Annotated in this window: 35 protein-coding genes and 1 pseudogene (1 of these 36 cut by a window edge); 24 read left to right on the forward strand and 12 right to left on the reverse strand. The window is 67.7% G+C overall.

Annotated elements, in window-relative coordinates; genetic code table 11:
• Positions 1–155 (reverse strand): annotated as a pseudogene (locus B4M43_RS14095) (alpha/beta fold hydrolase) (its annotated part extends 367 nt beyond the left edge of the window); the annotation flags it as partial.
• Positions 156–428: 273 nt separating this feature from the next.
• On the opposite strand from B4M43_RS14095, the gene B4M43_RS14100 reads away from it, so the two are divergent.
• Positions 429–578 carry a DUF2256 domain-containing protein gene (locus B4M43_RS14100; protein WP_296268051.1) on the forward strand — a complete coding sequence of 50 codons (150 nt, stop codon included), beginning with the start codon at positions 429–431 and terminating at the stop codon, positions 576–578.
• A gap of 166 nt (positions 579–744) precedes the next feature.
• On the opposite strand, the gene B4M43_RS14105 is transcribed toward B4M43_RS14100, so the two are convergent.
• From B4M43_RS14105 to B4M43_RS14120, 4 genes are all read right to left on the reverse strand, one after another.
• Positions 745–1,050, reverse strand: coding sequence for an ArsR/SmtB family transcription factor (locus B4M43_RS14105; RefSeq protein WP_296268052.1), 306 nt, complete (start codon positions 1,048–1,050; stop codon positions 745–747).
• Between the two features lie 93 nt (positions 1,051–1,143).
• Complete coding sequence (locus B4M43_RS14110) at positions 1,144–2,268, reverse strand: alkene reductase (protein ID WP_296268053.1); 1,125 nt, start codon at positions 2,266–2,268, stop codon at positions 1,144–1,146.
• Between the two features lie 280 nt (positions 2,269–2,548).
• Complete coding sequence (locus B4M43_RS14115; protein WP_296268403.1) at positions 2,549–4,033, reverse strand: efflux transporter outer membrane subunit; 1,485 nt, start codon at positions 4,031–4,033, stop codon at positions 2,549–2,551.
• A 17-nt stretch (positions 4,034–4,050) separates the two neighbouring features.
• Positions 4,051–4,815: a helix-turn-helix transcriptional regulator gene (locus B4M43_RS14120; RefSeq protein WP_296268054.1), complete on the reverse strand. Its 765-nt coding sequence runs from the start codon at positions 4,813–4,815 to the stop codon at positions 4,051–4,053.
• Positions 4,816–5,198: 383 nt separating this feature from the next.
• On the opposite strand from B4M43_RS14120, the gene B4M43_RS14125 reads away from it, so the two are divergent.
• The 5 genes from B4M43_RS14125 (at position 5,199) to B4M43_RS14145 (ending at position 48,721) form a co-directional block, all read left to right on the forward strand.
• Positions 5,199–11,549: a non-ribosomal peptide synthetase gene (locus B4M43_RS14125; protein ID WP_296268055.1), complete on the forward strand. Its 6,351-nt coding sequence runs from the start codon at positions 5,199–5,201 to the stop codon at positions 11,547–11,549.
• Between the two features lie 192 nt (positions 11,550–11,741).
• Positions 11,742–34,091, forward strand: a complete 22,350-nt coding sequence (locus B4M43_RS14130) for a non-ribosomal peptide synthase/polyketide synthase (RefSeq protein WP_296268056.1) — start codon at positions 11,742–11,744, stop codon at positions 34,089–34,091.
• Positions 34,088–45,454, forward strand: a complete 11,367-nt coding sequence (locus B4M43_RS14135; protein ID WP_296268057.1) for a non-ribosomal peptide synthetase — start codon at positions 34,088–34,090, stop codon at positions 45,452–45,454. Before B4M43_RS14130 ends, B4M43_RS14135 begins: the two co-directional genes overlap by 4 nt.
• Before the next feature lie 103 nt (positions 45,455–45,557).
• Positions 45,558–46,715, forward strand: a complete 1,158-nt coding sequence (gene macA / locus B4M43_RS14140) for a macrolide transporter subunit MacA (RefSeq protein ID WP_296268058.1) — start codon at positions 45,558–45,560, stop codon at positions 46,713–46,715.
• 8 nt (positions 46,716–46,723) lie between these two features.
• Entirely contained in the window at positions 46,724–48,721 is a 1,998-nt protein-coding gene (locus B4M43_RS14145; RefSeq protein WP_414707854.1) for a MacB family efflux pump subunit, read from the forward strand.
• Between the two features lie 63 nt (positions 48,722–48,784).
• Here B4M43_RS14145 and B4M43_RS14150 read toward each other — a convergent pair whose 3' ends face one another.
• Positions 48,785–49,429 carry a helix-turn-helix transcriptional regulator gene (locus tag B4M43_RS14150; RefSeq protein ID WP_296268060.1) on the reverse strand — a complete coding sequence of 215 codons (645 nt, stop codon included), beginning with the start codon at positions 49,427–49,429 and terminating at the stop codon, positions 48,785–48,787.
• Between the two features lie 335 nt (positions 49,430–49,764).
• The gene (locus B4M43_RS14155; protein ID WP_349681651.1) at positions 49,765–51,927 is read right to left on the reverse strand and encodes a TonB-dependent receptor; all 2,163 of its coding nucleotides are present in this window, start codon (positions 51,925–51,927) and stop codon (positions 49,765–49,767) included.
• Positions 51,928–52,554: 627 nt separating this feature from the next.
• Between B4M43_RS14155 and B4M43_RS14160 the strand changes: the two genes are divergently transcribed.
• The 14 genes from B4M43_RS14160 (at position 52,555) to B4M43_RS14225 (ending at position 71,124) form a co-directional block, all read left to right on the forward strand.
• Positions 52,555–54,138: an ABC transporter substrate-binding protein gene (locus B4M43_RS14160; RefSeq protein WP_414707843.1), complete on the forward strand. Its 1,584-nt coding sequence runs from the start codon at positions 52,555–52,557 to the stop codon at positions 54,136–54,138.
• Positions 54,135–55,067, forward strand: a complete 933-nt coding sequence (locus B4M43_RS14165; protein ID WP_296268063.1) for an ABC transporter permease — start codon at positions 54,135–54,137, stop codon at positions 55,065–55,067. The genes B4M43_RS14160 and B4M43_RS14165 overlap by 4 nt, the downstream gene beginning before the upstream one ends.
• Positions 55,068–55,109: 42 nt before the next feature.
• A complete protein-coding gene (locus B4M43_RS14170; RefSeq protein ID WP_296268064.1) occupies positions 55,110–56,384 on the forward strand; it encodes an acyl-CoA dehydrogenase in 1,275 nt (424 codons plus the stop codon).
• Entirely contained in the window at positions 56,381–57,730 is a 1,350-nt protein-coding gene (locus B4M43_RS14175; protein ID WP_296268065.1) for an LLM class flavin-dependent oxidoreductase, read from the forward strand. Before B4M43_RS14170 ends, B4M43_RS14175 begins: the two co-directional genes overlap by 4 nt.
• A 36-nt stretch (positions 57,731–57,766) precedes the next feature.
• Positions 57,767–58,819, forward strand: coding sequence for an NADP(H)-dependent aldo-keto reductase (locus tag B4M43_RS14180; RefSeq protein WP_296268066.1), 1,053 nt, complete (start codon positions 57,767–57,769; stop codon positions 58,817–58,819).
• Between the two features lie 121 nt (positions 58,820–58,940).
• A complete protein-coding gene (locus B4M43_RS14185) occupies positions 58,941–59,828 on the forward strand; it encodes an ABC transporter permease (RefSeq protein ID WP_296268067.1) in 888 nt (295 codons plus the stop codon).
• Positions 59,825–61,519, forward strand: a complete 1,695-nt coding sequence (locus B4M43_RS14190) for a dipeptide ABC transporter ATP-binding protein (protein ID WP_296268068.1) — start codon at positions 59,825–59,827, stop codon at positions 61,517–61,519. Before B4M43_RS14185 ends, B4M43_RS14190 begins: the two co-directional genes overlap by 4 nt.
• Positions 61,520–61,528: 9 nt before the next feature.
• Positions 61,529–62,950, forward strand: a complete 1,422-nt coding sequence (locus B4M43_RS14195) for an NtaA/DmoA family FMN-dependent monooxygenase (protein ID WP_296268069.1) — start codon at positions 61,529–61,531, stop codon at positions 62,948–62,950.
• A gap of 311 nt (positions 62,951–63,261) precedes the next feature.
• On the forward strand, positions 63,262–64,851 hold the full coding sequence (locus tag B4M43_RS14200) for an ABC transporter substrate-binding protein (protein ID WP_414707855.1): 1,590 nt from the start codon (positions 63,262–63,264) through the stop codon (positions 64,849–64,851).
• The gene (locus B4M43_RS14205) at positions 64,848–65,840 is read left to right on the forward strand and encodes an ABC transporter permease (RefSeq protein WP_296268071.1); all 993 of its coding nucleotides are present in this window, start codon (positions 64,848–64,850) and stop codon (positions 65,838–65,840) included. The genes B4M43_RS14200 and B4M43_RS14205 overlap by 4 nt, the downstream gene beginning before the upstream one ends.
• Positions 65,837–66,700, forward strand: coding sequence for an ABC transporter permease (locus B4M43_RS14210; protein ID WP_296268072.1), 864 nt, complete (start codon positions 65,837–65,839; stop codon positions 66,698–66,700). The genes B4M43_RS14205 and B4M43_RS14210 overlap by 4 nt, the downstream gene beginning before the upstream one ends.
• A complete protein-coding gene (locus tag B4M43_RS14215) occupies positions 66,697–68,412 on the forward strand; it encodes a dipeptide ABC transporter ATP-binding protein (RefSeq protein WP_296268073.1) in 1,716 nt (571 codons plus the stop codon). Before B4M43_RS14210 ends, B4M43_RS14215 begins: the two co-directional genes overlap by 4 nt.
• Positions 68,413–68,446: 34 nt before the next feature.
• Positions 68,447–69,655 (forward strand): acyl-CoA dehydrogenase family protein, encoded by a 1,209-nt coding sequence (locus B4M43_RS14220; RefSeq protein WP_296268074.1) that lies wholly within the window; start codon positions 68,447–68,449, stop codon positions 69,653–69,655.
• A 104-nt stretch (positions 69,656–69,759) separates the two neighbouring features.
• Positions 69,760–71,124 carry an MFS transporter gene (locus B4M43_RS14225; RefSeq protein ID WP_296268404.1) on the forward strand — a complete coding sequence of 455 codons (1,365 nt, stop codon included), beginning with the start codon at positions 69,760–69,762 and terminating at the stop codon, positions 71,122–71,124.
• A gap of 264 nt (positions 71,125–71,388) precedes the next feature.
• Here the strand turns inward: B4M43_RS14225 and B4M43_RS14230 are convergent, their stop codons facing one another.
• The 4 genes from B4M43_RS14230 to B4M43_RS14245 form a co-directional block, all read right to left on the reverse strand.
• The gene (locus tag B4M43_RS14230; RefSeq protein ID WP_296268075.1) at positions 71,389–72,489 is read right to left on the reverse strand and encodes a sigma-54 interaction domain-containing protein; all 1,101 of its coding nucleotides are present in this window, start codon (positions 72,487–72,489) and stop codon (positions 71,389–71,391) included.
• Positions 72,490–72,588: 99 nt separating this feature from the next.
• Positions 72,589–72,990, reverse strand: a complete 402-nt coding sequence (locus B4M43_RS14235) for an ExbD/TolR family protein (protein ID WP_296268076.1) — start codon at positions 72,988–72,990, stop codon at positions 72,589–72,591.
• 1 nt (position 72,991) lies between these two features.
• On the reverse strand, positions 72,992–73,720 hold the full coding sequence (locus tag B4M43_RS14240; RefSeq protein ID WP_296268077.1) for a MotA/TolQ/ExbB proton channel family protein: 729 nt from the start codon (positions 73,718–73,720) through the stop codon (positions 72,992–72,994).
• 87 nt (positions 73,721–73,807) lie between these two features.
• On the reverse strand, positions 73,808–74,623 hold the full coding sequence (locus B4M43_RS14245) for an energy transducer TonB (protein ID WP_296268078.1): 816 nt from the start codon (positions 74,621–74,623) through the stop codon (positions 73,808–73,810).
• Between the two features lie 572 nt (positions 74,624–75,195).
• On the opposite strand from B4M43_RS14245, the gene B4M43_RS14250 reads away from it, so the two are divergent.
• Positions 75,196–77,316 carry a TonB-dependent receptor family protein gene (locus tag B4M43_RS14250; RefSeq protein ID WP_296268079.1) on the forward strand — a complete coding sequence of 707 codons (2,121 nt, stop codon included), beginning with the start codon at positions 75,196–75,198 and terminating at the stop codon, positions 77,314–77,316.
• 55 nt (positions 77,317–77,371) lie between these two features.
• Here the strand turns inward: B4M43_RS14250 and B4M43_RS14255 are convergent, their stop codons facing one another.
• Positions 77,372–78,373 (reverse strand): metallophosphoesterase, encoded by a 1,002-nt coding sequence (locus B4M43_RS14255; protein WP_296268080.1) that lies wholly within the window; start codon positions 78,371–78,373, stop codon positions 77,372–77,374.
• Positions 78,374–79,265: 892 nt separating this feature from the next.
• On the opposite strand from B4M43_RS14255, the gene B4M43_RS14260 reads away from it, so the two are divergent.
• The 3 genes from B4M43_RS14260 to B4M43_RS14270 form a co-directional block, all read left to right on the forward strand.
• Positions 79,266–79,973 (forward strand): phage tail protein, encoded by a 708-nt coding sequence (locus B4M43_RS14260; RefSeq protein WP_349681652.1) that lies wholly within the window; start codon positions 79,266–79,268, stop codon positions 79,971–79,973.
• 63 nt (positions 79,974–80,036) lie between these two features.
• A complete protein-coding gene (locus B4M43_RS14265; RefSeq protein WP_296268082.1) occupies positions 80,037–81,017 on the forward strand; it encodes a tetratricopeptide repeat protein in 981 nt (326 codons plus the stop codon).
• Positions 81,018–81,065: 48 nt separating this feature from the next.
• Positions 81,066–86,371, forward strand: a 5,306-nt coding sequence (locus B4M43_RS14270; protein ID WP_296268083.1) for a YDG domain-containing protein, incomplete at its 3' end; no start/stop codon positions are given.

An 86,371-nucleotide genomic window follows, 5' to 3' on the forward strand; every position in this document is an offset into this window, starting at 1 on the left:
ATGCAGCGGCAGCCGGCGGCGGCGAGCAGGTCGGCGACCTCGTCGTAGGCATGGGTGTCGTAGGGAAAGCCGTGCAGCAGGATGACGACAGGGGCGTCGGCGGCGCCGGTTTCCCGGTAAGCGACGTCGAGGACGCCGGCGTGGATGGTTTTCATGGAGGCCTCGCGTGCGGGTGTGGGTGGTGTCGCGGCATGGCGCGTGATGGTATGACCTGCGCGAGGGGGTGGATCGTTCACTGCCAGAGAAGCCCTCGAATCGACCAGTGTGGCCGATCTCGGCTTGGGCACGCCCAGCTTCTGCGGTACTGCTGCAGCCAGCGCCTCTGTGCGACACACCCGAACTGCCAGCTAGCGCGATGGGTCCCATACAGGGCTCAAAGCTCCAATGTCGAGCGCCCCCTCATTACCGCTTACCGGAGACAGGCACACGTGAAAAAAAGCGAGCTTCCCGAGAAAATCTGCGTGGTCTGCCAGCGGCCCTTCGTCTGGCGCAAGAAATGGGAGCGCTGCTGGGACGAGGTACGCTACTGCTCCGAACGCTGCCGCCGGCAGCGCAATGCGGCGCAGATGCCGCTCTAGCGCGGCTGCGAGCCATCACGTCCAGAGAGGCGACAAGGCCGCTCAGGCGGTGAAGGCGCGCGCGACCTTGGCGCGAAACCGTCGATGGTCTCTGCGGGTATCGATCAGGCGCGCAGAAAAAAGGCGGCAATGTTGAAAATGCCGTAGTGGGTGGAGCTGCCGTCGCTCAGATCGTCTTGCCCAGCACCTCGAGCAACTGCGCGACCTTTTCTTCGTTACGTTTGTAGTAGGTCCATGGCCCGATGCGCTGCGAAGTCACCAACTGTGCGCGTTGCAGCGCCGCCAGGTAGTTCGAGACCGTCGACTGGGACAGTTTGACCCGCTCCTGGATGATGCCCACGCACACGCCGATCTGCTCCGGGTCTGCCTGTTGCTCGGGGAAGTTCTCCCGCGGGTTCTTCAGCAGGTTGAGGATGGTCAGCCGAGTGGGATTGTCCAGGGCCTTGAGCGCTTCAATGAGATCGATGGGCATGACGAGACATAGGTAGCAGGGGAATGGGCGCGATGTTACCGGTTTTCGGCACGGTGTGCTGCACGCATCCCCAGGATGCGTGCAGCACGTGCTTCAACCCTGGTAACGCGGGTAGTCGATGTAGCCGATTTCAGTACCGCCGTACATGCTGGTGGGATCGACCGGGTTCAGCGGCCAGCCATTGGCGATGCGCGCGGGCAGGTCGGGGTTGGCGATGAACGGCCGGCCGAAACCGGCGAGGTCCGCCCAGCCGCCCTCGATGGCCGCCGCCGCACGCTCGGCCGTGTACTTGCCGGCATACAGGATGCGCCCGCTGAAGGCTGCGCGCACCGCTTGGCGGAACGCTGCCGGCAGTTCGGGCGCGCCGTCCCAATCGGCCTCGGCGAGCGAAAGGTAGGCGATGCCCACCTGTTCGAGGATCTTCACCGCTTCGACGTAGGTCTGCTGCGGATCGTCTTCCACCAGGCCCAGGTAGGCGCGCGCCTCGTCGGTGGTGGCGAACAGCGGCGAGAAGCGTACGCCCAGACGTTCGGCACCGACCACCTCGGCCACCGCTTCGGTGATCTCACGCAGGAAACGCAGGCGGTTGGGCAGGGAACCACCGTATTCGTCGGTGCGCTGGTTGGTGTGCGCCGAGATGAACTGGTTGACCAGATAACCGTTGGCACAGTGCAGCTCGACGCCGTCGAAGCCGGCCGCCAGCGCATTGCGTGCGGCTTGGGCGTACAGTTGCACCAGGTCTTTCACTTCGGCGGTAGACAAGGCCCTAGGCGTGGACGGATCGGCCAGCGCACCGGCACCCGGACCGGTTTCGACAAACACCTGGACCCGCGTGGTGCCCAGCGCCGACGGCGCGACCGGCGCGTCGCCGTTGGGTTGCAGCGAGGTGTGCGAGACCCGGCCCACGTGCCATAGCTGGGCGAAGATCACGCCGCCTTCGGCATGCACGGCCTGGGTGACCTTCTTCCAGCCCTCGATCTGCGCGGCGGTGTGGATGCCGGGGGTCCAGGCGTAGCCCTGGCCGCGGGGTTCGATCTGGGTGCCTTCGGTGACGATGAAGCCGGCGCTGGCGCGCTGGCGGTAGTAGTCGGCCATCAGGTCGTTGGGCACATCGCCCGGTTGGCTGCTGCGCGAGCGGGTCAGCGGCGGCATGACGATGCGGTTGCGCAGGGTGTAAGGGCCGAGGGTGGTGGGGGTGAAGAGGCAAGCGTGGTTCATTTCAAAAATCTACATATCGAAAATTACAGATATGACAAGACGTAAGCCCTGTCCAGGTCATGCGGCGGCAGCGAGCGGTAGTGTGCGAGCAACACCGCTCATGGGCGACCGAAGGGGCACAGCCTACACGTCATATCTATAAATGCAAATATCCAAATATTTAATTAATGCCTGCGAGCCCGCCGTTGCCTATGAGGCGTCGGCTGCGCCACCGGATCGACTGACCTCGAACCGTGGGTAGGCGGCTCGACCCGATAGCACCCACGGCAATGCCGGCAACTCAGTCTCCAGGAGCAGGCGGGCTCCCGGCGCCTGCAGGGGCAACGGCAAGACTGGCCATGCGTACGCCGGACGCGCTACGGGTAGCCGCAGTGGGCGCCAGCCAGCCGCCGCCCAGCGCGGCATAGAGGTTCACTTCGGTGAGCAATTGCGCCAGCCGGTCGTCGATCAGCCCTTGCTGGGCGGCGAACAGCGCGCGCTGAGCGTCGAGCAAGGTCAGGCGACCGTCCAGGCCGCTACGGTAGCGGCGCTCGGCCAGCGCGTAATAGCGTAGGTTCGAGGCCACCAGGTCGTGCCGGGCGCGCAGTTGCCGCCGGTAGGTCGAGCGTGCCGCCAAGCCGTTGGCGACTTCCTGGAACGCGGTCTGGATGGCTTTTTCGTATCCGGCCACCTGAATGTCCTTCTGCAACCGCGCGTAGTCCAGGCTGGCGCGCAGGCTGCCGGCGTTGAAAATGGGCAGCTTGACCTGGGGTTGGAACAGCCAGGTGCCGCTGTCCGCCGCGAACAGGCCGTTCAGTTGCGGGCTGGTGCTGCCCGCATCAGCGGTCAGGCTGATGCTGGGAAAGAACGCCGCCCGCGCCGCACCGATGTCGGCATGGGCGGCGCGCAGCTGGTATTCGGCCTGGAGGATGTCCGGACGACGTTCCAGCAGTTCGGAGGGCACGCCCGCCGACAGGCTGACGATCTGCTCCTGTGCCAGCGGCACGGCGTCCAGGTCGTCGGCTACCGGCACACCCACCAGAACGCTCAGTTGGTTGAGGTCCTGTGCTACCTGGCGCTTGTAGCGCGCCGCAGCGGCGCGCGTGGTGTCGACGCGGGTGCGGGCCTGGATGAGGTCCAGTGCCGATACGGTCCCGGTGCGGCGCTGATGGGCGGTCAGGCTCATGTCGCGTTCGTCCACGGCCAGGGTGTCCAGCGCCAGCGCGAGCGATTCCTGGTCGGCGCGCCAGGTCAGGTAAAGGCTGGCGACGCTGGTCACCAGGCTCAATTGCACGCTGCGCCGGGCCTGGTCGCTGGCCAGATAGGCGAGCGCCGCCCGGTCGCTGAGGCTGCGCACGCGGCCGAACAGGTCCAACTCGTAAGCGCTGACGCCCAGGGTCGCGGACGACGTCGAGGCGATCGCGCCCTGGTCGGTGCCGGTCATGCGCCGCGGCAGGTAGCGACGTTGTTCCTGGGCGTCGGCCGACACCTTGGGCCGCAGGTCGGCACGTTGGATGCGGTACTGGGCACGGTAGGCTTCCACATTCAGCACGGCGGTGCGCAGGTCGCGGTTGTGGACCAGGGCCGCGTCGATCAATTGGCCCAATGTGGGGTCGAGGAACACTTGGCGCCAGTCCTGCGCGGCCTGACCCGTACCCTCATCGCGCAGGTAGGCCGGGCCGCTCGGAAACCGCTCGGCCACCGGCGCGGCCGGGCGTCGATAGTCGGGCGCCAGGGAGCAGCCGCACAGCAGCGCCGCGCACAAGGCCAGGGCCAGCCGAGCCATCGGCTGTCGTGCCACGCTCAAGCGCCCGCCATCCATTTGGCCAGGCCGTGGCGCCCGCTGACGCCCAGCTTGGCGGTGGCGCGTTTGAGGTAGGTTTCGGCCGAGCTGTTCTTCACGCTCAAACGCTGTGCCATCTCCGGCACGGTGGCCCCGGTGAGCAGCCCCAGGCAGATCTCCTGTTCGCGCAGGGACAGTTTCACCGCGTGCTGTGCCAGGCGCTCGGCAAAGGCGCGGCGCAGGGAGCCGGCGTCCAGGTCGGCGACCTGCGATCCCTGGTCGGCGACGCTATGCGCCAACCATTGCCCATGGTGCTCGACCAACGGCAGTAACGTGTCGGAAAGGGTCTTGAGCTGTGACAACTCGGCCAGGCTGAACGCCTGCTGTCCTGGCAGGCGCTGGACGCAGATCACCCAGCGGCGGTCGCCGCTGCGCGACACCAGGTGGCACTGGTGGGCAGTGTGCCGGGTGTGCAATGGCGTCTTGAGCTTGATCAGCAGCGGGTCGTCCATGCGCATGATGCTGGGCAGCAGGGGCGAGCGCGGGCTGTCGCGACCTGCGACGGGTGAGCCGGCGCTGCCTAGGGCCTTGACCTGGCTGACGCTGGCCTGACCAGGGTCGAGTGTCCACTCGCTGAACTCGAGCCGGTTGATCGGCACTTGGGCGTCGACCAGGCGCAACATCCGCTCGGCGAAGTCGTGGGCGCCACTGCTGGCGATCAACTCGCCCAGGCGCAGGTACAGCTCGGGGTCGGGGCGGTATTGCGGGGCGGCGGTGGAGTGCATGTCCTTATCGTCCTTGATGAGGAGGGTTACGGAGGGGGCAGGTAGTCGGCCCGATGGGCAGTGGCGGACCTGCCTCTACAGCGCGGGGCCGTTCGAGCGGAGCGAAACATGCAGTAATCAGCGCCCCCTGAACAGGTGGGTCGAGCGGCCGAATCCAGGGTGATGGCCAGTAGATTGACGCCATAATCCCGGCGACGCTCGACGTGTCCTCAGGCTGGGTCGGATTTGTAGGCCATTGGCCCATGCGACCTATGGCCATTGGCTTACAAGCATTTCAGCCACCCAGGACAGGACGGCGCATGTCCGGGTTTCGGGGGCCATACACCCAGGCATGGCAGTGCTTGAATCGGGCGATCTCCCCCTCAGATGGATCTGACCCGCTCATGCCTGCCGCCCAAACCTTTGCCCTGACCGTTGCCCAGCGCGACATCTGGCTGGACCAGATCAGCCATGGCCCTTCGCCGCTGTACAACATTGGCGCCTATGTGCAGCTTGATGGCGCGCTGGACGTGGTCCGCCTGCGTGCCGCGCTGGCGCACCTGGTGGCCTTGCATGACGGATTGCGCACGGTGCTGGTGGCGACCGACGGCATGCCGCGCCAGTACTTCGCCGAGGGGCTGGACGTGGCGCTGACCGAGCACGACGTCAGCGGCGAGCGCGATCCCGTCGCCGCCGCCCAGGCCCTGTTGCGCGCACGCATGCAGGCGCCTTTCGTACTGGAAGGCGGCGCCTTGTGGGGCACGCAGTTGATCAAGCTGGGCGAGCAGCGCTACTTCTTCGCCTTGCAGGCCCATCACCTGATCCTCGATGGCTGGGGCGTCGACCTGTGGTTCAAGCAGATCGCCGACCACTACGGCCTGCTCGGGCAGGGCCTGCCGTTGCCGGCCACGGCGCCGTCGTACCGTGAGTTCATCGAAGACGACGCGCAGTATCAGGCGTCGGCCCGCCACGGCCGCGACCGCGACTACTGGTTGAGCCAATACCAGCGCTTGCCCGATGCGCTGCTGGTCAAACGCGAGCGCGGCGCGGCGCCGGACGGCACTCTCAGCGCAGTGCTCGAACAACCCTTCGATGCGTGCCTGCTGGCACGGATGCGCCGGTTGGGCAACGACCTGCAAGCCTCGGCGTTCCATGTGCTGCTCGCCGCCATGCACGTGTGCTGCGCGCGCACCTGGCAACGTGACGAATGGGTGCTCGGCGTGCCGGTGCGCAACCGCGGCAATGCCCGCTGCAAGTCGACGCTGGGGCTGTTCACCCAGGTCAGCGCCTTGCGCATGGCCTCGGGCCGCGAGCGCTCGTTCGCCGAGGTGGTGCAAGGCATCCGCGATGCGCTCAAGCAGGATTTCCGCCACCAGCGCTTCGCCCTCAGCGAACTGAACCGCACCCTCGGCACGCTGCGTGAGGAGCGGCCGCAGTTGTTCGAGCTGATGGTGTCGTTCGAAGAGGACGACAACGACCTGCGCTTCGGCGCCGCCAGCGGCCACACCGTGATGGTCTGCAACGGCCACGAGCCGACGCCGCTGAGCGTGCACCTGCGCAGCAACAGCCATTGCGACAAAGCCCACCTGCACCTGGTGTACAGCCGTGCCTGGTTCGGCGCCGAGGAGGTCGAGGCGCTCGCCGCGCGGCTGCTGCATGTGCTCGAACAAGGATTGCGCCAGCCCGACCTGAGCGTCGCTGCCTTCGACCTGCCGACGGCCAGCGAGCATGCGCAGTTGCAACGGTGGAACGACGCCGCCGTGGCGCCGCAGTCGGCGCCTGCGCTGATCCATCGGCGCATCGAGGCCCAGGCCCAGGCCAGGCCCGACGCGCCCGCCGCGCAGCACGAAGGCCAGACCCTGAGCTATGGCGAGTTGAACCGGCGCGCCAACCATCTGGCGCGGCGTCTGCTCGACCTGGGTGCTGGGCCCGACGAGCGCGTGGCGGTGGTCGCCCAGCGCGGCCTGGACACCCTGGTCGGTCTGTTGGCCGTGCTCAAAGCCGGGGCCGCCTATGTGCCGATCGACCCCAGCCACCCGCAGGAGCGGCTGGCCTACCTGCTGCAGGACAGCGCCCCGCGGGTACTGCTGACCCTCGCCCGATTGAGCGATCGACTGCCCGCGCACGACCTGCCGCACATCGAACTCGACCGCTGCACCTGGCAGGGCGCGAGCGACGAGGCGCCCGTCGTGGCAGGGCTCACCCCGCAGCACCTGGTCTATGTCATCTACACCTCGGGCTCCACCGGCCTGCCCAAAGGCGTGATGGTCGAACACCGCATGTTGGCCAACCTGGTCGATTGGCACTGCGCCAGTTTCGAGGTGGGGCCTGGCCGGCACCAATCGAGCCTGGCGGGCTTCGGCTTCGATGCCATGGCCTGGGAAGTCTGGCCGGCCTTGTGCAGCGGCGCGACCCTGCACCTGGCGCCGGCCCGCGAGGGTGCCGAAGACATCGACGCCCTGCTGCGCTGGTGGCGGGCGCAGCCGTTGGACGTGAGCTTCCTGCCGACCCCGGTGGCCGAACGGGCCTTCGCCCAGGGCGAGCCGCACCCGACCCTGCGCACCCTGCTGATCGGCGGCGACCGCCTGCGCCGTCTGGCTCGCGAGCGCAGCTATCGGATCGTCAACAACTACGGGCCGACCGAGGCCAGCGTGGTGGCGACCTCGGGTGAAGTACACGCCGGTGGGGCGCTGCATATCGGCAAGGCGGTGGCCAACACGCGTCTATATGTGCTGGACGAGCAGCGCCAACTGTTGCCGATCGGTGCGGTCGGCGAGCTGTACATCGGCGGCCAGGGCGTGGCCCGTGGCTACTTGAACCGGCCGGAACTGACCGCCGAACGCTTTCTCGACGACCCTTACAGCGCCGAGTCCGGCGCCAGGCTGTACCGCACCGGCGACTTGGTGCGCTGGTCGGCCGACGGCACCCTGGAATACCTGGGGCGCAACGACGACCAGGTGAAGGTGCGCGGCGTGCGCGTCGAACTGGCCGAAATCGAAGCGGCCTTGGTCGCCCATCCGGCACTGCGCGAAGCCGTGGTGCTGCTGCGCGATGGCCAACTGCAAGCGTGGTTCGTCGCCCAGGCACCGGTGGCGCCGCGGGCGCTGCACGACCACCTGCGCGAGCGGTTGCCCGCCGCCTTGCTGCCGGTGGCCTACGTCGGCCTGGAGCACTGGCCGCTGACCGCCAATGGCAAACTCGACCGCCGTGCCTTGCCGGCCGCCGACGAAGCGGCCAAGGTGCGCCGCGAGCACGCGCCTCCCGAGGGTGAAATCGAGCAACGCCTGGCGCTGCTGTGGGCCGAGCTGCTCCAGGTCGAGCGGGTAGGGCGGCACGACCACTTCTTCGAACTGGGCGGCCATTCGCTGATGGCGGTGCAGTTGATCGAGCGCATGCGCCAGCAAGGCCTGCAGGCCAACGTGCAGGTGTTGTTCGGCCAGCCGACCCTGGCCAGCCTCGCGGCCGCCGTAGTGCAGGGCGAGGTCGCGGCGATACCCGGCAACGGCGTACCACCGGGCAGCCAGCGGATCACCCCGGCGATGCTCAGGCTCACGACCCTCGACCCGGCCGCCATCGAAGGCATCGTCGCGGGCGTGCCGGGCGGCGCCGGCAACGTGCAGGAGATCTACCCGCTGGCGCCGTTGCAGCAAGGCCTGCTGTACCACCATGTCACCGACGCCCAAGACCCCTACCAACAGCATGCGCTGTTCGCCTTCGACAGCCGCGAGCGTCAGGAGGCCTTCGCCGAGGCGTTGCAGCAGGTGATCGACCGGCACGACATCCTGCGCACCAGCCTGGCCTGGGAAGGCCTGGCGCAGCCGCAGCAAGTGGTGTGGCGCCAGGCGCGGCTGGCCATCGAAGCATGGGAGCCCGAAAGCCCCGGCACGGACGTCGCGGCACAATTGCGCGCGGCCTACGACCCGCAACGCCGCCCCCTGGACCTGCGCCAGGCGCCCTTGCTGGCCTGGGTGAGCGCCGAGGACCCGGCGCAGGGCCGCTGGCTGAGCGTGCTGCGCTTCCACCACCTGGTCAACGATGCCGTCTCCCTGCAAGTGCTACTGGGCGAGCTCGACGCGCTCATGCACGGGCGCGGCGGGCACTTGCCAAGGCCGGTGGCCTACCGTGATTACGTGGCGCGCAGTGGCGCCAGCGAACGCCTGGCCCGGCACGAGGCCTTCTTCAGTGAAGGATTGGCCAGCATCGAACCGCCCGCGCCTCTGCCAGGGCTGGGCGGTGCGGCGGTGGACGAGCACGCGCTGCACAGCCATGCGACGGCCTTGGACGGCAGGGTGACCGGCCTGCTGCGCACGCGGGCGCGGGAGCAGGGCGTCAGCCTGGCCAGCGTGCTGCACCTGGCCTGGGCCCAGATGCTCGGCAGCCTGTCGGGGCGTGACGAAGTGGTGATCGGTACGGTGCTGTTGGGCCGGGCCGTGGCCGGTGCCGGCGCCGACCGCGCATTGGGCATGTTCATCAACAGCCTGCCGCTGCGCGTCGGCCTGGCCGGGCGCTCGCTGGGGCAGGCGCTGGTGCAGACCCAGGCCGGCCTGGCCGCCTTGCTCGGCCACGAGGATGCCCCCTTGCTGCTGGCCCAGCGTTGCAGCGGCTTACCCGCCGCCACGCCGCTGTTCAACGGTTTGATCAACTACCGTCAGGGCGCCTTGCCCCAGGGCGAGGTGCTGCCCGGTGTGCAGCTGCTGGGTGCCAGCGAAGTACTGAGCCACAGCCTGGTGCTGACCGTCGATGACGTGGGCGATGCCTTGCAACTGGTCTTGCGCGCCCCGCAAGCGATCGGCGCGCCCCGTCTGCTGGACGCGCTGCTGACCACGTTGCGCCAGTTCGCCGAGCCGCAAGCAGTCGATCGCCCGCTGGAAGCCTTGTGCAGCGTGCCAGCCGCCGAATTGCAGCGCCTGCTGCACACCTTCAACCAGACCGGAGACGCCCAGAGCCCGCTGGGCAGTACGCTGCCCGCGCTGTTCGAAGCCCAGGTGCGGCGCACGCCTCTGGCCATCGCCTTACAGAGCGAAGACGTGAGCCTCGACTACCGCACGCTCAACGCCCAGGCCAACCGTCTGGCCCATCGCCTGATCGCCTTGGGTGTGAAGCCCGATGCGCGGGTGGCCATTTGCGTGGAGCGCGGCGTGCCGATGCTGGTAGCGCTGCTCGGCGTGCTCAAGGCCGGCGGCGCCTACGTGCCACTCGACCCGAGCTACCCGGCGGCGCGCCTGCGCTTCATGCTCGACGACAGCGCGCCGACCGTGGTGCTGGTGCAGGGCGCGACCCTTGGCCTGTTCGACCCGCAGTCGACACCGCTCCTGGACCTGGACCACGACGCCTGGCCGGCCTGTAGCGCCGAAAACCCGCAGGTGCCTGGCCTCGGGCCGGCGCAGCTGGCCTACGTGATGTACACCTCCGGCTCGACCGGCGCGCCCAAGGGCGTGATGGTCGAGCATCGCGGGCTGTGCAACCTCATGCACTGGGGCTCGTTGATCTGCCCGCCGAAACCGGGCGATGCCCTGTTGCAGCGCGCGCCCTTCGGCTTCGACGGCTCGGTGTGGGAGCTGTTCTGGCCGCTGTGCGCCGGCTTGCGCCTGGTGCTGGCGAGCCCCGACGGCCACCGCGACCCGGCGTATTTGGTCGAATTGATCCAGGCGCAGCGCATCACCACGGTGAAGTTCGTGCCGGCCCTGCTGCATCAGTTCCTCGAACAGCCGGGGGTGGAGCGCTGCACCAGCCTGACCGATGTCTTCTGCGGCGGCGGCGAGCTGACCCTGGCGCTGCTGCGCCAGGTGCGCGAGCGTTTGCCGACGGTGCGTGTGCACAACGTCTACGGTCCCACCGAAGCGACGGTCGATAGCACCGCGTGGACGTTGCACGCGCATGAGCCGCTCCCTGCGCAGGCCCCGCCCATCGGTTGGCCCATCGCCAACACCCGCCTGTACGTGCTCGACGCGCATGACCGTCCGCTGCCGTTGGGCGCGGTGGGGCAGTTGCACATCGGTGGCGTAGGCGTCGCCCGCGGCTACCTTGGCTTGCCGACGCTACAGGCCGAGCGCTTCATCGCCAGCCCGTTCGTCGCGGGCGATCGGCTGTACCGCACAGGCGATCTGGTGCGCTACCGCGAGGACGGTGCCCTGGACTTCGTCGGTCGCAACGACTTTCAGGTCAAGCTGCGCGGTCTGCGCGTCGAACTGGGCGAGATCGAAGCGGCCTTGATGGCGCACCCGGACATCGGGCAAAGCGTGGTGCTCATGCGTGAAGAGCGCCTGGTGGCCTATTTCACCTGTGCCCAGGCCGGGCCGTTGCCGGCATTGGAAGCGCTGCGCAGCCACCTGCTGGCGCGCATGCCCGAGTACCTAGTGCCGCAGGCCTTTGTCGCCTTGGCACAACTGCCCCTGAGCGCCAACGGCAAGGTCGATCGCCAGGCGCTGCCGGCGCCTGGCGCGGACGCTGTGATCAGCCGCGAATACCAGGCGCCGCAAGGCGAGCTGGAGACGGCGCTGGCGGCCATCTGGACCGAGGTGCTGAAGATCGAACAGGTCGGCCGCGAAGACAATTTCTTCGAGCTGGGCGGCCACTCGCTGCTGGCGGTGGGGTTGGTGGCGCGCATGCGCCAGGCCGGCCTGCACGTCGACGCGCGCACGCTGTTCAGCCAGCCGACCCTGGCGGGGCTGGCGGCCAGCACGCGCCGCGAGCAGGTCGCGGTGGCGATACCGCAGACCACCATTCCCAGCCTGGGCAAGCGCCGGCGCCTCTAACCCCCGCAGGGGCCGGTCGGCGCGGCGCGCCACCGACAGCCGTACGTGTGCGGGCCCTTGGGCCCGCTCGTTCAGCCGGCTGCCGGCATGCCGCTGTGCGCGGTTGTCCCTGCTTCCCCTGTCAGACCGTGCGGTCACGCTCCTTTAGCCTGTCCGCGACTCCTATTTCCAGGCAAAGCAGGATGCTTACCGATGCTCTTCAGTGAATTGATGGCCGCTCTTTCCCTCCGTGCGATTCGACTCCAGCGCGAAGACCAGGATCTGATCGTTCTGGGCGACGACGACACCTTGGACGATGCCCTGTGGGACGCCCTGTCACGGCACAAGCCGGCCTTGCTGGAGATGCTCGCCGAGCGCGACGACGACTGGCTCAGCCCGGCGTTCCAGATCACTCCCGAAATGCTGCCGCTGGTACGGCTCGACCAACAGGCCATCGACCGCATCGTTGCCAGCGTGCCGGGCGGCGCGGCCAACGTGCAGGACGTCTACCCGCTGGCGCCTTTGCAGCAAGGCATGCTCTACCAGCACCTGGCGGCCGGCGACGGCGATCCGTACCTGGCCCAGGTGCAGCTGCGCTTCGCCAGCAAGGCGCATCTGGACGCCTTCGCCGATGCGCTGCAATGGGTGATCCAGCGCCACGACATCCTGCGCACCGCGCTGCACTGGCACTACCTCGACGAGCCGGTGCAGGTGGTGTGGCGGCAGGCGACGCTGGTGCGCGAGGCCATCGCGGTCGACGGCAGCCAGGCGCTGGCGCGTCTGTGCGAGCGCTTCGACCCCCGGCAGTACCGTCTCGACCTGCGCCAAGCGCCGCTGATGCAACTGATGCACGCCCGCGGCGAAGGCCAGACCTGGGTCGCCCTGCTGATGTTCCACCACGTGGTGATGGACCATACCGCGCTGGACATCGTGCGCCGCGAGATCCAGGCGCACCTGGCCGGCGAGTCGGCGCAGCTGCCGGCGCCCATGCCGTTCCGCAACGTGCTGGCCGCCGCGCGCCTGGCCCTGGACGAGCAGGCCCACGAACGCTTCTTCCGCGACATGCTCGCCGATATCGACGAACCGACCCTGGCCTTCGCCCAGCCGGACGCCGGCGACCAGCCGTTGCAGCAGGCGCGCCTGACCCTGCCCGCCGCCCTCAGCCAGCGCCTGCGCAGCCAGGCCCGTGCCTTGGGGGTGAGCCCGGCGAGCGTGCTGCACTTGGGCTTCGCCCGCCTGGTGGGGCAGCTGTCGGCGCGCCAGAGCGTGGTGTTCGGCAGCGTCCTGTTGGGGCGCATGACCACCGGCGACGGCAGCGAGCACGCCTTGGGCATGTTCATCAACACCTTGCCGCTGCGCATCGACCTCGGCGGGCAGGGCGTGCGCGAGGCGCTGCTGACCACGCACCGGCGCCTGACCGCCTTGCTCGGGCATGAGCAGGCCTCCCTGGCCTTGGCCCAGCGTTGCAGCGGGGTCGCGGCGCCGGCCGCGCTGTTCAACAGCATGCTCAATTACCGCCACAGCGCGGCGGGCGATGCGGCCGAAGTGATCCCGGTGGCCCCAGGCATCGACATCGTCGGCGCCGAAGAGCGTACCGACTATCCATTGACCGTCAGCGTCGACGACCTCGGCGACGACCTGCGCCTGACCGTGCAGAGCTTGCCGCAGTGGGGCGCGACGCGCCTGTGCGAGCAGTTCGAGCAGGTACTGGCCAGCCTGGTCGAGGCACTGGAGCACGATCCCGCCGCGCCCTTGCAAGGCCTGGCGGTGCTGCCGGCGGCCGAACGCGAGCAGGTCTTGCAACGCTTCAACGACACGGCGCAGCGCTATGCGCAGGGCCAGACCGTGCATGGGTTGATCGAAGCCCAGGCCGCACGTGCGCCTGCGGCGCTCGCGCTGGTGCAGGGCGAGCAAACCCTGAGCTATGGCGAACTGAACCGGCGCGCCAACCAATTGGCCCATCGTCTGATCGAGCAGGGCGTGCAGGTCGGCGACCGGGTCGCCTTGTGTCTGCCGCGCGCCGCCGAGCGCATCGTCGGCCTGCTGGCGACCCTCAAGGCCGGCGCGGCCTATGTACCGGTGGACCCGGCGTACCCCGCCGAGCGCATCGCCTATCTGCTGAGCGACAGCGCGCCAGCCCTGGTCCTGGCGACCACGGCCATCGACGGTCTGCCGGACCTGCTACGGCTTGACCTGGATCAGCCCTGCGCATTTGCGTCGGATGACAGCAATCCGCTGTTGCCCGACCTCGACGCGCAGCACTTGGCCTACCTGGTCTACACCTCCGGCTCCACTGGCCAGCCCAAAGGCGTGATGATCGAACACCACGCCCTGGCCAATCTGGTGCACTGGCATGGCCAGGCCTTCGCGCTAACGGCCGAGTCGCATTGCTCCAGCGTGGCCGGCTTCGGCTTCGACGCCATGGCCTGGGAGGTCTGGCCGACCCTGTGCGCGGGTGCGACCCTGCACCTGCCGCCTGCGCACATCGGCAACGAGCACGTCGACGAACTGCTCGACTGGTGGTTGCGCCAGCCATTGCAGGTCAGCTTCCTGCCCACGCCGGTGGCCGAACAGGCGCTGCGCCGGGACCGGCAGCACCCGACCCTGCGCACCCTGCTGATCGGCGGCGACCGCCTGCGCCAGTTCGACCGCGACCCAGGCTTTGCCGTGGTTAACAACTACGGGCCGACCGAGACCACCGTAGTCGCCACGTCCGGGCAGCTCAGCCCGGGCGGCGCTCTGCACATCGGCCGACCCATCGCCAACACCCAGGTCTATGTGCTCGACGAAGGCTTGCAACCAGTGCCGGTCGGCGTGGCGGGCGAGCTGTACATCGGCGGCGCGCAGGTGGCGCGCGGCTATTTCAACCGGCCCGAGCTGACCGAGCGCAGCTTCCTGGCCGACCCTTTCAGCCACGCGGCCGGCGCGCGCCTGTACCGCAGCGGCGACCGGGTGCGCTGGAACGCCGACGGCACGCTGGACTTCCTGGGCCGTAACGACGACCAAGTGAAGGTGCGCGGCGTGCGCGTGGAGCTTGGCGAAATCCAGGCCGCGCTCAACGCCCAGCCAGGCATCGCCGATGCCGTGGTGCTGGTGCGCGAAGGACGCCTGCTGGCCTGGTTCACCGAGGCCGCGCCGGTCGATCCCGAACGCCTGCGCCAAGCCTTGCAGGCCAGCCTGCCTGCGCAACTGGTGCCGCTGGCTTTCGTGCGCCTGGAACAACTGCCGCTGACCGCCCATGGCAAGCTCGACCGCCGCGCCTTGCCCGACCCCGACGCCGGTTCGCTGGCCAGCCGGCACTACGCCGCGCCGCAAAGCCCGACCGAGGCGGCCATGGCCGCGATCTGGGCCGAAGTGCTGGGGGTCGAGCGCGTCGGGCGACACGACGACTTCTTCGAGCTGGGCGGCCATTCGCTGCTCGCCGTCACCCTGGTCGAGCGCCTGCGCAAGGCGGGCCTGGTGATCGATGTGCGGGTGCTGTTCGCCCAGCCGACCGTGGCGGCGCTCGCCAGCGCGGCGGCCATCGGCGTCGATGCCGCCGTGCCGGCCAATCGCGTGGTGCCTGGTGCGTCGCGCATCACCCCCGAGATGCTCAGCCTGGTCGACCTGGACCAGGCGACGATCGATGCCCTGGTCGCCGGCGTGCCCGGCGGCGCTGGCAACGTGCAGGAGATCTACCCGCTCGCACCCTTGCAAGAAGGCATCCTCTACCACCACCTGAGCGCCGAGCAGGGCGATCCCTACCTGTTGCAGACGCGCCTGGCGTTCGACAGCGTCGAGCGTCTGCTGGCCTGGGCCGGCGCCTTGCAGCAGGTCGTCGACCGCCACGACATCCTGCGCACTTCGGTGCATTGGCAAGGCCTGGATCGACCGCTGCAAGTGGTGTGGCGCAAGGCCGAGCTGGTGGTAGGGGAAATCGACGACCTGGCCGATGAGCCGGGCATGGCCCGCATCGAGCAACTGCATGCGCGTTTCGATGCCCGCCACCACCGCCTGGACCTTGCCCAAGCGCCGCTCACCCGCCTGTACTACAGCCTCGACCCCGCCAATCACCAAGTGGTGGCGATCCTGCTGTTCCACCACCTGACCCTCGACCACACCGCCGTGGACGTGGTCACCCGGGAAATGCGCGCCCTGCTGTTCGGCCAGGCCGACAGCCTGCCGGCCGCCGTGCCGTACCGCAACTACGTGGCCCAGGCGCGCCTGGCGGACCCGGCAGGCCAGGAAGCGTTCTTCCGCGGGATGCTGGCCGACGTCGACGAACCCACCTTGCCGCTGGGCCTGGCCGACGTGCAAGGCGATGGCCGCGACATCGAGACCGCTTTCCAGACGCTGGACACCGCGCTCGGCCAACGCCTGCGCAGCCAGGCCCGTCAGTTGGGCGTCAGCGCCGCGAGCCTGATGCACCTGGCTTGGGCACGGGTGCTCGGGGCGCTCGCCGACCGCCATGACGTGGTGTTCGGCACCGTGCTGATGGGCCGCCTGCAAGGCGGCGAGGGCGCCGAGCGGGCATTGGGCATGTTCATCAACACCTTGCCGCTGCGGATCGATACCCGCGCCACGGCACAGGCCGCCGTGCGCGCCACGCACCGCAGCCTGTCGGCGCTGCTGGCCCACGAGCACGCGCCTCTGGCGCTGGCCCAGCGTTGCAGCGGCGTGGCGGCTGGGGCGCCGTTGTTCAGCGCCTTGCTCAACTACCGCCACAGCGGCGCCGACGCGCCGCACGAGGGCGAAGGCCTGTGGGAAGGCGTGCGCCTGCTCGGCGGCGAAGAGCGCAGCAACTACCCGCTGACCCTGAGCGTCAACGACCTGGGCGAAGGTTTCAGCTTCAACGTGCTGGCGGTCGAGGGCATCGGTGCGCAACGGGTGATTGGATGGATGAGCGTCGCGCTCGGCCAACTGCTGGAGGCGCTGGAGCAAGGTGCGGCCCATACGCTGGACAGCCTGCCGATCCTCGACGAGACGGCGCGCCGACAGTTGCTCGGCGACTTCAACGCCACCGCTCGCAGCTTCCCGCGCGGGCAGACCGTGCATGCCCTGGTCGAAGCCCAAGCGGCGCAGACGCCGGATGCCTCGGCGCTGAGCCAGGACGGCCAGGCGCTGAGCTACGGCGAACTCAACCGACGCGCCAACCGCCTGGCGCATTGTCTGATCGAGCGCGGCGTGCAGTGTGGCGATCGGATCGCGCTGTGCCTGCCGCGCAGTATCGAACGGGTCGTCGCCCTGCTGGCCGTGCTCAAGGCCGGTGCCGCCTACGTGCCGGTCGACCCCGACTACCCGGCCGAACGCATCGCCTATCTGCTCGACGACAGCGCGCCGGCCTTGCTCCTGGCCGACGCCAGCCTCGGCGACCTGCCCAGCGCGGTGCCGCGTCTGGACCTCGACCAGGCCAGCGCCTGGCACCCACTCGACAGCGACCCGCAGGTGCCGGGCCTGGACGCCCAGCAACTGGCCTATGTGGTGTACACCTCCGGCTCCACCGGCCAGCCCAAGGGCGTGATGATCGAACACCACACCCTGGCCAACCTGGTGCACTGGCACTGCGAGGCCTTCGCCCTGCAAGCCGGGGAGCGCACCTCGAGCGTCGCCGGCTTCGGTTTCGACGCCCTGGCCTGGGAGGTTTGGCCGGCCCTGTGCGCCGGCGCCACCCTGCACCTGCCACCGGCGCACATCGGCAACGAACACGTCGACGAGTTGCTCGACTGGTGGCTGCAACAGCCCCTGGCGGTCAGCTTCCTGCCGACGCCGGTGGCCGAGCAGGCGCTGCGCCGCGAACGCCAGCATCCGACCTTGCGTACACTGCTGATCGGCGGCGACCGCCTGCGTCAGTTCGACCGCGATCCCGGCTTCGAGCTGGTCAACAACTACGGGCCGACCGAAACCACCGTGGTGGCCACTTCCGGCAGGGTGCTGCCGGGTGCGGCGCTGCACATCGGTCGGCCCATCGCCAACACCCGCGTCTACGTGCTGGACGCGCAACGCCAGCCCGTGCCGATCGGCGTGGCCGGCGAGCTGTACATCGGCGGCGCGCAGGTGGCCCGCGGCTACTTCAACCGGCCCGACCTGACCGCCGAACGCTTCCTCGACGACCCCTTCAGCCGCCAGCCGGGCGCACGCCTGTACCGCAGTGGCGACCGGGTGCGCTGGAACGCCGACGGCACCCTGGATTACCTGGGCCGCAACGACGACCAGGTGAAAGTGCGCGGTGTGCGTGTGGAACTGGGTGAGATCGAAGCGGCCCTGCGCGCGCAGCCCGGCATCGACGATGCCGTGGTGCTGGTGCGCGGCGAGCGGCTGTTGGCCTGGTTCAGCGAAACCGTGCCGGTGCCGCTCGAACGACTGCGCCAGGGCCTGCTCGCCAGCCTGCCGGCGCACCTGCAACCGCAAGCCTTGGTGCGGGTGGCGCAATGGCCGTTGACCGCCCATGGCAAGCTCGACCGCCGGGCACTGCCCGAACCCGATGCCCTCGACCTGCTCGGCGAAGGCTACGTGGCGCCGCAAGGCGAGACCGAAACCCGCATGGCGGCCGTCTGGGCCGAGGTGCTGGGCGTCGAGCGGGTAGGGCGCCACGACGACTTCTTCGCGCTGGGCGGCCATTCCCTCTTGGCCGTGACCCTGATCGAGCGCCTGCGCCAGCAGGGCCTGGCGACCGACGTGCGGGTGCTGTTCAGCCAGCCCAGCGTGGCCGCGCTCGCCGCCGCCCTGGGCAGCGGCCGCCAGGTCAGGGTGCCGGACAACCGCATTGCGCCCGACTGCACGCAGATTACCCCGGCGATGCTGCCGCTGATCGACCTCGACGAGGCCAGCCTGGCCCGTATCGTCGCCACGGTGCCCGGTGGCGCAGCCAACGTGCAGGACATCTACCCGCTGGCACCGCTGCAAGAAGGCATTCTCTACCACCACCTGAGCGCCGTCGGCGCAGACCCGTACCTGTTGCAATGGCGCATCGCCTTTGATGGCCCGGCCCGCCTGCGAGCCTTCGCCGAGGCCCTGGACAAGGTCGTCGCCCGCCATGACGTGCTGCGTACCGCCGTGCTCTGGGACGGTCTGGCGCAGCCGGTGCAGGTGGTCTGGCGCCAAGCACCGCTCGCGGTGATCGAACAAGGCCCGCTGCCGGCAACGTCCGTCCCGGCTCTGGAGCTGGGCCAGGCGCCGCTGATCCGCCTGCTGCACGGTCAAGACGGCGCTGACCAGCGCATCGAAGCCACCTTGCAGTTCCACCACATCGTGCTCGACCACACCGCCATGAAGGTGGTGCTCGAAGAAATCCGCGACCACCTACGTGGCCAGGCCCCGACCCAGCCCCCGGTGCCGTACCGCAACTACGTGGCCCAGGCACGCCTGGCCATCAGCGAAGCCGAGCACGAAACCTTCTTCCGCGCCGAACTGGGCGACATCGACGCGCCGACCCTGCCGTACGGCCTGACCGACACCCAGGCCCAGGCCGGCGCGTTCGAGCTGGCCACCGTGCAGCTGGACACCGACCATTACCAACGCCTACGCCGACAGGCCCAGCAATTGGGCGTCAGCGCCGCCAGCCTGGTGCACCTGGCCTGGGCACGGCTGGTGTCGGCCACCAGCGGCCAGGACAGCGTGGTCTTCGGCACCGTGCTGCTCGGCCGCCTGCAAGGCGGTGAGGGCGCCGACCGCGGCCTGGGCATGTTCATCAACACCTTGCCACTGCGCCTGGACCTCGACGGCCTCGGCGTGCGCGACGGGGTGCGCCTGGCGCACCGACGCCTTGGCGCGCTGCTGGTCCACGAACACGCCTCCCTCGCCCTGGCCCAGCGCTGCAGCGGCGTGGCGGCGCCGTTGCCGCTGTTCAGCGCGATGCTCAACTACCGGCACGGCGCCAGCGCCGCCGAGCAGCAGGTGCAGCGCGAAGCCCTGGAAGGCATCGAAGCGTTGCCCAGCGGCGGGCATGGCAACTACCCGCTGAGCGTCAACGTCGATGACCTGGGCGACGGCCTGCGCCTGACCGCGCAAGTCACTTCGCACGTGGGCGCGCAGCGCGTCTGCGCGCAACTGCAACAGGTGTTGCTCGGCCTGTTGGATGCCCTGGAACGGCAGCCCGATCTGCCCGTTCAACACTTGGCGGTGCTGCCCGCCGAAGCACGCCAGCGGTTGCTCGACGCCGCTGCCGGCAGCCTGCGTGCGCAGTCTGAACAGCAGCCTCTGCACCAGCTGTTCGAAGCGCAGGTGCGGCACGCTCCCGACGCGCTGGCCCTGGTGGGCGAAGAAGGCGAGCTAAGCTATCGCCAGCTCGACGAACAGGCCAACCGACTGGCCCACCACCTGATCGCGCTGGGGGTCGAACCCGACCAACGTGTGGCGATCTGTGTCGAGCGTGGCCTGTCGCTGGTGGTCGGCCTGCTCGCCATCCTCAAGGCGGGCGGTGCCTACGTGCCGGTCGATCCCGGCTACCCGGCGGCGCGCATCGCGCACATGCTGGAAGATAGCGCCCCCCTGGCGGTGCTGGCCCACGCAGCGACCCGCGCGCACGTGCAGTCGTCGTCGATCCCCGTGGTCGACCTGGATGCGCCGACCTGGGGCGAGCAGCCGATCAACAACCCGCGCGTGCCGGACCTGAACGCCCACCACCTGGCCTATGTGATCTACACCTCCGGCTCCACCGGTCTGCCCAAAGGGGTAATGGTCGAGCATCGCAACCTGGTCAACCTGGTGCAATGGAGCCAGGGCTTGTGCACCGGCAGCGTGCTGCACAAGACCCCGGTCAGCTTCGATGCTTCGGTGTGGGAACTGTTCTGGCCGCTGTGCAGCGGCCAGCGTCTGGTCCTGGCACGCCCGGACGGCCAGCGCGACCCGCACTATCTGACGCAACTGATCCAAGCGCAGCAGGTCAACGTGGTGCAGTTCGTGCCCGTGTTGCTGCGCCAGTTCCTCGACCAGGCGCAGAGTGCCGCGTGCACCAGCCTCACCGACATCGTATGCGGCGGCGGCGAGCTGACGTCGGCCCTGGCGGCCCTGGTGCGCCAGCGTCTGCCGGGCGTGCGCCTGCACAACGTCTACGGCCCCACCGAAGCCACCGTCGATTGCAGCGTGTGGACCCTGGAGCCCGACGCACCGTTGCCGCACGACGTGCTGCCGATCGGCCGCGCCATCGACAACACCCAGCTGTACGTGCTCGACCGCTACGACCAGCCGGTGCCGTGGGGCGTGGTCGGCCATCTGCACATCGGCGGCGCCGGGGTCGCCCGCGGCTACCTGGGCCTGCCCGAGCAACAGGCCGAACGCTTCATCGCCAGCCCGTTCGCGGTCGGGGAGCGGCTGTACCGCAGCGGCGACCTGGTGCGCCAGCGGGCCGACGGCAACCTCGAATTCCTCGGCCGTAACGACCACCAGGTGAAAATCCGTGGCTTGCGCATCGAGCTGGGCGAAATCGAGGCGTGCCTGATGCGCGAGGCCGCAGCGCGCGACGCCGTAGTGCTGGCCTTCGACGAGCGCCTGGTGGCGTATTACACCGGCGCGCCACAGGCGGCCGACAGCCTGCGTCAGACACTGCTCGCGCACCTGCCCGACTACATGGTCCCGGGGCTGTACGTCCACCTCGACGCGCTGCCGCTGACCCCCAACGGCAAGCTCGACCGCCAGGCGCTGCCGGCGCCGGACGCCAGCCTCCAGCAAGCGACGTACGAGGCGCCGCAAGACGGCACCGAACGCCTGCTGGCCCATCTGTGGGCCGAGCTGCTCGGCGTCGAGCGGGTAGGGCGGCACGACAACTTCTTTGCCCTCGGCGGCCATTCGCTGTTGGCCGTGAGCCTCACCGCACGCCTGCGCCTGGAAGGGTTGCAGGTCGATGTGCGGACCCTGTTCGGCCAGCCGACCATCGCCGCATTGGCGGCCACCCTGGGCCGTAACCGGCAGGTCGCCGTACCCGAGAACCGTATTCCGGCCGATTGCGAGCAGATCACGCCCGCGCTGCTCAGCCTGATCGACCTCGACCAGGCCGCCATCGACCGTATCGTCGCCAGCGTGCCGGGGGGCGTCGCCAACGTACAGGACATCTACCCGTTGGCGCCGTTGCAGGAGGGCATTCTCTACCACCACCTGAGCGCGCCCGAGCACGACCCCTACGTGCTCCACTCGCGCATGCGCTTCGACAACGCCAAGCGCTTGCAGGCCTTCGCCGCTGCGCTGGAGCAGGTGATCGCGCGGCATGACGTGCTGCGCACCAGCGTGCTGTGGGACGGCCTGCCGCAGCCGGTGCAGGTGGTCTGGCGCCGGGCACCGCTCGCGGTCATCGCAACGCCCGTCGGCCCTGAGGGCGCAGGCGTCGCTTGCGACAGCCGCCTGGACCTGGCCCGCGCGCCCCTCATGCGCTTGCTGCACACCTGCGACGATGGCCGCATCGAAGCCACGCTGCAGTTCCACCACATCGTGCTCGACCACACCGCGCTCGAGGTCATCGGCCAGGAGCTGCTGGCCTTCATGCAGGGCCAGCCTGCCCCGGCGCCGGCTCCCGCGCCTTACCGCAACTACGTGGCCCAGGCGCGCCTGGGCATCAGCGCGGCCGAGCACGAAGCCTTCTTCCGTGCGCAGTTGGGCGACATCGACGCGCCGACGCTGCCGTACGGCTTGAGCGATGTGCAGGGCGACGGGCGCGACATGCAGGAAGCCAAGCAGGCGTTGTCGCCCGCACTGGCCGCTGGCCTGCGCCAGCAGGCGCGCGTGCTCGGCATCAGCGTCGCCAGCCTGTTCCACCTGGCCTGGGCGCGCCTGCTGGCGGCGGCCAGCGGCAGCGACCGCGTGGTCTTCGGCACCGTGCTGCTCGGCCGCCTGCAAGGCGGCGAGGGCGCCGAACGGGCCTTGGGCATGTTCATCAACACCCTGCCGCTGCGCGTCGATCTGGGCCAGGTCGGCGTGCGCGACGCGGCGCTGGCCACGCACCAGCGCTTGAGCGCGCTGCTCGCCCACGAGCATGCTTCGCTGGCCTTGGCCCAGCGCTGCAGTGGCGTGGCGGCGCCGTTGCCGTTGTTCAGCGCGATGCTCAACTACCGCCATGGCGCCGAACGCAGCGCCGAGCAGCAGCGGGCCTGGCAAGGCATCGAGGTGCTAGACGCCCAAGAGCGCACCAACTACCCGCTGAGCCTGAACGTGGACGACCTGGGCGAAGATTTGCGCCTGGTGGCCATGGCCCCGGCGCAGGTGGGCGCGGCGCGGATCTGCGCACAGATGGGCCAGGTGCTCGACGCCATGCTCGCGGCGCTGGAGCACGACCCGCAACTGCCGGCACAGCGCTTGCCGGTGCTCGACGCCCAGGAACGCCGGCGCGTGCTGGTCGAGTTCAACGACACACAGGTCGCCTATGACCTGGAGCGCACGCTGCATGGCCTGATCGAAGCGCAGGTCGAACGCACGCCCGAGGCGCTGGCGGTCAAGGCGCAAGAAGGCGCATTGAGCTATCGCCAGCTCAACGAGCAGGCCAACCGCCTGGCCCACTACCTGATCGACCTCGGGGTCAAGCCGGACGACCGCGTGGCGATCTGCGTCGAACGCGGCCTGTCCATGGTGGTGGGCCTGCTGGCCGTGCTCAAGGCGGGCGGTGCCTATGTGCCGGTCGATCCGGAGTATCCGGCCGAACGCGTGCGGCACATGCTCGAAGACAGCGCGCCGGTGGCGGTGCTGGTGCATGCCGCCACCCGCCATGTGCCGGGCGACGCCCAGGTGATCGACCTGGACCTGCCGACCTGGCACGCGTGCCCCGCCAGCAACCCCGTGGTCGCTGGCCTGACGCCACGCCACCTGGCCTACGTGATCTACACCTCCGGCTCGACCGGGCTGCCCAAGGGCGTGATGAACGAACACCGCGCGGTGGTCAATCGCCTGCTGTGGATGCAGGACGCCTACGGTCTGGAGGCGGACGATGTGGTCCTGCAGAAAACGCCGTTCAGTTTCGACGTGTCGGTATGGGAATTCCTCTGGCCGCTGCAAACCGGTGCGCGCCTGGTCATGGCCCGCCCGGGCGGCCACCGCGACCCCGAATACCTGCGCGAGACCCTGCACCGCGAGGGTGTGACCACGCTGCACTTCGTGCCGTCGATGCTCGACGTGTTCCTCGCCCATGGCGAGGGCTCGGCAAACGGCCTGCACACCGGGCGCCTGGCGCGCGTGCTGTGCAGTGGCGAAGCCCTGCCGGGCAACCTGGTGCGCAGGTTCCACGCGCACCTGCCGGACGTGGCCCTGCACAACCTCTACGGCCCGACCGAAGCGGCGGTGGACGTCAGCGCCTGGCCCTGCGCCACGGCACCGGACAACACGCCGATCGGCAAGCCGATCGCCAACACCACCCTGTACGTGCTCGATGCCGAGGGCCAGCCGGTGCCGCAGGGTGTGGTCGGCGAGCTGTTCATCGGCGGCGTGCAGGTAGCCCGCGGTTACCTGAACCGCGCCGAGCTCACCGCCGAGCGTTTCGTCGACGATCCGTTCGCCCCGCACGCCGACGCACGCCTGTACCGCACGGGCGATCTGGCCCGGCACCTGCCTGACGGCCACCTCGAGTACCTGGGCCGCAACGACGACCAGGTGAAGCTGCGCGGCTTGCGCATCGAACTGGGCGAGATCCAGGCAGGCCTGACCGCCATCGATGGCGTGCAGGAGGCGGTGGTGGTCGCCCGCGACCAGCGCCTGATCGCCTACTACACCGGCACGCCGCACGGCAGCGAAACGCTGCGCGAGGCCCTGCTGGCGCACCTGCCCGAATTCATGGTGCCGGCGCAGTTCATGCACCTCGACGTGCTGCCGCTCAGCCCCAACGGCAAACTCGACCGCAAGGCGCTGCCCGCACCGGGCGCGGTCGAGGAGCGCCCGTTCGAGGCGCCGATTGGCGCCACGGAAACCTTGTTGGCCGCACTCTGGAGCGAACTGCTGGGGGTGGCGCGCGTCGGCCGTCACGACAACTTCTTCGAGCTGGGCGGCCACTCGCTGCTGGCGGTCAGCCTCACCTCGCGCCTGCGCCAGCAGGGCTTGCAGGCCGACATCCGCGTGCTGTTCGGCCAGCCGACCCTGGCCGCCTTGGCGGCGGCCATCGGCGACGACTGCGCGTTGCAGGTGCCGGCCAACGGCATTGCGGCCGGCTGCACGCACATCACCCCGGCCATGCTGCCGCTCGCCGAGCTGTCGCAGGCCTCGCTCGACGGGCTGGTCGCACAGATTCCGGGCGGTGCGCGCAACGTGCAGGACATCTACGGCCTGGCGCCGTTGCAGCAGGGCATCCTCTACCACCACCTGGCCAGCGAAGGGGCCGACCCCTACGTCCTGCAAGCTCGCTTCGCTTTCCCCGACCAGGCCACCCTGGAGGCGTTCGCCGCGGCCCTGGACCAGGTCATCGCGCACCACGATGTGCTGCGCACCAGCCTGCACTGGCAGCACCTCGAAGAGCCCGTACAGGTCGTCTGGCGCGGGGTGCCGTCGGTGCGAGCCGGTTGGGCGCTCGAAGACGCTACGCCCCTGAGTCTGGGCAGTGCGCCCTTGATCCGCCTGCACCCTCGGCAAACCGACGGGCGCCTCGAAGCGACCCTGTCGATCCACCACATCATCCTCGACCACGCCGCCGTGGCGCAGCTGGTGGCGCAGGTCACCGCCGTACTGCACGGCCAGGCGCTGCCGCTCGACAGCGTGCCGTACCGCAACTACTTGGCCCAGGCACGCCTGGGCGGCGACAGCCAGGCCGAGCAGGCGTTGTTCCACGAGCTGCTGGGCGACATCGACGCGCCGACCGAAGTCTTTGGCCTGCGCGCTGCGCACAGCGATGGCCAACCCGTGTTCGACGCCCGCCAGGCGCTCGACCTCGACCTGTCCGCCCGGTTGCGTGAGCAGGCGCGGCGCTTGGGCATCAGTGTCGCCAGCCTGCTTCACCAGGCCTGGGGGCAGGTGCTGGCCACGCTGTCCGGGCGTGAGGAGGTGGTGTTCGGCACCGTGCTGCTCGGCCGCCTGCAAGGCGGCGAGGGCGCCGAACGGGCGCTGGGCATGTTCATCAACACCTTGCCGCTGCGCGTCAGCGTGGGTGCGCAAGGGGTCGCCGAGGGCGTGCACCTGACCCACCAGCGCCTGGCCCGGTTGCTCGCCCACGAGCAGGCCTCCCTGGCCGCCGCGCAGCGTTGCAGCGGCGTGCCGGCCACACAGCCACTGTTCACCAGCCTGCTCAACGTGCGTCACAGCGCGCCGGCCGAGACCGGGCTGCGCGACGCCTGGCAGGGCATCGAACAACTGGCGGCGCACGAACGCAGCCACTACCCGCTGGTGGTCAACGTCGACGACCTGGGCGATGCCTTCGTGCTCACCGTACAGGCCGTGGCGCAGGTGGACGGCAGCCACGTCTGCCGCCTGCTCGAGGCCGCCCTCGACCAACTGGCCAAGGCCCTGCAGCAGGCGCCGACGACGGCCCTGGCACAGCTCGGGTGTCTGCCATCCGCCGAACGCGAGCAGGTGCTGCACGGCTTCAACGCCACGCGCCGCGACTACCCGCGCGACCAGGCCGTGCATCGGTTGTTCGAGGCCTGCGTCGCACGCAGCCCTGACGCGCTCGCCGTGGTGCATGGCCAACGCCAGCTCAGCTACCGGCAGCTTGCCCAGCACGCCAACCGCCTGGCCCACCACCTGCTGAGCCTGGGCGTGGGCCCAGGCGACTGCGTCGCGCTGCTGCTGCCGCGCGGGTTCGACCTGCTGGCGGCGCAGCTGGCGGCGAGCCAGTGCGCGGCGGTCTACGTGCCGCTCGACGGCAATGCGCCGGCCGAGCGTCAAGCTTTCATGGTCGCCGACAGCCAGGCCAAGGTGCTGCTGACCCACAGCGGCGAACCGCACCTGGGCGAGGCCTTGCGCGTCGAGCTCGACCGACATGACTTCGCCCAGTACCCGGCGCACTCGCCGGACCTTGCGGTCGATGCCAGCAGCGCGGCGTACGTCATGTACACCTCCGGCTCCACCGGCGCGCCGAAGGGCGTGCAGGTGCCGCACCGCGCCATCGCGCGCCTGGTGGTCAACAACGGTTTCGCCACCTTCACCGCGCAGGACCGGGTGGCCTTCGCCTCCAACCCAGCGTTCGACGCCAGTACCCTGGAAGTCTGGGCGGCGCTGCTCAACGGCGGCGCGCTGGTGGTCGTCGATCAAGACCAGGTGTTGTCGCGCCAGGCCTTGCGCGAGGTGCTGCTGGAACAGGCGGTCAGCGTGCTGTGGCTGACCGCCGGGCTGTTCCACCAGTTCGCCGACGACCTGTTGCCGGCACTGGCCAAGCTGCGCTACCTGATGGTCGGCGGCGACGTGCTCGACCCGGCGGTGATCGCCCGGGTCCTGCGCGAAAGCGCGCCGGCCCACCTGCTCAACGGCTATGGCCCGACCGAAGCCACCACCTTCAGCACCACCCATGAAATCGTCAATGTCGGCGAGGGCAGCATTCCCATCGGCAGACCGGTCGGCAACGGCCGCTGCTACGTGCTCGACGCCCGCCAGCAGCCGCTGCCGGTCGGCGCGGTCGGCGAGCTGTACATCGGCGGCGACGGCGTGGCCCTGGGCTACCTCGGCCAGCCGGCGCTGACTGCCGAGCGCTTCCTCGACGATCCGTTCGGTGCCGAGCCAGGCGCACGGATGTACCGCAGCGGCGACCTGGTGTGCTGGCAGGCCGACGGCAGTCTGCGCTACCTGGGCCGCGCCGATCAGCAGATCAAACTGCGCGGTTTCCGCATCGAACTGGGCGAGATCGAGGCGTGCCTGGGCCGTTGCGCCGGTGTCAGCGACACCGTCGTGGTGCTGCGCGAAGACACCCCCGGCGACAAGCGCCTGGTGGCCTACTTCACGGCCGACGCACCCGCGCCGGCCCTCGCCACGTTGCACGGACACCTGCAAGGCCAGTTGCCGGACTACATGCTGCCGGCGGCCTACGTGCGCCTGGACGCACTGCCGTTGACCGCCAACGGCAAGCTCGACCGCCGGGCCCTGCCGCTACCGGACGCCCACGCCGTGCTCAGCCGCGCCTTCGAAGCGCCGCAGGGCGAGGTGGAGCGCACGCTGGCAGCCATCTGGGCAGCCGTGCTCAAGGTCGAGCAGGTCGGTCGCCACGACCACTTCTTCGAACTGGGCGGCCATTCGCTGCTCGCCGTGACCCTGATCGAACGCATGCGCAACGCCGGGCTGAGCGCCGATGTGCGCGTGCTGTTCGCCCAACCGACCCTGGCGGCGCTGGCCGCGGCGGTAGGCAGCGGGCGCGAAGTGCAGGTGCCGGCCAACCGGGTGCCAAGCGATGCCGTGCGGATCACCCCGGCCATGCTCAGCCTGATCGAGCTCGACCAGGCAGCCGTCGAGCGGATCGTCGCCAGTGTTCCGGGCGGTGCCGCCAACGTGCAGGAAATCTACCCATTGGCCCCGTTGCAGGAAGGCATCCTCTACCACCACTTGAGCGCCGAACGCGGCGACCCGTACCTGCTGCAATCGCGCCTGGCCTTCGACAGCCTGGCCCAGTTGCGGACGTGGGCCGGTGCGTTGCAGCAGGTCATCGACCGCCACGACATTCTGCGCACCGCGGTGCTCAGCGATGGGCTGGAGCAACCGGTGCAGGTGGTGTGGCGCAAGGCGCAAATGGCCGTGACGGCGATCGACGACCTGGCCGGCGACGATGTGATAGGCGCCCTGCAAGCGTGCTTCGACGCCCGCCACCAGCGCCTTGACCTCGCGCAGGCGCCGCTGATGCGCCTGGTGTATGCCGACGATCCGGACAACGCCCGCGTGGTGGCGATCCTGCAATTCCACCACTTGGTGCTCGACCACACCGCCATGGAGGTGATCGCCGACGAAATGCAGGCCTTGTTGGCCGGCGACGGCGGGCGACTGCCTGCGCCGGTGCCGTACCGCACCTATGTCGCGCAAGCGCGTCTGGGCGCGGACGCGGCCGGTCACGAGGCGTTCTTCCGCGACATGCTGGGCGACCTCGACGCCCCCACGCTGCCATTCGGCCTGGCCGATGTGCGCGGCGACGGCGGCGCCATCGAAGAGGCGCACTTGCCGGTCGCGCCCGCCGTCGCCCGACAGTTGCGCGAGCAGGCCCGGCGCCTGGGCGTAAGCGCCGCGAGCCTGGCGCACCTGGCCTGGGCGCGGGTGCTCGGGGTGCTGGCCAACCGTACGGACGTGGTCTTCGGCACCGTGCTGATGGGCCGTCTGCAAGGCGGCGAGGGCGCCGACCGTGCCCTGGGGGTGTTCATCAACACGCTGCCGCTGCGCATCGACCTGGCCGCCCCCGTCGCGCAGGCCGTGCAGGTCACCCACCAGCGGCTGTCGGCCTTGCTCGGCCATGAGCATGCGTCCTTGGCGCTGGCCCAGCGTTGCAGTGGCGTGGCGGCTTCGATGCCGCTGTTCAGCGCCTTGTTCAACTACCGCCACAGCAGCGCCGGCACGCCCGCCAGGAACGATGCCCACCTGCAAGGCGTGCGCCTGTTGGGGGGCGAGGAACGCAGCAACTATCCGCTGACGCTCAGCGTCGACGACCTGGGCGAAGGCTTCGCCTTGAGCGTGCTGGCCCAAGAGGGTATCGGCGCCGAACGTGTCGCGCAGTGGATGAACCAGGCCCTGACGCAACTGGGCCAGGCCTTGGCGCAGGCCGCCGATACGCCGGTCGAGGGGCTGTCGATCCTCGATGGCCCGGCCCGCCGGCAACTGCTCGAAACCTTCAACGCCACGACCCGCGCGTATCCACAAGGCCGCAGCGTGCATGCCCTGGTCGAAGCCCAGGCCGCGCGAGCCCCGCAAGCAGCGGCCCTGGTGCAGGACGGCCAGGTGCTCAGCTATGGCGAACTCAACCGCAGCGCCAACCGCCTGGCCCACCACCTGCTGCGCCGTGGCGTACGCCTGGGCGACCGGGTCGCGGTGTGCCTGCCGCGCAGCTTCGAGCGCCTGGTCGCCGTGCTGGCCGTGCTCAAGGCCGGCGCCGCCTACGTGCCGGTGGACCCCGGCTACCCGGGCGAGCGCATCGCCTATTTGCTGCACGACAGCGCCCCCACCCTGGTACTGGCCGATGCCAGCACCACGCACCTGCTCGGCGACGCCGCGCAGGTGCTGCTGGACCGCGACGCCTGGCAGGGCGAGGCGCAGGACGACCCGCACATCGCCGGGTTGGATGCGCAGCAACTGGCCTATGTGGTCTACACCTCCGGCTCCACTGGCCAGCCCAAGGGCGTGATGGTCGAGCACCGCACCTTGTGCAACCTGGTGCATTGGCACTGCGAGGCCTTCGAGCTGGGCGCCGGCAGCCACACCAGTACGGTGGCCGGCTTCGGCTTCGACGCGGTGGCCTGGGAAGTGTGGCCGGCGCTGAGCAGCGGCGCGGTGCTGCACCTGCCGCCCGCGCGCATCGCTGGCGAGCACGTCGACGAACTGCTCGACTGGTGGCTGGAGCAGCCTTTGCAGGTCAGCTTCCTGCCTACGCCAGTGGCCGAGCAGGCCTTGCGCCGCGAGCGCCAGCACCCGACCCTGCGCACCTTGCTGGTGGGCGGCGACCGACTGCGGCACTTCGACCGGGATCCAGGCTTTGCGCTGGTCAACAACTACGGCCCGACCGAAACCACCGTGGTGGCGACCTCCGGGCAGTTGCAACCTGGCGCCGCCTTGCACATCGGCCGACCGATCGCCAACACCCGCGTGTACGTGCTCGACGGCCAACGCCAGCCGGTGCCGGTCGGCGCGGTCGGCGAGCTGTACATCGGTGGCGCGGGCGTCGCCCGTGGCTACCTGAACCGCGCGGACCTCACCGAGCAGCGTTTCTTCGCCGACCCCTTCAGCAGTGAGGCCCAGGCGCGCCTATACCGCAGCGGCGACCTGGTGCGCTGGCAGGCCGACGGCACCCTCGAATTCCTCGGGCGCAACGACGACCAGGTGAAAATCCGCGGTGTGCGCGTGGAGCTTGGCGAAATCGAAGCCGCACTGGCCGCGCAGCCTGGCATACGCGAAGCCGTGGTGCTAGTGCGCGACGAGCGGCTGCTGGCCTGGTTCACCGAGGCCGCACCGGTGGCCGTCGAAACGTTGCGCGGCGCGTTGCAGACAAGCCTGCCGTCGCACCTGGTGCCGTTGGCGTTCATGCGCCTCGAGGCCCTCCCGCTGACCCAGCACGGCAAGCTCGACCGCCAGGCCTTGCCGGACCCGGACCCGCAGTGGCTGCTCGGCCAGGCCTACGCCGCCCCGCAAGGCGCGGTGGAGACGGCCCTGGCCGAGGTTTGGGCCGACATGCTGGGCGTGCCGCAGGTGGGCCGCCACGACAACTTCTTCGAACTGGGCGGCCACTCGCTGCTGGCGGTCAACCTCACCGCGCGCTTGCGCCGCGAAGGTTTGCAGGTCGATGTGCGCACCTTGTTCGGCCAGCCGACCGTCGCCGCCCTGGCGACCACCCTCGGCGCGGTGCGGCAGGTGCCGGTGCCGGACAACCTGATTCCAGCCGGCTGCACCCACATCACCCCCGACCTGCTGCCGCTGGTGGCGCTGGACGCCGACGCCATCGGGCGCATCGTCGCCCAGGTCCCGGGCGGCGCCGCCAACGTGCAGGACATCTACCCCCTGGCCCCCTTGCAGGAAGGGATTCTCTACCACCACCTGAGCGCGGCGGAACATGACCCCTACGTGCTGCAATCGCGCTTCGCCTTCGCCAGCCGCGAGCACCTGAACCGTTTCGCCGCAGCGTTGGACAAGGTCATCGCCCGCCACGACGTGCTGCGCACCGCGATCCTCTGGGACGGCTTGCCGCAGCCGCTACAAGTGGTCTGGCGCACGGCGCAGCTCGCGCTGATCGACACCACTGCGAGCCCTGGCGAAGCGGCCAAGGGCAAGCTCGATCTGTCTCGCGCGCCGCTGCTGCGCCTGCTGCACAGCGAGGTCGCAGGCCGCATCGAAGCCACCTTGCAGTTCCACCACATCGTCCTCGACCACACCGCCATGGCGGTGGTCGGCGAAGAACTGGTCGCTTACCTGCAAGGCGACGCGGAGCCTGCCCAGCCGTCGGTGCCTTACCGCAACTACGTGACCCAGGCGCGCCTGGGCGTCAGCCAGGCCGAGCACGAGGCGTTCTTCCGTGCGCAACTGGCCGACATCGACGAGCCGACCCTGCCGTTCGGCCTGAGCGACGTGCAAGGCGACGGCCGCGACATCGAGGAAGCCCAGCTGTGGCTGCCCGACGACCTGGCCCAGCGCCTGCGCCAGCAAGCGCGGCAATTGGGCGTCAGCGTGGCCAGCCTGTTCCACCTGGCTTGGGCCCGCTTGCTGGGCGCGGCCAGCGGCCAGGACCGCGTGGTGTTCGGCACCGTGCTGCTCGGCCGTCTGCAAGGCGGCGAGGGCGCCGAACGGGCGCTGGGCATGTTCATCAACACCTTGCCGCTGCGCATCGACCTGGCGGGCATCGGCCTGCGCGAAGGGGCGCAGATGGCCCATCGGCGCCTCAGCGCGCTGCTGGCCCACGAACACGCGCCCCTGGCCGTGGCCCAGCGTTGCAGTGGCGTGGCCGCGCCACTGCCGCTGTTCAGCGCGATGCTCAACTACCGCCACAGCACCCAGGCCAGTGCCAGCCAGCGCCAGGCGAGCCAGGGCATCGACACCCTCGAAAGCCAGGAGCGCAGCAACTACCCGCTGGGGTTGAACGTGGACGACCTGGGCGACGGCTTGCGCCTGGTGGCCATGACCCCGGCGCACATCGGCGCGGCGCGCATCTGCGGGCAGATGCACCAGGTGCTGCACGCCATGGTCGCGGCCCTCGAAGACGCGCCCGAACTCGCCGTGCAGCACGTGCCGGTGCTCGACGCCCAGGAGCGCCAGCGCGTGCTGGTGGACTTCAACGCCACCGCCGTGCCCTACGACCTGGAGCACACCTTGCACGGCCTGATAGAACGGCAGGTGGCGCGTACGCCGGATGCGTTGGCGATACGTGCCGAGGAGGGCGACCTGAGCTATCGCCAGCTCAACGAACAGGCCAACCGCCTGGCGCATCACCTGATCGACCTGGGGGTCAAACCCGACGACCGCGTCGCGATCTGCGTGGAGCGCGGGGTGTCGATGGTGGTGGGGCTGCTGGCCATTCTCAAGGCGGGCGGCGCCTACGTGCCGGTCGACCCGGACTACCCGGCCGAGCGGGTCAGGCACATGCTCGACGACAGCGCGCCTGTGGCGCTGCTGGTGCATGCCGCGACCCGCGAGGTGGCGTCGCATGCGCACGTCGTCGACCTGGACCGGCCGACCTGGCAGGCGCAGCCGGCGAGCGACCCGCTGGTCGCAGCCTTGACCCCACGGCACTTGGCCTACGTGATCTACACCTCGGGCTCCACCGGCTTGCCCAAAGGCGTGATGAACGAGCACCGCGCAGTGGTCAACCGACTGCTGTGGATGCAAGACGCCTACGGCCTGACGGCCGACGACGTGGTCCTGCAGAAAACCCCGTTCAGCTTCGACGTCTCGGTGTGGGAGTTCCTCTGGCCGTTGCAGACCGGCGCGCGCCTGGTCATGGCCCGGCCGGGCGGGCACCGCGATCCTGAGTACCTGCGCACGGCTATCCGCCGCGAAGGCGTGACCACGCTGCACTTCGTGCCCTCGATGCTGGACGTCTTCCTCGCCCATGGCGAGGCGGCGGCCGACGGCCTCAAGCGCGTGCTGTGCAGCGGCGAAGCCCTGCCGGGCAGCCTGGTGCGCCGGTTCCACGCGCAGTTGCCCGACGTCGAGTTGCACAACCTCTACGGGCCGACCGAAGCTGCGGTGGACGTCAGCGCCTGGCCATGCGTCACGGCGCCGGACGACACCCCGATCGGCACGCCCATCGCCAACACCACCCTGTACGTGCTCGATGGCCAAGGCCAGCCGGTGCCGCAGGGCGTGGCCGGGGAGCTGTTCATCGGTGGGGTGCAGGTGGCCCGCGGCTACCTGAATCGGCCCGAACTCACCGCCGAGCGCTTCCTCGACGACCCGTTCAGCACCCGGCCGGGCGCGCGGATGTACCGCACCGGCGACCTGGCACGGCACGCGCCCGACGGCACGCTGCATTACCTGGGGCGCAACGACGATCAGGTGAAGGTGCGCGGCCTGCGCATCGAACTGGGCGAAATCCAGGCGCGCCTGACCGCCGTCGCCGGGGTCAAGGAGGCCGTGGTGGTCGCCCGCGAACAACGCCTGGTCGCGTACTACACCGGCGCGCCGCAGGCCGGTGACGCCCTGCGCGCCGCACTGCTCGCGCATCTGCCCGAGTTCATGGTGCCGGCGCAGTTCATGCACCTGGACGCGCTGCCGCTCAGCCCCAACGGCAAGCTCGACCGCAAGGCGCTGCCCGATTCGGGCGTGGCGCAGGAGCGCCCGTTCGAAGCGCCCGAAGGCGACACCGAAACCCTGCTGGCCGCCATCTGGAGCGAGCTGCTGGGCGTGGCGCGGGTAGGGCGCCACGACAACTTCTTCGAACTGGGCGGCCACTCGCTGCTGGCGGTGACCCTGACCTCGCGCTTGCGCGAACAGGGCCTGGAAGCCGACGTGCGCGCCCTGTTCGAACAACCCACTTTGGCCGGCTACGCAGCCATCACAGACAGAATGGAGATCGTCCTGTGAGCATCAACCAACTACTTACGACCCTCACGGCCAACAACGTGCAACTGGCGCTCAAGGACGGCCAACTGGTGGTGCAGGGCAACCGCCAGGCATTGACCGACGCCGCCCTGGTGGCGCGCCTGCGCGAGCACAAGCCCGCGCTGGTGGCGATGATCGAGCGCGGCGAGTACGTGGCCGTCAAGCAGGGGGCGGTACACGTGCCCGACAACCTCATCGCGCCCGGCTGCACGCACCTCACGCCGGCGCTGCTCAACCTGATCGAGCTCGACCAGGCCAGCCTCGACGGGCTCGTCGCCGGCATCCCCGGCGGCGCCGCCAACGTGCAGGACATCTACCCCCTGGCGCCGCTGCAACAGGGCATGTTGTTCCACCACGCCAGCGCCACCGGGCACGACCCCTACGTGATGCAGGCGCGCTTCGAGTTCGCCAGCGAACAGCGCTTGCAGGACTTCGCCGAGGCCTTGCGCGGCGTCGTCGCCCGCCACGACATCCTGCGCACCTCGGTGCATTGGCAGGGCCTGGAAACCCCGCTGCAAGTGGTCTGGCGCCAGGTCGAGCTGCCGATCCTGACGCTGGCGCAGGACGATCCCGCGCGCCACCGTTTCGACCTGACCCAGGCGCCGCTGATCCGCTTGCTGCGCGAGCCGGCGCAAGCCGACGGCCCCTTGAGCGCGACGCTGCAGTTCCACCACATCGCCATGGACCACAGTGCCCTGGAGGTGGTGCGCCAGGAACTGATCGCGTTCCTCACCGGGCAGGCGCAGCACCTGGGCGCGCCGGTGCCGTTCCGCAACTATGTGGCGCAGGCGGTGCTGGGCATCGGCCAGGCGCAGCACGAAGCGTTCTTCCGCGACATGCTCGGCGACGTCGACGAGGCGACCCTGGCCTATGGCCTTCAGGACGTACAGGGCGACGGCGCCGTGCACCACGAGCATGCGCTCGATCTGCCTCCTGAGCTGTGCCAGGGCCTGCGTGCCTATGCGCGGGCACAGGGCGTCAGCCTCGCCAGCCTGTTCCATCTGGCTTGGGGCCGCGTACTGGGCGGCCTGACCGGCCGTTCCCAGGTGGTGTTCGGCACGGTGCTGATGGGCCGTCTGCAAGGCGCCGAGGCCACGGATCGGGCCTTGGGCATCTTCATCAACACCTTGCCCCTCAGGGTCGACCTCGAGGGGGTGGATCTGCCGACGGCGCTGCGCGACACCCACCAGCGCCTGAGCGCGCTGATGCGCCACGAACATGCGCCCCTGGCGTTGGCCCAGCGATGCAGCGGCGTGGCGGCACCGGCGCCGCTGTTCAACGCGCTGCTCAATTACCGCCACAGCGCGGCGGCTACTCATGCGCCACGGCGCGCCGCGCTGGCCGGGATCGACGTGGTCGATTCGGTCGAGGCGACCAACTACCCGCTGACCCTCAGCGTCGACGACCTGGGCGAGGCCTTGCGCCTGACCCTGCTGGCCAGTACCGAGGTGCCGGCGCAGCGGGTCTGCGCCTACCTCCAGCAGACTCTGGAAAGCCTGCTGCGCACGCCGCAGGCCCAGGTGGCGACGCTCGAGATGCTGCCGGACAGCGAACGCCAGACACTGTTGGAAGGCTTCAATGCCTGCCAGGCCCCCTATGTCGGCGACCTGACCTTGCAGCGACGCATCGAGCGTCAGGCCCAGGCGCACCCGCACGCCACGGCCGCCACCCAGGACGGCGCCTGCCTCAGCTATGCCGAACTCAATCGCCAGGCCAATGCGCTGGCCCATCACCTGATCGGGCTCGGCGTAGCCCCCGACGACCGCGTCGCGGTGCTGGCCCGGCGCGGCCTGGAGACCCTGGTCGGTCTGCTGGCCGTGCTCAAGGCCGGTGCCGGCTACGTGCCGGTCGACCCCGCCCATCCGGACGAGCGCGTGCAGTACCTGCTCGACGACAGCGCGCCGGTGGCGATCCTGACCCAGCACGCCCTGTGTGGGCGCTTGGGCGCGCGGCAAGTGCCCGTGCTGCTGCTCGACCGACCCGAATGGCCGGTACGCGACCACGACCCGGTCGTGCCGGGCCTCGACGCGCACCACCTGGCCTATGTGATCTACACCTCCGGCTCCACCGGCCAGCCCAAGGGCGTGATGGTCGAGCACCAGAGCGTCGACAACTTGGTCGACTGGCACTGCCGCGCCTTCGACCTGCGCCAGGGCCGGCACACCTCGTGCCTGGCCGGTTTCGGTTTCGACGCCATGGCCTGGGAGGTCTGGCCCGCCTTGTGCGCCGGCGCCACCTTGCACCTGGCGCCGAACGCCGACGGCCACGAAGCCCTCGACGCCATGCTCGCCTGGTGGCAGGCCCAGCCGCTGGATGTCAGCTTCCTGCCCACGCCCGTGGCCGAGTACGCCTTCAGCCACCAGCTCGACCACCCGACCTTGCGCACCCTGCTGGTCGGCGGCGACCGCCTGCGCCCGTTCAACCGCACCCAGCGCTTCGACGTGGTCAACAACTACGGCCCGACCGAGACCACCGTCGTGGCCAGCTCCGGCGTGGTCGAGGCGGGCGGGACGCTGCACATCGGCCGGCCGGTGGACAACGCCCGCCTGTACGTGCTCGACGCGCGTCGCCAGCCCGTGGCGCTGGGCGTGCCGGGCGAGCTGTACATCGGCGGCGCCGGGGTGGCGCGGGGCTACCTCAAGCGCCCGGCGCTGACCGCCGAGCGTTTCCTCCAGGACCCGTTCACGGCGACACCGGGCGCACGCATGTACCGCACCGGCGACCTGGTGCGCTGGCTGGCCGACGGCACCCTGGAGTACCTGGGCCGCAACGACGACCAGGTGAAGATCCGTGGCGTGCGTATCGAGCTGGGCGAGATCGAAAGCCGCCTGGCCGGCTTGCCCGGCATCAACGAAAGCGTGGTGCTGGCCCGTGAGGACCAACCCGGGCAACTGCGCCTGGTGGCGTACTTCACGCCGCAGGCGGAGGTCGAAGCGGCGACGCCCGAAGGCCTGCGGGCCCAGCTGCAAGCGCATCTGCCGGAATACATGGTGCCGGTGGCCTTCGTCGAAATAGCGGCCTTGCCGCTGACCGCCAACGGCAAACTCGACCGCCGCGCGCTGCCGATGCCGGATCGCTCGGCGTTATTCGAGCAGGGTTTCGAAGCCCCCGAGGGCGACATCGAGCAGGCCCTGGCGCAGATCTGGGCGCAACTGCTGCACGTCGAGCGGGTCGGTCGGCGCGACCACTTCTTCGCCCTCGGCGGCCATTCGCTGCTGGCCATGCGCATGGTCTCGCAGGTGCGCCTGCGTCTGGGTGTGGAGCTGGCCTTGGCCGAACTGTTCGCCAACGCCGAACTGGCGGCGGTGGCCGCCGTGCTGGCCAGCGCCGGACGCAGCGCGCTGCCGGCGATCGTGCCGGCGCCGCGCGAGCAGGCCTTGCCGATGTCGTTCGCCCAGCAGCGGCTGTGGTTCCTGGCGCAGATGGAAGGCGGCAACCAGGCCTACAACGTGCCGCTGGCGCTGGGCCTGCGCGGGCCGCTGGATGCCGAGGCGCTGGAGCGTGCGTTGCGGCGCATCGTCGAGCGCCACGAAACGCTGCGCAGCCGCTTCGTGCCCTGTGGCGACAGCGCCGAGGTGAGCCTCGCCGCCGATGCCGGGGACGGCTGGTTCCAACGCGACGCATCGAGCCCGGAGGCATTGGCGGCACAGTTGCGCGAGGCGGCTGGCGCGCCTTTCGACCTGGTCCGGGGCCCGCTGCTGCGCGCCCGCCTGTTGTGCCTGGACGCCGACTACCATGTGCTGGCCTTGACCGTGCACCATATCGTCGCTGATGGCTGGTCGCTCGGTGTGCTCACCCAGGAGCTGAGCACGCTGTACTCGGCCTATCGGCAAGGCCTGGACGACCCGCTGCCGGCGCTTGCCATCCAGTACGGTGACTACGCCGTGTGGCAACGGCGCTGGCTGGCCGGCGAGCAGTTGCAGCGCCAGGCCGACTATTGGCGCGAAGCGCTGGTCGGGGCGCCGAGCCTGCTCAAGCTACCGACCGACCGGCCACGCCCCGAACGACAGGACTTCACCGGCGCGAGCCTGCCGTTGCAGTTCGAGCCGCGCCTGGGCGCTGGCCTGCGTGCTCTGGCCAGGCGCCATGGGCTGACGCTGTACATGGTCGTGCTGGGTGCCTGGGCGGCGCTGCTGGCCAGGCTGTCGGGGCAGGGCGAGGTCGTGGTCGGCTGCCCGGTGGCCGGTCGCAACCGTGCCGAGCTGGAAGCCTTGTCGGGGCTGTTCGTCAACACCCTGGCGATCCGTATCGACACGCAAGCCGCGCCCACGGCCCAGGCATTGCTCGAACAGGTGCGCGCACGCGTGCTGGAGGCCCAGGCCCATCAGGACCTGCCTTTCGAGCAAGTGGTCGAGATCGTGCGCCCGCTACGCAGCCTGGCGCACACGCCGCTGTTCCAGACCACCCTCAACTGGCAGGCCACCCAGGGTTCGGCCCTGCAACTGCCCGGGTTGCAACTCGAGGCCGTGGCCCAAGCCGAACCGGTGGCCAAGTTCGACCTCGCACTGAACCTGGGCGAGCAGGGCGACGCCTTGGCCGGCAGCCTCGACTACGCCACGGCGTTGTTCGACGAAAGCACCGTGCGCCGCTACCTGGGCTATTTCGACACGCTGCTGTGGGCGATGGTGGGCGACGACCAAGCCAGCGTGGAGCAGGTGCCATTGCCCGACGAGCAGGAGCGCCAGCTGCTGCTGCGCACGCTCAACGCCACCGAGCGCGACTATCCCCGCGAGCAGAGCGTGGAACGGCTCTTCGAGCGCCAGGCGGCCTGCCATCCCCAGGCGACTGCCGCGGTGCACGGCAAGCAGGCCCTGAGCTATGCCGAGCTCAACGCGCGCGCCAACCGCTTGGCCCACCACCTGGTCGGCGCAGGCGTGGCGCCGGGCGCCTGTGTCGCGATCCTGCTGCCCCGTTCGTTGCCGCTGCTGGTGGCGCAACTGGCCGTGCTCAAATGCGCTGCGGCCTATGTGCCGCTGGACATCCACGCTCCGGTCGAACGCCAGGCGTTCATGGTCGAAGACTGTCAGGCCGCCGTTCTACTGACTCAGAGCGACACGGTCGCGCCGCTTGCGGCCCCCCGCATCGACCTCGACCGGCTGACGCTCGACGACCAGCCTGCGCATGACCCCGCGCTGCCTCGCGCGGCCGATGCGATGGCCTGCGTGATGTATACCTCGGGCACCACCGGCATGCCCAAAGGGGTATGCGTGCCGCACCGGGGCATCGCGCGGCTGGTGCTGAACAACGGCTATGCCGATTTCAACGCCCAGGACCGCGTGGCCCTGGCCGCCAACCCGGCCTTCGACGCCAGCACCTTGGAAGTCTGGGGCGCGCTGCTCAACGGCGGCCAGGTGCGGGTGGTCGACCACGCGACCCTGCTCGACCCGCAGCGCTTCGCGGCCGCGCTGGTGGAGCAGGGCATCACTGTGCTGTTCCTGACCACGGCGCTGTTCAACCAGTACGTGCACCTGCTGCCCGAAGCGCTGCGCGGGCTGCGCCTGTTGCTCAGTGGCGGCGAGCGCGCCGAACCGGCCGCGTTCCGTGCGCTGTTGGCGCAGGCCTCGGGCGTGCGCCTGATCAACGGCTACGGCCCGACCGAAACCACCACCTTCGCCGTCACCTGCGAAGTGGCCGAGCTGGACGCCCAGGCCAGCCACGTACCGATCGGCCACCCCATCGGCAACACCCAGGCGTACGTGCTCGATGCCCACGGGCAATTGGCGCCCCTTGGCGTGGTCGGCGAGCTGTACCTCGGCGGCGACGGCGTGGCCTTGGGTTACCTCGACCGTCCGGCGCTGACCGCCGAGCGCTTCGTCGACGACCCCTTCAGCACAGTGCCTGGTGCCCGGCTGTACCGTACCGGCGACCTGGTGCGCTGGCAGGCCGATGGCCGGCTCGAATGCCTGGGCCGCAACGACGACCAGGTGAAGATCCGCGGCTTTCGCATCGAACTGGGCGAGATCCAGCAGCAGTTGGCGCAATGCCCAGGCATCGGCGACGTCGTGGTCATGGCCGTGCCCGCGTCCCAGGGGCCGTCGCGCCTGGTGGCGTGGTACACGCGCCTGGACGAGGCGTTGCAGGCGAGCGACCTGCGCAGTTACCTGCGCGCGCGCCTGCCGGACTACATGGTGCCAGCCGCCTATGTGGCGCTGGCGCAGATGCCGTTGAGCAACAACGGCAAGGTCGAACGTACCGCGCTGCCGCTACCCGGGCCGCAGGATTTAGCGGCGGCGGCCTATGAGGCGCCGCAAGGCCGGCAGGAGCTAGCCCTGGCCGCGCTTTGGCAGGCGTTGCTGCAGGTGCCGCAGGTCGGGCGCGATGACCGCTTCTTCGAGCTGGGCGGCCATTCGCTGCTGGCCATGCGCATGCTGGCCCAAGTGCGCGAGCGCCTGGGCGTGGAACTGGCGTTGGCCGATCTGTTCGCCGACGATCGCCTGGCCGCCGTCGCCGCCAGCCTCGCCGAGCGCCCGGCCGAGGCGTTGCCGGCGATCCAACCGAGCCCGCGCGTGGCGCCGCTGCCGTTGTCCTTCGCCCAGCAGCGCCTGTGGTTCCTGGCGCGCATGGCGCCAGGCAGTGCGGCCTACCACATTCCCCTGGGCCTGCGTTTGCGCGGGGCATTGGACACGCCGGCGCTGGAGCGGGCGTTGCAGCGTCTGGTGGCGCGGCACGAGAGCTTGCGCAGCCGTTTCGTCGAGCGGGATGGCGAAGCGCAGGTGCTGTTGGCGCACGAAAGCTTCAGCCTGACCAAGGTGCAGCTGCCTGCCCAGGACGACGAAGCACTGGCGGCCCTGATCGTGCAGGAAGCCGAGCAGGAAGCCCGGCAACCCTTCGCACTGGAGCGGGACCTGCCGATCCGCGGGCGGCTGCTGCAACTGGCGCCCCAGCACCATGTGCTGCTGCTGACCTTGCACCATCTGGTGGCCGACGGCTGGTCGCTGGGCGTGCTGGTGCGCGAACTGGGCGAGCTGTACGGCGCCTTCAGCCAGGGCCGCGACGACCCGTTGCCGGCGCTGGCCGTGCAGTACCTGGACTACGCCCATTGGCAGCGCACCACGCTGGATGGCGAGACCCTGCGCCAGCAAGCGGCCTACTGGGCGGCGCAGCTGCAAGGCGCGCCGACCCTGGTCAGCTTGCCCTGGGACCGACCACGGCCCGAACGCCAGGACTACAGCGGCGACAGCGTGCCGATCGGCCTCGATCCGGGCCTGAGCGCTGCGCTCAAGGCGCTGTGCCGCGAACAGGGCGTCACTCCCTACATGCTGTTCATGGCGGCCTGGGCGGTGTTGCTGGCGCGGCTGGCGGCCCAGGACGAAGTGGTCGTCGGCTCGCCCCTGGCCAACCGCCGGCAGGCCGAAGTGGATGGTCTGATCGGCATGTTCGTCAATTCCATCGCCGTGCGCGTGGACACCGCCGGCGCGCCGGACGTCGCCACTGTGCTGGCGCAGGTCAAGGCCACGGTGCTGGCGGCCCAGGCGCACCAGGACCTGCCGTTCGAACAGGTGGTCGAGGCCGTGCGCCCGCCGCGCAGCCTGGCCCATACGCCGATCTATCAGGTGTCGCTGGACTGGGACGGCAGCCCCGACCGCCAGGCGCTGCGACTGGGCGACGTGGAAGCGACCGCCCTGGGCGGCCAGGCCCGCGTCGCCAAGTTCGACCTGAGCCTGAGCATGGGCGAGGGGCGCGAGGGCTTCGCCGGCGGCATCGTCTACGCCACGGCCCTGTTCGACCGGGCCACCGTGGAGCGCTATGCCGGCTACCTGGAACGACTGCTGCGCACCTTCGCCGAAGGTGCCCAGGCCATTGCCGCCCACACCGTCCTGCCCGATGCCCACGAGCGCGAGCGGCTGTTGCGCAGCTACAACGACACGGCGGTGGGCTACGACCTCGAGCAAAGCCTGCATGGGCTGATCGAAGCGCAGGTCGAACGCACACCCCAGGCCATGGCGGTGAGCGCCGAAGAAGGCGCGTTGAGCTACCGGCAATTGAACGAACAGGCCAACCGCCTGGCGCACCACCTGATCGGCCTTGGGGTGAAACCGGACGATCGCGTTGCGATCTGCGTCGAGCGCGGGCTGTCGATGGTGGTCGGCTTGCTGGCCATCCTCAAGGCGGGCGGCGCCTACGTGCCGGTCGATCCGGACTATCCGGCCGAACGCGTGCGGCACATGCTGGACGACAGCGCGCCGGTGGCGGTCCTGGTGCACGCGGCGACGCGCGAAGTGCCGCAGGGCGGCCGGATCGTCGACCTGGACCGGCCGACCTGGGACGCGCAGCCGGCCAGCAACCCGCAGGTTGCGGGTTTCACCTCGCGGCATCTGGCCTACGTGATCTACACCTCCGGCTCCACCGGGCTGCCGAAGGGGGTGATGAACGAGCACCGCGGGGTGGTCAACCGTCTGTTGTGGATGCAGGACGCCTACGGTTTGGGCGCCGAGGATGTGGTGCTGCAGAAAACCCCGTTCAGCTTCGATGTCTCGGTGTGGGAATTCCTCTGGCCGTTGCAGACCGGCGCCCGGCTAGTCATGGCGCGGCCAGGGGGGCATCGCGAGCCGCAGTACCTGGGCGAGGTGATGCGCCGCGAAGGCGTGACCACCCTGCATTTCGTGCCGTCGATGCTGGACGTGTTCCTGGCCCATGGCGAAGCGCTGGCCGAGGAGGGCGCTGGCGAGGGTTTCGATGCCGGGCGCCTCGAGCGGGTCATGTGCAGCGGCGAAGCCCTGCCGGGCAGCCTGGTGCGCAGGTTCCACGCGCACCTGCCGGACGTGGCCCTGCACAACCTCTACGGCCCGACCGAGGCGGCGGTGGACGTCAGCGCCTGGCACTGCGTCGGCGCGCCGGACAACACGCCGATCGGCAAACCCATCGCCAACACCGCTTTGTATGTGCTCGACGCGCGGCTGCAGCCGGTGCCGCAAGGGGTGACCGGTGAGCTGTACATCGGCGGCGTGCAGGTGGCCCGTGGCTACCTCAACCGCGCCGAGCTGAGCGCCGAGCGCTTCATCGAAGACCCGTTCGGCGTCCAGCCTGGCGCACGCCTGTACCGCACCGGCGATCTGGCGCGGCATCGGCCCGACGGCAACCTCGAATACCTGGGGCGCAACGACGACCAGGTGAAGGTCCGTGGCCTGCGCATCGAGCTGGGCGAGATCCAGGCCGGGCTGACCGCCGTCGCCGGCATTCAGGAGGCGGTGGTGGTGGCCCGCGACCAAGGTCTGGTCGCGTACTACACCGGTTTGCCCCACGAGGGCGAAACGCTGCGCGCCGCGCTGCTGGCGCACTTGCCGGCCTTCATGGTGCCGGCGCTGTTCGTGCACCTGCCTGCGTTGCCGCTGAGCCCCAACGGCAAGCTGGACCGCAAGGCGCTGCCCATGCCCCTGGCAGGTCAGGAGCGAGCGTACGAGAGCCCCGAAGGCGACACCGAAACCTTGTTGGCCACCCTGTGGGGCGAGCTGCTGGACGTGCAGCGTGTCGGGCGTCACGACAATTTCTTCGAACTCGGCGGCCACTCGCTGGCAGCCATCCGTTTGCTCGACCGTCTCGCCAAGGCTGGTATGCACGCCGTGCTCAACGACGTGTTCCAACAACCGAGCGTCGCGGCCCTGGCCCGCCAGTTGGACGCCAACCGGGCCGCACAGGCGCCGAGCGTGGTCACCGTCAGGGCCACCGGCAGCCAGCCGGCCTTGTTCTTGGTGCACGAATTCACCGGGCTGGACTTCTATTTCCCGGTCCTGGGCCAGCACCTGGCCGGCGACTACCCGGTGTACGGGTTGCCGGGTGTGCTCTGTGGCGAACCGCAGCCGCGCACCCTGCAATGCCTGGCGCGCTACCAGATCGAGCAGCTGCGCAAGATCCAGCCGCACGGGCCGTACCGCCTGGCCGGCTGGTCGTTCGGCGGGGTGCTGGCGTGGGAGATGGCCAACCAGTTGCTGGGCGCGGACGAGCCCGTGGAATTCCTCGGCCTGATCGACACCTACGTGCCGCGCCTGGCCGACCAGGGCAAATCGCGTTGGCAGGGGCCGCGCGCACTGGAGCGGCAACTGCTGCTCAACTGCGAGGCCTTCTGGCGTACCCAGGGCGAAGCGGGGCAGGCGCCTCTGGCCCAGCTGCAACGCCTGCAAACCGAGCAGGCCGACTTTGCCACCTTGGTCGCCCGCTGCCGCGAGCAGCACCTGCTGTACGGCTTGTGGTCCAGCATGAGCGACGAGCAATTGCACCACTATTTCGCTCGCGAGCTGGCCCACGGCTACGCCCTGGCCCACTATCGCCTGGCACCCCTGGGCATGCCGGTGCACCTGTTGCGCGCCGAGCAGGGCAGCGACAGTTTGGCCGACCTTGGCTGGAGCGCGGCGTTGCCGAACCAGCCCTTGATCGAGATCGGCGTACCCGGCGACCACCGCAGCCTGATGCAGGCACCGCAAGTGGCTTCGCTCGGCGCGGCCATCGACCGCGCGCTCGAACGTGTCGCCGCCGGCCCAGGCCCACAGCCAGCCACCTACCAGCCGCTGGTGGCCATCCAGACCGGCCAACTGGGCCACACCCCGCTGTTCTGCGTACCCGGCGCCGGCGACAGCATCACCAGCTTCATCGGCCTGGCCGATGCGCTGGGGCCGGACTGGCCGTTGTACGGTTTGCAGGCCCGTGGGCTGGATGGCCTCTCGGTGCCGCACGCTTCGGTCGAAGCCGCAGCCGATTGCCATGTGCGGGCCATCGAAGCGCTGTACCCGCAAGGGCCACTGAACCTGGTGGGCCACTCGTTCGGCGGTTGGGTGGCCCATGCGCTGGCGGCGCGTTTCGAGGCCAAGGGGCGCGTCGTCGAATCCTTGACCCTGATCGACAGCGAGGCGCCGGGCGAGGGCGCCACCTGTGGCCAGGCGCATACCTTCGAGCAAGCGCTGCAACGGCTGATCGAGGCGCTGCAATGGTCGACCGGCAAAGCCCTGGGCATCGAGCCGCGCGCCTTCGTCCAGGCCAGCGACGACGAGCAACTGCGCCAAGTGCACGCGGCCATGGTACGGGTCGGGCTGCTGCCGGCGCGCTCGCAGCCCAAGGTCCTCGAGGGCACGGTACGCACCTTCGCCACGGCGCTGCGCACCGGCTATCGACCGACCCTGCCTTACCGCGGGCCGGTCGGCCTGGTGCTGGTCGAGGACCCGAGCCTGGATGCGGCCGGCAACGCGCGCGAACAGGTGGCGATGGAAGTCGGCTGGCGGCGACTGATGCCGCAATTGGCGCTGTGGCGCGGGCCCGGCAACCACTTCAGCATCCTCAAGGTGCCGGATGTGTTCAGCCTGGCGGCCTGGTGGCAGGACGGCCAGGCGCGGCCGGTGGGCCAGGTCGCGCAATAGGGTAGGCATTACCGCGAGCGGGCGATGCGACGGGCATCGTGCTCGCGGCTCAGGGCGCGCCTGCGCAGGCAGGGGCGGCCGTTCAACGACAAAGTGAGCATGCATGGACAAGTCCAGGTTTCGCAGATACGGCCTTGGCGCCGCGCTGGCGCTGGTCGCCGGTATTACGCTGTACGCAGTGCAGGCACCGGCTAAGGCGCCGCAATACATCACCGCAACGGTCGTGCGCGGCGACATCGAGAACGCGGTGCTGGCCACCGGCACGCTCGAAGGCATCAAGCAGGTGGACGTCGGTGTGCAGGTGTCGGGGCAGTTGAAGTCGCTCAAGGTCAAGCTGGGCGACAAGGTGAAGCAAGGCCAGTGGCTGGCCGAAATCGACCCGCTGGTGCTGCGCAACACGCTGCGCCAGGCCGAAGTCGACGAAGAAAAGCTCCAGGCCGAACGGCGCTCGGCCCAGGCCCAGCTGCAGCAGGCCAGGCGCGTGTACGAGCGCTACCGCGACTTGCAGAGCGACGAGTCGGTCTCGCGCCAGGATTTCGAAAGCGCCGAAGCGGAGTTTCGCGTCCGCGAGGCGGCCGTGCGCTCGCTCGACGCGCAGATCCAGAGCGCCCGGGTGGAGATCGATACGGCCCGGGTCAACCTCGGCTATACCCGCATCAACGCACCGATCACCGGCCATGTGGTAGGGATCGTCACGCAACAGGGGCAGACCGTGATCGCCAACCAACTGGCCCCGGTGCTGCTCAAGCTGGCCGACCTTGACACCATGACGGTCAAGGCGCAGGTCTCGGAGGCCGACGTGATCCATATCGCGCCGGGTCAGGCGGTGTACTTCACCATTCTGGGCGAGGACACGCGCTACCACGCCACCCTGCGCGGCACCGAGCCGGCCCCACAACACTATGTGCAAAGCACCGACAAGGGCGAGGGCGGTACCGGCAAGCCCAACGGCGCGGTGTTCTACAACGCGCTGTTCGACGTGCCCAACCCCGAGCATCGCCTGCGCATCTCCATGACCGCCCAGGTGCACATCGTGCTCGACACCGCTGCCGGGGTGCTGAGCGTACCGGTGGCGGCCCTGGGCCTGCGCAACGACGACGGCAGCTTCCCGGTGCGGGTGCTCGACGCCAAGGGTTTCGCCCAGGCGCGCAACGTGCGCACCGGCATCAACAACAACGTCAGGGTGCAGATCGAAGACGGCCTGGCCGAAGGGGACCGGGTGGTGATCGGTGAGCCGGTGGCCGGCCAGGCAGGGGCATGAGCGTGAACATGACGGTCGAGTTCAACCCGCATACAGCCGTCTCCGGCGGCAACGACGAACCCTTGCTGCGCCTGCACGGCGTCAGCCGCAGTTTCACCGCGGGCGACCGCCAATTCCTGGCGCTGCAAGGCATCGACCTGGAGATCCGCAGCGGCGAGCTGGTGGCGATCATCGGCGCCTCCGGCTCGGGCAAGTCGACGCTGATGAACATTCTCGGTTGTCTGGACAACGCCAGCAGCGGCAGCTACCGGGTGGGCGGGCAGGAAACCCGCGAGCTGGACGACGACGCCCTGGCCGCGTTGCGCCGGGACCATTTCGGTTTCATCTTCCAGCGCTACCACCTGCTGCCGCACCTCGACGCGCTGCACAACGTCGAGATACCGGCGGTGTACGCCGGCACAGTCCAGGGGCAGCGGCATACGCGGGCACATGAGTTGCTGGCGCGACTGGGCCTGGCGGGACACCTCACGCACCGTCCCAGCCAGTTGTCCGGCGGTCAGCAGCAGCGGGTGAGCATTTGCCGTGCCTTGATGAACGGCGGGCAGGTGATCCTCGCCGACGAACCCACCGGCGCCCTGGACACCGCCAGCGGCAAGGAAGTGATGAACATCCTCCTGGAACTCCACGCTGCCGGGCATACGGTGATCCTGGTCACCCACGACCCCAAGGTGGCTGCCCATGCCCAGCGCATCATCGAAGTGAGCGATGGGCGGATCGTCAGCGACCGGCGCAATGCAGTCCCAGCGCTGCCCGCCGCGCCGGCCGACACGGCTTCGCAGCCACGGCCCGCGCCGCGCTTGGCGGCACGCCTGGGCATGTTCCGCGAAGCCTTCAAGATGGCCTGGATCGCGCTGGTGTCGCACCGCATGCGCACCTTGCTGACCATGCTCGGCATCGTCATCGGCATCACGTCGGTGGTGTCCATCTCGGCCATCGGCGAAGGCGCCAAAGGCTATGTGCTCAAGGACATCCAGGCGATCGGCAGCAACACCATCGACGTCTATTCGGGCAGCAACTTCGGCGACAGCCGGGCCAAGACCATCCAGACCCTGCTACCGGCCGATGCCGCCGCGCTCAACGCGCTGTACTACGTCGACAGCGCCACCCCGGTGATCGGCCAGAGCACGCTGGTGCGCTACCGCAACCTGGATGTCGACGTGCAGCTCAATGGCGTCAGCGAGCATTACTTCCAGGTGCGCAACATTCCCCTGGCTTCAGGCATCGTGTTCAGCGCCGACGACGCCCGTCGCCAGGCTCAGGTGGTGGTGATCGACCACAACACGCGCGCGCGACTGTTCGGCGGCAACGTCGATCCGCTCGGGCAAGTGATTCTGGTCGGCAACTTGCCGTGCACGGTGATCGGCGTCACCGCCGAGAACAACAACCTATTTCTCGCCAGCAACCAACTGAACATCTGGATGCCCTACGAGACCGCTGCCGGACGCGTGCTGGGCCAGCGCCACCTGGACAGCATCAGCGTGCGCATCAAGGACGGCGTGCCGAGCAAGCGCGTGGAGGAGGAGGTGACCAAGCTGCTGTTGCAGCGCCATGGCAGCAAGGACTTCTTCACCAACAACCTCGACAGCATCATGCAGACCGTGCAAAAGACCAGCCGCTCGTTGACCTTGCTGCTGTCGCTGATTGCGGTGATCTCGCTGGTGGTGGGCGGCATCGGCGTGATGAACATCATGCTGGTGTCGGTGACCGAGCGCACCCGCGAGATCGGCATCCGCATGGCGGTGGGCGCGCGGCAGTCGGACATTCGCCAGCAATTTCTGGTGGAGGCGGTGATGGTCTGTCTGTTCGGCGGGGTGGTGGGGATCGCGCTGTCGTACGGAATCGGTTCGCTCTTCGAGCTGTTCGTCAAACAGTGGGAGATGGTCTTCTCGCCCGGGTCGATCGTGATGGCATTCGCCTGTTCGACGCTGATCGGCGTGGTGTTCGGCTTCGTCCCGGCGCGCAACGCGGCGCGCCTGGACCCGATCGAGGCGTTGGCGCGGGATTGAGCAGGGTCATTGAAGGAGAGGCGGCTGATGCATCTGGCGGGGCCGCCGATCCAGCGCGGGGTGTCAGACTTCCCCGTACATCCAGCGCATCAGCGAATGGCGCCCGCCGATGTTCAGTTTGATCGCCGCGCGGCGCAGGTAGCTTTCCACCGTGTTGACCTTGAGCTGCAACCGTTCGGCCTGCTGCGGCGCGGTATGGCCGGCCAGCAGGCCCAGGCAGACCTGGCACTCGCGCTCGGACAGGCTCAGCCCCGATTGCGCCAGGCGTTCGAGGAAGCGCTGGCGTAGGCGCTCTGGCCCGGGCGGGTCGGCGCATGGCCGCAGCGCGTCGACATGCTTCTCCAGCATGGGCAGCAACAACGGCGTGATGGCGTCCAGTTGGCTGCGTTCGTGGGCCGAAAAGCCGAAGGCCGAGCCTGCGCGCCGCAGTTGGATTTCGTAGCGGGCATCGCCATGGGGTTTGATCAAGTGCAGCCGGGAAGGGTCGTCCAAGCCGTCCTCGAGACCTTGGTCGGAGGAGAACACCGTCTCGTCGATCAGCGGCGAGGCGTTGGGCAGAGCGGCGGGCGCAGTGCTCGACGGGCGTATGTGCATGGCATCGATGGTCAGATGCGCCTGGATCAAGTTGTGCAGCAAGCGGGAGAACTGGCGGCTGCCGGCGCTGGCAATCACCTTACCGATCTGCGGATAGAGCAAGTGCGAATTCATCGTGTCGTCCCTGATGTGTGTGGTGCGGTGCTTCGCCGTGGTACGGGCCTGCATCCTGAGGCCGTGTCGCGGGTGGAGGGTATGCTAGTACAACGATTGGGCGGGGTAGAAAGCAAACCTCAGGAATGCCAACCGGGTGGCATTTTTTGCGGTTCGGCGCTCGACGCTCGTGCGGCGGCGCGTCTGCTGCGCAGTAACTGGAGCAGCGGCGGGTCGTAGCGCGCGGGCCGACCCGACCGCAAGTCATGCCGGGGCAGTGGTTCGGTGCCGTGTCAGACGCCTCCATCGCTGCAAGAGCGAGCCAGGGCCCGAACCCCTGAGGCAGTCCAGGGGTTTCAGTAGCGCACTTCCACCGCCACGTAAGCGCCGATGCCATCGCCGGGATACAGCGCCGCCGTGTCCTGGCCATTGGCGTTGTAGATCGGCTGTACGGCCGTGACGTACTTCTTGTTGGCCAGGTTCTTCACGTCCAGCGACACTTTCCAGTCTTTGTTCGGTGCCTCGAAGCCCACGTTGGCGCCGAAGAGGGTGTAGGAAGGCGCATAGAAAGTGTTGGCGTAGTCGACGGCGGTGCGCGACGCCGATTGCACGTTCACCCCGGTGTAGAAGCCGCTGGGGTGTTCGTATTGCAACTCGCCCTGATAGATGTGCTTGGGAATGCCAGGCAACTGGTTGTCGCCGAAAGTCGGGTCATGGCGGTAGTAGAAGTCGTTGTAGGTATAGACCTGGCGGAGGGTGATCTGCTCGCCAGACTGGTTTTCCCACAGGCGGGTATCGAGGCCGGCCTCCACACCCTGGTGAATGGTCGGCGTGGCATTGAAGGCGCCGGTAACTGCCGCCGCCGTAGCGGTCGGGGCGATGATCTGCACGTTGAGCAATTCGTCGCGCACCCACGAGCGGTACAGCGCCAGGCTGCCGTCGAAGATGCCTGCCGAGCCCTTCACGCCGATTTCGACGGTGTTGGCTTTCTGTTCCACCAGGGGGCGCACATAAGGAAGCGCCGGACCGGAACCCGAATACTCCCAAGACGCTGGCGGGTCGATCGAGCGGCTGACGTTGGCGAAGGCCTGCAACTGCGGGGTGAACTCGTAGCGCAGGCCTAGGCGCGGGGCCAGGCTCCAGTTGTCATAGGTCACATCGCTGGGGTAGTTGGTGGTGTTGGCCTGCAAGGCTTGTTTCACGTCCGCGTGGCGACGCACGTTGACCGCGGAAACACCGCTGGTCAGCCACAGTCCGTCGACCAACTGCAGATCGTTGCCCAGCGAGAACACGTGGTCGAACGACGAACCGTAGTCGACGAACTTGCGGGTTTGCTTGTTGGCGAACGTGGAGTTCACCTCGCCTTTGAGGTGTTCGGTGGAGGTGAACGCCAGATTGCTGCGGCTCTCGTGACCGAACAGCTGATCGGTGCGCTCGTAGCCGAGCACGAACGAGAGGTCGTGCCAGTCCCAGTAACTGGGGTTGGACGGGCTGTTGGGGCTGTTGTTGTGAGCGTACTCGTAGTAGGACGCACCGACGCTCAGTTTCGAATCGTCGTCGAAGGTGTAGGTGGTCTTGCTACCCACCCAAACGCTGCCCGGACGGCGGCTGCCAGCACCGCTGCTGGCGGCCGTGGCGCTGGCGTCGCGGGTGTGGTGCTTGACGGCGTCGAGCGTGGTGGGGCTCGGGTCGTTGTGGTATTCGTCGCGGTAGCGCAGCAGCAACTGGGTTTCCAGTTTCGGGCTGAACGTGTAGCCGAAGTTGGCGACGATGCCCTGACTTTTCGACAGGCTATAGTCGCGGTAACCGTCGTTGCGGTAGTTGTCGGCGTTGAGGTAGTAGTCGAAGTCTCCTTCCACGCCGCCAAGGCTCAGGCTTTGCTTCTGGTAGCCATAGCTGCCGGCTTCGGCGCGCAGGCGCAGGCCCGGCGCCGTGTAGCCGGTGTGGTTGACGAAGGTGATCCCACCGCCCAAGGCCAGTGCGCCGTATTGGAAAGCGTTAGCCCCGCGTAGAATTTCAGTGTAGTTCACCCCGGAGGCGTTGAGGAATTCGTAGGGGGTGCCGCCGGGCCCGGTAATGGGCAGGCCATCGAACAGGAACTTGATGCCTTCGCGGAAATACCCAGGCGAAGTGTTGGCGCCCGAACCGCGAATCGAAATCTTGGCCGCATCGTTACCGCCCGTGGACTGCACGAACACACCGGGTTGGTAGGCCAGCGTGTCCTGCAAGGTGGCCGTGCGTCCTTTGCCCACCTGTTCGCTGTCGACCACGCTGGTGGCACCCGGCACTTCGGCCAGTTGGCTCATGGCGCTCTGCACTTCGCTGAGTTTGCGCGCCTGTACGGTGACGGTGTTGAGCCGTGGTGTGGCGGTCTGGAGGGTGTCGGTCTCAGGTGTTTGCTCGTCGGCGTGTACGCCGGGGGCCAGCAGCAGGGCCGAGCCCAATCCCAGTGTCAGCCAGGTGGCTTTGCGAATGGCCACCGGCAATCTGTGCAACGCTCCGCGAAAAGCTGAATACATCTAACGTGTTCCCCAATGAATAGATAAATGAGTAGCAGCTTTCTATTCGTATAGTCATGCCTGCAGTGCTTGCAGCAGTTTCCATGCCAACGCTTCCTGAGCGATAAATCAGGGCCTCGGTTAATGTCATCGATAAAAACGCTTGCTGGTTGGCAGCTTTTTTTGGAAACGGTGTTTGCGTTGAAACAGTGGCGTAGTTGGGGGATATGTCGAAAATCCAACAGTAAAAACACAGTCTGTAAGTTATCCAGCAGGCCGACCAAGGCTTCGGGTTATATCGTTAGATGAAGGTCTCGCAGACGCGCGGATGGCCAACGAAAGTCAAGCGCTTCAATAGGCCAGGGGCAGCGCCCGATCTGTGCGGCCTCGCAGCGGAATGTATCTACGGCGGACAGGCATTCGACACCGTTTAAATGAATGGGCAAATCACCCTGGCATGCTCACTGCATAGTCCCTATACGGGCTGGGATCGAAAAGACTTCAGCCGGAACAACCAAGGAACTTGCTGTGGTCGCGCGCTTCAACACACTGCCAAACTTATCTATTTGCCTCGCGCTCATGGCCTGTTCGCCGGCGCCTGCGCCAACGTCCGCCCAGACGCACGCAGACGGCAATCGGGTCGACGGTGTGGTCACCTATCCCGCGTCGGACTTCCACGAACAGGCGCCCGGGCGCAGGGGCGGAACGTTGCGGGTATCGGCGGCCGCCGATGCCGGCAGTTTCGATATCCATGCGTTGTCCCACGGCAACATGCAGTGGATGGGGCGGCTTCTGTTCGACTGCCTGGTGGCGCAGGACGAACAAGGCAACATCTCGCCGTGGCTGGCCACCTCCTGGGACATTTCCGCCGACGGCAAGACCTACACCTTCCACCTTCGCCAGGGCGTCACCTTCAGCGACGGCGAGCGCTTCGACGCCGCAGCCTTGCAGGCCAACTTCGAGCACATGCGCGACCCGGCCACCAAGTCGCCCCTGGCCGCCGCCTACATCGCGCCCTACATCGGCGGCAAGGTCATCGACGAATACACCTTCGAAGCCCATCTGCGCGAACCCTACACCCCGTTTCTCGACGTGCTGGCGCAGTCGTGGCTGGGCATGGTCTCACCCAGACAGATCCGTGAAGCGCCCAAGCGCATCGCCCAACACCCGGTAGGCAGCGGGCCATTCGTGCTGCAGAGCTATACCCGCGACCAGCGCGCGGTGTTCGTCAAACGCAAGGGCTACGACTGGGCGCCAGCGGTCACCCGGCACGTCGGTGAGGCCTACCTGGACCGCATCGAACTCAGCTACGTACCCGAGGCGATGATCCGCTTCACGGCGCTGGAGTCGGGGCAATCGGATTTCGCCCTGGATGCGCCGCCGCAAAATGCCGCCGCCATTCGCGCCAACCCCGACTTGGTGCTGCGCAGCCGCATCCGCAAAGGCAATCCAAGCCGCAGCATGACCTTCAACGTGGAGCAGCCGCCCTTCGACGATGTGCGGGTTCGTCGAGCCGTGGCCAAAGCCATCGACCGTGACGGGCTGGCCTGGATTTCCGGGTTCGGCGAGTTCATCGGCAAGGCCGACTATCTGGCGGCCAACACGCGCTTCTATCAGCCCAATGGCGCTGCGCTGGCCTACGACGTCGCGGCAGCCAACGCCTTGCTCGACCAGGCCGGCTGGACCGGACACGACGCCCAGGGCTATCGCACGCGCAACGGCCAGCGCCTGAAGGCCACGCTGCTGACCTACGACAATCCAGCCTTTCCCGCCAGCGTTTCGGTGGCGATCCAGGCCGACCTGAAGAAGGTCGGCTTCGACATGCCGATCGAAGTGCTGCCAGTGACCCGCGTCACCGAGCGCCGTTACGCCGGCAAGTTCCAGGCCTTGGCGGCGGGCTACTGGCACACCAACACGCCGGACGGCCTGTTCGTGCTCTATCACAGCCAATCGATCAGCACGGCCAAGCTCATCGGCCAGAATTCGGGCAACTTCCGCGATGCCGAACTGGACAGTCTGCTCAGCGCCGCCCGACGCTCACACGATCCGGACGAGCTGCGACGGCTGTACGGCGCCGCGCAAAAGCGCCTGACCGAAACGGTGCCCGCCGTGCCCTCGGTCGAGAGTCAAGTGCTGGCTGCGTATCGGCGCGAGGTCAAGGGTCTGATCTTCGACGCCTCCCACAACGTGCCGTATTTCCCCAGCGTGTGGCTGGACAGGGGGCGGCCATGAGCCTGTTCGCAGGTGTCGCCCTACGCCTGCTGGCCGGGATCGGCGTGCTCTGGGGGGCGGCGACGCTGACGTTTCTGGCGGTGAACTTCAGCGGCGGCGACACGGCGCTGGCGATTCTCGGCGGTCCCGATGCGCTGCCCACCCCCGAAGCGCTGGCTCGGGTCCGCGTCGAATACGGCCTGGACCAGCCGCTGGTCGTCCAGTACGGCCACTACCTGGGGCGTCTGCTGCACGGCGATCTGGGCGAGTCGTACCGCTTGCGCATCCCGGTCGCGCAGGCCATCGGCGAGCAGGTCGGTGCGACCGTGCAACTGTCGATCAGCGCAGGCGTGTTGGCCGTGGTCTTGGCGCTGGTCGTCGCGACGCTCACGGCCAACCGCTCGCGCGGGGTCCGGTCGCTGGTCTCGGGGACCGAGCTGGTGGTCTCGTCGTCGCCGTCTTTCGTCATCGGCATCCTGCTGTTGCTGGTGTTCTCCTTCCATTGGCACTGGCTGCCGCCGTCCGGCTCCGACAGCTGGCGTGCGCTGATCCTGCCTACCGTGGCGCTGGCCCTGCCCGTTGCGGCAGTGCTGGCCCAACTGCTGCGTCAGTCCCTGGAAGACACCCTGGAGCAGTCCTTCATCGCCATGGCCCGGGCGCGCGGGCTTTCCGAAACGGCCGTGCGCCTGCGCCACGCGCTGCGGCATGCGCTGGTGCCGCTGGTGACCCTGGCCGGGTTCATGTTCGCCAGCCTGTTGGGCGGCGCAGTGGTGATCGAGCTGCTGTTCGCCCGCCAGGGGCTGGGCCGCCTGATGCTCGAGGCCGCCAGCAACAAGGACGTGCCGATGGTGTTGGGCGTGACCCTGCTGGCCGCTGCCGTGTACGTACTGGTGAACCTGGCCGTCGACCTGATCAACCGCTGGATCGACCCGCGAGGCGCCCATGCGTGAGCGTCGCCTACCGGACGAAACCTCTTTCGACAAGGAAAACCCATGACTACTGCCATTTCCGACCCCGTGACCGACGAGCAATTGCAGGCGCGTTTCGGCGCAATCTTCGCGCGCATCGCCGAGGGCGCTGTGGCCCGCGAGCAAGAGCGGGCGTTGGCCCATGACGCCATTTCGTGGCTACGCGAGGCGCGCTTTGGCGCCCTGCGCGTGCCCAAGGCCCAGGGCGGGCTGGGTGCCAGCCTGCCGCAGCTGTTTCGCTTGCTGATCGACCTGGGCGAGGCCGATTCCAACCTGCCGCAGATCCTGCGCGCGCACTTCGGTTTCGTCGAAGGTCGGCTGTCCAGCCTCGACCCGGCATCCCAGGCCTACTGGCTAGCCAAAGTGGCGGACGGCCAGTTGTGGGGCGCGGCGATGGCGGAGCGCACGGACACCACGCGCAACTCGGTGACCCTCGATGCCCAGGAGCCCGGCAACCCCGACACGGCCTGGTCGCTCAACGGCGAGAAGTTCTATTGCAGCGGCACCCTGTACGCCGATTGGATCGCCGCGGTGGCCCTCGACGGTGAGGACTTCGTCAGTGTGTCGGTGCCCACCAATGCGCAGGGCGTGTCGGTGGAGGACGACTGGGACGGGTTCGGCCAGCGCCTGACGGGCAGCGGCACCACGCGCTTCGCCTCGGTGCAGGTGCCGACCCAGCACATCGTGCGTCGCTTCAAGAAGGACGAGCTGCGCGCCGAGTCGTACCTGAGTGCGTTCTACCAGCTGTTCCATCTGGCGACCCTGGCCGGCATCGCCAACGCGGTGTTGCGCGACGCGACCGCGTTCGTCAAGGGCCGGACCCGTACCTTCGGCGTTCCGGGGCAATCCAGCCCCAAGGACGATCCGCTGGTGCAACGTGTCATCGGGCGCCTTTCCAGCCTGGCCTATGCGGCGCGCGCGCAGGTCCTCGCCGTGGCGCAGGTGCTGCAGGAGGTGCATGAGGCGGAGCAGGGCGGCTACGTCGCCGAGCAGCACTACACCGAGGCCGAGATCCGTGCCTATCAGGCCCAGCAGATCGTGCTGGAACAGGTACTGGAGGCCACCACGCTGCTGTTCGAAGTCGGCGGTGCCTCGGCCACCCGCGAAAGCCAACGCTTCGACCGCCATTGGCGCAACGCGCGCACGCTGGCCTCGCACAATCCGGCGATCCACCGGGAGCGGGCGCTGGGCAACTACTACCTCAACGACATCACCCCGAACGCGGCGTGGCGCAGTCTGCAAGCGGCCGACGCCGAAAAGCAGGCGGCCAGCGTGCGCGACGAAGCGAGCGCAGTATGACCACGAGCAGCAACAACATCCGCGCCGGGCAGATGAGCCTAGGCATGAACATCCTTGGCTTCGGTGCGCACGCCGGAGCCTGGCGCACGGCCGAGGTGGCCGCCAACGCCTATCTGGATGTCGAGTACTACCGCAACATCGCGCGAATTTCCGAGCGTGGCTGCCTCGACGCGATCTTCCTCGCCGACGGCCCGGCGCTGGTCGGCGATGTGTCCAAGCAGCCGGCAGGCCGTCTGGAACCGACCGTGCTGCTGACCGCCGTGGCCCTGGCCACGCAGCGCATCGGCGTGATCGCCACTGCCTCGAGCACCTACAACGACCCGTTCAACCTCGCCCGGCGATTCGCTTCGCTCGACCACATCAGTGGCGGTCGGGCCGCCTGGAACGTGGTGACCAATGCAGGCGATGCGGCTGCGCAGAATTTCGGACTGGCCGGTGCGCCGCTGCACGTCGACCGCTACGCCCGCGCCGACGAGTTCATCGACGTCGCCCTCAAGCTGTGGGACAGCTGGGAGGACGACGCCGTGATCGGCGACGCCCGTGGCGGGCGCTTTGCCGATCCGGGCAAAGTGCACAGCATCGACTTCGTCGGCCAGCACTTCTCGGTGAAGGGGCCGCTGAACGTGCCGCGCTCGCCCCAAGGCCGGCCGGTGCTGGTGCAGGCCGGGTCGTCCGAAGGCGGCAAGGCCCTCGGGTCGCGCTACGCCGATGCCATCTTCACCACTCAGACCACCCTGGAGGACGGCCAGCAGTTCTACCGCGAGATGAAAGGCCGCGCCGCAGCCTGGGGGCGCAACCCCGACTACCTGAAGATCATGCCGGGGCTCTCCACGGTGATCGGCAGTACCGAGGCCGAGGCCCATGCGCGTTTCGACGAGCTCAACGCCTGGCACGGCGAGCACGGTTTGCTGGAACAGGTGGCCGGGCGCATCGGCATCGCGGCCCACGAGCTCGACCCGGACGCACCGCTGCCTTGGCAGCGCATTGGCGCCGTGGCGGACTTCGAGCGCGGCTCGCAGGGCTTTCTCGAAGCGCAACTGAACCTGGCGCGCCGGGAAAACCTGAGCATCCGCCAATTGTCGCGGCGGATCCTGGTCGGCCACCGCCTGCTGGTCGGCACACCCGAGCAGGTCGCCCGGACCCTGAGCCATTGGTACCTGGCGCACGCGGCGGACGGCTTCAACATCATGCCGGACATGTTCCCCTCCGGCGTGGAGGTCTTCGTCGACGAAGTGGTGCCGCTGCTGCAGCGGCAAGGGCTGTTCCGTCGCGAGTACACCGGCAGCACCCTGCGCGAGCACCTGGGGTTGCCGTTTCCCACCAACCAATACGCGCTGCGGGCCTGACCCGCAGCGTCGGTTTTCTTTCGAAAAGGATCCACCATGCGTTACCGCCAATTGGGCAACAGCGACATCAACGTGAGCGTTTTCGGCCTGGGCAGCATGACCTGGGGCCATCAGAACAGCGAAAGCGATGCCCACCAGCAGATCGAGCTGGCGCTGGAGCACGGCGTCAACCTGATCGACACCGCCGAGATGTACCCCACGCCGACCAAGGCCGAGACCTGGCGCACCACCGAGCGCTACATCGGCAGCTGGCTGGCCGCCAGCGGGCGGCGCGATGAGGTGGTGCTGGCGAGCAAGATCGTCGGGCCGGCGCGCGATGCCAACGGCCAGCGGCATATCCGTGACGGTTTGAGCCGTCTGGACGAACGCAACATCGTCGAGGCGTTGGAGGGCAGCCTCAAGCGCTTGAACACCGACTACCTGGACCTCTATCAGCTGCACTGGCCCGATCGCACCACCAACATCTTCGGCCAGCGCGAATACCCCTACCAGGACGATACGGGCAGCGTCGCCATCGAGGAGACCCTGGCGGTGCTGGCCGAGCAGGTCAAGGCTGGCAAGGTCCGTCATATCGGCGTGTCCAACGAAACGCCATGGGGCGTCGCGCAGTTCCTCAAGCACAGCGAACGCCTGGGCCTGCCGCGCATCGTCAGCATCCAGAACCCCTACAGCCTGCTCAATCGCCTCTTCGAAGGTGGGCTGTCGGAGTTCAGCCACCGAGAAGGCGTGGGTCTGCTGGCCTATTCGCCCCTGGCCTTCGGCGCACTCACCGGCAAATACCTCAATGGCGCACGCCCGGAAGGCTCGCGGCTCTCGGCGGTGTACCGCACGTTCAACCGCTACGACAGTCCATCGGCCCAGGAGGCGGTCGCCGGCTACGTCGAGATCGCCCGTCAACATGGCCTGACGCCGGCGCAATTGGGCTTGGCCTATGTCCTCGACAAGCCTTTCGTCACCAGCGCCCTGACCGGGCAGACCACGCTGGCGCAATTGCGCGACAACCTCAGCGCGCTGGACGTGACCCTGAGCGACGAAATCAAGGCGCAGGTGCAGGCCGTGCACAACCGCACGCCCAATCCGGCGCCCTAGCGCCCTACGCCCGGCTTACGCACCTGAGCCTGGAGCGGTACGTCTGGCAATGCGCGGTTCGCAGCGCGCAAGCGCCGGCACGCCGTAGCGCCACCGCGTGAAGGTGCAGAGGGAGATCGCAATGTCTCAGTCAATCGAAACCGTCGTCATCGGACCTGCCCTCGGCAACGGCGGCCACCGCGCGCTGGGCCTGGGGCAGTGGACACGGCTGCGTCCGGGTTTGTGGATCGCCGGGGCGTTCGTGCTGCTGTTGCTGGTGGCCGCCGCCGTGCCGCAGTGGCTGGCGCCGTACGATCCGCTGGACGCTACGGCGCGTCTGGCCTTTCAGCCGCCTTCGGCCACCTACTGGCTGGGTACCGACGAAAATGGCCGCGACGTGCTGAGCCGGTTGATTTTCGGCGTTCGCCCGTCGCTTCTGATGGGCCTGGCGGCCACGGCGCTGGGCTTGGCCTGGGGCACGCTGTTCGGTTTGCTGTCGGGGCTCGGGCCGCGCTGGCTGGACGCTTCGTTGATGCGCGGCATCGACGTGTTGCTGGCGTTTCCGGACCTGCTGTTGGCGCTGGTGATCATCACCTTCTTCGGCCAAGGCACCGCCAACCTGATCCTCGCCGTGGGCATCGCGGCCGTGCCGCGCTATGCGCGCCTAGTGCGTGCCCAGACCCTCAACGTGCGCCAGGCCGGGTACGTCGAAGCGGCGACGACGCTTGGGCAGTCGCCATTGGCCGTGGTGTGGCGGCACGTCCTGCCCAACGCGTTCAAGCCGGTGTTGATCCTGGCCATCATCGGGGTCGGCGGCACCATCACGGCCGGCGCCGCCTTGAGTTTCCTGGGCTTCGGCGCGCCGCCCCCGGCCCCGGAATGGGGCGGGATGATGGCCATCGGCCGCAGCTTTCTGGCCAATGCGCCGTGGCTGGTCGCCTGGCCTGCGTTGACCATCATCCTCACCGTCGTTTCCATCAGCGCCATTGGCCGCGAACTGCTGCGTCGCAGCGAAGGAAAACCGTTATGAACACGCACATCCATGCCCTTGGGCCGTTGGTGGACATCCGCGACCTGACCGTGCGCTTCGGCCAGGCCAAGCCGGTGCTGCACGGCGTCAGCCTGCGAATCGAACGCGGTGAATGCCTGGCCATCGTCGGCGAGTCGGGGTCGGGCAAGAGCGTGACGGCACGCACCCTGGCCGGCCTCACCGGGCCTGGCGCGCAGATCGAGGCCGCCAAGCTGGCGTTCCAGGGCATCGACCTGCGCCGCCTCGACGAACGCGCTTGGCGACGGCTGCGCGGTGCCAGTGTCGGCTTCGTCATGCAGGATGCGCTGGGTGCGCTCGATCCGTTGCGACGGGTCGGCGCGGAAATCGAGGAACCGTTGCAGGTGCATACCGCGCTCGACGCACGCGCGCGGCGTTCGCGTGTGTTGGAGCTGCTGCGCGCGGTCGGCGTGCCCGAACCCGAACTGCGCGCAAGCCAGTATCCCTGGCAGCTGTCCGGCGGCCTGCGTCAGCGCGCGCTGATCGCCTCGGCGATCGCCTGTAATCCGCAGCTGATTATCGCCGACGAACCCACTACCGCGCTGGACGCCACGGTACAGGCCCAGGTGATCGCTCTGCTGGAAAGCTTGCGCGGTGAAGACAACGCCTTGTTGATGGTCAGCCACGACCTGTCGGTGGTGGCACGCTTGGCCGATCGCGTGGCGGTGATGCACCATGGCGTGGTCGTCGAACAGGGCACGACCGAGCAGATACTGCACGATCCGCAGCATGCCTATACCCAGTCGCTGTTGCTGGCCGCACGCGCCGTGCATTTCCAGCCTCAGCCCCAGCGCCAACCCTTGGCGCTGGTGGCCGCGCAGGCGCCTGCCACGACCGAGGTGTTGCTGGAAGCCCGGTTGCTGAGCAAGTCGTTCGTCGGGCCGGACGGGCACAGGCGCACGGTCCTCAAAGCGGCGTCGCTGCAACTGCGACGCGGCGAAACCCTGGGGGTGGTCGGCGAATCCGGCTCCGGAAAAACCACTCTGACCAGGCTGATCCTCGGTCTGGAAAGCCCCGACAGCGGTGAGGTCTGGATCGCCGGTCGGCCGTGGTCGCAACTCGATCGCGCGCAGAAACGCCAGGCGCGGCGAGCGGTGCAGGTGGTGTTCCAAGACCCGTTGAGCTCGTTCGATCCGCGCTACAGCGTGCAGCGCGTGCTGTTCGAGGCCTTGGCCGTCGCCGATGTGCCGCGCAAGGCCTGGCGCGCCCGCGCGCAGCAGTTGCTGGCGCTGGTGCGTCTGGACGCGGCCGTGTTGGTACGGCGCCCGAGCGAACTGTCCGGTGGCCAGCGGCAGCGCATCGCCATCGCCCGCGCGCTGGCCAGCGAGCCGCAGATCCTGATCTGCGACGAACCGGTGTCGGCGCTGGACGTGTCGGTGCAGGCGCAGATCCTGGCGTTGCTGGACGACCTGAAGCAGCGTCTGGGCTTGGCCTGCCTGTTCATCTCCCACGATCTGGGCGTGATCAACCACGTCAGCGAGCGGGTGCTGGTGATGAAGGACGGCCAGGTGGTGGAAACCGGTTCCGTGCGCGCGGTGTTAGACCGACCCCAGCACCCGTACACCCGCACGCTGATCGCGGCGATCCCGAACCTGGATAGTCGGCACCCGGCAACGCGACGTCGGCCCGACCCGCGGCCTGCGACAGGGTTCTATCTACAAATCGCCATTTGAGGTCCGCTCATGCATGAGCCGAGCAGGGCGCAAGCGCCCAAACAATTGCACGTCAATCTGTTCGAGATGAACTGCGTCAGCCACATCGTGCACGGGTTGTGGGTCCACCCCGAGAACAACCGGCACCGCTTCAACGATCTGGAGTATTGGATCGAGCTTGCCCAGTTGCTGGAGTACGGCACGTTCGACGGAGTCTTTCTGGCCGATGTGATCGGCACCTACGATGCCTTCCGCGACGGGCCGCAGACCTCGCTGCGCGAAGGCATGCAAATCCCCAGCAACGATCCGCTGCTGGTGATTCCGGCGATGGCAGCGGTGTCGAAGAACCTCGGCTTCGGCGCGACCTTTTCCACCACCTACGAGCCGCCTTTCGCCTTCGCCCGCCGCATGAGCACGCTGGATCATCTGACCAAGGGCCGGGTGGGGTGGAACATCGTCACCTCGTACCTGCCCAACGCCGCGCGCAACTTCGGCCACGACACGGAAGTGGCCCACGACCGCCGCTACGAGATCGCCGACGAATACCTGGATGTGCTGTACAAGCTGTGGGAAGGCTCGTGGGACGACGATGCGGTGCTCCAGGACCGTGAAAACCGCATCTACACCGATCCGCAGAAGGTGCGCTACATCGACCATGTCGGTGAGCACTTCAGGGTGGCCGGCCCGCACTTGTGCCAGCCGTCGCGCCAGCGCACGCCGGTGCTGTTCCAAGCCACAGGCTCGTCGGCGGGCATCGAGTTTGCCGGACGTCACGCCGAAGTGGTCTTCACCGGGGGCGTCGATACGCGTGCGGTACGTGCCAATATCCAAGCCATGCGCGACCGGGCCATCGCCCACGAGCGCGATCCGGCAGGGCTGAAGTTCGTAGTCATGGCCGGCGTCATCGTCGGTCGCACCGATGAAGAGGTCAGCCGCAAGCTCGACAGCTACCGCAAGCTGATGAGCGTCGAGGCGTCGCTGGCCCATGCCCAGGCGGCCGTGGACCTCACCGCAGTGCCGCCAGGCACGCTGATCGGCGAGTTGATCGAACGCCGGGTCCGGGGATGGGAAAGCCTGGCGCGCTACAGGCCCGAGTGGACGGTGGGGGCGGTACTGTCCCGCTTGGAGGGCTTCGACCGCGAGCGCTTCTTCGTCGCCGGCACGCCAGGCGTGGTCGCCGACGCCATCGAGAAGTGGCTGGATGTCGACGGTATCGACGGTATCAACCTGCGCCAGTACCTGTCGTTCGAAACGGCGCGGGACTTCATCGAGCTGGTGATCCCCGAGTTGCGTCGACGCGGCCGCTTTCGCGAACGCTACACCGAGGGCGAGACCCTGCGCGAGCGTCTGTTCGGGGCAGGCCAGGCGCGCCTGCCGGGCGACCACTACGGCGCCCGCTACCGCGATCCTGCTGCGTTGCAACAACCGTCCAGACCTTTGCGGTTTCGCTGAGCTGCAGCGCAAGACACGCTCCCCGCTGGACTAGGCGGCATGGCCGGACCTCGCTGTTCGGCCAGCCGCATCGGTCGATGTTGGGCATTCAACAGTACATCCACAGATTGTCGCTCCCGACATCGCTCGTAGCCGCCCAGCCCCATATTTACGGGCCGAAAAAGCGGCACGCCCTGTGCAATGGTTCAATCCCCGGACCATAGGCATCAGGATCCATGCGAGAACCCGATCTGTATTTGCGCCCCCCTGGCAGCCCAGCACGCTCCCTGCTCGGCCAAGCTCCCTTCATCGGTCTGTTGGCGTTCTGCGGGATGCTTGCGGGCTGCGGTCAGGACAGCGCCCAGGTGGCGCGCAGCGACACGCCGGTGCGTGGCGGTACGCTGGTGTACGCCACGGACCGCGAGCCGACCTGCCTGGACCCGCACGTGGCCGGCGACATGCCGCAAGTCTTCATCGGCCAGCAGTACCTGGACTCGCTGGTGTCGATGGACGACCAAGGGCGTATCGGGCCTTGGCTGGCCGAGCGCTGGGAGGTGTCGCCGGACGGCCTGTCGTATACCTTCCACTTGCGCACCGACGTGCATTTCACTGACGGCACGCCGTTCAATGCGGCGGCGGTCAAGGCCAACCTCGACCACATGGCCAACCCCAAGACCCAGTCCAGCACCGCAGGTGGGTACATCCGCCAGTACCGCCGCACCGAGGTGATCGACGACAGCACGGCGGTGGTCCACCTGGCCACCCCCTATGCGGCGTTTCTGGAAGTGCTGGCGCAAGGGTTCCTCGGCATCGAGTCACCGACCGCGCTGGCCCGGCCACGGGACGAGAACTGCGAGAGCCCGGTGGGCAGCGGCCCGTTCAAGGTCGTGCGCTGGGACCGGCAAAGCCAGGTCGAGCTGGTGCGCAACCCCGACTACAACTGGGCACCACCGACCGCCAAGCACCAAGGCCCGGCCTGGCTCGACCGGGTGATCTGGAAGTTCATCCAGGAACCGTCGGTGCGCTTCGCATCGCTGCAGGCCGGCGAGGTGGACGTGATCGAGGCGCTGCCCCCCGAATCCCACGAAGCCGCGCGGCGCAACCCCGACCTCCAGGTGCTGGTCGCCTTGCGTCCCGGCAACCCCACCAATGGCACCCTCAACACCACCCGGGCGCCGTTCGACGACCTACGGGTACGCGAAGCCTTCGTGCGCAGTGCGGACATCGAAGGCGCGCTCAAGAGCGTCTACTTCGACGAGTTTCCGCGCGCCGGCGGCCCGCTGAGTTCGGCCACTCGCTTCTACAGTTCGGCCTTCGAAGGCGCCCAGGACTACGACCCGGCGCGTGCCGGCCAACTGCTCGACCAGGCCGGGTGGACGCAACGCGACGGCGAAGGCTATCGGGTCAAAGACGGCAAGCGGCTGAGCGTCCATGTGGTGATGGGCAACCGCACGCCACCGTCGGAATACACGCTGTGGGAGCAGGTGCAGGCCACCACGCGCCTGGCCGGGTTCGATCTGATCGTCGACCAGATGAGCGACGTGCAGGCCACCAAACGCCAGGCCGACTGGGACTATGACGTCCGCCTGGGGTACTGGAACACCAACACCGCCGATGTGCTGCGCATCATCTTCGGCGCCGATTTCATCCAGCCAGCCGGTGTCGGTGGCTACCACCAGAACACTGCCGGTTACACCGACCCGGCGTTGGAGAAGCTGCTGCAGGACGCCTTGGCGACCCAGGACCCGGAGCAGCGCAAGACGCTGTACGACAAAGCCCAGCAGATCGCCTCGAGCCAGTACCTGCAACTGACCACCTACCCGCAAAGCACGCGCCTGGGCATCTACAAGACCACCCAAGGGGTGCGCCTGGAGCCTTCGCTGGCGGTGACCTACCTCTATGACGCCTGGGTGAACAAATGAGCGGAGTCCGCGTGAACGACGTACCGGCCCAGCCGCGCCGCGAACGTCTGCAACAGCTGGGGCGCCGTGCCCTGTGGCGCCTGGGCGGCGGGTTGGTGGTGCTGTGGGCCGTGGCGACCCTGACCTTCTTCGCCTTGCGCCTGATGCCCGGCGACCCGGTGCAGGCCATTCTCGGCGGCCCCAGCGGCAACCCCACCCCGGAAACCATCGCCGAAGTCACCCGCGAGTATGGGCTGGACAAGCCCTTGGCGGTGCAGTACGGGCTCTATCTGCTGCGCTTGGTGCAGGGCGATCTGGGCGTGTCCTACTCCCAGCACCTGCCAGTGACCCGTGTGCTGGCCGAGCAAGCGGGGCCGACGCTGGAACTGACGTTCTCCGCGCTGCTGCTGTCCTGGCTGTTGGTCCTGGTCTTGACGGTGTGGACCGCCGGACGGCGGCGCTGGGTCGGCCGCCTGGCCTCGCTGGCTGAAACGCTGTCGGCGGCGTTGCCGCACTTCTGGCTCGGCATCGTGCTGCTGGCGGTGTTCGCCTTTGGCCTGCGCTGGTTTCCGCCCGCGGGCAGCGACGGTTGGCGCACGCTGGTACTGCCGTCGTTCGCGCTGGCCATTCCGCTGGCGGGGTTCATCGCCCAGGTCACCCGCGAGTCGCTGGAGCTGACCCTCGAACAACCCTTCGTGCTGACCGCACGCACCCGCGGCCTGAGCGACCTGGCGGTGCGTTACCGGCATGCCTTGCGCCACGCCGTGCTGCCGGGCATTTCGCTGTCGGGCTGGGCCATCGGCGCGCTGATCAGTGGCGCGGTGGTGATCGAAGTGATCTTTTCCCGCAAGGGCCTGGGCCGTCAGCTGTACCAGGCGGTGCAGACCCAGGACCTGCCGCTGACCATCGGCATCAGCCTGGTGGTCGCTGCCGGCTACGTGCTGGCCAACATTCTGGTCGACCTCCTGTACCTGTGGGTCGACCCTCGGCAAAAAGGGGCTGTGGCATGAGCGAACTGACGTTGGAGACCTCTCCGCCCACCGTGGGCGTGCAGCGTGCCCCGCGACGCCTGCGCGTCGGGCCACTGCTGGCGCTGGCGTTTCTGTCGCTGGTCATCGTCGCGGCCATTGCGCCGCAGTGGTTCGCCCACAGCGATCCGCTGGCCATCGTGCCGCGCGATGCCTTCCACCCGCCGGGCTGGTCGCACTGGTTCGGCACCGACCAGTCCGGGCGCGACATCTTTTCCCGGGTCATCCATGGCACCCGCCAGTCGCTGCTGATCGGCATCGCGGCCACTGCCATCGCCATGGGCATCGCCATCGTGCTGGGGCTGCTCAGCGGCCTGGGCGGGGCGCAACTCGACCGAGGCGTTGGCTGGCTGCTGGAGGTGCTGTTCGCCTTTCCCAGCCTGATCCTGGCGCTGCTGTTCGTGGCCATCTTCGGCAGCGGTATCGGCCCGTTGATCGTGGCCACCGGTTTGGGCGCTGCGCCGGGTTATGCGCGCATGGTGCGCGGTCAGATCCTGGCAGTGCGCAACGCCGGGTACATCGAGTCGGCGCGGGCGCTGGGGCATGCGCCGCTGCGCATCATCACGCGGCAACTGTTGCCCAACGCCATGCGGCCTTTGATCGTGACCCTGACCATGGGCGTCGGTCAGGCCATCGTCTGGGCGTCGGCCTTGAGCTTTCTCGGCCTGGGCGCCCGGCCTCCGGCCCCGGAGTGGGGGACCATGCTGTCGATGGGCCGCGACTTCATCGCCCATGCCTGGTGGCTGACCTTCTTTCCAGGGCTGTTCATCGTCCTGACCACGCTGTCGACCACCGTGGCCGGCCGCTACCTGCAACGACGCCTCGAGGGCCGTCTGTCATGAGCGAAAGCAAACGCTTGATCGTCGAAGGCTTGTCCATCGAGTTCGCTGGGCAGTCGGTGGTGCGCAACCTGTCCTTCACCCTGGAGCCGGGACGGACCTTGGCCCTGGTCGGGGAATCCGGCTCGGGCAAGAGCGTGACCGCGCGCAGCCTGGTCGGGCTGGCGGGCGAGGGCGCGCGGATCACCGCGCGGCGTCTGAACTATGCCGGGCGCGACCTGCTCAGGCTGTCCGAGCGCGGCTGGCAGGCGTTGCGCGGCAAGGATATCGGCGTGGTCTTGCAGGATGCCTTGGTGTCGCTGGACCCGCTGCGGCCGGTGGGCAAGGAAATCCTCGAAGTGTTGCAGACCCATCGTTGGGGCGACCCACATAGCCGCAACGAGCGTGTGGTCGAGCTGCTGGAGCTGGTGGGGGTCCCCGAGCCGCGCTTGCGCGCCCGGCAACGCCCCGACCAGCTGTCCGGCGGCCTGCGCCAGCGTGCGCTGATCGCCAGCGCCCTGGCGCTCGATCCGGGCCTGGTGATCGCCGACGAGCCGACCACGGCGCTGGACGCCACGGTGCAGGCGCAGATCCTGCAAGTGTTGCAGCAGATCAAGGCGCGCGGCGATTCGCTGCTGATCATCAGCCACGACCTGGCCGTGGTGGCGCAACTGGCGGACGACGTTTTGGTGCTGCGCCACGGCGAAACGGTGGAGCAAGGCCCCATGGAGCAGGTGCTGCGCGCGCCGCGCCACCCCTATACACGGTCACTGCTCGATGCCGTGCCCGCCGAGCACGCGCGCGGAACGCGCTTGTCGCCGGGACAGTCCGCCGCCCTCCAGGCGCCGCGCACGCGACAGGATGCGCCGGTGCTGCTCAAGGCGGTCGGACTGGGCAAGCGCTACCTGGGCCCGGATCGACAGGTGCTGCAGGTCGTCGAGGGGGTTGGCTTCGAGCTGCGCGCCGGCAGAACGCTGGGCATCGTCGGCGAGTCCGGGTCGGGCAAGACCACCGTGGCACGCATCGTACTGGGCCTGCTGCAACCCGACGCCGGGGAAGTGCGCTTTCTCGACCGGCTCTGGACTGCGACGGGCGATCGGCAGGTACCGGAAAAGGAGCGGCGCCTGCACCGGCGCGACATCAGCGTGATCTATCAAGACCCCCTCAGCTCGTTCGACCCGCGTTGGAGCGTTGGGCAGATTCTGGCCGACGCGCTGGACGTCGCCGGTGTCGAGCCCGCGCAGCAACCGGCGCGCATCGCGCAGTTGCTGGAACAGGTACGGCTACACCCGCATCTGCAAGGTCGGCGACCCTTGCAACTGTCCGGCGGCCAGCGCCAGCGGGTGGCCATCGCCCGAGCCATCGCCAGCGATCCCAAGGTGATCGTCTGCGACGAGCCGGTGTCGGCGCTGGACGTTTCGGTGCAAGCGCAAGTGCTCGATCTGCTGGCCGACCTGCAGGCGCAACTGGGCCTGGCGTATCTGTTCATTTCCCACGACCTGGGTGTGATCCGCCATGTCAGCGACGACGTGCTGGTGATGCGCCACGGCCAAGTGGTGGAAAGCGCCGAGGTCGAGACGCTGTTCGACCACCCGCAACACGAATACACCCGGCGTCTGCTCGGGGCCGTGCCGCGCTTGCCCGGCTCGGGCGCCGCGCTGGTGGTGCCGCCCCTGGAACCCGAGCACCCGACGTCGCTGTTCGACGAATCCCGCCTGTGGAAAATCGCTATCTAGTGCTGCCTAGCCGCAGCCTGCACAAGGAACTGTCATGAGTACGTTGTCCGCTGTCGCCCAACCCGCCGCCCCCACGGTCGAAACACTCAACGCCCGCGCCGACCTGCTGTTGCCGCAGATCGCCGCCGGTGCTGCGCAACGCGAACGCGAGCGGCAACTGCCCTATGAAGCGGTCGCGCAGATCGCCGCTGCGGGGCTGTTCACCACGCGCATCCCCACCCGCTACGGCGGCGCCGGGGGTGCGGTCAAGGACGTCATCGCGCTGTTGGTGCGCATCGCCGCCGCCGACTCCAACGTCGCCCAGGCGTTGCGCCCCGGTTTCGGGTTCGTCGAAGGCTTGCTGGCCTCGACTGCCGAAGGCGCCGAGGCCGAGCGCGAACGCTGGTTCGCCCGTTACCTCGAGGGGGCGGTGGTGGGCAACGCCGGCTGGGAAATCGGCAGCGCCAATGGGTCGGTCAGCGCGCGCATCGTGCGTGAGGGTGACCACTACCGGGCCAGTGGCAGCAAGTATTACAGCACCGGCTCCCTGTACGCCGACTGGGTCAGTGCGGTGGCGCTGGACGAGAACGACCAGCCGGTGTCGTTCATCCTGCCCCGCGATCGCCAGGGCTTGGAGTTGCTCGACGATTTCGATGCCATGGGGCAGCGCCTGACGGCCAGTGGCACCACGCACTTGCATGACGTGCTGGTCAGGCCCGAAGAAATCCGCACCCGCACGGTCGAGGAGGGCAAGCGCACCATCGTCACGCCCTTCCTGCAGTTGTTCCTGGCCTCGGTGCAGGCCGGGATCGCCCGCAACGCCCTGAACGATGCAGTCGATTTCGCCAATCGGCATGCGCGGCCGATCAAGCACAGCACGGCCACCCGTTCGGTCGACGATCCCTATGTGGAGCTGAGCGTAGGCGACATCTCGGCCCGGGCCTTCACGGCCGAGGCCGTGGTGCTGCGTGCGGCCGAATCCATCGACCGCGCGTGGGCCGCAGACCTGCAGCCACAGGCCGTCGACCAGGCCGCGGTGGAAGTCGCCCAGGCGCAGTACATCGCGGCCGAATCCGCGCTCAAGGCCGCCGAGTGGCTGTTCGATGTGGGCGGGGCGTCCACCACTGGGCGCAGCCACAACCTGGATCGTCATTGGCGCAACGCGCGTACCGTGGCCAACCACAATCCGCGGCAATGGAAAGCCGCAGCGGTGGGTGCCTGGCAGCTCAAAGGCACGCCGCCGCCGACCTCGGGGTTGTTCTGACGCGCAAGCGGTGCAGACCGACCATGGGCATCGAGCACAGCCTGGCTACGCGGGCCGATCCGACGAGCGCCGTCGCAGCCGCCACGCCCCTCTGGCGCATCCCGATGATCATCGGCTGCGCATTGTTCATGGAGCTGATCGACGCGACGGCCGTGCTCACCGCACTGCCGCAGATGGCTACGGAATTTTCCGAGCCCAGTGTGCGCATGAACCTGGTGGTGTCGCTGTATCTGCTGGCCGCTGCACTGTTCGTGCCGATCAGCAGTTGGGCGGCGGAGCGGTTCGGGCCGCGGCGTGTGTTCGTCGTCGCCATCGTGCTGTTCACCGTGGCGTCCCTGGCCTGCGCCTGTTCGACCTCATTGTTGCAGCTGTCGCTGGCGCGCATGGCCCAAGGCGCGGCCGGGGCGATGATGGTGCCGGTGGGGCAGGTGATCCTGTTGCGTTGGTCGCCGCGCGAACATCTGCTACGGACCATGTCGTACCTGACCATCCCGGCGTTGATCGGCCCGGTGCTAGGGCCGCCCTTGGGTGGCCTGCTGGTGACCCTACTGTCCTGGCAATGGATCTTTCTGATCAATCTGCCCATCGGCGTGCTTGGGGTAGGGCTGGTGTTGCGGCATGTTCCCGACTATCCCGGCCTGGATGCCAGGCCTCTGGACAAACCGGGCCTGTTGCTGAGCGCTGTGGGGTTGGCAGGGCTGGTGTTCGGCTGCGAAGCGCTGGGCCATGGTTTGCTACCGCGCGCGTGGGCCGTGCTGCTGATCGTCGGCGGCCTGCTCGGCGCGCTGGGGTATGTGCGGTACGCCCGACGCGCCGCCCACCCGTTGATCGACCTGCGTCTGCTGCGGATTCCAACCTTCGGGATCGCCTTCTGGGGCGGCAACCTGATGCGCATCGGCAGTGCTGCGCAGCCCTTTCTGCTGGTGCTGTTGTTTCAGGTCTGTTTTGGCCTGAGCCCTTTGCAGGCCGGTCTGCTGAGTTTCGTCGGCGGAGCCGGCGCATTCGTCATGAAGCTGCTGGCAGTGGGCATCGTCAACCGCTTCGGCTTCAAGCGCACGCTGATCGGCAATGCCGTGCTGACCGGCCTGAGCCTGGCCGCCACCGCGCTGTTCGATCCGTCGACGCCGTATTGGGTGATCGTGCTCGTGCTGTTCGTCAGCGGCGTGATCCGTTCCCTGCAGTTCAGCACCCTGGGTGCGCTGACCTACGCCGACGTGCCACCTGAGCGGTCGAGCGGCGCCAGTAGCCTCTCGGCGATGAGTGTGCAACTGACGATGAGCGTCTCGGTGGGCCTGGCCGCTGCCGTGTTGAGCCTGGTCATGGCCGTGCGCGGCCACGCGGCGGTCGCCCAGAGCGACATCGCCTGGGTCATGGGGTTGGCCGGCGGCTTGTGCGTGGCCTCGGCGCTGGTCTATCGCCGCCTGGCCGGCAATGCCGGAAGTGAGGTGTTGGGCCGGCGTACGCGTTGAACTGTCGGTTTGCGCACAGTGGACGTGCAGCCAGTGTCGCAAACCAGACTGATGCGCGTTGGCTCAGGTGCCAAGCGGCGCGCAATTCCAGGCCTGCGGGGGTTGTGGAGGACGGCAGCCACCGGCAATTGCTGAGCCAGGGCGGTCACTACGCCAGGTTGTGGAACCAGCAGTTCAGCGATGAGTTGGGCGAGGCGATCTGACCCGGTGTAAGCGGGGGATTGCCCTAACCCAGTCGCTGGGTCGGGGCGGATAACGTCGGGCTCATATCGACAAATGCAGCGTGCGTTCGTCGATCGCACTCTGCGCTTGGCGGCGTTTGTTGACCTTGAGTTCGCCGAGGTTGATCAGCAGCGTACGCGTGACGTTGCGGCTCAAGCCCAGCAGTTCGGCAGTGTGCACCTGATTGTGGTGGCAAAAGCGGTAGGCTGCGCCCAGTAACGTGCGCTCGACGTGCTCGTGCAGATTGTCCACCTGCTCTTCGAACAGGCGCTGCATGGCCTGTTCGAGCAACCCGAACGCCGACTGGCCGCTGTCGGGCGACGCCTCGTGGCGCTCCAGGCGCAGGTTGGACAGGCGCAGATCATCGCTGTGGATCACGCCGTCCTTGCAGACCAGCAAGGTATGGTGGATGACGTTCTCCAGCTCACGGATGTTGCCGGGCCAGCTGTAGCCGGCCAACTTGCGTTCGGCCTCGGGGCTCAGCACGATCGGGCCATAGTTCAGGCGGCGGCTGTAGCTGTCGATGAAGTGCCGCACCAGGGGGAGGATGTCCCCCGGGCGTTCGCGCAATGGGCTCAGCTCCAGATTGACCACGTTCAGGCGATAGAACAGGTCTTCGCGAAAGTGACCGGCGTTGATGGCTTTTTCCAATTCCACATTGGTGGCGGCCAGCACCCGCACGTTGATCGGAACGCTCTTGCGCGAGCCCAGGCGCACGACTTCGCGCTCCTGCAGCACACGCAGCAGCTTGACCTGGATGGACATCGGCAGGTCGCCGATCTCGTCGAGAAACAGCGTGCCGCCGTTGGCTTCTTCGAACCAGCCCGCCTTGGCGCTGAGCGCGCCGGTGAAGGCGCCTTTCTCATGGCCGAACAGCTCGGCTTCGACCAGCGATTCGGAAAAGGCCCCGCAGTTGACGGCCACGAACGGCTGGCCCTTGCGTGCGCTCAGGTTGTGGATGTGCCTGGCCACCAGCTCCTTGCCGGTGCCGGTTTCGCCGATGATCAACACGCTGGCCTCGCTGGGCGCGACCTGTTGCAGGTGCTTGAGCAGGGCTTTGGAGGTGGGATCTTCGAAGACTTGCGCAGTGGCGCGGATCGATGTGGCCAGTGCGGGAGAGGGAGGGAGGGTGAGTAGATGCATGGGTGTGCCTCTGTATGAGGGCCGGGGCAGGGCATCGCTCGACGACCTGCCCCCCGACCCGCGATGGGATGCGCGCCTGCAGCCACAGCAGGCTCAGGCTCACTTGGCGGTGATCACCGACAGCTTGGTGATACCGGCCTTTTCGATCGACGCCATGGCCCGCGCCACTTCGCCATAGTTCACGCCGTCGTCGGCTTGCAGTTGCACACGCACGTCGGCGTTCTTTTTCTTGGCCGCCTTGAGGTTGACCTCCAGCAGGTCGGGTTGGATCTCGTCCTTGTCGACGAACAGCTTGCCCTTGCCATCGATGCTCACCACCAGCGGATCCTTCTGTTCCACAGGGGCCACCGACTCGGTCTTGGGCAGGTTGATCGGGATCGAGTTGGTCAGCAGTGGCGCTGTGACGATGAACACCACCAGCAGCACCAGCATCACATCCACCAAGGGCGTGACGTTGATTTCGCTGAGCACTTCATCGCTGTCTTGGGTAGAGAAGGCCATGTCAGGAGGCCTCCTTCACTTTCTGCCCGGCTGCGGTGGCACCGGTTTTGTTCAGCACCGGGTGCAGCAGCACACGGAAGGCATTCTTCTGCGCCAGGCTGTAGAAGTCGTGGGCGAAGTCGTCGAGGTCGGCGACGGTCAGTTTCAGGCGACGCAGGTAGTAGTTGTAAACCAGCACTGCCGGTACGGCGACCGCGATGCCCACGCCCGTGGCGACCAGTGCCGCACCGATCGGGCCCGCCACGGTCTCGAGGCTGGCCGAGCCTGCTGCGCTGATGCCCTTGAGCGCCGACATGATGCCCCAGACCGTGCCGAACAGGCCGATGAAGGGCGAGGTACTGCCGATACTGGCGAGGATCGCCAGCCCGCTTTCCAGCGAGCGGCGTTCGCGCACGATCTGCTGACGCAGCGCGCGCTCCAGGCGGTCCTGGTGGTTGATCGACTGGCTCAGGTCGACGGCCTGGGTGCCTGCCGGCACCTGTTGGATGGCGGCATAACCGGCCAAGGCAACTCGGGCGGCGGCGCCAGGCTGGGTATGGGCCAGGTCGGCCGCCGAGTCCAGGCTCGATGCGGCCCAGAATTGCTTGTGGAAGCGCTTGTCCTGGCCTTTCAAGCGAGCGAACTGCACGCCTTTGAGTAGCGTCAGCCCCCAGGTGGCGACGGAGAAGACGATCAACAGCCAGATGACGGCGTGTTCGATGGATTCGAAAGGTGAGGCGATAAGGTTCATGTGGCGCTCTCCGGCAAGGCATGGAAGTCGTTATAGCGATGCGCCTTTGGTGAGGTAGCCCGCGTAGGGTTGTAGCGTTCGAAGGGTTTAGTTGAGCTTGAAGTCGATCGGCACGCTGACGTAGCCGTCCACGGGTTGGTTGCCCTGTTTGGCCGGGGCGAAGCTCCAGCGTTTGACGGCGGCCAGCGCAGCGTCGTCGAGTTGGCTGCGACCGCTGCTCTTCTGGATCTGCACGTCACCGGGCTTGCCGTTGGCCAGTACATGCACGCGCAGCAGCACGGTGCCTTCCCAGTTACGGCGCATGGCAAGGGCCGGGTATTGCGGGGCTGGGTTGTTCAGGTAACCGGCGTTGGCCGAAGCCGGGGTGACCGGTTCCGGCGCTGGGGCCGGTTTGGGCGGCGCGGGAGGTGCTGGCGCGGCGACTGGCTGTGGCGGCGCAGGCTGCACCGCGGGCTTGGGTACGGGTTTGGGCGGCGTCTTCTTGACCACCGGCTTGGGTTTGGACACAGGTTTAGGCGGCGCAGGCTTGCTCGCCAGTTCGTCCACCACGGGCGGTGGTGGTTCCTCGGGCGGCACGACCGGCTCCGGCGCAGGAGGTGGCGTTTCGACCACCGGCGGCGCCGGCTGGGAAAACTCGATGGTCATCGGCGGAATTTCCGGCGGCACCACCGGCAGCGCCGGGGTGGGCGTGCTGTTGATCCAGTAGATCACCGCGCCGTGCAACGCCAGCGCAAAAATACCGAGCAGCGCGGCCTCGCGACGGCTGAGGACACGCTTGGGCGTGGTGTGCAGCTTCGACTGGGACAACGGGCCCCGATAGACCCGGCCTAAGTCGAGCACCTCGCCGCTCGGCGCTTGGCGCCGGAACATGTCCAGTGCGCCCACTGCTTGGGCATTGGCCATTGATTGACTCCTTGGCTGTTTGACGAAACGCGAATGCAACTTGGCATCCTGAAAGGCAGGTGACGACATCACCGCATTCGACTCGAACGTGAGTAGGGAATGAAGAGCAAGAGCCGTACCAAGTTGCGTGTGCTCGAAAAGACGCGGGGTTGTAAGGGTCAGGGACAAGTAAGCATGCGCGGTGTGCCACTTTTTGTTCAAGGTGTGTTGCAGTGCACACAGTGGGCGTTATGAGCGTTCAACATTCGGTTATAACCGTGCGCGCCTTCTAGCGCGGGGCTTAGCAAGTATTTTTCAAAAATTGAACTGATACTTTCTGCCAAGCATAGACACTGGATATAAGGGGGGGATCGCTAGGCCGAAATGTCCAAGGTCGAAAAATAGGATAAGGCGTTTATTGCACTGTTTGTTGGCGGGCAGTTCACCAGCAAAGTGTCGGCCTTATACCTGGCCGAGGCCGGGTAAGTTGCCAAAATTGGCCAATTTCGCTTGGCATGAACCCTGCTTAGTTGCCTGCGCATTCAGAACTTATAACTAGGCGTGCAGACGTTTCATCATGGGGAGTAGGCGAAGTGAAGGTGCAACCGTTCGATAGACAGTCTCGACGACGAGACGCCCTGGCCACCGCTTCGAGCTTGGGGCTGTTGCTGATGGCGGTACAGGGCGCTGCGATGGCCGCCGACCAAGGCACCACCCAGGCCCCAAGGCTGGCCACGGTCACCGTGACCGGCGCCGAGGCCCGCGAGGCACAGAAAGCCGAAAGACAACTGGCCAAGGTGCCAGGCAAAACGGCGGTCATCGACAACAAGGACGTGGAGAAGGGCCGTGCTTCCAATGCCGAAGACGTACTGGCGCTACAGCCGGGCGTCTTCGCCCAGGCCACCAGCGGCTCGGGCGCCAACAAGATCTCGATCCGCGGTTCGGGCCTCAACAGCTTCTACCAGGGCTATGTGCTGGGCATCAAATTCCTCTACGACGGTTTGCCGCTGACCGGCCCCGGCGGCACCCAGGAAGACATGTTGGACATGGCGGCGGTGGATCACACCGAAGTGCTCTACGGTGCCAATGCCTTCAACTACGCGGCGCTCTCACTGGGTGGGGCGATCAATTTCGTCAGCAAGACCGGCCGTACCGATCCCGGCAACTATGCGCGCTTTGAGGCCGGCAGCTTCGGTTACCGCAAGCAAGTGCTGAGCACCGGTGGTGTGGTCGGCGACGCCGACTACTATGTCAGCGTCAACCACAACGAGCGCGATGGCTACCAGCACAACACGCCCAACGAAGGGCAGGGGGTCGCCGCCAATTTCGGCTACGTGTTCAGCCCGAAACTGCAGACGCGGTTCTTCCTGCGTTACCGCGAGGAAACCCTGACCCAGGGCAACACCCTGACCAAATACCAGCTCAAACACGACCCCCGAAGCAACGCCGTGCCGTTCGGCCGCAAGAAGGACGGTTCGACCCTGTTGGGCAGCAAGACCCTCTACACCTTCGACGACGACGCCAAACTGGAAATCGGCTTGGGCTACAACGACTATCCGTTGTTGAACGGCTGGCGTTATTCGGCGACGCCTCAACAGTGGCGCTCCAAGGACATCAACCTGACCCTGCGCTATCAGCGCCAGGGCGACACCTTCCTAGGGCTGCCCAGCGACAGCACGGTGGCTTTCAGCACTACGCGCGCGTACCTGGCCGACGTGGACTCGCATTTCCGCAGCACCGGGCGCAAACAGCAGGAAACCGATTACACCGGCTCGCGCGACACCGTCTTCTCCTTGGGCAACGAGTTGCAGTTGACCGATGACCTGTGGCTGTCCAGCGGCCTGTCGTTCATCGAAATCCGCCGACGGGCCGACATCCAATATTCCAGCAGTACCAACACGACCGCATTCGCCAGTGGGGTCGATTACCAAGAGCACGACATCGCGCCACGCATCGGCCTGCGCTACCAGCTGACCCCGGCGTTCGAGCTGTTCGGCAACGTCAGCCGCTCGGTCGATCCGCCGGTGACCTGGCAGTTGGGCAGCACCGGCACGCCGTACATCCGCGACGTGCGTCCGCAGAAAGCCAATACGGTGGAGTTCGGTATCCGTGGCGGACAGGGTATCTTCGACGGCAGCCTGACGCTGTATCGATCCTGGGTCCAGAAAGAGCTGTTGTCGGTGGTGGTACGTCAGGCCAGCGCCACGCAAGACCAGCTGGTCGCGACATCCAACGGCAGCTCGACCCTGCACCAAGGCCTAGAAGCCGGTCTCAATGCGCTGTTGTGGGACGGCCCCGAAGGCGACACCGTGACGTTACGGCAGGCCTACACCTATAACGACTTCCACTATCGCCATGACGCGACCTTCGGCGACAACGAGCTGCCCAGTCTACCGCGCCAGGTGTATCAAGCCGAGCTGGAGTATCGGCAGGCCAGCGGCTTCTATGCGCAGCTCAACGCGCGTGCGGCGTCCAGCTACTACGTGGATTTCGCCAACAGCTGGAGCGCGCCGTCCTATACGTTGTGGGGCGTCAAATTCGGCTATCAGGCGCCGAGCGAGAAGTGGGAGGTGTTCGTCGACGCGCGCAACCTGACCAACGAACGCTATGCCACCGTGTCCAACACCGCGTACGACGCCAAGGGGCAGGATTCTGCGAACTTCTATCCTGGAGATCCGATAAACGTCACCACCGGGGTGGCGTTCCGGTTCTGATCGGGGGAGCTTCGGTCATCGTGTTCGAGGCGACGACCGAGGCCCCGCGGACCCATCAGCCCAGTAAACGACGCAGGAGCCCTTCGATCTGGGTGTTTTCATGCTGTGCACACAGCGCATCGAGCTTCACACGTCGCCGTTCACCACTCGCCAAGCTCAGCCCATGCAGCGCGTTGACCAGTTGTTGCTGCTGTTCGATACCTTCGTGAACGTCTTGCCACATCGCATTGACCTTCTTGGCCATGAGTTCCAGCTCGGTGGCCAGGGCCTGGGAGTCGGGTAGGGCGTTACCGCTCACCAGCGATTGGAGCGCCCCGGCACGTTGTTCGAGCGACCGCAGTTGTTCGCCCAAGCATTCGGCCTGCTCGATCGAGGCAGCGACGCCGTCGACGAAAATTCGGTCTTCTCGAACGTCGAAAATGGCCAGTGGGCCCTCGGCGCCACCGTTGATGTCCAGCGCCAACACATTGCCCAGCCTGAGCGGCTGTGGCGTCCAGGTATGGCCGACGCACACGCGCCATACACCCGGTACGCCACCACGGTGATGCCCGATGATTCGCTCTCGGCCCCACAAGGCGATCTCCTCGAATTCGGGGTTTTCGAGTTGCTGCACGAAGGCGGGCCAAGCCATGTCAGCCGGCACATCGGCATGGACGACCCCAACGACGCCTCGATCCGACTCGATTTCTATGGCGATCGGCAAGCTTTTGAGCTTGCCGATGATCATCGCCTTGGACTCGTCGGCGATGGTCATCCACCAGCCGGCGCCATGGGCCGAATAGCGTCCTTCGGAATCGGCTTCATAGGCGTCGATCAGCATTCGCTCGTGGTTGCCCTGGACGCAGAAGAACCAGGGCTCGCCGAGCAGCTTCAGGCCATCCAGTACGCCACGGCCACGGTCGATCAGATCGCCTACGGCGATCAGCCGGTCCTTGGTCTTGTCGAAGCCGAGTGCGTGGAGCGCGCGGTGGAGATCGGTGGTTTTGAAATGGATGTCGCCGACGACGAAGTCGCGACCATGGGGGTTTTTGGGGAGCTGGAGGACGTTGGGACGCATGGGTAAGGGTGTGGCTCCGTGCTCGGGTGGAGGCTGTCTATTTTCCGCTTTTTAGGCGTAAACGTCGATGAAAAATGCCGTTTCGGCAACCAATCCCCGTGACGCTTTGGCACACGAATACCAAGGCTTCTTCATTGGATAATGCGCTTGTAGAACCGTAGCGGCATCGCGCTTGCTAGCGGCGTCGAAGAACGTGGCATAGGTGGGGTCCGTTAGGTGATCGACCGCCCTGGACAGAGGCTGCTTGCCGCCCATAAGGCCTGACTCCGAGCTATCGCTGTGCAGACTACCGGTACGCTGAGTGGGCACCACGACTTTCCGGCGCTGAACACCTAGGAAAAAACCTACACACTTCGCAGTTAAAGGCTATTCTCCCGCCTGAACGCTCGACACGAGCGCTCATCACTTGGAAGGGCGACCGTTCGGCGCGCCCGGCGCGAGTGGCATGGACATCTGCCCAGATAGCGGCAGACAGGAGCACAGGATGTTCGCTCAACCTCTGGTGATACCTCGATGCAACGCGTGGGTGCCGTGTTCAGCGGTTCCTGTGCTTTGTGTCGCCCCTACCGCACCCCTAGGACGTCTGCATAACCGTACCGAGTGCTGAACGCGCGCCTGCGTGTCGCGTCGAGCCTGCAATGAAAACGTTTCATCACCCGATTCACGGAAACATCGGTGTCACGCGGCTGCGTATTGAAATAACGGTCTGCCTCTGCAACTTGCCTAAAGGAATCTGCGCAAGATGAAATGCCCATTGCCCACATCAGTTTCTGTGTTAACGCTGGCCACCGCTTTCGGCTTACTGGCCTGGAGCCCCTCGAGTGTTGCCTGTACGCCCGAACCCTTCATCGCCAGCGTGTGTGTCATGGCGTTTCCAGGCGGGACCAGCTACATGCAGGGTTTCGCTGGCAACCAGTATCTGCAGGCCGCCGGGCAGGCGCTTAGCGTCAGCCAATACACCCCCCTCTTCGCGCTGATCGGTACGACCTATGGCGGCGATGGACGCACCACCTTCAACCTGCCCGATTTGCGCGGTAAGGTCATCGTCGGCTTCGACGCCCGTTCCAGCCAACTGCCGGTCGGCGCGACGGGGGGCGCCATGTCCGTCAAGCTGAGCATCGCGCAACTGCCTGCACATGCGATGACGCTGGACAAATTGCCGGTATCGATGAGCACCGTGACCGCCACCACCACGCTGGCCAGCCTCAGCGCCACCGCCAACCTGTCGGGCGTGACGCTGGCTGGGCCGGCCAGCGGTCTGCAGCTCAAAGGCTCCTCCACCGGTGGGGTAGGTACGGCGGGTGGCAATTTGCTGGGCAAGAGTGGCGGTGCGCAGGGCAACCTCTACAGCACCGGGGCGCCTGACGTGACGCTCAACGCTGCGTCCATCTCGGGCAATCTGTCCATGCAGGTGAACAACGGCATCACCGCCCCGGTGACTGTGACAGGCAACGCCACCACCACCCTGAGCGGCAATGCCCTGGTGTCTGGCACCTCCAGCACGATCGGAGGCGGTGCCGAGGTGCCGACCATGCCGCCTTATCTGGTGATGCCGTATTTCATCGCCGTCAACGGCTTCTATCCGAGCCCCAACAACTAGCCTTGAGACCGGCCGGGACGCGTTTTTGCGCGCCCCGGCCCGAGTCCCAGACAAGGAGCCGTCGTGCGTCCGACCCTTATGTTGTTTTTGCTGTTGAGCATGGGCGCAAACGCAGCGGCGATCCCTTCCCACGTGCGCGACTTGCGTCAGGGCCTTGAGCGTGCAGATCAGGCCTTGGCCGAACGCAACTTCGAGGTGGCTTTTCAAGAATACCAACGGCACGCCGCTAGCAATGGACTTGCCCAGTTTTCCTTGGGCCTGATGGAGCGGGGCGGTTGGGGTCGGTTGCCCGATCCCGCAGCGGCCTGTCGTTGGTTCGGTCGTGCGGCGCACGCCTCGATCCCGGCAGCGCAACAGTTCTATGGTGATTGCAACGCCCAGGGCATTGGAATGCCAGTGGACGGCCAGGCCGCCGTGAAGTGGTACCAGGCGGCCGTGGACGGTGGGCTCGTTGCGGCGGCGTGTGCAGCCGGCGAGCTGTACATCGCAGGCCGCTCGGTCGCCAAGGATGTGCCCAGGGGCCTGGCCCTGTGCACCTTGACGGCCCAGGCCCAGTCGACGCCAGCGATGATGGCCCTGGCCAACTACTATCGTGAAGGTAGCGCAGTCCCGCAAAACCTGGGGTTGGCCAGATTCTGGTACGAACAGGCGGCCGAACGGCATGTCCTCGAGGCGCAATTCCAGCTCGGCGTGATGCAGAGCGAGGGGGTGGGCGGTGACGCCGATCCGCAAAAGGCCAGGTTCTGGTTGGAGCACGCGGCGGGAGAGGGATATGCCCCGGCCTATCTGGCCACGGCCATCGTCTACGCCAACGCGCCGCTCGATCCGCAAACCGGGGCCCTCACGCCCCAGGACTTGGCCAAGGTGTACATGTGGAACAGCGCCGCGAAGTCTGCGCCGCACACGCGCCAGCAACTGGCCGAAATCGAACGTATCGAACACTTGGTGCTGGCCGTCATGCCGGCGCAATGGCAACCAGCGCTCGACCGTCGCGTGGCGGAGCACCTGGCCGCTTTCAGCAGACCCGAGGCGAACCGACGGTAAGCCCCGACGTACAACAATCAGCGCTCGCACGCGCATGGGATATCGACCATGAACCACGTCTACCGTCTTATCTGGAGCCCGGCGCACCAAGCCTTGATCGCGGTGTCCGAACTCACCCTCGGGCCGGGCAAGAAGAGCCTGCGCAAACTGTCCCTGGGCGTGATGGCCGTGGCCAGCGTCGCCACGCCGCTGGCGCAAGCGGGGCCACAAGGCGGTGAGATCACGGCGGGCAATGGCAGCATCAGCCAGGCAGGCGCCACCACGACCATCACCCAGGGCAGCCAGAACCTCTCGGTGAACTGGCAGTCGTTCAACACCAGCAGTGCCGAATCGGTCAAGTTCGTCCAGCCCTCCACCAGCGCGGTCGCCGTCAACCGCATCGCCGATGCGAACCCCACGCAGTTCTTCGGCCAGCTCGATGCCAACGGCAAGGTCTATCTGGTCAACCCCAACGGCATCGTGTTCGGCGCAGGGTCGCAAGTGAACGTGGGCGCGCTGGTGGCGTCCACCCTCGACATCAGCGACCGGGCGTTGTCTGCGGCCACCCAGACCTTCAGCGGCTCGGGCACGGGCACTGTCGTCAACCAGGGCAACATCGCGACCAAGCAGGGCGGCTACGTCGCCTTCGTGGGCAACAAGGTCGAGAACCGAGGCACGATCAAGACGCCTGGCGGCGCGACGGCACTGGGGGCGGGCAGCGAAGTCACCTTGTCCTTCACCGGCGACAAGCTGGTCAACCTTCAGGTGGACAAGAGCACGCTGCAGGGGCTGGCGCAGAACGGCGGGCTGATTCAGGCCGACGGCGGCGCAGTGGTGATGTCGGCAGGGGCCAAGGACGCAGTGCTGGCCAGCGTGGTCAACAACTCCGGCATCGTTCAAGCGCGCAGCGTGCAGAACGTCAACGGCACCATCGTGCTGGGTGGCGGTGCGCAAAGTGTCGTCAGCAACAGCGGCACGCTCGACGCTTCAGGCCGCAACCCTGGCGAAACCGGAGGCGTCGTGAAGGTGCTCGGCGATACCGTCAACCTTGAGGCCCACAGCTCCATCGACGTCAGTGCGGACTTGGCTGGCGGCACGGCACTGGTGGGTGGCAACTTCCTGGGCGCCGGGCCCGAGCGTAACGCCAAGACGGTCTCCGTGGCGGCGGGCAGCACCCTCAAGGCCGATGCCCTCGGCCAGGGCAAGGGCGGCAAGGTCGCCGTCTGGTCCGATGGCAGCACCACGTTCGAGGGCGCGATCAGTGCCCGAGCCGGACAGCGCGGCGGTGACGGCGGTGCCGTGGAAACGTCGGGCAAGCGATTGAAGGTGGGCGCTGCAGCGACGGTGGACACCTCGGCCGCCCAGGGGCGAACGGGCGAGTGGTTGCTCGACCCGCAGGACCTGAGAATCGGCGGCTTCAGTGGCGAAGCCTACGACATCGGGTACGACCAGATCACCCAGGCGCTGGAGACCTCGAACGTCACCATCAAGACCGGGCAGAACGTCTCCTGCACGGCCGTCGCCTGCGGACCGGGCGTCAGCGGCAACGGTGACATCATCCTGCAAGACGGTATTGCCATCGGCAGCTGGAGCAGCTCGACGACCTTGACCTTGAGCGCCTTGCGCAACGTCCAATTCCAGGGCAACGCCGTCATCGACGCCAGCGGCGGTGGGGGCAACATCGTCTTGCGTGCCGATAACACGGGTACCGGCATCGGCACCATCGACCTGGGTAGGAACGGTGCGGTGTATGCCGACACCGGCTCGGTCGATTTCTACTACAACCCCACCTTCTACAGCAGGCCCACCGACTATGCGGGGCTGGTCGATCCCGACAACGGCAACAACCAGGTCAATGCCGCCAACTTCAAGGCCTACATGCTGGTGAACTTCACCGCCAACGTGGCAAGCAAAACCTACGACGGCACGGCGGCGACCTCCATCAGCAATATCACTGGGCGCGGCAGCCTGCCTTCCGATGCCTTCTTCGATTTCAGCCGTGCCAGCGTGGCCTTCGCGGACCAGAATGCGGGCACCGGCAAGGCCGTGACCATCAGCGGCGTCAACATTGGCGGAGGCGGCGCGAGCAAGTATGCGGTCAACGGTCTGGATAGCCTGACCGCCGACATTTTCAAGGCCGACGCGCTGTTGACTGGCATCGCCGCCAACAGCAAAACCTATGACGGGACGACGTCGGCCACGTTGAGCGGGTCGGCAGTGGCCTCCGGGATCGTCGCCGGCGATGCGGTGGCGGTCGCGGGAAGCGGCATGGGCAGCACGTTCGACTCCAAGAACGTCGGCACCCTGAAACCGGTGAACGTGACGGGCTATACGCTGACCGGCGCATCGGCTGGCAACTACAACCTGGTCCTGCCCACCGGGCTCAGTGCCGAGATCACGCCGGCCAGCCTGCAGGTTGTGGGCATCGCTGCCGCAGACAAGGTCTACGACAGCACGACGGGCGCCACGCTCAGCGGGACCGCAACGGTCGCAGCGCTGGGCAGCGACGTAGTTTCGGTCGCCGGCACCGGTATCGGTACTTTCGCCAGCAAGAACGTGGCGAACAACCAGGCGGTCAGCGTCACGGGTTATACGCTCAGCGGCGCGGACGCGGGCAACTACAGCATCGTCCAGCCCACCGGCCTGAGCGCGGCCATCACCCGAGCCAGCCTGACGTTGTCGGGCGTGTCCGCTGCGGACAAGGTCTACGATGGCACTACGGCAGCAACGCTGACCGGCACTGCGACCGTCGCTGCACTGGGGAGCGACGACGTTTCGGTGGGCGGAACCGGGAGCGCGAGCTTTTTCGACAAGAACGCTGGGACCGACAAGGCGGTCGACGTTTCCGGCTACGCCCTCGGCGGCCTGGACGCCGGCAACTATGAGCTGGTTCAACCTGCAGGGCTGACTGCCAGCATCGGCAAGGCCGATCTGGCTCTCTCCGGGATCGTGGCCAACAACAAAACCTACGATGGGACCACTGCAGCCACTTTGAGCGGTACGGCCAGCGTCTCGCCCATCGGGTCCGATGTCGTCGCCGTAACCGGCAGTGCAAGCGGCAACTTCCTCGACAAGAACGCTGGGGTGGGCAAGGCGGTGTCCGTCTCGGGCTTCACGCTGGCCGGTGCCGATGCCGGGAATTACAACCTGGCGCAACCGACCAACCTCAGCGCCACTATCGCCAAGGCCGACCTTGCCATCACGGGCGTCGCGGCCGCCGACAAAGTCTACGATGCGACCACGGCCGCGACACTGGTCGGGACCGCGGCGGTCGCAGCCTTGGGCAGCGATGTGGTGACGGTGGACGGAACAGGCAATGCCACGTTCGCCGATAAAAACGCTGGCGCGGGCAAGGCCGTCACGACAACGGGCTATACCCTGGCCGGCGCCGACGCGGGCAACTACAACGCCATTCAGCCGACAGGGCTGACCGCCGACATTCTCAAGGCCGATCTCGCCCTCGACGGATTGACCGTCGCCGACAAGACCTACGACGGCACCACTTCCGCGACATTGACGGGCAGCGCCTCGGTCACGGGCTACGGTGGCGATGTACTCAACCTCACGGGCAGCGGCTCAGCGGCCTTCGACGACAAGAACGCGGGCGTCGACAAGGCTGTGAACGTCAGCGGGTACACCCTCGGCGGCGCCGATGCCGGCAACTACAATCTGGTGCCATCGACCGGCCTGACGGCCACCATCGGCAAGGCCAGCCTGGCAGTGACCGGGCTTGGCGCCAATGGCAAAACCTACGACGGCACCACGGCTGCTGCGCTCAATGGCACGGCCAGCGTCACACCCATCGGCGCCGATGCCGTTACTCTGAATGGCAACGCAAGCGGCACCTTCGCCGACAAAAATGCCGGGGCCGGCAAATCGGTCTTCGTTTCGGGCCTCACGCTGACCGGCCTCGATGCCGGTAACTACACCTTGATACAGCCGGCGCTCGTCGCCGATATCGCCAAGGCCAGCCTTGGCATCACAGGGCTTGTAGCCGCCGACAAGACGTATGACGGCACCACTTCGGCGAGCCTGGACGGTCTCGCATCGGTCAACGCATTCGGCAGCGATGTCGTATCGGTCGCCGGTACCGCCACCGCCACCTTCGCCGACAAGAATGCCGGCGTAGGCAAGGCCGTCGCCGTGAGCGGTTATACCCTGGTGGGTGCCGACGCCGACAACTACGATGTGGTCCAGCCTGCCGGCCTCAGCGCCAGCATCGCCAGGGCGGATATCACCGTCGCAGGCGTGGGAGCGGCCGACAAGACCTACGACGGCACCACGGCTGCGACCTTGACCGGCAACGCCTCGGTCACGGGTTTGGGCAGCGACGTGCTTACCCTCGCTGGTTCCGGTATGGGCGCGTTCGACGACAAGAATGTGGGCGTCGGCAAGGCCGTGACCGTCAGCGGCTACAGCCTTGGTGGTACGGACGCCGGCAACTACACCCTGCTCCAGCCAACGGGCCTGACCGCGACGATCGGTAGGGCGCTTCTGGCCCTGACGGGCCTGGGCGCCAATAGCAAGGTTTACGACGGCACCGCAGCCGCTACGCTGAACGGCACCGCGAGCGTGTCGCCATTAGGCGCCGATGCGGTCTCCCTCGTCGGGAGTGCTACTGGCTTATTCGTCGACAAGAACGCAGGCATCGGCAAAGCCGTGACGGTCACCGGTTATGCCTTGAGCGGTGCCGACGCCGGCAATTACACCCTGGTACAGCCGAGCAACCTGACGGCGGATATCACGAAAGCCAATCTGGCGGTCACTGGCGTCACCGCTGCCGACAAAGTCTATGACGGCACCACTGCGGCGACTTTGAACGGCACTGCGCAGGTCAACGCCTTTGGCAACGATGCTCTGGCGTTAAGCGGTACCGGTACCGCTGCTTTCGCGGACAAGAATGCTGGTACGGGCAAGGCCGTCACTGCCAATGGCTATACCCTGACCGGGAGCGATGCTGGCAACTACACACTGGTACAGCCGAGTAACCTGACGGCGGATATTGCGAAAGCCAACCTGGCGGTCACTGGCGTCACCGCTGCCGACAAAGTCTATGACGGCACCACTGCGGCGACTTTGAACGGCACTGCGCAGGTCAACGCCTTTGGCAACGATGCTGTAGCGTTAAGCGGTACCGGTACCGCTGCTTTCGCGGACAAGAATGCTGGTACGGGCAAGGCCGTCACTGCCAGTGGCTATACCCTGACCGGAAGCGATGCTGGCAATTACAACCTCGTCCAACCGATCGGTCTCAACGCTTCGATCAGCAGAGCGGATCTCGCAGTCACTGGCGTTGCAGTTGACGATAAGGTCTATGACGGCACCGCGGCCGCCACGCTGAACGGTACCGCGAACGTGTCGCCATTAGGCGCCGA

Source organism: Pseudomonas sp. UBA6562, assembly GCF_002434265.1.
Taxonomy (GTDB): domain Bacteria; phylum Pseudomonadota; class Gammaproteobacteria; order Pseudomonadales; family Pseudomonadaceae; genus Aquipseudomonas.

Coding starts and splice junctions, on each gene's coding strand:
- B4M43_RS14220 (WP_296268074.1), top strand. CDS start 68,447: ATGAGTACGTTGTCCGCTGTCGCCCAACCCGCCGCCCCCACGGTCGAA.
- B4M43_RS14175 (WP_296268065.1), top strand. CDS start 56,381: ATGACCACGAGCAGCAACAACATCCGCGCCGGGCAGATGAGCCTAGGC.
- B4M43_RS14255 (WP_296268080.1), bottom strand. CDS start 78,373: ATGCGTCCCAACGTCCTCCAGCTCCCCAAAAACCCCCATGGTCGCGAC.
- B4M43_RS14170 (WP_296268064.1), top strand. CDS start 55,110: ATGACTACTGCCATTTCCGACCCCGTGACCGACGAGCAATTGCAGGCG.
- B4M43_RS14115 (WP_296268403.1), bottom strand. CDS start 4,033: ATGGCTCGGCTGGCCCTGGCCTTGTGCGCGGCGCTGCTGTGCGGCTGC.
- B4M43_RS14260 (WP_349681652.1), top strand. CDS start 79,266: ATGCAGGGTTTCGCTGGCAACCAGTATCTGCAGGCCGCCGGGCAGGCG.
- B4M43_RS14150 (WP_296268060.1), bottom strand. CDS start 49,429: ATGAATTCGCACTTGCTCTATCCGCAGATCGGTAAGGTGATTGCCAGC.
- B4M43_RS14155 (WP_349681651.1), bottom strand. CDS start 51,927: ATGTATTCAGCTTTTCGCGGAGCGTTGCACAGATTGCCGGTGGCCATT.
- B4M43_RS14235 (WP_296268076.1), bottom strand. CDS start 72,990: ATGGCCTTCTCTACCCAAGACAGCGATGAAGTGCTCAGCGAAATCAAC.
- B4M43_RS14185 (WP_296268067.1), top strand. CDS start 58,941: ATGTCTCAGTCAATCGAAACCGTCGTCATCGGACCTGCCCTCGGCAAC.
- B4M43_RS14190 (WP_296268068.1), top strand. CDS start 59,825: ATGAACACGCACATCCATGCCCTTGGGCCGTTGGTGGACATCCGCGAC.
- B4M43_RS14130 (WP_296268056.1), top strand. CDS start 11,742: ATGCTCTTCAGTGAATTGATGGCCGCTCTTTCCCTCCGTGCGATTCGA.
- B4M43_RS14210 (WP_296268072.1), top strand. CDS start 65,837: ATGAGCGAACTGACGTTGGAGACCTCTCCGCCCACCGTGGGCGTGCAG.
- macA (WP_296268058.1), top strand. CDS start 45,558: ATGGACAAGTCCAGGTTTCGCAGATACGGCCTTGGCGCCGCGCTGGCG.
- B4M43_RS14180 (WP_296268066.1), top strand. CDS start 57,767: ATGCGTTACCGCCAATTGGGCAACAGCGACATCAACGTGAGCGTTTTC.
- B4M43_RS14145 (WP_414707854.1), top strand. CDS start 46,724: ATGACGGTCGAGTTCAACCCGCATACAGCCGTCTCCGGCGGCAACGAC.
- B4M43_RS14205 (WP_296268071.1), top strand. CDS start 64,848: ATGAGCGGAGTCCGCGTGAACGACGTACCGGCCCAGCCGCGCCGCGAA.
- B4M43_RS14245 (WP_296268078.1), bottom strand. CDS start 74,623: ATGGCCAATGCCCAAGCAGTGGGCGCACTGGACATGTTCCGGCGCCAA.
- B4M43_RS14110 (WP_296268053.1), bottom strand. CDS start 2,268: ATGAACCACGCTTGCCTCTTCACCCCCACCACCCTCGGCCCTTACACC.
- B4M43_RS14225 (WP_296268404.1), top strand. CDS start 69,760: ATGATCATCGGCTGCGCATTGTTCATGGAGCTGATCGACGCGACGGCC.
- B4M43_RS14195 (WP_296268069.1), top strand. CDS start 61,529: ATGCATGAGCCGAGCAGGGCGCAAGCGCCCAAACAATTGCACGTCAAT.
- B4M43_RS14200 (WP_414707855.1), top strand. CDS start 63,262: ATGCTTGCGGGCTGCGGTCAGGACAGCGCCCAGGTGGCGCGCAGCGAC.
- B4M43_RS14125 (WP_296268055.1), top strand. CDS start 5,199: ATGCCTGCCGCCCAAACCTTTGCCCTGACCGTTGCCCAGCGCGACATC.
- B4M43_RS14240 (WP_296268077.1), bottom strand. CDS start 73,720: ATGAACCTTATCGCCTCACCTTTCGAATCCATCGAACACGCCGTCATC.
- B4M43_RS14215 (WP_296268073.1), top strand. CDS start 66,697: ATGAGCGAAAGCAAACGCTTGATCGTCGAAGGCTTGTCCATCGAGTTC.
- B4M43_RS14230 (WP_296268075.1), bottom strand. CDS start 72,489: ATGCATCTACTCACCCTCCCTCCCTCTCCCGCACTGGCCACATCGATC.
- B4M43_RS14165 (WP_296268063.1), top strand. CDS start 54,135: ATGAGCCTGTTCGCAGGTGTCGCCCTACGCCTGCTGGCCGGGATCGGC.
- B4M43_RS14120 (WP_296268054.1), bottom strand. CDS start 4,815: ATGCACTCCACCGCCGCCCCGCAATACCGCCCCGACCCCGAGCTGTAC.
- B4M43_RS14105 (WP_296268052.1), bottom strand. CDS start 1,050: ATGCCCATCGATCTCATTGAAGCGCTCAAGGCCCTGGACAATCCCACT.